Here is a 115,037-nt window from a genome sequence, read left to right as displayed (position 1 = left end):
CGCCTCCGCTATGATATCGAATAGATTGGCAGGCGAAACTTCTGCTATACTTTGTTACGTTTATTCACGCGAATGTGAGTCGCGAAATCTTTAATTGATTGCAAAACAGATCGTGCGGATAGAGAAACTGGATCGATTGCTTTTCGATGCCTTTGAGAAGACAACCTTCCTTTCCGGCAAGGTTCCCTCTCCTCTCCGGATTCTCCGCCTCCCGCGCTCTAACATTGAAAGGATCGGTACTATGGCGACGTCAGCCGCTTCCGACCAGCTGGTCGGGGTTCTCCGGGATACCATCGTGGCCCTCGTCCGCCGCGACGGGCCGGATCTTTCCGCCCGCCAGCTCGGCGTGTTCCTCACCTGCTACCTGACGGACAAGGCGCATACCGTGCGCGGCCTGGCAGCCGATCTCGATGTCTCGAAGCCCGCCATCACCCGCGCGCTCGATCGTCTGTCCGAGTTCGAACTGGTGCGCCGCAAGGTCGATCCGGCGGACCGCCGCAGCGTTCTCGTGCAGCGCACGCTGAAGGGTGCCGCCTTCCTGCGGGAACTCCGCTCGATCATGACGGAAGCCTCCGCCGGCAAGCTCTCGGTGGTCGCCGATGCCGCTCCGGCCTCCTCCGGCCGCCGCGCTGCGAGCTGACCGTACGACGGGCGTGCCGCGGGCCTGAGCGGCCCGTGTCTGCTGCCGGCCGACGATTGCCGGCGGCATGCTTGCCATCGCCTGCCACCGGGGCCTCAGCCCCGGTTCCCCGCCCTTTGCCTGCGCTGCCTGCCATACCTCCGGCCGCGATCTCCACGATCGTTGGGTTCGGCACGCGCAATGCCTAGAGACATGACCCCGAAGCATGCAGGCGTTTCGCCTGCGCGGAGGCTGCAGGGCAGACCTCCCGAGCCAGGGTGGAGCGCGGCGAGATTTTTCGCGACCGAGGGGTTCACAGACCGGTTCAGGACCGGTATACGCCCCTCCCACGGAGGGCGCATAGCTCAGTTGGTAGAGCAGCTGACTCTTAATCAGCGGGTCCAAGGTTCGAGTCCTTGTGCGCCCACCAGTCTTTTCAAAGACTTACAGGCCGTTCTGGCCTGCTCCTCCCTCCCTCACAAAAAACTGTGCCTCGCCGGTGCTTCACGGAAGGGCGGATAGGGTGATGCAGGGTGATGCGTTCCGATCCATCCGCGCGCTCGCAGATTGCCGGGAAGGTGAAAGGAAGGCCCTACCTAATAGTCAGATGGTTCGTGGTTTGTTCTTTATTGCCATTAGAGGGAATCTCCCCTTCTGCCGGCGGATGAGGCATGAGCGGATCAGCCCCGGCTTTTGCCGATCGGCACAGTGACACTGCGGACACTGCGGACAGTTATGGATGCGACGCGGAACGCTGGCCGAGGCATGTCATCGCCTTCCAAATGCTAACAATTGCTAACATCCCGCAGGGCGATTGAGGAACCGCCGTTATGGCGGGTGACAGCCCATGAGACTCCCAGCAAGCAGGGTCGGTTTTGCTGGCAAATGTCATGTTGCAGAGCAGTCTCGCGCGCGGGAGGCTCAGCGGTGCTACACGCGCGCGCCGGGTTCAGCGGGCAGCCGCCGGGCCTCCCTATTCGAAGAAATCTTCATCCAGCCGCTTGAGGTGCAGCGTCTCCTCGATCCGGCAGCCGACGCTATGGCGGATCATCAGCCGCGCCAGATTCTCCCCGTCGATCAGCACGATTCGCTTGCTCAGGTATTCCGCCGTCTCGCGTGCGCTGGCGGTGAAGGTGGAGGTGGTGACGAAGAGCCCCTTGGCCGCCTTGTGCCGGTCCAGACTGCCGAAGAAATCCCGGATGGCACCGGAGCCCACGGCATTGCCCGCCGCATAGCGCTTGGCCTGGATATAAACCCGATCGAGGCCCAGAGCGTCCTGGTCGATCACGCCATCCACCCCGTCATCTCCCGCGCGGCCCAGCGCCCGGCCGGCCTCGGCAGCGGAACCGCCATAGCCCATGGCGAGAAGAAGATTGACGATCAGCCGTTCAAAGAAGCTTGGCGGGGCGCTCCGCACCCGTTCCAGCAACTCCTCGGCCAGGCTCGCCTCGATCCGCCGATGCGCTGCCCGCATGATCTCATCCGGGGTTTGTTGCGCGGCCTCCGCTGCCGCCACGGCCTGCGGAGCGGTCGCCTCCTCTTCACGCGCCGCCGCATCGGCGCGATTCGTAAACTGGCGAAACTCCTCGAAGCGGGCGAGAAGCTGATTATCAATCCGCTCCGGGCGGCTCGCCAGCACCTCGGCCCCGCGTGGGGTAAGGCGGAAGAAGCCCCGCCGGGTGGCTTCCACCAGCCCTGCCTTGGCCAGATAGGTTTTCGCCCAATGCACCCGATTGGCCAGCACGGTCTGCCGGCCTGAAGGCAGCAGCACCGCCCGCGCGGCTTCGCTCAGGCTCAATTGATCCGCCAAAGCCTGCACCACGGCGCTGATGCGCTGCTCGCCCTCTTGGGCGAGGCTGAGAACAGGCAGCATCAGGCTTTGATAATCCGGGATGCTCTCCGCTTCCCCGGCCATCTCAGCCCGCCTCTTCCAAGATATCGAGCGGCGGCAGGGCGCGGACGATCTTCATGGTTTCGAGGCTCACGGTGATGACGCGCAAGAAGAGGTCCAGCGGGTAGCGCGGATTGCCCATCGTCTCCACCGCCCAATCATTGGCGTCATTGACGATACCGCTATCCTTATCGGTCTTGACGCATTGCCGCTCCACCACCCAATCCAGAGCCGGCTTGCCGTTGACCACATACTCATAGGCTTCCAGAGGGATTCCGGTGACGGTGATATGCTCATTATAGAGCAGCACCGAGCGGTCTTTCTCCCGCCCCTTGCCGCCATAGCGCATTTGCGTGACGCGATAGAGCGCCTTCTCCTCTAGTTTGGCGGCGATGGAGACCTTCACGCCGGCATAGAGCGGCGCTTCTTCGAAGCCGGTATGCAGATCGCCCAACGCCCGCCCGGCTGCCACGAAGGCGCGGAAATCCTCCGCCCGCTTCATGCGCGGGATGCGCGGCAACTCTTTCCGCAGCGTGTCCCCATAACGCTCCCGGTATTCCGGCGAATGCAGCAGGCCATAGATGTAATAGAAGATATCTTCCTTGCTGATCGCCTCGCCGGGATAAGCACTGCGGAAATGCGCCAGCGCCGCATCGGTGATGGCATCCCGCCGTTTGGGGGCTGCGGAGGATGCAGCGGCAGTCAGTAGATCACCCTGGGACGGCGCGTCTTCTGATGGATCATCATAGAGGAAAAGTGGGAAGCACTGGGTTCCGTCCATATCAGCCATATGGAGGCTGGGAATCGCATCCACCATGCAGGCTGTAAAGGCTGACCGACCGCCGGTTCCGGATGTCACGATCACTCGATTCTCGCCGCACCCGCCAGGGAACAGCCGGGGCATCTGATTAACATAGTTGTTTAGCTGTCGATCGAAATAAACATAACTAGGGGTGAAAGGTCGATAGACCGACCGCACTATCTTTGATGCAGAAAAGTTGATGGTCTTTCCCTTGGAAAGCTCCGTTCTCAGCGATCGAGACCAACTGATCCTTGTTGGATCGGCCGTCAGAACTGCGTCTAGCCTCTTGTCGAAATCTTGCGTGTTCAGATCGCCCTTACCCTCATGAAAATTTCTTAGATCCTCCATGTAGGTCTTGATGAGATTGCTGATGTTACATGCAAGTCTTTTGTTCGATGCGTTGAAACACCACGCATCTCTGGCGGTCTCTAGACCACGGGAATATTGCGCAAAAACTGCATCATTATTCCTTTTTGCGCCCATCGGCATGAACGCCGCGAAAGCATCATCGCGCTGGCGGAGCCAGTCCCCATGCTGATCAGGCGTGATGCGTTGCCAGGCATCGGCTTCGGCCATCCCGCTGATGCTGCCAAACTCCGTGATGCGTGCCAGCTTCTCCTCACGGGTGAGGTAATCCCCGATATCGTGGAAGAAAATCTGCCCGCGCTGGGCGGCTTCCGGGTTCTTCACCAGGATGGAGATGGCGACCGGCGCTCTGCTTCCCTGATCGAAAACATTATGCCCCTCGCGGCGGCGCGTTTCGCCAGCCGTTCGCGCGTTGCCTCTCAGGTGAAAGACATAGATGGAGGAAAATTCTTCGGCCAGACATTGGCGCAGGCCATCCGCCGTATTGGCATCCAGGTATCCGGCATTGGTGACAAAGCCGATGACGCCACGATCTCCCAGCCGCGTGCTGGCCCAGCGGATTGCCCGAATATAGCTATCGTAGAGCGCGCGCTTGTTGGTGGCAGCGGAACGCTTTGCATAGCTTTGCTCGATCAGCCGATCCAGCGCCGGATAGGCGATATTCTGGTTATTGTCATTCCCGCTTTCCTGGCCCACGGAATAGGGTGGATTGCCGATGATGACGCGGATATCGAGCTTCTGAAGTTTTTGCAGGCGGGCGTTGTTGGCCGCCAGCATCTGGCCCATCAGATCGTGATTTTCGGTGAGACGGAAGGTATCCGTCAGGCAAATGCCCTGGAAAGGCTCATAGGCACCGCCTGCCAGATCATGATAGGCGGCCTCGATATTCATCGCCGCGATGTAATAGGCGAGCAGCACAATTTCATTGGCATGGATCTCATGCCGGTATTTGCGCCCCAACTCCTCCGGCTTGATCAACCCGCTTTGCAGCAAGCGGGTAATGAAAGTGCCGGTGCCGGTGAACGGGTCCAGAATATGCACGCCGGGGCTGCCGAGCGTTTCCCCGAATTCCGCTTGTAGCGCATCATTCACGCTGCGGATGATGAAATCCACCACCTCCACCGGGGTATAGACAATGCCCAGCCGATCCCGCGTGCGGGGAAAGGCATTCTGGAAGAATTTCTCGTACAGCTCGACAATGATGCGTTGCCGCCCGGCCGCCGTTTCGATGCCCGAAGCGCGTTCCCGCACGCTGGCGTAAAAGGATTCCAGCCGATCGGCCTCCTTCTCCAGGTGATGCTCTTGCAGAAGGTCCAGCACCGATTGCATGGCGAGGGAAATCGGGTTTTGCGCGGCGAAGCTATAACCCGCGAAGAGCGAATCAAAGACCGGCTTGGTGATGAGATGCTGAGCCAGCATCTCCACCACGTCACCATCCGTCACGCTGTCATTCAGATCGGAGCGGAGTTCGGCCGCAAAGGCATCAAAGGATGCGCGTTCCGCCGTATTGGCGGGGTTTTCCAGGATGGCATTGATCCGGTCGATATGGGTTCTGGCGATCTTGCCGATATCCTCGGCCCATTCCTCCCAATGATGCCGATTGCCAACCTTCTTGACGATCTTGGCATAGAGCGCGCGCTCAATCTCCCCGATCTCGAATTCAAGCTGCGCCTGCTCCTCCGCCACCGCGGTCTGCTTGGGCATGGCAGCGCCAAGCTTGTATGCGCCCTTGGCCGCGCTACGGGCCAGCGGTTGCGCGCGACGCTGGATTTTATCGGTGATCGCCACAACCTCCAGCTTGGCAAGGTCCGGCCCCAATAAATCGATTCTGTTTATGCTCGCATCAAAGCGATCATCGTGAGAGCGAAGCGCCTGGAGCACCTGCCAGACGATGCGATAGGTCTGGTTATCGTCCAGCGCCTTTTCCGGCTCCACCCCGGCCGGGATGACCACCGGCAGGATGACATAGCCGCGCTGCTTGCCCGGTGCCTTGCGCATCACCCGGCCCACGGACTGCACCACGTCCACCTGCGAATTGCGCGGCGTGAGAAAGAGCACGGCATCCAGCGCCGGAACATCCACCCCTTCCGAGAGGCAGCGGACATTGGAGAGCACGCGGCAGGTATCGGGCGGGGTTTCAGCCTTCAGCCAGTTGAGCTTGCCTTCCTTCTCGGTGGCGCTCATCGCGCCATCAACATGCTCGGCCTCGCAGATCAGGCGGCTTGCCTTATCGACATTCTCGGCCTCCTGGTAGGCATCCACCACGGCTTTGAACATGTCCGCGATCTTGACGGAACTCACCTTGTGCTTCTTGCCGCGATATTCCGGCGCGATCACCTGGCAGAAGGCCACGGCGCGCTTCATCGGCTCCTGATCGCGCTCCCAATCCTCTTTCAGCCCCTGCTTCGCCAGGCCCTTCCAGCAGCCGACGATGCGGGCCGCATCGTCCACCTTCAGGCTGTTATCAGGATCAGCCAGAAGGGTTTGGAGGCGCCGGTTAATGGCCGCTTCCTCCACCGCCAGCACGATCACCTTGTAATCCACCAGCAGATTGCGCCGCACGGCTTCCGAGAAGGTGAGCAGGTAGAATACCGGGCCGTAGGTTGCCGGGTCGTTCATCGAAAAGGTCCGCACCTGTTCCTTTTCAGCCTGTGCCTTGGCGGCAGGGGCGTAGATGCGGGGTGTTGCCGTCATGTAAAGGCGGCGGGCGCCGTGCAGGTAATCCGCGTTATGGACACGAACAAAGGCGCTATCCGCCTCCTCCCCTTCCAGGCTGATGCCTGTCGTGCGATGCGCCTCATCGCAGATGACAAGATCGAAGGCAGGAAGGCCATGGGCCTTCTGGGCCTGACTGATCACCTCAATTGAATGGTAGGTGGAGAAAACCACCGTCATGTGCGCGGCATCATGTGTCTTGCCGATCTGGAAGGCGAGGCGCGCGGCGTCGGTCGTGGCGGGATAGCCGAGTTCATGCAGCTTGACGCGAATCTCGTCATCCTCATTGGCCCGCTTGCCTACATCACTATCCGAGCAGACGGCGAAGCTGTGCAGCGGGATGGCGCTTTCCTGCGTCCATTCTGTCAGGGTCTGAGAGAGCAGCGAAAGGCTTGGTACCAGGAAGAGCACCTGCTTGCCCGCGCCCGCCACCTGTTCCGCAATCTTGAGGCTGGTGAAGGTTTTGCCGGTGCCGCAAGCCATGATCATGCGGCCACGATCGGCCTCTTGGAAGCCGGCGGTGACTTCGCGGATGGCCATCTGCTGATGGTCGCGCGGCTGCTTTTTGGGGCGGAGAGCGGTGTCCTTCGCTTTGGGCTGATAGCGCGCCCAATCGACCACGCTGCTTTCAAGCTGCGGCAGATCGATCACCGTCACCGGCACATGCTGGCTTTCCAGCATCGCCATGGCGTTGTCATTCCAATGGGCGGTGCTCGCGATAATGATACGCTGGGTAAACCGCCTGTTGCCGGAGGCGGCCAGGAAGCTATCGATCCCACTTTTCGGGATGACATGATCCGCGCCATAGAGCTTGCATTGGATGGCGTGGAATTCGCCGGTGGCGCGCGTCCGCGCCACAAGATCAATGCCGGTATCCTTGCCGCTTAGCCCCTGCGTCTCGGCCCAGGCGCGATAGGGCAAAACCTCCTCGTAAAGGTCTCGATACTGCGGCTCGTTTAGCAGGTAGCAGACCGTCAACTCTTCGAAATAGGTGCCCTTCTCGCGTTCGGTGACGGCTGCGTTTCTAAAAGAATCAAGCAGTTGGGCGAGAGCAGACATGGGCACACTTGGCTGTTTGTTGGCGGCTGCCATCCTTGCCCGCCGTGCTGAGCATGGGCAAGGGCGCCCCGGCCGAAAAAGGCCCAGCGCCCCCGGTTTAGCCTCTCTCCTCCCCCGCCACGCGCCCCTGCGGCGCTGGTGCTCAGACCGGGCGGTTGTGAAGCCGCCGCGCGCGCGTCCAAACACTGCACCGACCGCTTGCGGGCATGCCGAGGGGGAAGCCGCGCTCAGAGGCGTCAATGACAAACAGTTTCGCGCGGCTCAACCGAACAGACGCGCGCGCGGCGATTGTGGATACTGTTCGCGCGCGCCGGGCCGGGCGCCTTGATGCCGAAAACCGGCGCCTCGCCTCAATGGCGAGAGGACTCCTTTCCTGCTGTCATGTCCGCACCTCCCGCACCGCATCGCCCGGCAGATGCAAAGGCGGATGGCAGGCCCAGCAGCGCCAGCCCTTTGGTGCGACGCGCTCCGTCCACCAGCGGCGATGATCTCCGCTCATGACGCAGTGCGCACCGGGTGTCGGCTCTATCGTCACCTCGGCCCAGGATGGCGGCAGGCGATGCGGAACCGCCGCGCGGGCGTCCAGGCCCTCGCCCTCGGCCATGAGCGCCGCGCGCTCGGTGGCGAGGAAGGCGGCTTCGATATCGCTTTCCGCAGGCGTGACACAGCGGACAGTTGCGACACTTGCCCCCTGCCCTGCGGCGGCCAGCCCCTTTGTGTCTGCTGTGTCAGCAGTGTCATCGGCTGGATATCGCGCCTTGTAGGTTTGGGACCACCTCACCCCGCCGCCCCCATGATCGCCGGATTGACCGGATAAGCGACTTTCCCCCGCCCTTGCTGGCTGCCAGGGGTAGGCGGGCGCAGCCAATCGGCTTCCACCAGCGCAGCGCAGGCGGCGCGGATATCCTCCGCCGTGCGCAAGCCGGGCAGCCGCACCTCCCTTTGAAGGTTGCGGATATGCACCTCCGCCGGCCGCTGCCGCATGATCCACCGGGCAAGGGTTGTGGCGTTGCGTTCACCCGGCGGCGTGGCGGCATCGCCATAGACGCGCATCGCCATGGGCATGAAGTAGTTCGCCACCAGATCGCAGGCATCGGCGAAGGCAGCCTCACTCACCACGCGCGGCGGAGCGGCCTGCCCGCTGGTGCCAGCCCAGCGCAGAAATTCCAGCACCAGGGCGAGCCGCGCGGCCAAGCCCCGCGCCTTGCCATAGGCCGAGCGGAGCAGGCCGCCGGCATTGGCTTGGATCTCCTGCATCTCCCGCCCGAAAATTTCCAGCATCGGCAGGGCCTCATCCGCGATCGGTACCAGCACCTGGGCGGCTGGCGCTTCACCCGTGGCGGGTGACAGGTCCAGCAGGCGGAGCCGGTCCAGCGCCTCCACCGCAAAGCCGGCATTCGGCGCGGTGCGGCCAAGGCGGAAGGGCTTTGGCTCCGGCCATGCCCAGAGGAAGCGCGCCAGCAACCCGTCATCGGCATCGGCGAACATCTCAGCCAGCTTGTCCGGCTGCGTTCCGCCCATGACGGAGACGGCCAGGCGCGGCACCTCGATCGGCAACGGGCTCTTCTGCCGCTCCACCCGATAGGGGCGGCCCCCATAGGCTTCCAGCCAGAAGGCGCGGCCCGCATCGTTGTAGTTCGTCATGCCAAGCAGCCAGCCGGCCAACTCATCCCGCACCACCAGCAAGCCCTTCGGCGCGGCGCTGGCGAGCAGGCTCGCCATCTTCTCGATCGTCACGTCACTCTGCCGAAGCCGGGGCTCCTGCGGCTCTATGGGTGCTTGTTCGCGTGGCGGCAGGGGCGGCGCGTTGCCTGCCTTGGCGGCGGCCCGCACGTCCTTTTCCCATTGCTCATGCTTCGCCTTGTACAGCTCGGCAGCGGCGCGCCATTCCGCCGCACGGTCGGGAAAGTCCGCGCGCATCGCCGCTTCAATGCGGGGCAGAACATCGCGCAGCAGGCAATCCGCGCCGGGGCTCTTGGAGGAACCGGAGTCACCGACTACGCCGCACCAGAGATGCGGCGGCTCCACCCAGCCAGGCGCGGCCCGAACCCAGCGCGCATTGCCGATGAGGGCCGAGGCGCTGGCGAGAAGCGGCAAGGCCACGTAATCCGGTGGCGCCGCTGCGGCTTCGGCGGCGGTAGTCACCCACTCCGCCCATTCGTCACCCAGCAGGTCCAGCGGGAAGGCCGGCGCCTCGCGGCGGCCATTGCGCAATAAGCTCATGTCCGGCTCGCCCCATGGATCCGGCTGGGATGCCGCCACGGCTTCCCGCACGAAGGCGGCGGGGTCGGTAATCATGGCGCCCATCAGGCAATGCCCTCCGGCAGCTTGGCAGTGGACGGATGCGCGATAGCCCAGGCGGCAACCTTCGCCCCCTCGCCCGGCAGCTTGCCCGCCTGCTGCAAAGCCGCGTCCATGACGGCGATTACATCCGCTGGTGCCAGAAGCCGGGCCTCCACCAGCCGAGCCAGTCCGCGCGCCCGGCTGCGGCAGGTGACATGCCGACTATCCACCGGGGCGGACGCCACAGCGGCGGCGGCATGACGGAGAGCAGCCAGTGCATAGCGTTCCGCGCGGCTATCCCCAGGCGCCGGCAGGGGCTTTGCTGGTGGCGCGGGTGGCGGAGACAGGGCTTCGGGCGGCGGCACCTCCACAAGCCCGCCAGGGCAGCTATGGAGACGCTGCGGGATCGGATCGGCAGCACCGGCGGAGAAGATCGGGGCGGCGGTATAGATCGGTTGCGCTGCCCCGAAGATGGAGGGATCAGCCGGGCAGCCAGCCAGCCAGCGCCGAAGCTCCGCCCCGCTGGTGGAGCGGGAAAGCCAATACCAGAGGCGCAGCCGGATGCCGGGCTTGATGCCGTGCCCGGCCGTTGCTTGGGCAATGAAGCCCGCGCCGTGGAAGGCTTCGGGCAAGGTGGCGATGGCGAGCGCGGCGCAACCCGGCAGATCGGCGGCGGGAAGATCGGCAGGCCGGGCGATGCCTTCCATGTCCAGCGCAAGCCAGCGGCGCGGCACGTCTCGCAGCGTGGCTACATCGCCAGTTGCGGGATCGTCATAGACCAGACGACGGATTGCCGTTGCCGTCTCACCAGCGGCGAGCGCACCCCGCACCACGCAGAAGCGCGGCGCGTTGATCAGATGGCCCAGCAGATCACGCAGATCGGCGAGACCGGACAGCTCCCGCGTGAAGCCATCGAACCGCTTTGCCTGATCATACGGCGTGATGGCTGCGTGTGTGATGCGCTTGGCGAGCACCAGGCTCCGGGCGCACTGGAGAAGCGTGATTGTTTCGTTCATGGAGTAGCCTCCGCAATGGCGACACGGAAGGCATCGGCGAAGGCTTTGAAGTCTGAGGCCATGGGTTCCCCTTTCGGGATGGCCGGGCGGAAGTCGCTTGACTGGAAACAGAAACTCTCTAAATCAGGCGTTGTGCAGCCGAGAGATTTCCGCCCCGTCCGCGTTGCCGCGCGGCGGGATTTTTCTTGCTCAGGCGGCAATCGCGGCGATGCTCGGAACCTTGATCCGCACGGCATGGCCGAGCTTCACGGATTCCAGGCGGCCAGCCTCGATCCAGCGGCAGCAGGTGGCGCGGGAGATGCGCAGCGTGGCGCATGTCTCAGCAATGGTTGCCAGGGCCGGGGGCTGGCTCAAGTCGATCGGTTTAACGGGGGCGGAGAGTTTGGGCATTGTTGGCGCATCCTTGTGCATGTGCCGCAGTGACGCGGCGGGATGCGCAGTGATTGGCCGATAACCTGCCCTACAGATAATGCAATTTATTGGCCTTTTGGGGGGCGTATTTTCTGCATAGTCTTTGCCGCTTCAACAGCGCGGGATATTGGGGAGCCAGTAAGTTCACAGGCACCAAAGATGTCAGTGACGAAATCGAGGAATGGACCATAGCGCTTCTCGGTCGTCGGATTCCAAGAAACCGTTGCTTTCCTGCCGGTGTAAAACTCATACACTTTCGCTAACTCGAGGGCGAAACGCGCATCACTCGGTACAGACTTCCTGCCTAATCCTGCATTCGGAGGAATGGGCTCGAGCTGATAGTTTTCAGCGTGCGCGATCAAACTTAACAAGTGTAAATGAATTCCTGAACTTTCTTGGAAAGCTCCACCTGCTCGAAAGCCGAGCGCAGCCCTAGCCGGGGCATGTAAGGCATGGAGAGCATCAGCGAGGTTCTGTGCAGCCTTCCTAACGGCTTCAATTTCCCGCCTGCTTGTTGCTTCCCCTACCATCTCTCGCGGTCTTTGTGCCCGTCGAACTAACTTCACGTCCCTTACCGGTAAGCTGGCAATTATATGCCTCGCCATAGTGTCTTCTTCATCTTTCAGGGACTCACGCTGAGCCAACCTATGGGCTTTCAATTTCTCAATTGCTTGGAGCAATTTCTCGCGAACACTGTAAAACTCCAAAGCGATCTTCTCGTCATTGATTATCGTAACCGTGACCCGCCCCCTAGCCTCGCTGTTGGTATCCTTGGTCGCTGCCGTATTATCTTCCGTCTTGATCCGGTTCATTGATGCCTCTGTGTCTCAGGATCACGCCGGGGCGGGCCTCCATCCCGCTCCCGCACCCCTTCACCGCATTCCGCGCGGCCCGGTCGGCCCTTCACCCCTTCTTTGTGTCCGCTCTGTCCACTGTGTCACGGTGTCGATATCGCTCATCGGCGGGCCTCAAGCGGCACCACTTCCGCCGCGCCGGCCTCGATCCCGTCCAGCGCATCGGCGAGGCGTTGCAGGGCGGCAGCCACCTGCGGGCGGTAGCGGCTGCGGTTGTAGGTCGCGGCCAGCCGGGAGCGGATGGCGACATGGTTCAAAGCCGCTTCCACGATATCGGGCAGTTCGCCCATTTCCCCCAGCATGGTCGCGCCCGTGCGGCGCAGGTCATGGCGCGTCCAGCCCTCGGTTCCACTCGCTGCCTGTAGAACGCGCGTTTCCTTATCGAAATTGCCTAAGCGTTCCCCCGTGCGGGTGGCGAACACCAGCGCCAGCGGGTCGGCTCCGTCCGGCTTGAGCGAGGCCAGCAGAGCGCGGGCCTGGCAGGAGAGCGGCACCGCATGGGGCTGGCCGTTTTTGGTCTCGGCAATCGTCCAGATGCCCGCCTCTAGGTCGATATCGCGCCAGCGGGCGCCGGCAGCTTCCTCCCGCCGGACCAGCGTCAGCAGGATGAGGCGCAGGCAGGCGGCGTAGGGCCGGGCCGAGGCTTTCAAGACAGGCAACAGGCGCGACAGTTCATCGCGGGATAGAATACGATCCCGCCGGCCCGGTGCGGCAGGAGGCCGCAGCCCGGTCATGGTAGCAGAGACGTAACCCCGCCCCGGCGCGCTCGCCCATTTCAGGATCGGGCCGAGGTATCGGCAGGCAGCCGAGGCCGAGCTAATGGCTGGCCAGCGATCGGCCACAAGCTGGAAATCCACCAGCGCCACGGTGGCGAGCGGCTTGCGGAGCAGCTTGCCGAACACGCTTTCAATACGGGCCTTCTGCTCAGGCCAGGACTTCTTGCGGCTGCCTTCCGCTGTCTCATAGACGGCGAGCAGATCGGCAAGGGTTGCGATACCCTCCACCCCTTCGCGGGCGGACTGGCGGCGGCGGCGGGCTTCCGCCACGGGATCAGCCCCGCCCTTGATCTCGCTCCGCACCACCGAGGCTCTGCCGCGTGCTTCGGCGATGCCCATGGCGGGATATTCCCCCACGGGAAACCGGCGCAGCCTGCCGAAGGTGTCACGCGTGGCCAGAACCCACGCTCGCCGGCCACGGGCGGAGCAGCGCAGCCGTAAGCCGGCGGTCGCGCTATCCACCAGTTCCACCAGCGCCCGGGTTTCCCGCGCCTTGCGGGTAGCGGCATCGATCGCGCTTGCGGTGAGATGAACGGTCACTGTGCCTCACTCCGTGCCTCGCCCGTGCTTCACCTCAACCCGGATAGGGTGACGTGGGGTGAAGCACGGTGATTTATCTTTAAGGCAGGAAGTGCAGTTTTTTCAACGCTTTTCTGGCATTTTGTGCTGCGTCTTGCGGCATCCAGATATCGGGTGAAACACGATAACACCCTTACTCTTAATCAGCGGGTCCAAGGTTCGAGTCCTTGTGCGCCCACCACCTCCTCCCCATCCACGCCGGTGCGGCAATTGTGGCCCAGCACGCTCGGATCATCGACGCGCCGAGCGTGAACGCTGGCCTGGGAGGCGTGCCACCCGCCCGGGCCACCGCTCACGCTCGCTGATCAGCACAAGACCGGCGCGGGGCCTTGCCGGAAACACCGGAAGCGCCAGGCCCCGCCCGAGCCCTGCCCGCTGGCTTACGGCATCAGCACCTTGTCGATCACCTGGATGACGCCGTTCGACTGAGCCACATCGGCGACCGTGATATCGGCGACATCGCCCTTCTCATCCGTCACCGTGATATTGCTCGAGCCGTTCATCTTGAAGGTCAGCATGCCGCCTTCGAGGGTCTTGAGCTGAGCCATGCCGCCACCGGCCAGGATCATCGCGCGCAGCTTGGTGGTGGTGTAGTCACCCGGCACGACGTGATAGGTGAGGATCTTCACCAGCGTCGGCTTGTTCTCTGGCTTGACCAGCGTACCGACGGTGCCGGCCGGCAGATCGGCAAAAGCCTCGTTGGTCGGCGCGAAGACCGTGAACGGGCCCGGCCCGCTGAGTGCACCGACGAGCCCGGCCGCCTTCACCGCCGCGACGAGCGTGGTGTGGTCCTGCGAATTGACCGCGTTCTGGACGATCGTTTTGGTGGGATACATCGGCGCGCCGCCAACCATCACCGTGCCCATGCCCATGTTCGCCGCCTGGGCGGGCAACAGGGCCATGCCCGAGGCGAGGGCGCCAGCCGCGACGAGTGCGGCGAGAAGGGTCTGCTTCATGTCTTGTTCCTCCGGGGTGAAGCGGCCCAGCGTGGCCGCACTCACAATCGCGTGGAAGCAGGGCGGCAGATGCGAAAGACGCCGCGAAAGCGCCGAATTGGCGCGGCGCGCGGCATCACTTTTATTTGTGCGTCAAAACAAACCGAAATACTGCGCCGCCTGCATCCGAGACACGGCGCGCGACGTTTTATTGCGTTACACGATCAGGGATTGCCGGAGGGCTGCGGCGCGCCGGGCGGCACTTTCGGCAGCTGATACTGTTGCAATTGCCGGTTGAGCTGGTCGAGCGTGTTGTTGATCTGCTGGTTCTGCTTGGTATCGGCAATCGGCGGCACGTCGCTCGCCGTCGGCTGATGGTCGAGCCCGTTCCACACATTGCCCTCGGCGCTCGGCACCTGGCCGTCGACCGTCGCGGCCGGGTTGGCGGCGGTGCCCTGTGCTAAGGCCGCCGCCGGGGCGAGGAGCAGGGCAGCGCCGAGCGCCAGCCACCCGAGAAACCAGGCCCGCGATGAGCCAGCGCGATGAGCAAGCATCCGTCCACCTTTCGCATCATGCAGCGGGGCATCCGCGCCCCGGCGAAACTTAGGCGGGGCGGCCGGGCTTGTCACTCGCTATGGCCAGCGCTTTCGCGGGCGAGGATATCGGCGAGCCCTTCCCGATAGGTCGGGAAGCGCCACGGCCGGCGGAGCGCCGCCTGGGTGCGGATGCTCGATACGCGCCGGCTTTCCGCCCAGAAGCTGCGGCCCATTTCCGACATGCCGGCCGCCGCCTCCTCGAAAGGCGTCAGCGGTGGCGGCGGCAGGCCGAGCATGCGGGCGGCCTCGGCCACCACCTCGGCCGGCTCGGTCGGCAGATCGTCGTTGAAATTGAGCACCCGTGCCTCCCCCGCCGGCCCCGGATGCAAAAGCGCGGCGAGCGTGCCTTCGGCGATATCGGTGCGGTGGATGCGGCCGAAGGCATGGCCCGGCTTGGCGATGCGCCGCGCGCGCCCGGCCCGCAGATCGTCGAAAGCCGAGCGGCCGGGGCCGTAGATGCCGGCGAGGCGAATGAGATCGAGCGGCAGGGCGCGCTCCGCCGCGAAGGCGGCCCAAGCCTCTTCCGCCGCCCGCCGCGCCCGGGCGCGCGCCGAGCTTGGCCGCGGCTCGGCCGCTTCGTCCACCCAGGCGCCGCCGCGATCGCCGTAAACCCCGGTCGAGGAGAGGAAGCCGATCCAGCGAAGGCCGGGCGCCGCCGCGAGCGCCTGGCGGTAGTGGGCGAGTGCGGGATCCCCCTCGGCACCTGGCGCGGCGGTCGCCACCAGATGCGTCGCGCTCGCGATCGCACCGCCTGCCTCGGCAAAGGGGATGAGCACCACCCCGCGCGGCGGCTGCAGCGCCGCCTGGCGGCTGGTGCCGCTCACCTGAAAGCCCGCATCCCGCGCGGCTTCGGCGATCGCCCGGCCGCAATAGCCGAGGCCGATGACGAGCAGATGCCCCGCCGTTGCCATCCCCGCCTCAGAAATCCAGATCGGCGTAATGCGCCGGCGGATTAACCCCGGCCATGCGATCCGCCAGGATGGGGCGGAAGCAGGGGCGGGATTTGATACGCGCATACCATTCCTTGGCCGGGGCGGAGACCGACCAATCGACCTCACCCGCGAAATCGAGCGCCGAGAGATGGGCGGCGGCTGCGAAATCGGCGAGCGAGAGATTGGCCCCCGCCAGCCATTTGCGGCTTTCCGCGAGATAGCCGAGATAGTCGAGATGGCCGCGCAGATTGGCATACCCCACGCGCAGCGCCCCGGTATCGGGCTGGCCGCGCCCGGCCACCCGCTTCATGATCTTCTCGCCGAGCAGGTGGCGCGTCACGTCATGGTTGAACCGCAGATCGAACCAGGCGACGAGGCGCCGCACCTCCGCCCGCTCCGCAAGCGTGCGGCCGATGAGCGGGATATCGGGATAGGCCTCGTCCAGATATTCGCAGATGGCCGAGGATTCGGGGATGATGAGGCCGTTCTCGTCCATCAGCACCGGCACCGTGCCGGCGGGGTTGAGGTCGAGGAAGTCGGGCCGTCGCTCCCAGGTCTTTTCCAGCCGCAGCTCGAAGGGCAGGCGCTTTTCAGCCAGCACGAGGCGGACTTTGCGGCAGAAGGGTGAGTGCGGGAGATGGTATAGAAGGCGCATGACAGCCGATTATCGCATTCCGTCCGCCCGAACCAGCGCCGAAAGCCCGCTTGCGCAGGAAATCATCCCAGCCGCGGCGCCGAGCCACCCGCTCTTCTGGAGCGCGGGCGCCTTCCGCGCGAAGGAGCGGCGGCTGGCCGAGGAAACCCCCGTCGCGCTGACCTATAACCGCGTGACGCATGCGGTGATGATGACGACGCCCGCCGATTTCGTGGATTTCGCGCGCGGCTTCACCCTCAATGAACGCATCGTCGAGCGGCCCGAGGAGATCGAGGAGATCGAGGTCGTGCCGGCGCCCCGCGGCGGGGTGGAGTTGAGGCTCTGGATCACCCCTGCGCGGATGGAAGCGCTCGACCATCGGCGGCGCAACCTCACCGGCGCCATGGGCTGCGGCCTCTGCGGGCTCGACAGTCTGGAGGAAGCCATGCGGCCGCTGCCCGCCGTGCCGCGCGGCCTCCGCCTCGCGCCGCAGAGCATTGCCGCCGCCATCGCCGCCCTCTGGCCTGCCCAGGCACTCGGCCGGGAGACCCGCGCGGTGCATGCCGCCGGGTTCTGGACGGCGGCAGGCGGGCTCCTCGCGCTGCGCGAGGATGTCGGACGCCATAACGCGCTCGACAAGCTTGCCGGCGCGCTGGCGGGCGCCGGGCAGCCGGCCTCGGCCGGCGTGGTGGTGATGACCAGCCGGGTTTCGATCGAACTCATCCAGAAGGCGGCGGTGATGGGGGTGCAGATCCTCGCCGCCGTCTCGGCGCCGAGCCTGCTCGCGCTACGCGAGGCGGAAGCCTGCGGCCTCACCCTCGTCGCCATCGCGCGGGAGGATGGGTTCGAGATCTTCACCCATGCGGAGCGCATTCTCGGCGCGGGCGAGATCGGCCGGGGTATTGACGTTGAAGAAGGGGTCGATCCCGCCGGCTGAAGGGATCTCGCATTCGGCATGGGGGTAGCGGCGGCAGAAGCGGCGGATCGAGAGATCCTCCGCCGCCACCACCACGGCCGCCAGATCATCGGCGAGCGCGGTATCCCAGAGCCCGACGGTCGGGTGCACGGCGCCGGCGGAGCGGGCGAGGAGGATGCGCGGACGGGCGCCGGGCGGATCAGTGGCTTCCGCCGCCTGGCGCAGCCGGAGCACGAGGTCGCGCGGCAGGAAAGGACAGTCGCAGGGCAGGCTGAGAAGGAAGGCTGACGGCGGGGAAAGGGCCGCCGCCCAGCGCAGCCCGGCGAGGATGCCGGCGAGCGGACCGCGCCGATCCGCATGCTCATCGGCCAGCAGCGGAAGCGCTGGGCCGGCATCGAGGCCGGCGGGCAGGGTCAGACCCGACACCGCGACCGGCCCGACCCCCTGCCCGCCGATCCGCCGCAGCACATGGGCGAGCAGCGGCTGGCCGGCGAGCAGGAGTGCCGCCTTATCCGCGCCCCCCATCCGCCGGCCAGCGCCGCCCGCGAGGATGACGGCCGGGATCACCGCCGGAATGACGGGGCAAGCAAGCTCCGGCACCGGCGCTCGCCCCTCAGAGCCGGGCCGCATGATCGCGCGCGAAGCGGGCGATGCCCGCGATATCGGTGAGCGCGAAATGCGGCCGGCCGCTCGCCGGGAAGGCCGTGTCGGTCGCGAGCGCCAGGATCGCCGGATCGTCCGGATGCAACGGCGGCTTCCCGGCGGCCGCGCGATAGACCTCGATCTTCGGGAAAGCCTCGCGCTTGAAACCCTCCACCAGCACCAGATCGGCGGGGCCGAGGCGGCCGAGCAAGGCCTCTAGATCGGGCTCCGGCGCGCCGCGCAGCTCGTGCATCAGGGCGAAGCGGCGGCCGGAGGCGATGAGCACCTCCGTCGCCCCGGCCTGCCGATGCTCCCAGGAATCCTTGCCCGGCTGGTCGATATCGAAATCATGATGCGCATGCTTGATGGTGGAGACGCGCAGCCCCTCGGCCACCAGATGCGCGATGACGGCGCGGATCAGCGTGGTCTTGCCCGCGCCGCTCCACCCCGCGAAACCAAAGACAGCGGCCAAGGCGATCCTCCCCTCATGCGAGAGGAGGATGATAGTGCCCGGCCGTGCCCTGCCTCAATGGCCGAGATACTGGCCGAAGAAGGCGGCGATCTCGGTGAATGCCTCGCGGGTTTCCGGCACGGTATCGTCGAACTGGTATTGCGCGTGGGATTCGCCTTCGAAGACCTCAAGCACCGCCGGCACGCCCGAGCGCAGCAGCTTGCGATGCACGCGCACCGTATTGCTGAGCAGCAGATCGCGCGTTCCCGTCGTCAGGATAGCGGGCGGAAAGCCGTGCATATCGCCATAGACGGGCGAGAGCAGCGGATCGCTGAGATCATGCCCATGCGCATAGATGACGGTGGCGGCTTGGCAAAAGCCATCGCGCGAGACGAGGACGTTATCAACCTTCTCGTTGGTGTAGAAACTGTCTCCGGTTTTGGTGACGTCCGACATCGGCGTGCCGGGCGCGATGGCACCCGGCATCGGCAGGCCATCCTGCCGCGCGCGCAGCACCATTTCGAGGGTGAGCGCGCCACCTGCGGAGGTGCCGAAGAAAGCGACATCCTTGGGCGGGGTGTTTTTCAGCACGGCCTTATAGACCGAGACGGCATCATCGAGTGCTGCCGGAAAATAGGCATCGGGCGGCATGCGATAATCGACCGAGATCACTTTGTAATGGCCGAACCCGGCCATCATGATCCCTTCCGTCGTGCCCGATTCGCCGGGGAACAGCACATAGCAGCCGCCATGCACATGGATCAGAACCTTGCCCTGATTCTCGGGCGGAATGTGATCCGGCGTCAGCACATAGACATGCACGCCGCCCATGGTCGTCGATTGCATCGAGACATGCAGCCGCGCCAGCATGGCGGGGATGCCAGGCACCACGCCCGCCGCCTGCTTGTTGGCATAGGCCCGCGCCTCGGCCGCCGTCTTCCACTGGTCGTTCCAATCGGGGTTGAGCGGGCGCGCGATAATCGCCTGCATCTGCGGGCTGATATCGGCATAAGGCACGGGCAGCATCTTTGCCGGCTCCTGCAAGGGCGGCAGCGGCGGATTGGGCGCGACGGCCCCTTGCGCGAGCGCCACGCAAGGGCTGAAGGCGAGAGCGGCGATGGCGAAGCCCAGAAGCCCAGCTGATTTCATGACGTTTCTCATTATTAATTGGTTTTGGTCGCCGGCCGACCACCGGAGCGACGCAAGAAGCATTACCATCCCGATCCAAGATAGCGCAACCATTTCCATGCGCGTTTTGGTGAAACCTCTCCTCATGGGACGGGAACTGCCGAATATCCTGGCCGCGGCTCACAGGATCTTGTTGCGCGGGCGTGTTGCGTTGGCGCGGCGGCGGCGCAGACATCGCGGCCCCATTTCAGACGTTTGGTATTGCCAGCGGCCGGCGGGACGCGAATTTCCGAACCAGCAGAAAGCCAGCATCTGCATTGTGCGCCTGATCGGTCGCACGAATGACGCTGTCATCACGGCTGTCGTGAAGCGCACCGGCCAGGGAGACGAGAACTATGTCACGACATTCCACCGCATGCGCCTCGAAGCGCTGCTCGCCTATCTCAAGCGCGACAAAGCGATCGGGGGCGATCCGGCGCAGCTGCTGGCATGGCTGAGGGAACGGACGCGGTGATGGGGCCTGCCGGAACCCCACAATGACCTCAAATGGGTCGCCCCATGGGTGCGGTGGCAGAATATCGCCGTCTCGCACCACGTCCTTAGCCTATATAGGCGGACTATGCGCGAACACGCCAGGAGAACCGCGTTGAATCCCATATGCCGGCCGACGGCGCCCACCGGCGGCCTGGGGCCCGCGGGGCTCTTGGTTCTGCTTTTCATCCCGGCTAGACTGGCCTGCTTCGTTTTCGCGGCCCGACGCGCGGACAGGCAAGGCTTCTCTTTCACCTTGAACCCTGAAGGCGAGTTCAGCCATGACATCCTGCCCCTGGCTTCGTGAGCGCGGGTTGACCGGCGATGCGCTGCGCCATTTCCTCGATGCCCATGGCGGCCCTGCCGCGGCCGATCTCGCCGAGGCGGTGCAGGCCGCCGCCGCCCGCGTGGTGGAGGAGACGCGCGCCCGCCCGCGCGAAAGCCTGCTGCTCGCCGCCGGGATCGGCTTCGTGCTCGGCATCGCGCTATCCAGCCGGCGTTCTTGAGACGCGCCGCCGATGCAGGCTGATCCGGCCGGGGAACCGGCTTCCCAGCAGGTGGAGGCGCTGCTTGCCACACCTTCCCTGGCCGAGGCCCTGAACAACGAGCATTTCCGCCGCTTCCTGGACCAGGTGCCGGTGGCACTCATCCTCGCCGCGATCCATAGCCCGGAGGAGGAGCGGATTATCTACGCCAATCCGGAATTCGCCCGGCTGACCGGGCAGCCGGCGGAAGCGATGGTCGAACGCTCCTGGTCGGTGCTGGCCGGGATCGGCCATGCCTTGCCGAAGGCGGAGACCGCTGCCGCGGGGCGCGAGGCCGAAACCACGGATGATGCCGAGGGCGCGTGCGAAACGCTCGACCGCGCGATCACCAGCGGCTGCGAAGCGCGCGGCACCTTCCGCATCACCCCGCCGGAGGCGGAGGCAACGACCGTCGATGTCTATGCCAATGTCATCGAGGATGAGGATGGCCGCCCGGCCTTCCGCCTCGCCGCGCTTGCCGATGTCACCGCGCATCACGCGCCTGCCGAGGATGATCTCGCCCAGGCGCTGAAGGAGAAGGACACGCTGCTGCGCGAGGTGCAGCACCGCGTCAAGAACAACCTCCAGATGATCACCGCCCTCATCCGCATCGAGGCGCGCAACGCCGCCCGCGCGCCGGAGCCCGAGGCTTTCGCGCGCCTCGCCGGGCGGATCGAGGCGATCCAGTTGCTGTACGAATTGCTGTCGGACCAGGAGGACGCGCAGGAGGTCGATCTCGGCATCTACCTCACCCGCGTCGCCTCGGCGGTGCTCAAATCCCAGGCCGCCGAGGGCATCCGGCTCGATTGCCGGGTGGATGTCTATCCGGTGCCGGTCAATATCGCGATGCCGACCGGCCTCGTCGTCAACGAACTCCTGACCAATGCGCTGAAACACGCCTTCGCCGGGCGGGAGATCGGCACCATCACGCTGCATAGCGTCACCGATGGCGAGGGCTGCCTCGTCCTCGTCGCCGATGATGGCAACGGCATGCCAGAGGGCACGCAATGGCCTCAGCGCGGCAAGCTCAGCCACGCCATCGTGCAATCCCTCAAGGAGAATGCGCGGGCAACGGTGGAGGTGGCGAGCAGCGCGGAGACCGGCACCCGCGTCTCCATCCGCTTCAGCCGGGAGGATGCCGCCGCCGCGGGCCGAGGATGAGGATACACCCGCCGCCGCGCCGCATGCTGTCCGGCCATGGCCTCACAGGCGTTGCGGGCCGGATCGCCCGCCCTGCGATCCGCTTCATCGCCACACGGCGCTAGGCGCCGTCGCGCAGCAGCGCCTCCGCCTCCGCCCGCTCATAGGCGAGCGCCCGGCGTGTCGTCTCAGCCGAGAAGCCGGCCCGCGCGAAGGCCATGAGGATGCGGCGCCGCGCCTCGGCCGCCGCTGCCTCCTCCCGATCATTGTCTTGGCTACCGCCCTCCGCCCCGGCCGCCGCGAAGGGGCCGGCGCGCCGGCGCCGCGCGAAGGCGAGAGCGGCTGCGAGTTCGGCGCGTGCATCCTCGGGCACCGCCGCCCCTGCCCGCTCACCCGCGATGCCGCGGGCTGCGAGATGGGCGAGCACGGCGCGGCGGGAGCGGCCCGAACGGCGGAGCCGCCGAGCGCGGGCCTCGGCGAAGGCCGCGTCATTCACCGCGCCGAGGCGGACGAGATCGGAGACCACCCGCGCTGCCGCCGCGCGCGCCTTCGCGGCGGCAGAAGCGATCTCCCCCGCGTCCCCGCCTTCGTCCATGCGCGCGCGTGACCATGCGTTGATCCGCCGCGCCAGCACGCGCGCGAGGGAGGCTTCCGTGCCGCCATAGCGCGCGACATAGGCAAGGGCTGCCTCCCGCAGGGCCGCTTCATCGAGACGTGCGGTTTTTGCCTGCGTCATCTGTGTGATGCTTTATCCTGATTGATTGACGGCCGATGCGCGCGCACTCATACATCACTGCTTTCCTTGACTGGAAGGCGAGTGATGATTTCCGCCCTGATGCCGAATTACAACCGTGCCGACCTCGCTTTCGAGCGGGGCGAAGGCGCTTGGCTGTATTCGACGGATGGCCGACGATTCCTCGATTTCGCGGGCGGCATCGCCACCTCCTCCCTGGGCCACGGGCATCCGCACCTGGTCTCGGCCATCGCCGAGCAGGCCGCCCGCGTCATGCACGTTTCCAACCTCTATCGCATTCCGCAGGCGGAGAAGCTCGCCGCGCGGCTGGTGGAGGCGAGCTTCGGCGACAGCGTTTTCTTCTGCAATTCCGGCGCGGAAGCGAATGAGGGCATGGTCAAGATGATCCGCAAATACCATGCGGAGCGCGGCCAGCCGGAACGCTGGCGGGTGGTCTGCTTCGAGGGCGCCTTCCACGGCCGCACCCTGGCGATGATCTCGGCCACCGGCAACCCCAACTACATCAAGGGCTTCGGCCCGGCCGTGGACGGGTTCGACCATGTGCCCTTCAACAACCTCAACGCGCTCCGCGCCGCCATCACGGCCGAGACGGCGGGCATCCTGGTCGAGCCCATCCAGGGCGAGGGCGGCATCCGGTCGGCCGCCCCCGGCTTCCTCGAAGGGCTGCGCGCGGCGGCGGACGAGTTCGGCCTGCTCCTCGGCGTCGATGAGATCCAAACCGGCATGGGCCGCACCGGCCGCCTTTTCGCGCATCAATGGGCCGGCATCCGGCCGGACGTGATGTCGCTCGCCAAGGGCCTCGGCGGCGGCTTTCCGATCGGCGCGGTGGTGGCGAGCGAGGCGGTCGCCGCCCCGATCCGCCCCGGCACCCACGGCACCACCTTCGGCGGCAACCCGCTTGCCTGTGCCGCCGGCAATGCCGTGCTCGATATCGTGCTCGCCCCCGGCTTCCTCGATCAGGTGCAGGCGCGCGCGGCCTATTTCCGCGCCGGCCTCGCCCGCCTCCGCGCCGAATTCCCGGCGATCGTGCAGGAGGTGCGCGGCCAGGGGCTGCTCATCGGCCTCAAGCTTGCCCTGCCCAATACCAGCCTGCAGGCGGCCTGCCTGCAGGAAGGGCTGATGACGGTCGCGGCCGGGGATAACGTGCTCCGCATGGCGCCGCCGCTCATCATCACCGAGGCGGATTGCGATGCCGCCCTCGATCTGCTCGGCCGCGCGCTCGCGCGGCTCGCCGAGACCGCGGTTCCGGCGGAGGCGGCACAGTGAGAGACATCGCCGACCCGATCACCGAGCAGGCGGGGCAAACCTCCCCCTCAGGCTCGGCGCCAAACGACGCTGCAGCCCCCGCCGCCCGGCCGCGCCACTTCCTCGATATCCGCGATTTCGACGGGCCGACGCTGCGCGCCATGCTCGACGCCGCGGCGCGCTTCAAGGCCGGCCGGCGGTCGGCCGCGGGCCAGGAGCGGCCGCTTGCCGGCCGCACCATCGCCCTCATCTTCAGCAAGCCGAGCACCCGCACGCGGGTGAGCTTCGAGGTCGCCATGCGCGAACTCGGCGGCGAGGTGGTGGTGCTGCTCGGCCAGGATATGCAGCTCGGCCGGGGCGAGACCATCGCCGATACCGCGCGCGTGCTCTCTCGCTATGTGGATGCCATCATGCTCCGCACCGACCGTTCGGCGAAGCTCAACGAGCTTGCCGCCTATGCCACGGTGCCGGTGATCAACGGCCTTACCGAAGCCTCCCACCCCTGCCAGATCATGGCCGATATCCTGACCTTCGAGGAGCATCGTGGGCCGATCGCGGGGCAGAGCATCGCCTGGGTGGGCGATGGCAACAACGTCGCCCGCAGCTGGATCGAGGCGGCGGCGCGGCTCGGCGCACGGCTTCGCCTCGCTTGCCCCGAGGGGCTGGAACCGCCGTCCGAGCTGCTCGCCTGGGCGCGGGCGGAGGGCGCGGATGTGGCGCTCTTCAGCGATCCGCGCGCGGCGGTGGCGGGTGCCCGCTGCGTCATCACCGATACCTGGGTCAGCATGTCCGACCCGGATGGCGAGAACCGGCACAACCTCCTCGCCCCCTATCAGGTGACGGAGCGGCTGATGGCCGAGGCGGCACCGGACGCGCTCTTCATGCATTGCCTGCCCGCCCATCGCGGCGAGGAGGTGGCGGCGGCGGTGATCGACGGGCCGCAATCGGTGGTCTTTGACGAGGCCGAGAACCGGCTGCACGCCCAGAAGGGCATCCTCGCCTGGATCTTCGGCGCGCTGGACGGGGCGTGAGATGAGCGCGCCCGCCCCGCATGCGGTGATCACCGGGGCGACCAACGGCCTCGGCCGCTTCATCGCCCGCGGGCTGGTGCTGGCGGGCTACGACCTCACCCTCATCGCGCGGGACGCGGCCAAGGCGGCGGCAACGCGGGATTGGCTGGCCGGCATCCGACCGGGCGTCACGGTCGAGATCCTGCGGGCCGATCTCTCCCTGCTCGCCGAGACCCGCGCGGCCGGTGAGGCGATCCGCGCCCGCCATCCGGCGATCGCCCTTCTCGTCAACAATGCCGGGCTTCTGGTGCCGCAGCGCCGGCAGACGGCGGAGGGCCATGAGGTGACGCTCGCCACCAATCTGCTGAGCCCGCTCGCGCTGACCGAGACTCTGCTGCCCGCCCTTGCCGCCGGCGCGCCGGCGCGGGTGGTGATGACGGGCTCATCGAGCGCCGATCTCGCCGGGATCGACCCGGACAATCTGGAACTCACCCAGGGCTGGGGCAAGCTGCGCGCCTATGCGCGCTCCAAGCTCGCGCTCCTCATCATGAGCCGGACCTGGGCGCCGCGCCTGATGGCGCAGGGCATAACCCTCAACCTCGTCCATCCCGGCCTCGTGCGCACCGATATCCTGCGCCATGGCGGGGTGGAGGGAATTGCCTGGAAGCTCATCGGGCTTTTCAGCCTGAGCCCGGAGGATGGGGCGAAGGCGCCGCTGCACGCCTGCCTCGCCCCCGAACTCGCCGGCCGCACCGGCCTCTATCTCAAGCCGGGGGGAGAGGCGAAGCCCAATCCCCGCGTCCAGGATGCCGCTCTCGTCGCGCGGGTGGAGGCAGCCGTGATGCGGCTGCTCGCCGCGAGCGATAGCGCCGCGCCAGGCTGAACCGCCGGGGGATCGGCCGAGCGCCGCCGCCGCCGGCAGCCATCAATCCCCCACCCCCGGCAGGCGGGTGAAGAGCCGGCGGAGCGCCATCTGCAAGCTCCACCGCCGCGCGTGGCGGCCGAAGGCGCCATAGGCGCCGGATGCCTCGCCGGAGGGCGCGAAGACCGTGGGCGCCGCCTCCGCGCCCGCCGCTGCCGCCGCGCCGCGGGCCCGCTGCGCCTCCACCCCGATGCGGCGGACGACCGCGCCGGTCCCGACCGGGGCGATGCGGCTGAGCAGCGCGAAGCAGGCGACGGTGCCGGTGATCGTCATTTCCGCGCGCCCGGTGCGGGCGGCAAGCAGGATGGCGCGCGCGATCACCTCAGGCTGATAGACCGGCGGCACCGGCCGCGCCGGCCAGCCCATATGGGTGATGGCATGGGCGAAGAAGGGCGTGTTGACGGCGGGGGGAAAGACCGTGCTGATCCGCACGCGGCTGCCTTCGAAGGCGAGTTCGATCCGCAGCGCCTGGCCGAAGGCGCGCACGGCGGCCTTGGCACCGGAATAGGAGGTCATCAGCGGCAGGCCGTGAAAGACCACGCCCGAGCAGACATTGACGATGGTGCCGCGGCCCCGCGCCCGCATGCGCGACAGCGCGACCCGCGTACCGTTGACGGTGCCGAGATAGGTGACCTCCGTCACCTGGCGGAACTCCTCTTCCGGCACATCCGTGAAGCGGCCATAGACGCCGTTGCCGGCGGCGTTGATCCAGACCTCGATCGGCCCGAGCGCCGCTTCGATCGCGGCAGCCGCCGCTTCCAGCGCCGCCGGCTCCGTCACATCCGCAATCGCGATCGCCGCTTCCCCGCCGCCGGCCGCCACTTCCGCGGCACTCGCCCGCAGCCCCGCTTCACCGCGCGCGATGAGGCCGACGCGCCAGCCCGCAGCCGCGAAAATGCCGGCGGTGCAGCGGCCGATGCCGGAGGAGCCGCCGGTGATGACGACGACACCCGGATGAGACCGGCTTCGCTCGCGCTTCAATGCCGCCTCACCCTCTCTTGCCGGCCGCGCCCCGCGCATGCGCCGATGCCCTGCCCCTCGCTCCAGGCTGGAGCGGCCCCTGGCCGCCAGGGCGCGCCAGAACCCGTTTCAACTTATCGTTCGTGCGAGCATCTCCACCGGGCCGGATCGTCTCGTCCGGCCAGGATCCGCTCCGGGCGCGATCCGGCGCCCGCTCTTTACCTCCCCCGCGGCTGTCCTCGCCCTCCTCGGGCTCAGCCCGGCCCGCCGCAGCGGACCAGGGGGCTCGGGAAGCCGGTGCAATCCGGGAAGCGGATCTCATTTGGCCCTGTCCGCACCACCCGCAAGACGTTGGGCTGCGGGCAGCCGAAGCCGAGATCTTCCGGCACCCCGCCGATCACCGCCGGCTTCTCGTTCGGCGGCGCGAGCAGGAAGATCGTCCCGTCCGGCGTGCCGCGCACGCTGACGATCAGGTTCTGGATCGGCGCCGGATGCATCAGCGTCGAATGCATCACGACATCCTGAGAGACGGCAAAGGTCGCATGCGCCGTGCATTCGGCGAGCGTCATATGGGCAGGCGCCGGCAGGATGCCGCCGGCCCAGGTGCCGAACAACCAGGCATGCGGCGGCGCACCCTGCGCCCGGCCCGGGATTGCCGGGAAGAGGGAGGCGAGAAGGCCGGCGGCGAGCAGGGCCGCCATCCGGGCACGCGGTTTCTTGCGGAGCATGTCTGTCTCTTGGCCTCGTCTGGTCTCTATCCTGGCGCCGTCCCCGCGCGCGAAGGCCCGCGGCAGCCGCTCCAGCTGGTTGGTTTTGCGATCACCCTGATCGCGCCCCGGGTGTTTCGCCCGGAGCGCGCATCCACTCTCGCCCAGCCGCTCCATTGAAGCGACGGCGGCGCCGTGGCAAGTCCCTCCGCGCAACAGGCAAGGAAATGCGCGCCGATGCTCAAGCGCCTCTATGATCGCGTGATCGCCCTGGCCGGGCATCGGCATGCCGGCTGGGCGCTGTTCGCGGTCGCCTTCGCCGAGGCGAGCGTCTTTCCCATCCCACCCGATGCGCTGCTCCTCGCCATGGGCATCGCCAGCCCGCGCCACGTCTGGCGCTATGCGCTGATCGCGACCTTGGGCAGCCTGCTCGGCGGCGCCTTCGGCTACTACATCGGCTACGCCATCTTCGATCAGCTGGCGCAGCCGATCATCCATTTCTACCACCTCGAACACGCCCTCAGGACCTTCCAGGAGAAGTTCGCGCGCTACGGCCTTTATGTTATCCTGATCAAGGGGTTGACGCCGATCCCCTACAAGATTGTGACGATCGCGGCCGGCGCCGCGCGGTTCGATTTCTGGCTCTTCATGGCGGCCAGCCTCGTCACCCGCGGAGGGCGGTTCCTGCTCGTCGCCACCCTCATCCGGCTGTTCGGCGAGGCCGCGCGGGACTTCGTCGAGCGGCGGCTGATGCTGGTCACGAGCCTCTTCGCGATCGGCATCATCGGCGGCTTCTTCTTCCTCCTCTATATCTAGAGAACCGGGATGCGACACCCGGCCTCGCTCCGCGCGGCGGCCCCGGCGCTCGGCGCCGCCCTGCTGTTCGGCGCCAGCACGCCGGGCGCCAAGCAGCTGCTCGGCGGCATCGGCCCGTGGATGCTGGCGGGGCTGCTCTATCTCGGCTCCGGTCTCGGCCTCGGGCTCATCACGCTCATCCGTGGCGTCAGCAGGCGGCCGGCGGGGGAAGCGCCGCTCCGCCGCGCCGATCTGCCCTGGCTTGCCGCCGTCGTGGTGATGGGCGGCGCGCTCGGCCCCGCCCTTCTCATGCAGGGCCTCGCCCGCGTGCCGGCAGCCTCGGCGGCGCTGCTGCTCAATGCCGAGGGGCTCGCCACCATGCTGATCGCCTGGTTCGTCTTTCACGAGAATGCGGACCGGCGGATCGTCACCGGGGCGCTCGCCATCCTCACCGGCGCCCTCATCCTCTCCTGGCATCCCGGCGCCGGATCGGGCGGCTTCGGCGGGCTCGGCGCGCTCCTCATCCTCGGCGCCTGCCTCGCCTGGGGGGTGGACAATACCCTCTCCCGCCGCCTCGCCGCGGTGGACCCGGTGCGGATCGCGATGATCAAGGGCCTCGTCGCCGGCGCGGCCAATCTCGCGCTGGCGCTGACGGCAGGCGAGCGGCTGCCGGGTGGGGGGCTCCTCGCCGGCGCCGGGCTCATCGGCTTCGCGGGCTACGGGGTGAGCCTTGTGCTCTTCATGCTGAGCCTGCGCGCCCTCGGCGCCGCGCGCACCGGCGCCTATTTCTCGCTCGCCCCCTTCATCGGCGCGCTGCTCGCCGTGCTGGTGCTGGGCGAACGGCCGACGGCGGCGCTGCTCGTCGCCGGGTTGCTGATGGCCATCGGCCTCTACCTGCACCTTGCCGAGCGCCATGCGCATGAACATGAGCACGGCGCGATGGAGCATGAGCACGCACATGTGCATGATGCGCATCACCAGCATGCGCATGGGCCGGAGGATCCGCCGGGGGAGCCGCATAGCCACCCGCACCGGCACGAGCCGATGACCCATAGCCACGCGCATTACCCCGATCTTCACCATCGCCATCGCCACCCGAAGCGGGAGCGGGCGTGACGCGGCAAGGCAGGGCGTGAGGCGGCGGGCGAGACGAAAGGACGGCAGGGCGTGATCTTCGGCTACTTCAAGACAAGGGCGCGCCGGCGGGCGCGCGCGGCGGAACTCAAGCTCGAACTCGTCTCCGCCCTCACCCCGGTGGTGGAGAGCCGGGCCGCGCTCATCCTCTTCGCCCATCCGACGGCCGACCGCTCCCGCGCCAATGCCGCCCTGCTCGCCGCCGCACGGGCCCGCCCGGATGTGACGGTGCAGGATCTCTACCGCGCCTATCCGGATTTCCTGATCGACGTGCAGGCCGAACAGGCGCGCCTGCTCGCCCATCCCCTCATCGTGCTGCAGTTTCCGGTGCAGTGGTATTCGACCCCGCCTCTGCTCAAGGAATGGATCGACACCGTTCTGCTGCACGGCTTCGCCTATGGCGACCAGGGCTCGCATCTGCGGGGCAAGGCGCTGATGCTGGCGATCACCGCCGGCAGCCCGGAGGAGGATTACGGCGCCGAGGGCCCGCATCGCTATACGCTGCCCGATTTCCTCCGCCCGCTGGAGGCGACCGCGCAGCTCTGCGGCATGCGCTGGCTGCCGCCCTTCATCCTCTATGGCGCGAGCGCCCTCGATGCGGAGGCGCGCGCCCGCGCAGCCGAAGCGTACGCCGCCCGGCTCGCCGAAACCATCACGGAGCTTGCGCCATGAAAACCGATACGGTGCTGTTCCAGGCGCTCGTCTATCTGGCGGCGAGCGTGATCGCCGTGCCCATCGCCAAGCGCGCCGGCCTCGGCTCGGTGCTCGGCTATCTCATCGCCGGCGCGGTCATCGGACCCTATGCGCTGCATCTGGTGGGGGACCAGAAGGATGTGATGGGCTTCGCCGAATTCGGCGTCGTCATCCTCCTCTTCCTCATCGGCCTCGAAGTGCGGCCGGCCCTGCTCTGGACGATGCGGGCGGCGATCTTCGGCCTCGGCCTCGCGCAGGTGGTGGGCCTCGGCGCGGTGCTCGGCCTTGCTGCCCTGCTGCTCGGCCTGCCTTGGCCGCAGGCGCTGGCGGCGGGGCTCATCCTCGCCATGTCCTCCACCGCGATCGTGCTGCAAACCCTCGACGAGAAGGGCATGCGGCGCGGGCCGGTGGGCACCGCCGCCTTCGGCGTGCTGCTGTTTCAGGATCTCTCCGTCATTCCCCTTCTGGTGCTGCTGCCGCTGCTCGCCATGGGCCGCGCGCCGCATCCGGGCGAGGCAGGGGGTGGTGCTGCGGGGCTGCATGGCGCGCTGCATGCGCTCGCCGTGCTCGCCGCCATCGCCCTCATCATCGCCTTCGGCCGCTATCTCACCGGCCCGATCTTCCGCTTCATCGCAGCGACCCGGCTGCGCGAGATCTTCACCGCGACGGCGCTGCTGCTGGTTTTCGCCGTCACCGCGCTGATGCAGGTGGTCGGCCTCTCCCCGGCCCTCGGCGCCTTCCTGGCGGGCGTGATGCTCGCCGAAAGCGAGTTCCGCCGCGAATTGGAAGCCGATATCGAGCCCTTCCGCGGCCTGCTGCTCGGCCTCTTCTTCATCACCGTCGGCGCGAGCCTGGATTTCGCCCTCGTCGCCCGCCACCCCGCGCTCATCCTCGGCCTCACCCTCGGGCTGATGGCGCTGAAGGCCGAGGGGATGACGCGGCTCGCCCGCCTCTTCCACCTCACCGCCGGAGACGCGCGAATGACCGGCATCGCGCTCTGCCAGGGCGGCGAATTCGCCTTCGTTCTCACGGGCTTCGTGGTGGCGGCGCATGTGCTGCCACTGGCCATCGCCGGGATGCTCAATGCCATCGTCGCGCTCTCGATGGTGCTGACGCCGCTCGCCTTCCTCGGCCAGGAACGGCTCATGACCCGGCCGGCAGCGCCCGAGGCACCGCGCCCGGAAAACCCGGGCTTCGATGCCGAGCCGGATGTCATCGTCGCCGGATTCGGGCGCTTCGGGCAGATCGCCGCCCGATTGCTGCGCGCCAATGGCTACAAGACCTCGGTGCTCGACATCAGCACGAGCCAGATCGAACTGCTGCGCCGCTTCGGCCAGCGGGTGCAGTATGGCGATGCCTCCCGCCTCGAACTGCTGGAAGCGGCGGGGGCGGCGCGCGCCAAGCTCCTCATCGTCGCGATCGACGACCGCGACAAGGCGGTGGAGATCGTCGAAGCCGCGCGCCACGCCTTTCCTGATCTGATCATCCTCGCCCGCGCCTGGGACCGGCGGGCCGCCTACGATCTGCTGGACCACGGCGCGCATGTGGTGGAGCGGGAGAATTTCGAAGGCGCGCTGGCGCTCGGCCGGGTGGCCCTGGAAAAGCTCGGCCAGCATCCGCACCAGGCGCATCGCGCCGCCGCCCTCTTCCGCCGGCATGACCGCAAGCTCTTCCACAAGCTGCGGCCGCTCTGGGGTGATGAGGAAGGCTTCATCCTCGCCTCCCGCCAATCGACCCGGGCCTTCGAGGCGGTGATGATGGCAGAGCGGGACGGGCGGGAGAACGCGGGCGACGCGCCAGGTTGGCGCCTCTCATCCGAGGAGGCGGCAGATGCCGAGGATGAGGCGAACCGCCGGCTGAGCGCCTGAGCGAAAGGACCGAAACGGACCTTTTTGGCGTGGGCGCGGCGGATCGTTTCAGAGCGCATGAGCGTTATGCGGCGATTTAGGTCAGCATCACTGATCATTCGCTGAAATTTCTCTTCGCAGCGGCCGCGTTTCGCGTTAGAGCACAGAGACCGCGCGGCGCCGCATCTTTGGCGCGCCCGCGCCCTGCCGCCGAGGAGACGATGCGATGGCCGAGCGCATGCTGAAATTCGTGCACACCCCGCAGAAGATCCCGCAGAAGCGGGCCGCCCAGCTGCGCGTGCAGGATTTCGACGAGATCTATGCCCGCTTCGACCCTGCCCGCGCCGGCGAGCAGGCGAGCCGCTGCAGCCAGTGCGGCGTGCCCTTCTGCTCGATCCACTGCCCGCTCGGCAATCATATCCCGGACTGGCTGCGGCTGACCGCCGAGGGCCGGCTGCAGGAAGCCTACGAGGTTTCCACCGCGACCAATACCTTCCCCGAGATCTGCGGCCGCATCTGCCCGCAGGACCGGCTGTGCGAGGGTAATTGCGTCATCGAGAAAGGCTTCGAGAGCGTCACCATCGGCGCGGTCGAACGCTATATCACCGATACCGCCTTCGAGCGCGGCTGGGTCACGCCCGTCAAGCCGGCGCAGGAGCGGGCAGAATCGATCGGCATCATCGGCGCCGGCCCGGGTGGCCTGGCGGCGGCCGAGAAACTCCGCCGCCTCGGCTACCAGGTGCATGTCTATGACCGGTACGACCGGCCGGGCGGCCTGCTCATCTACGGCATCCCGGGCTTCAAGCTGGAAAAGGAGGTCGTGCTCCGCCGCTGGAAATACCTCGAGGAGTGCGGCGTGCAGTTCCATCTAAACTGCGCGATCGGCGATGGTGCGGGCGATACCCTCTCCTTCGCCGATCTCCGCGCCCGCCATGCGGCCGTGCTGATCGCGACCGGCGTCTATAAGGCGCGGGATATCGGCGGCCCCGGCGCGGGGTTGCCCGGCATCGTCGCGGCGCTCGACTATCTCACCGCCTCCAACCGCCAAGGGCTCGGCGAGCAGGTGGCCGATTTCGAGAGCGGCCTGCTCAATGCGGAGGGCAAGCGCGTCGTCGTCATCGGCGGCGGGGATACGGCGATGGATTGCGTGCGCACCGCCGTGCGCCAGGGCGCCGCCTCCGTGCAATGCCTCTACCGGCGCGACCGCGCCAATATGCCGGGCTCGATGCGCGAGGTGAAGAATGCCGAGGAAGAGGGCGTCGAATTCGTCTGGCTCTCGGCGCCCGAAGCCTTCCTCGGCGAAGGCCGCGTCTCGGGCGTGCGCGCGGTGCGCATGCATCTCGGCCTGCCGGATGCCTCGGGCCGCCAGTCGGTCGAGCCCTTGCCCGGCAGCCACTTCAATCTGGAGGCCGATCTCGTCATCAAGGCGCTCGGCTTCGACCCCGAGGACATGCCGGGAATGTTCGGCGAGCCGGGGCTTGAGGTCAGCCGCTGGGGCACGCTTCGCGTCAACCATCGCAGCTTCATGACGGCGATTCCCGGCGTCTTCGCGGCCGGGGACATCGTGCGCGGCGCGAGCCTCGTCGTCTGGGCGATCAAGGACGGGCAGGATGCGGCGGCGCAGATCCACGCCTATGTGCAGCAGCCGGCCAGCGTCGCGGTCGCCGCGGAATGATGCGCCGTCTCTCTTTGACGACGGCGGCGGCGGCGCTCGGCGCGCTCCTTCTCTCCCCGCTGGCCCGCGCGCAAGATGCGAGCAGCGGCCAGGCAGCGCTTTCGACCGAGCAGGTGCAGCTCGGCACAGAGGTCGCGCAGGCGATCGGCATCCAGACGGTCGCCGATGCCGCCGTCAAGGCGCTCCGCGTCGTGCTGGTGGAAAGCATCGCGGCGGATAACAAGCTGCCGGCCGAGAAAGTGGCGCCGATCGTGGACCAGATCCTGGTGCCCGATCTGCAAGCGCGGGAGCCGGAATTCGTCGGCGCCGTCGGCGCGCTCTACGCCCGCGCCTTCACGGTGGCCGAGATGCAGCAGATCCTCGCCTTCTACCAGACGCCGGTGGGGCAGAAGCTCGAAGGGCTGCAGCCGGAGCTTTCGCACGAAATGGTCGCCGCCGGCCATGCCTGGATCGGCCGCGCGGGCGAGGCGGTGCTGAAGGCGGATGCCGGGCGCCTCGCGGCGCAGGGCCTCAAGATCGATTGAGTTCATTGGGCGGCCCGCGCGCGGGCCGTATCGCGGCAGCCGCAGGGCGCCGCCGGGTGAGGAGAAAGCCATGACGGAAGAGACGGCGATGGGCGGGCATCTCGGCGAGGTTCTGGAAACCGGCGCGGCATTCCTCGACGCCTGGGACCGCAACGCCGCGGCGCTCGCCGGTTCCTACGATGCCTCCCAGGAGCATGATGCCTGCGGCGTCGGCATGATCGCGGCCCTCGACGGCAAGCGCCGGCGCGATGTGGTGCAGGCGGGGATCGACGCGCTGAAGGCCGTCTGGCATCGCGGCGCGGTCGATGCCGATGGCAAGACCGGAGACGGCGCCGGCATCCATATCGAGATTCCGCAGGATTTCTTCGCCGACGCGGTCAAGCGCATGGGCGCGCAGCTGCGCCCCGGCCCCATCGCGGTCGGCCAGGTCTTCATGCCGAAGACCGATCTCGGCGCGCAGGAGCGCTGCCGCCAGATCGTCGAGACCGAGATCCTCGCCCTCGGCTACCAGATCTATGGCTGGCGCCAGGTGCCGATCAATGTCGAGTGCATCGGCGAGAAGGCGAATGCGACGCGCCCCGAGATCGAGCAGATCATGCTGTGGAACGCGCGCGGCGTCTCCGAGGTCGAGTTCGAGCGCGATCTCTACGTCATCCGCCGGCGGATCGAGAAGAATACCATCGCCGCCCAGATCCCCGATCTCTACTTCTGCTCCCTCTCCTGCCGCTCGATCGTCTATAAGGGCATGTTCCTCGCCGAGAGCCTGACGGAGTTCTATCCCGACCTGCTCGATGCGCGCTTCGTCTCGCGCTTCGCGATCTATCACCAGCGCTATTCGACGAACACCTTCCCCACCTGGAAGCTCGCCCAGCCCTTCCGCGCCATCGCCCATAACGGCGAGATCAACACGATCAACGGCAACGTCAACTGGATGAAGAGCCACGAGACGCGGCTTTCCTCCGATCTGCTCGATGCCTTCATGGACGACATCAAGCCCGTGGTGCAGGCGGGCGGCTCTGACACCGCCTCGATGGACAATGTCTTCGAGCTGCTGATCCGCTCGGGGCGCGACGCGCCGATGGTCAAGGCGATGATGATCCCGCCCTCCACGGGTGGCACCTCCTTCATGCCGCAGGATCATTGCAACATGATCGCCTATTGCAACGCGGTGATGGAGCCGTGGGACGGGCCTGCGGCGGTGACCGCGACCGATGGCCGCTGGGTCGTCGCCGGGCTCGACCGCAACGGCCTCCGCCCGCTGCGCTACACCGTGACGAGCCATGACATGCTCGTCGTCGGCTCCGAGACCGGCATGGTGAAGTTCGAGGAAGGCATGATCGTCGAGAAGGGGCGCGTCGGCCCCGGCCAGATGATCGCGGTCGATCTCGAAGAGCCGCGTTTCTATGACAACACGTCGATCATGGATCTGCTCGCCGCCCGCCACCCCTATGGCGAATGGGCCAAGCGCATCGTCAAGATCGACGACGTGATCAAGACCGATGCGGTCGAGCCCGTCATCTTCCAGACCGAGGAGCTGCGCCGCCGGCAATTGGCGACCGGCATGACGCTGGAAGAGATGGAGACGATCCTTCAGCCGATGGCCGAGGATGCCAATGAGGCGACCGGCAGCATGGGCGACGATACGCCGATCGCCGTGCTCTCCGATCGCTATCGCGGCCTGCACCACTATTTCCGGCAGAATTTCAGCCAGGTGACGAACCCGCCGATCGACAGCCTGCGCGAAACCCGCGTCATGTCCATCACCACGCGGCTCGGCAATCTCGGCAATGTTCTGGAGGAGGGCGAGCACCAGTTCGATATTCTGCAGCTGTCGAGCCCCATTCTCTCGACCGGCGAATTCATGGTGATGCGCGAGCAGATGGGCCGCGCCGTCGTCGCGATCGACGCGACCTTCCCGGTGGAGGAAGGCGAGGCCGGGCTCCGCCCCGCGCTCGACCGGATCCGCCAGGAGGCGGAGGAGGCGGTGCGCGCGGGGGCGGCACATCTCATTCTGAGCGATGAGGCGATGGGCCCGGCGCGCGTGCCGATCCCGATGATCCTGGCGACGGGGGCGGTGCATACCCATCTCGTCCACACCAGCTTGCGCACGTTCACGAGCGTCAATGTCCGCTCCGCCGAATGCCTCGACGTGCATTACTGCGCCGTGCTGCTCGGCGTCGGCGCGACGACGATCAACCCCTACCTCGCGCAGGAGACGATCATCGATCGCCACCGGCGGGGGCTTTTCGGGGATACGCCGGTCAAGGTCGCGGTCGGGCGCTACAAGAAGGCGCTGGACAAGGGCCTGCTCAAGACCATGGCGAAGATGGGCATCGGCGTCCTGTCCTCCTATCGCGGCGGCTACAATTTCGAGGCGATCGGGCTTTCCCGCGCGCTCGTCGGTGAGTTTTTCCCCGGCATGCAGTCCCGCATCTCGGGCATCGGCCTCGCGGGCATCGCGCGCAAGGTGCTGGAACTGCACAAGGCGGCCTGGGCGGAGGGCGTGCAGCCCCTGCCCGTCGGCGGGCTTTACAAGCTCCGCCGCGGCGGCGAGGTGCATGCTTTCGATGGCAGCCTCATCCATGTGCTGCAAACCGCCGTCGCGACCGACAGCTACCAGACCTATCGCAAGTATTCCGAAGCCTGCCGGCGGCTGCCGCCCGTCGCCTTGCGCGATCTCCTCGATTTCCGCAGCGAGGGCCGGGTGCCGGTGCCGCTCGAAGATGTCGAAAGCGTCACGGAGATCCGCAAGCGGCTGATCGCGCCGGGCATCTCGCTCGGCGCCCTCTCGCCGGAAGCGCATGAGACGCTCTCGATCGCCATGAACCGCATCGGCGCGCGCTCCGATAGCGGCGAAGGCGGCGAAGATCCGGGCCGCGCCACCCCGCGCGCCAATGGCGACAACGCATCCTCGGCCATCAAGCAGATCGCCTCGGGGCGCTTCGGCGTCACCGCCGACTATCTGAACAACTGCCGCGAGATCGAGATCAAGGTGGCGCAGGGCGCCAAGCCCGGCGAGGGCGGGCAGCTTCCCGGCTTCAAGGTGACGGAACTGATCGCCAAGCTCAGGCATTCGACGCCGGGGGTAACGCTGATCAGCCCGCCGCCGCACCACGATATCTATTCGATCGAGGATCTGGCGCAGCTCATCTACGATCTCAAGCAGATCAACCCGGAGGCGACGGTCTGCGTCAAGCTCGTCTCGCGCTCAGGGATCGGCACCATCGCCGCCGGCGTTGCCAAGGCAAAGGCGGATGCGATCCTGATTTCCGGCCATTCGGGCGGCACCGGCGCCTCGCCGCTGACCTCGATCAAATATGCCGGGCTGCCGTGGGAGATGGGGCTTTCGGAAGCGCATCAGGTGCTGATGCTCAACCGGCTCCGGCATCGGGTGAAGCTGCGCACCGATGGCGGCATCAAGACAGGCCGCGATGTGGTGATCGCCGCCATGCTCGGCGCCGAGGAATTCGGCATCGGCACGGCGAGCCTCGTCGCCATGGGCTGCATCATGGTCCGCCAATGCCACAGCAATACCTGCCCGGTCGGCGTCTGCGTGCAGGATGAGAGCTTGCGCGCCAAGTTCGAAGGCACGCCGGAGAAGGTCATCAACCTCTTCTCCTTCATTGCCGAGGAGGTGCGTGAGATCATCGCCTCTCTGGGCTTCCGCAGCCTCAGCGAGGTCATCGGGCGGACCGACCTGCTGCACCAGATCAGCCGCGGCAGCACGCTGCTCGACGATCTCGATCTCAACCCGATCCTGGCCCAGGCCGATCCGGGGCCGTATGCGCGCTACTGCACGCTGGAAGGGCGCAACGAAGTGCCCGAGACGCTGGATGCGCAGATGATTGCGGATGCCGCGCCCTTCTTCGAGCGGCGGGAGAAGATGCAGCTGCAATACAATGTGCGGAACACTCATCGCGCCATCGGCACCAAGTTCTCGGGCGCCATCGTCCGCACCTTCCGGGGCGAGAGCCTGCCGGCGGGCCATGTGACGGTGCGGCTGCGGGGCTCGGCCGGCCAGTCGCTCGGCGCCTTCGCGGTGCCGGGGCTCAAGCTCGAAGTCATCGGCGACGCGAATGATTACGTCGGCAAGGGCCTCTCGGGCGGCACCATCGTGGTGCGCACCGCCCCCTCCTCCAAGATGCAGAGCCAGGCGAATACCATCATCGGCAATACCTGCCTCTATGGCGCGACGGCGGGGGCGCTCTTCGCCGCGGGCCAGGCCGGCGAGCGCTTCGCCGTGCGCAATTCCGGCGCGGTCGCGGTGGTCGAGGGCTGCGGCTCCAACGCCTGCGAATACATGACGGGCGGCACCGTCGTCATCCTCGGCGGTTTCGGAGATAATTTCGGCGCCGGCTTCACCGGCGGCGTGGCTTTCCTCTACGATCCGGAGGGGGAATTCGAGAGCCGCATCAACCCCGATACGCTCACCTGGCAGCGCGTCGGCTCAGCCTATTGGGAAAGCCGGCTGCGCGGCCTCGTCGAGCGGCACGTGCAGGAGACGAACAGCCGCTACGCCGCCATGTTGCTGCATGATTGGGAGCAGACGGTCTCCCACATCTGGCAGGTGGTGCCGAAGGATTATGTGAAGTATCTGCCGCATGCCCTGAGCGACGGGCAGGCCCAGGCATCCGCCTGAGCTTGCCGCCGCACTGGACCAGGGCGGGGCGAGAGGGGCGGTGATGGGCTTTTTCAACTGGCGTGGCGGCCGCAGGCAGGCGGCCGCCACGCAATCTTCCACCGCCGTTCTGGCCGGGGTGGAGACGACCGGGCCGCATCCGCCGCGGCCGGACCCGACGCGGCTGATGATGCTGCTCTTCCTCATCGGCGGGCTGATGCTGGCCTCGCTCTGGGTCATGCGGCCCTTCCTGCCGGCGAGCATCTGGGCCACCACCATCGTCGTCGCCATCTGGCCGCTGCTGCTGAAGCTGCAGCGCCTGCTCTGGGGCAGCCGCGGGGTCGCCGTTTCGGTGATGACGCTCGTCGTCGTGGTGCTCTTCGTGGTGCCCTTCTGGCTGGCCGTCGTCACCATCCTCAATCATGTGGACAGCCTCATCGGCCTCGCCCACGCGGCGATCACCTTCCGCCTGCCAAGCCCGCCCGACTGGCTCGGCGGCGTGCCGCTGGTGGGCGACAAGCTCACCGAGCTTTGGGCGAAATTCGAGGGCCAGGGCCTCTCCAAGGTGCTGCCCTCCGTCACCCCCTATGTCGGCTCCGCGGCGCAATGGTTCCTCGGCACCATCGGCAGCTTCGGCCGCCTGCTCGTGCAGTTCATCCTGACGACGATCATCGTCGCCATCATGAGCACGCATGGTGAAACGGGCGCGGCCCTCGCCATCGGCTTTGGCCATCGGGTCGGGGGTGAGCGGGGCGAGCAGATGGTGGTGCTCGCCGGCCGCTCGATCCGCGCCGTCGCCTTGGGCGTGATGGTGACCTCGCTGGTCGATGCCATCGTCGGCGGCGTCGGCATGATGATCACCGGCGTGCCGCTCGCTTCGGTACTGACCGCGGTGATGTTCATCTTCTGCGTGGCGCAGGTCGGGCCCGGCATCGTGCTGATACCGGCCGATATCTGGATGTTCGTCGCCGGCCGCTACTGGATGGCGAGCCTGCTGCTGGTCTTCACCATCGTTGCCATCGTCATCGACAATCTCCTGCGCCCGATCCTCATCCGCAAGGAGGCGAACCTGCCGATCCTGCTCGTGCTGGTGGGCGTGCTCGGCGGGCTCAGCGCCTTCGGGCTCATCGGGCTGTTCATCGGCCCGGCCGTGCTCGCCGTCAGCTACACCCTCTTCCGCGCCTGGATCGCGGAGGGCTGAGGGATCGGCCACCCCCGGAGAGATGCCCCGGGGGTTAAGGCCACCAGATCAGCGCGCGAGCGCAGCCTCGATGAGAGCAACTGTCTCGGCCACGCCATAGAGTGCGACGAACCCGCCGAAGCGCGGGCCTTCGCTCTGGCCGAGCAGCACCTGGTAGAGGCAGGCGAACCACTCCTTCAGCGCCGCGAAGGGATGCCGCTTGCCGACCTCGTAAACCAGCGTCTGGATCTCCTCGGCCGGCGTGCCGGGCGGGATGGCGCGGAGGCTCTCGGCGAGATCGGCGAGTGCCGCGCGCTCCACCTCGCTCGCCTGCCGGAAGGCTTTCTTCGGCCGCACGAAATCCTGGTAGTAAGCGACGGCATAGCCCACGAGTTGGGCGAGGAAGGGCGAGGTCTCGGGCGTCAGATCCGGCGAATAGCGGCGGATGAAGCCCCAGAGAATCTCCGGGTTCTCGGCATTGGCGACCGAGGCGAGGTTCAAGAGCATGCCGAAGCCAATCGGGCTGCCCGCATCCTCTGGCACCGGCCCGCCATGGATGAACCAGGCGGGGTTGCTTTCATCCACCGGCATGCCGGCCTTGGCCTCTGCTTGCGCCTTGGCGACATGGGCGAGGTAGTCATCCACCGCGCGGGGGATGACGTCGAAGAACAGCCGCTTGGCGCGCTGCGGCTGGTTGAACATGAAGAGGCTGAGGCTCTCCTGCGGCGCGTATTTCAGCCATTCCTCGATCGCCAGCCCATTGCCCTTGGACTTGGAGATCTTCTGCCCGCGGTCGTCGAGGAAGAGTTCGTAGTTGAAGCCGGCCGGGGGTTCGGCGCCGAGGATGCGGCAGATCTCGCCCGAGAGCTTGATGCCCTCGATGTGATCCTTGCCGGCCATCTCGTAATCGACGCCGAGCGCCGCCCAGCGCATCGCCCAATCGGCCTTCCACTGCATCTTGGCGCCGCCGCCCGTCACCGGCGTCTCGTAGAAGGTGCCGTCCTCCGGATCGCGCCAGGCGACCGTGCCGGCATCGGGATCGACCTTCTCGATCAGCACCTGCATGACGACGCCGGTCCTGGGATGGACCGGCAGGATGGGCGAATAGGTCGCCTGCCGCTCCGCCCCCAGCGTCGGCAGCACGACGGCGACGATCTCGTCATGCCGGCGGAGCGCTTCGCGGAGTGCCGCGTCGAAAGCGCCGGAGCGGTAGCTCTCGGTCGCCGAGATGAATTCGTAGTCGAAGCCGAAACTGTCGAGGAAGGCGCGGAAGCGCGCATTGTTGTGGTGGCCGAAGCTCTCATGCGTGCCGAAGGGATCGGGCACATCGGTCAACGGGCGGCCGATATAGCCGCGCAGCATGTCGCGGTTGGGCACATTCTCCGGCACCTTGCGCATGCCGTCCATATCGTCCGAGAAGGCGATGAGGCGGGAAGGCAGGCCGGTGAGCGCGGTAAACGCCTGGCGGACCCAGCTGGTGCGGGCAACCTCGCCGAAGGTGCCGATATGCGGCAGGCCGGAGGGGCCGTAGCCGGTTTCGAACAGCGCCGCGCCTTTGCCCGTCTTTTCCATGCGGGCGACGAGTTTCTGGGCTTCCTCGAAAGGCCAGGTCTTGGGCGCGGGCGTGGTGCGTGCGATTGTGTTCATGATGAGCGTCAATAGAAACTGCCTGGGCTGCCGGTCAATGAAGGTTGCGGCATGAGTGGATCGCGGCCCGGCGACGGGCAGGCCATGCCGGGCGCCCCTCAGCCGGGCGCCCCTCAGCCGGGTGGCCTCGCTCTCGCGGCCGGCGCCGGCCGCGCCGCCCTGCTGACCGAGGATGGCGAGGTGCTGACGCTGCAGGGCGCCGCCCTCGGCCGCCATCTCCCGCCCGATGCGATGCCGCTGCTCATCCACGGGCCCGCCACCTGGCGCCGCATCGGCCTCCAGCCCCGCCCGGCCTACGATCTTCTGGAACTCCACGCCTTCGTGCGGCCGGCCGAACCCCTGGTGCCGACGGCGCGCGGCTTCGCCGATGCCCTCGGCCTGCCGCCGCCTGGGCCCGGGCTGGAGGCGGCCGCCGCCTTCTTGCCGCGCATCGCGGCCGCGCTCCTCGACGAGATCGCCCGCCATGCCGGCACGCCCGCCTATCGCGAGGCGCCGGCGCTCGCCGAGCGGATGGGCCGCGCCGGCTGGGCCTGGGGCCGCTCGGTCGTCCAAGCCCTGGCGGCCGGCGGCGCGACGCCGCCCCCCGCGCGGGACAATACCGCCTTCCGTGTCTGGCGCCGCCTGCCGGAATGGGAGGAGAGCGCGCCGCCGCCCGCGCCATCCTCCCTCCCCGTCTCGCCGGCCGAGGCGCGCAGCCGCCTCGCCCGTATCCTCGGCGCCGGGGCGGAAAGCCGGCAGGGCCAGGCGGATTACGCCTCGGCCGCGGCGGCCGCCTTCCAGCCGCGCCTCACCCAAGGGGCGCCGCATCTGGTGCTGGCCGAGGCCGGCACGGGGACCGGCAAGACGCTCGGCTATGTCGCTCCGGCCAGCCTCTGGGCCGAGCGCAACCATGCGCCGGTGTGGATTTCCACCTTCACCCGCCACCTGCAACGCCAGGTGGAGGGTGAACTCGCCCGCCTCTTCCCTGATCCGGCGGAGCGGCAGCGCCGCGTCGTGCTGCGCAAGGGGCGGGAGAATTACCTCTGCCTGCTCAACCTCGAAGATGCCGTCACCGCCGCCCTCTCGGGCGCCAGCCCCGCGCTCACCATCCCGCTCGGCCTCATCGCCCGCTGGGCCGCCAAGACAGCGGATGGCGACATCATGGGCGGCGATCTGCCCGGCTGGTTCATGGAGCTTTTCGGCGCCCCGCTGCTCGGCTCCCTCGCCGACCGGCGGGGCGAATGCCTCTACGCCGCCTGCCCGCATTGGAAGCGCTGCTTCGTGGAACACGGCATCCGCCGCGCGCGGGAGGCCGATCTCGTCGTCGCCAACCACGCGCTGGTGCTGACCCAGGCCGCCTGGGGCGGGCTCGACGATGCGTACGTTCCGACGCGCTACGTCTTCGACGAGGGGCATCATCTGTTCGACGCCGCCGACGCCGCCTTCTCGGCCGAGCTTTCCGGGCGGGAGACCGCCGAACTCCGCCGCTGGCTGCTGGGCGCCGAGGGGATCCGGAGCCGCGGCAAGGGGCTCACCGCCCGGCTCGGCGATCTCGTGGCCGCCAGCCCAGACCTCTCGGCGCAGCTCGATGCCGCACTCGCCGCCGCCCGCGCGCTCCCCGCCCCCGGCTGGGGCATGCGCATCGGCGAGGAGGGCACCCCGGCCGAGACGGGGCCCGAACCCCTCGCCGCCAATCCGGCAGAAGCCTTCCTGGCGGCGCTGCGCAGCCAGATCCTCGCCCGTATCGAAGGCCGCGCCGCGGCGGCGGACGAGGCGCGCGCCGGCTTCTCGGCCGAATGCGATCTGCACCCGGTCTCGCCCGCCGTGCTGACGACCGGCGCCACGCTCGCCCGCGCGCTCGCCCGCATCGCCGAGCCGCTCGGCACGCTCCGCCTGCGCCTGCTCGCCCGGCTGGAGACGGAAGCGGAGGAGCTGGACGCCGCCACCCGCGCGCGCATCGAAGGCATGGGCCGCACCCTCTCCCGCCGCGCGCTGGAGCCGCTCGCCGCCTGGGCCGCGATGCTGGCCGATCTCGCCGCGGCTCCGGGGGCGGAGCCGCAGCCGGCCGCCATCGCGCGGCACGTGCAGTTCCTCCGGCTCGATCGCGGCGAGGCCGGACAGGTCCGCGATGTCGCGCTGCTGCGCCACTGGATCGACCCGACGCTGCCTTTCTCCACCGTCGTCGCCGCCCCCGCCCATGGCCTCGTCATCACCTCCGCGACCCTCCGCGACGGGGGCGAGGCGGATGCCGAACAGGCCTGGGCGCAGGCGGAGGCGCGGGTCGGCGCGCATCACCTGCCGCTGCCCGCCATCCGCGCCAGCCTGCCGAGCCCCTTCGACTATGCCGAGCGCACCCGCGCGATCGTGGTGACGGATGTGGATAGCGCCGATCCGGCCGCGCTCGCCGCTGCCTATCGCACCCTCTTCCTCGCCGCGGGCGGCGGCGCGCTCGGGCTTTTCACCGCGATCGGCCGGCTCCGCTCCGTCCATCGCCGCATCGCCCCCGCGCTCGAAGAAGCCGGGCTGCCGCTCTATGCCCAGCATATCGACGCGATGAACAACGCGACCCTCGTGGATATCTTCCGCTCGGAGGAAAACTCCTGCCTGCTCGGCACGGACGCGATGCGCGACGGCGTGGATGTGCCGGGCCGCGCCCTCCGGCTCGTGGTTTTCGAGCGCGTGCCCTGGCCGCGCCCCGATATCCTGCATCGGGAGCGGCGCATCCATCTCTCCGGCGGCGCGCCCAAGGCCTATGACGATCACGTCGCGCGGCTGCGGCTGCGCCAGGCCTTCGGCCGCCTCATCCGCCGTGGCGACGATCGGGGCGTCTTCGTGCTGCTTGACCGGCGGACGCCGACGCGGCTTCTCTCCGCCTTTCCCGATGGCGTGGAGGTGACGCGGCTCGGCCTCGCCGAGGCTGCCGCCCGCACCCGCCAGTTCCTGACACCCGCCGAGAGAGACGATGCCGATGCGCACCGAGCCGCGTTACCCCCACCCGCGTGATCTGACGCGCCGGGCGATCCATGCCAGCCGCTGGATGCTGGCGCCGATCTATCTCGGCCTCATCCTCAGCTTCGCCCTGCTGCTCATCCGCTTCTTTGCCAAGCTCGGCCTGCTCTTCTGGAACGCGCCGACGGAGACGACGAACCAGGTGATCGTCGGCATCCTCTCGCTCGTCGAACTGTCGCTGATGGCGAGCCTCGTCATGATGGTGGTGTTCTCGGGCTATCAGAACTACATCGCGCGCCTCTTCACCGAGGACGACCCGAACCAGCCGGACTGGATGAACCACATCGATTTCAGCGATATCAAGCTCAAGCTGATGGGCTCGATCGTCGCCATCACCGCCATCCAGCTGCTCGAAATCTTCCTCGAAATCCGCAAGGAAACGCCGACCGATATCGCCTGGGCGGTGGGCATCCACCTCACCTTCGTCGTCTCCTGCGTCATGCTGGCGGTGATGGACCGGCTGACGCTGCGCAAGACCCTGCTCTCGCGGGGGGAGTGAGCCTTGGCCACCACCCTCGCCGATGCCGCGCGCGCGGGCCGCGCGCCCCATGCCCGGCTCATCCTCGTCACCATGCTCATCTCGACCTTCATGGCGGCGGTGGAGGTGACGGTGATCTCGACCGCGATGCCGACGATCGTCGCCAAGCTCGGCGGATTTCACCTCTTCTCCTGGGTCTTCGGCGTCTATCTGCTGACGCAAGCGGTGATGACACCGCTCTATGGCCGGCTGGCCGATAGCTTCGGCCGGAAATCCGTCTATCTCGCCGGCACCGCGCTCTTCCTCGCCGGCTCGCTGCTCTGCGGCCTCGCCCAGAGCATGGTGGCGCTCATCCTCTTCCGCGCGATCCAGGGGATCGGCGGCGGCAGCCTCGCCCCGCTCGCCAGCACCATCCTGGGCGATATCACCGCGCCCGAGCACCGGCCGCGCGTCTTCGGCTATGTCTCCGGCGTCTGGGGCATCGCCGCGATCATCGGGCCGCTGCTCGGCGCCTTCTTCGTTCATACGATCGGCTGGCAATTCTGTTTCTGGATCAACCTGCCGGTCGGCTGCATCACCATGCCGCTGGTCTGGCGCTTCCTGCGCGAGCCGGCGGGGCTGCGCCTGCGCACGCCGATCGACCTGCCGAGCGCGGGGCTGCTCGTCGCCGGGCTCGGCCTGCTGATGGCGGCCCTCGTCGAATGCGACCGGCTCGGCACGGCGGCCCTCGCCGGCTGGCTGCTCGGCGCCTTTCTCCTGCTCGGCCTCTTCGTGATGCGGGAGCGGGCGATGCCGCACCCCCTGCTGCCGGTGGATCTCGTGCTGCGGCGGGTGCTCCTCACCGCCAATGCCTCGGCCCTGCTCTCGGGCGCGCTGCTCATCGCGACGACCGCCTTCCTGCCGCCGCTGGTGCAAGGGGTGATCGGCGGCTCGGCGCTCGATGCCGGGATCGTCGTCGGCACGCTGACCCTGTCCTGGACGGCGGCGAGCATGACGCTCGGCCGCGCCATCGGGCATGTCGGCAACCGCGTGCTGGCGGTGGGCGCGGCGGTGGTGCTGCTCCTCGGCATGGTGGCGCTGGTGCCAATCGCCGATGGGCGGAGCCTCGCCTGGCTCGCCGCGATCGGCCTGCCGATCGGCGCCGGCATGGGGCTCACCAGCATCGTCTTCGCGATCGTCGTGCAATCGGGCGTGCAGGGCGCGGAGCGCGGGCGGGCGACGGCCCTCTTCTTCTTCAGCCGGCTGATGGGCCAGGCGATCGGCGCGGCGGCCTTCGGCGGCGTGCTCAATGCGGGCCTGGCTGACCGGCATGGCGCGGATTTGATGCGCCAGCTGATGGACCCTCACCTGCGCCTCGGCATGGGCGGCCCCGGCCTCGCCGCCGCGGCTGGCCGCCTCGCCAGCGCGCTGCACGGCGTCTTTACCCTCGCCGCCGTCATCGCCCTCGGCGTCCTCGCGGTCGCCTTCTTCGCGCCCGAGCGCCCGCGCCGGGTGGGGTGAAATGGTAGCGTAACCAAGACCCCCTGTCCCTCCCGCGCCAGCCGGTCTAGGCTCGCCCGGTCACAGACCGCTCTGCGAGGATAACCCGATGACCTATGTTGCCGATCTCACCCGCTATGACGACGCCATCCCCTACCGCCGCTGCGGCCGCTCGGGCATCAAGCTGCCGGCGATCTCGCTCGGCCTCTGGCACCATTTCGGCGGCACCGACCGGCTGGAGAACGGCCGCGCCATCCTCCGCCGCGCCTTCGATCGCGGCGTCACGCATTTCGATCTCGCCAACAACTACGGCCCTCCGTACGGCTCGGCCGAAGAGAATTTCGGCACCATCCTCAAGAAGGATTTCCTGCCCTATCGCGATGAGCTGATCATCTCCTCCAAGGCCGGCTGGGATATGTGGCCCGGCCCCTACGGCATGGGCGGCAGCCGCAAATACCTCATCGCGAGCTGCGACCAGAGCCTCAAGCGCATGGGGCTCGACTACGTGGACATCTTCTATTCCCACCGCCCGGATTTCGAGACGCCGCTGGAAGAGACGATGGATGCACTGGCGCAGATCGTGCGGCAAGGCAAGGCGCTCTACGTCGGCATCTCCTCCTATGGCCCGGAACTCACCCGCAAGGCGCATGCCCTGCTGCGCGAGCGCGGCGTGCCGCTCTTCATCCACCAGCCTTCCTATTCCATGCTCAACCGCTGGGTGGAGGAAGGCCTGCTCGATACGCTGAGCGAGATCGGCACCGGCTGCATCGCCTTCTCGCCGCTGGCGCAGGGCCTGCTGACCGACAAGTATCTCGGCGGCATCAAGGAAGGGACGCGCGCGGCGGAGAAGCAATCCTTCGATCAGGGGCTGATCACGGAGGAAAACCTCGCCCGCGTGCGCGCCTTGCACGAGATCGCCGAGAAGCGCGGCCAGTCCCTCGCGCAGATGGCGATCGCCTGGGTGTTGCGCAACCCGGCGGTGACGAGCGCGCTCATCGGCGCGCGCAACGTCGCCCAGCTCGATAACGCTCTGGACGCGACGCAGAACCTCGCCTTCACTGCGGAAGAGCTGGCGGCGATCGAGCCGCATGCCCAGGAAGGCGGGATCGACCTTTGGCGGAAGGTCGCCTCCTTCACGGGTTGAGAAGCCGGCCGAGACGACAGAGGGGGCGGATGGCCCGCCGCCTCTGCGCCGGCGAGCGAGAGGGACGCGCAGATGAGCGGGCAGCAAGATGCGAGCGAGCCACCCTATGCCGTAGGCGCGGCGCTTTCCTTGCAGGAGCGGCAGTTCCGCACCCTGAAGAACGCCGACATGTTCGGCGTCTTCGACCTCTCGGGCAATATCGCGCCCTATGAGGGCGGCACCGAGGGGCTCTACAACCGCGATACGCGCCATCTCTCGCGCTTCACCCTCGCCATCGGCGGGGGCAGCCCGGTGCTGCTGAGCTCCACCATCCGGGACGACAATACCGCGCTGATCTGCGACCTCACCAACCCCGATCTGCTGCGGGATGGCAGCGTCGTCGTCGATCACGGCCTCATCCATATCCGCCGCATGCGCTTCATGCAGCATGGCTGCTGCTATGAGCGGCTGCAGGTGCGCAGCTTCGCCCATGTGGCGCAGACCGTGCGCCTCAGCCTGTCCTATGATTGCGACTTCGCCGATCTCTTCGAGGTGCGCGGCACCAAGCGCCTCCGCCATGGCAGGCGGGCGGAGCCTGTGGTCGGCGAGGATCGCGTGACGCTCGGCTATACCGGGCTTGACGAGCGGCGGCGGGAAACGCGGCTCCGCTTCAGCCCGGCGCCGACGCGCATCGGCCCCGAGGAGGCGATCTTCGACCTCACCCTGCCGCCGGCCGGCCGCGCCGTGCTCTATCTCGAAATCGCCTGCACCGATCCGGATGCGGGCGATGTGCCGCCGATCCCCACCGCCCCGGTGCGCGAGAGCTTTCTGCGCAGCTATGTCGAGGCGCGGCGCTGGATGCGCAGCCGCTCGGCGCGCGCGGCGGCGATGGAAAGCTCCAACGAATTGTTCAACGAGGCGATCCGCCGCGCCATCGCCGATCTCTACATGCTCATCACCGAGAAGCCGAGCGGCCTCTACCCCTATGCCGGCATTCCCTGGTTCACCACCGCCTTCGGCCGCGATGCGCTGATCACCGCCTATGAGGCGCTGTGGATCGACCCTTCGATCGCCCGCGGCGTGCTGCGCTTCCTGGCCGAGGTGCAGGCGACCGAGGTTGACGCCGCATCCGATGCCGAGCCCGGCAAGATCCTGCACGAGATGCGCAACGGCGAGATGGCCCTCCTCGGCGAAGTGCCGTTCCGCCGCTACTATGGCTCGATCGACAGCACGCCGCTCTTCCTCATGCTCGCCGGCGCCTATATCGAGCGGACGGGGGATGACGAGACGGCCCGGCAGCTCTGGCCGCATTTCGAGGCCGCGCTCGGCTGGATCGACCGCTATGGCGATCGGGACGGAGACGGGTTCGTGGAATATTTCCGCGCGACCGAGAGCGGCCTGCAGAACCAGGGCTGGAAGGATAGTTACGACAGCGTCTTCCACGCCGATGGCTCGCTCGCCGAGGGTCCGATCGCGCTTTGCGAAGTGCAGGGCTATGTCTTTGCCGCGCGGCGGGCGATGGCGCTGATGGGCGAGCGGTTGGGGCATCACGCGATCGCGGCCGAGCAGGCGGCCAAGGCGGAGGCGCTGCGCGCAGCCTTCGAGGCGGCCTTCTGGTGCGAGGAGATCGGCACCTATGCCCTCGCCCTCGATGGCGCCAAGAAGCCCTGCCGGGTGCGGAGTTCCAACCCCGGCCATCTCCTCGTCACCGGGATCGTCGCGCCAGAGCGCGCGGCGCGGATGACGGAAGGCTTCATGAGCCAGGATTTCTTCTGCGGCTGGGGCATCCGCACGGTGGCCACCACCGAGGCGCGCTACAACCCGATGTCCTATCACAACGGCTCGGTCTGGCCGCACGACAATGCGCTGATCGCCATGGGCCTCGCCCGCTATGGCCAGACCGAAGCGGTGACGCGGATTTTCGAGGGGCTGTTCTCCGCCGCGCTCTATATCGACATGCGGCGCCTGCCCGAACTCTTCTGCGGCTTTCCGCGCCAGCGCGGCCAGGGGCCGACCTTCTATCCGGTTGCCTGCTCACCCCAGGCCTGGGCGGCGGCGGCACTGCCGGCGCTGCTGCAAGCCTCCCTCGGCCTCTCGATCAACCCGGAGAACCGATCCGTCATCTTCCGCAATCCGAAGCTGCCGCCGGTGCTGGAGCGGATGGTGCTGCACAACATCGCCATCGGCTCGGCGCGCATCACCGTTCATATCCGCCGCACGGGCGAGGAAGTGGCGCTCAACGTGATGGAGCGGCACGGCGATATCCATATCCTGGTGCAGAGCTGAGGCCGGGCGGATCGCGCGCCTCGAACGGGCAGAGAGCGTATGAGCGTGGCCGTGGCTGACGGCGTGGTGCGGCCGGCGCAGGGCCTCGCCCGCCGCCTGTTGCTGCCGATCTACGGCGCCGATCAGGCGATCACCGTCACCATCCTCGGCGCGGCGCTGCTGCTCGGTCTGTACTGGAGCGGCTGGGGCGCGGCGCGTGCCATCCCCGCCCTGCTCGGCGCCTATGCGGGTGTTATCCTCGTCATGTGGCGGGCTGCCCCCTGCCGGCTCTGGCTGCCGCCGGAACGGGAGGCGGCGATCACCGCCATACTTGACGGAGCCCGCCTTCTCCGCCGCGCCGGAGAGACGACGGAGTGGCGGCCGGCGCGGAGCCGCCTGCGGCGATGGGACAGCGATACGATACGGCTGCAGCGGCAGCCAGCCGGGCTCCTCATCACCGGCCGACGGCATGATCTGACCCTCATTGCGGCTTATCACGGCAGGTGAGGCGGGAGCGGCGGTCTGGCAGGCCCGCGGCATCCCCCCGTTCAGGCCGATGAACCCACCACGAAACTGGCCGGTGCCTTCATCGAAGGTGATGACCGCCCCGATCCTGTTCCATATCATCGTATCTATGGCTTCAACTTGAGGCTTCTTTGGTCTGCGGCGGATGGCTATTTCCGACCCATGACGGCAGAAGGCGCAAAACCAGAATGACCTCTGAAGCGGTCATTTCCCCAGGCGAGGCCAAAGCAACTTTTCTCCAACGCAGTAGGGCTACTCCTCGGCAATGACTGCCCCATCTGGCACCCATCCCCGCTCGCCACCGGCCGCCTCACAAAACAGAAAGCCGCTCTCACCGTGAAGAAGACGTAACCGGTCCCCCGCTTTTACCGTGAGTTCAAGCGCTGAGAAGTCCCGAAGCGCCTGCCATCCTTCCGCAGCTTGCGCAAACCACTGATAGGGAACCCACCCGACACGTCCATCTGGCGCTCGGCACCAGACCCAGCCCAGGACGTCGGTTCTCATCGCACTATCCGTAACAGGATGAACGATATCACCCCGTTTGACCGCGAGAGGGTCGTCATACGGTCGATCATAGTCGAGTACGACGATCCCGAAGGTATCAGGAGGAAAGACGAAGAGCATCGTAGGTCTCGCATAGCATGAACATCGGGTGCCGACCCACCCAGGACGACCATGCCTCAAGTCCGTCAATCCTGAAGCAGACGTTCGCCACCATGTAGATATGGTTATGGAGCTACGTTGACGTTTCGGCGGGCGGCTGCAACTATCTACCGGTAAGACGCTGCGGGCGTCATTTCGGGACCTGCATTATGACAACTCTACGAGTTCGACAGATCAAGGCGCGATTGCGCGAGAGATTCGAAGGCTTTCTGTCTCTAGATGATCTGAGCCCGGATGATCAGGAACGCGACCAAAAGGTTCTGACTCGCTGTCTGGCTGCTTTGGCAATCGCGCTCGAAGCAGGCTGCAGCGATAAAGATGCCGCAGAAGCCGTGTGGGACGGACAAGACGACAACGGCCTTGATGCGGTATATCACGATATCAATGGCTCTCAAGTTGTTATAGCTCAAGCCAAATGGTTCAACGACGGAAGTGGTGAGCCCGCAGCTAGAGAGCTTTCTTCCTTCGCTGACGGGGTGCGCGATTTAGTAGAAGATGAAGCGGACAACTTCGCAAAGCGCCTGCGAAGCAAACTGCAAGTCATAGGCCGCGCAATCAATACACCTGGCATCACGCTGCGTCTAGTTATAGTAACAACTGGAAATAGTAACCTTTCGCAGCACGGTGCCGCCGTAATCGCCAGGATTTTAAATGAACTGAATGGATCCGACGCTGAGCCCCTTGCAAGCGAGCGACTACTTGGCCTCGCAGAGATCTATCCACCGCTTGCTGCAAACCAATTGGCCGGTCGGATAGACTTGGAACCGACTATTCTCGATTGGTCGCCGGTTAATGAGCCTTATCGTGCATACTTTGGCGTCATCGACGGCTCGCAGCTAAAGACGTGGTGGGTGAAACATGGTCGGCGATTAGTCGCGGAAAATCTTCGATACAGCCTTGGCCCAACGGACGTAAATGAGCAGCTTAAGCGGACTGCTGTAACCTATCCTGAGCACTTTTGGTATTTCAATAACGGCATCACACTCATTGCTGATGAAGTTTTACGCGCGCCCGGCGCAACCGCTTCACGATCGGCTGGCGTCTTCTCATTGAAGGGTGCTTCAATAGTAAATGGCGCGCAAACGGTCAGTTCTCTAGGTCGTGTTAAGGACGAAGACGACGAACGGTTGGCTCGTGTTCGCGTTCCCATACGAGTTATTCTTTTGCGTGCAACTCCAGAAGGTTTTGGCGGGCAGGTAACACGCACCAACAATCTGCAGAACAGGGTAGAGCTTCGAGACTTTGTTGCACAAGATCCAGAGCAGACGCGCCTGCGCCTGGAGATGGCGATGGAAGGAGTAGAATATCAGTTTGTGCGGAGCGATGATTATATTCCGTCAGCCAAAGCATGTGAACTGATCGAGGTTACAACAGCACTGGCTTGTGCATCCGGCGATCCAAACCATGCAACAATCGTAAAGACTGGTATCGGCCGCATTTTCATCGATCTTAGCAGGGCTCCTTATCGAGCCTTATTCAATCCGAGTCTGAGTGGTGTTCGCGCTTATAATGCCACCGTGCTTCTTCGCCGAATAGATAATTGGATCGAAAACAAAAAGAATCTCATTCTGAGGCGCAGTGGCTACCAATGGGGCACTTTGATCCACGGCAACAGGATACTCGCTGCAGCCGTGATACGGACTTCGGAGACATCAATTCTATCGTCGACCATTGCGGATTTTGAAGCAAGTCTGGCCAGACTGCCCCTAGAGAGTCACTGTGAAGAGGTCTATGCTGCAATGGTCAAAGTCCTCGAGCGTGACTTCGCAAGTCGGTTCCTGGCAGTCCTGTTCAAGAGCCCGGTCGACAGTCGGGCAGTCTATGAGGGGACGATCAGAATGATAACGGTCTAAAATTCATATTAAGGTGCAACGAGCCGCTCGAAGCAGAAGTAACGGCGGAGATCTGCCTACGATCTTTACTGACCGCTTTAACGATCATTTTTTCAGTTGCCAACATTCCGCCCCCCCCCCCCCCAAAGCGGCCATCTGGCCCTCTCATATACCGGAAGTTCTTTGGTTCTTTGCGCCCGACGAGGCCTTTCAAGAAAGAACCGGCTTGCTTCTGCTTGTGGCAGGCGGTGGATGCCCGGGTCGAGCCCGCGCATGACAAGGAAGCCGGCCGCGCCTCGCCGGCCGCGCCCCGCCGGCCGCGCCTCGCCGGGCATGACGAGGAAGCGAGCCGTGCCTAGCCGGCCGCGCCACTCCGCCTTTGCAGCAGGAATTCGCGCCCGAGCTTGACGCGCGGCTCACCGTCATAGGCGATGATATCGGCCGTGGCGTATGTTTCATGCCAATGGTCGGGGATGAAGCTGCCGGTGCCCACCACGTCGATCGGCGCATGGGCATCGGCCATCACGCGGCACTTATCCACCCCGAAACCCGAGGAGGCGACGATGCGCACCGACGCGAAGCCCGCCTCGTCCAGCGCTTCGCGCATACGCCAGATGGCAGCCGCCGAAACCCCGGTGCCGACGAGGTGGCGCAGCTCGGCATCCGACCGGTAGCGGCGGATGGCGCCGGGGCTGCGGCGTTCGAGCACGGCATAGCTCGCCGCCGGGTCGAGGCTTTCGAGGAAGCGGCCGCCATGGGTATCGAGACGGACGGAGACACGCCCGGCCGCCACCAGATCGGGGAAGCGGCGGCAGACGGCGAGCGCATCGGTGATCTCGCGCCCGAAGTAATCGACGAGCACGGTCAGCGGATCGTCCGGGAAGGTCTCGTGATACATCTCGGCCGCCCGCACGGTGGAGCCGGCATAGCCGATGAGGGCGTGCGGCATGGTGCCCAAGCCCCGCGGCGCGCCGAAGAAATGCGCCGTCGCGTCATTCGCATTGCCGATGAAGCCGCGTGCCCCCTCGCGCTGCGCCGCGCGGCTGCCGACCGAGGCGCCATAGGCCATCATCGCCTGCATCTCGGTGCCCGCGCAGTGCCGCGCCTCCATGGCGAGGAAGGTGACGCCGGGCAGCGCGATGCACATCTGATAGGCATGATGCGCGGCGACGCAGACGGCGCCGAGCTTCTGCAGGAAGAGCGTCTCGAGATCGGTGAGGTGGACATAGCTGCCGGTGATGGTGAGCAGCGGCTCGCCCGCGCCGACCCAGCTGCCTTCCTCCTGCAAAACCTCGATCTCGAAGCGGGTGCCGCGCGCGGCGGCAACCGCGCCGATCCAATCCAGCATCAGCTTGGGCGCCGAGATCACCGGGCGGCGGAGAAAGACCGCGTAAGTCACGGTCTTGTCCCCGAAGCGGCTGACGATCGCCTTGGTCTTGTTGAAATAGGTATCGGTATAGGCGGCGATCTTCTCCGCCTCCACCAGATCCCCTGCCGAGAGCGTATCCATCGCCGCGCGCCTTTCCGCTTGCCGCCCGGGGGCTTATTCGGCCGCCACGGCGGCGGCCGTCGGCACCCGGCGGGCCTTCAGCTCTTCCGCCACCAGGAAGGCGAGTTCGAGGGACTGCTCGGCATTGAGCCGCGGATCGCAGAAGGATTCGTAGCGCCGGCCGAGATCGGCCTCGGTCAGCCGATGCGCGCCGCCGACGCATTCCGTCACGTCCTGCCCGGTCATCTCGACATGGATGCCGCCCGGCCAGCTGCCTTCCGCGGCATGCGCCTCGAAGAAGGCGCGCACCTCGCCGAGGATGGAATCGAAGCGGCGGGTCTTGCGGCCATGGCTGGTCGAGATCGTGTTGCCATGCATGGGATCGCAGAGCCAGACGACTGAGGCGCCGGCCTGGCGCACGGCGCGCAGCAGGCGCGGCAGCTTGCTCTCGACCTTCTCGATCCCCATGCGGCTGATGAGGGTGAGGCGCCCGGGCTCGTTCGTGGGGTTGAGGGTGTCGATCAGCCGCAGCAGATCCTCAGGCTCGGTCGATGGGCCGACCTTGAGGCCGATCGGGTTGCGGATGCCGCGCATGAATTCGACATGCGCGCCGTCTGCCTGGCGCGTGCGGTCCCCGATCCAGAGGAAATGGGCCGAGCAGGCATAGGCCTCGCCGGTGGTCGAATCGACGCGGGCGAGCGCTTCCTCATAGGGCAGCAGCAGCGCCTCGTGGCTGGTGTAGAACTCGGTCTCGCGGATCTGCGGCGCGGTCTCCGCCGTCATGCCGCAGGCGCGCATGAAGTTCAGCGTCTCGTCGATCCGGGCGGCGAGATCCTGATAGCGCTCGCCCAAGGGGCTGCGCTCGACGAAGCCGAGATTCCAGCGATGGACCGAATGCAGATCGGCATAGCCGCCGGTCGCGAAGGCACGCAGCAGGTTGAGCGTGCCGGCGGACTGGAAATAGCCGGTCTCCATCCGCGCCGGATCCGGCACCCGGGCTTCCGGCGTGAAGGCCGGGCCGTTGATGATATCGCCGCGATAGCTCGGCAGCGTCTCATCCCCCACCGTCTCGGTATCGGCGCTGCGCGGCTTGGCATATTGCCCGGCCATGCGGCCCATCTTCACCACCGGCACGCTGGAGCCGAAGGTAAGCACCACCGCCATCTGCAAGAGCACGCGGAAGGTATCGCGGATGATATTGGCGGTGAAATCCTCGAAGCTTTCCGCGCAATCCCCGCCTTGGAGCACGAAGGCGCGGCCGGCCGCGACCTCGGCGAGCGAGGCTTTGAGGCGGCGCGCTTCGCCGGCGAAGACCAGCGGCGGATAGCGGCGGAGCCGCGCTTCGACGGCCGCAACCCGTTCCGGATCCGGATAAGCGGGGATCTGCTTCACCGGCTTGTCGCGCCAGCTCGCCGGGCTCCACCCCTCGGCGGCCCGGATCTCGGGGGAACGGCTGTTTCCCGTCTGGCTCATGCGTCTCTTCCTCGTCTGCGGCGGCGCCGCCTTGCGTGCCGGGCGCCGCCCCGGCCCTGCACGGGCTCGGTCGGGGGGTCTCTTCAGGGTCTTGGCCGCGCCACCAAAGCAGGGCGCGGCCGGGTGTTATCGGCCGAAACGCACGGAAATGCTACTCGGCCGCTTCTGCGGCGCCCGCAACGCGGCTGCGCGTGCGCATCGTCACGAACTCCTCCGCCGCCGTCGGATGGATGCCGATCGTGCGGTCGAAATCCTGCTTGGTGGCGCCCATCCGCACCGCGATGCCGAGGCCCTGCATGATCTCGGGCGCATCGTCGCCCAGCATATGGGCGCCGAGCACGCGCTGGCTCGCCTGGTCCACCACCAGCTTCATCAGCGCGCGCCGCCCGGCGCGGCCGGTGAGCGTATGGCGCATTGGCGTGAAGCGGCTGAGATAGATATCGGCCGGCCCGCGCTTGGCCGCCTCCTCCTCGGTCAGCCCGACGCTCGCGATCGGCGGCGAGGAGAACACCGCCGTCGGCACGTTCTCATGGCTCGCCTCGCGCGAATTGCCCCCGAACAGCGTATCGGCCAGCGCATGCCCCTCGGCGATCGCGACCGGGGTGAGGTTGAGCCGGTCCGTCACGTCACCGATGGCGTAGATCTGCGGCGCCGTCGTGCGGCTGCCGGCATCGACCGCGACCGCCCCCGCCGCATCGAGGGCGACGCCCGCGCGATCGAGCCCGAGGCCGGCGACATGCGGCACCCGCCCCGTCGTCATCACCACGAAATCGACGCCGATCTCGCTCGTGTCGGAGAGATGGACCGAGCGTTGCAGCGCGGCCGACCCCGCTTCGGTGATGCGCAGCGGCACCACCCCGGAATGGAGGTGGATGCCCTGCTCGGCCATGCTCTCGGCCAGCGCCGCGCGCAGATCCGCATCGAAGCCGCGCAGCGGCAGCGGCTGGCGGTAGATGAGATGCACCTCCGAGCCGAGGCCGGCGAAGACGCAGGCGAATTCCACGGCGCTATAGCCGCCGCCGATGATGGCGAGCCGCTCCGGCCGGTGCGGCAGATAGAAGAGATCGTCGGTGATGCCGGCAAGCGCGGCGCCCGGGATATCGGCCTTCTGCGGCGTGCTGCCGGTGGCGATGACGATATGCTCGGCGGTGACGCGCCTGCCGCCGACATCGAGCGTATGCGCGTCGAGAAAGACCGCCCGCGCGTCGAAGATCTGCGCGCCCGCGCGGCCGAGCAGGGCGCGATAGGTGCCCTGCAGGCGGTCGATCTCGCGATCCTTGGCGGCGATGAAGGCGGCCCAATCATGCTGGCCGCGCGCCCCCTGCCAGCCGAAGCCGCGGGAATCCTCGGCCCAGATGCCATATTCGGCCGCCTGCACCATCAGCTTCTTCGGCACGCAGCCGACATTGACGCAGGTGCCGCCCCAGAAACGCTCCTCGGCGATGCCGACGCGGGCACCGTAGCCCGCCGCGATCCGTGCGCAGCGCGTGCCGCCCGATCCGCCACCGATGACGAAAAGATCGAAGTCATAGGGCATGAGCGCGGCTCCTCGGAGAGACTGGCGAGTGCGGGCTGCAATAGGGGGAAGTGCGCGGCCTGGCAATCACGCCCCGCCGCCCCGCGAGGCTGCCCGGTTTGACGGGAATGTGAGCACGATCATACCATCTTGCGATGCATCATCAGGTCTTGCAGGCATGAGCGGCGCGAGCGGGTGGGGGGAGCGGCGGCTTCGCCCGGCCGCGCGCCATGCGCTCGGCGGCCTCTCCATGCTGGTGGCGCTCATCGGCTGGCAGGCGGTCGGCAGCCTCCACCTCATCCCCGGCGGGCTGCTCGCCTCCCCGGCCCAGGTGCTCGCCGATCTCTCGGATATCCTGCGCCACGGCTATCGCGGCACCAGCCTGGGGGAGGATATCGCCGCGACCCTCGCCCGCGCCCTCGGCGGCTTCGCTCTCGGCGCGCTGCTCGGCGTGCCGCTCGGCCTCTGGATGGGAACGAGCCGGCTGGCGGCGGCCGCGCTCGATTGGATCGTGCAATTCCTCCGCCCGCTGCCGCCGCTCTCCTTCCTGGTGCTGCTCATGCTCTGGCTCGGCACCGGCGATGCGGCGAAGATCGCGCTGCTCGCGCTCACCGCCTTCCCGATCATCACGAGTGCCACCTATGCCGCCGTCGCTGCCGTGCCGCGGCAAAAGATCCAGGCGGCGCAATCTTTAGGCGCAGGTCGCGGGCAGATCTTCCGCCATGTGCTGCTGCCGGCGGCCCTGCCGACCATCTCGACCGGCCTGCGCATCGCGCTTGCCGCCGCATTCTCGACTGTCGTCGCCGCCGAACTCATGGCCGGCTCCGACGGGCTCGGCTGGATGATCTTCTCGGCGAGCCAGTTCCTGCGCAACGGCGTCATCCTGCTCGGCATCATCCTGCTCGGCCTGCTCGGCATGACGCTGAACGGGGTGCTGCTGCGGGCGGACCGCGCGCTCATCCACTGGCGGGGGCGGGAGTGAGGGGCTGGCTCAGCCGCCACCCTTCGGCCGTCACCCTCGCCAGCATCGCCCTCGTGCTCGGCGCCTGGGCGGGGGCGACCTATGGCGGCCTCGTCTCGGACCTGCTGCTGCCGACGCCGGACGAACTCTGGAGCGGTGCGGCCGATCTCGTGCTCAATGGCTACAAGGGCTACAGCCTCGGCGCCCATATCGGCCTCAGCCTGCTGCGGGTGGCGGTGGGCTTCGGCCTCGGCACCCTCATCGGCACGCTGCTCGGCCTCGCCATGGGCATGTCCGAGGTGGTGGACGCGCTGGCCGCCCCCTTCATCGAATTCCTCCGCCCGCTGCCGCAGCTCGCCTATCTCGTGCTGCTCATCATCTGGTTCGGCATCGGCGAGACGCCGAAGATCGTGCTGCTGTTCCTCGCCGCCCTGCCCGTCTCGGCGATCGCGGCGCGGGATGGCGTGCGCGGGGTCTCGGCCGAGCGGGTGCGGGCGGCGCAATCCTTGGGCGCCGGGCGCGGCCAGATCTTCCTGCATGTCGTGCTGCCCTCGGCGCTCGGCGAGATCTTCATCGGCGCCCGGCTCTCGATTGGCATCGTTTATGCAACGCTGATCGCCGCCGAGATGATCGCGGGCGCCAATGGCATCGGCTGGCTCATCCTCGATGCCGGGCGCTTTCTGCGCAGCGATTACGTGCTGGCCGGCATCCTGATGATCGCTGCCATGGGCATCGCGCTCGATCGCGGCCTCGCGTTCATGCAGCGGCGCATCGTGCATTGGGCCGGCCGGTAAGCCGGCACTTGGCTTCACCCTTCAAGGATCAGGAGTAAGGCATGGCTGAGACATCTCCCCTTTCCCGCCGCCGGCTGCTGGCAGGGGCTGCCGGGCTTGCAGCCGCGGCAGGCCTGCCGGCGGGCGCGCGGGCAGGCGCCACCCCCACCATCACCATCGGCTATTTCGTGGAAACCAAGCCGACGATGATCGCCAAGGCGCAAGGCTGGTTCGAGGAGGCGACGGCGGCAAAGATCAACTGGGTGGAGATGGGCAGCGGCGCGCAGATCAATGCCGGCATGGTCGGCGGCAGCCTCGATATCGGCATCGGCATCGGCTCCTCGCCCGCCGCCGCCGGCATCAGCCAGGGCATCCCCTATAAGGTGATCGCCATGCTCGACAATATTGGCCCGGCCGAGGAGATGACCGTCCGCGCTTCCGAGAACATCAGGACGCCGGCCGATTTCAAGGGCAAGAAGATCGCGACGCCCTTCGGCTCCACCTCGCATTTCCGCCTCATGGGCTTCCTCAAGACGAATGGGCTGACGCTTTCGCAAGTCACCGTGCTCGATCTGCCGCCGGAACAGATCGTCGCTGCCTGGAAGCGCGGCGATATCGACGCTGCCTATGTCTGGAGCCCGGCCAAGGCGGAACTCCTCGCCGATGGCGGCGCGGTCTTCGAGACCTATAAGGAGCTCGACGCCAAGGGCTATGTCATCGCCGATCTCTTCGTGGCGCGGAACGCCTTCGCCAAGGCGCATCCTTCGGCCGTCACCGGCATCCTCAAGGCCTATGGCCGCGCGCTCGATCTCTATCGCAGCCAGCCGGCCGAGGCTGCCGCGATCGTCGGCAAGGCGGCGGGGGTTTCGGCCGATGTCGCGGCCGCCAACCTCGCGCAATATGATTTCGTGCCGCTCAAGACGCAGCTTTCCGCGCAATGGCTCGGCAGCCCTGGCCATCCCGGCGCCTTCGCGGCCGAATTGCAGCATACGGCGCAATTCCTCGTCGGCCAGAAGAGCATTCGCCGGGCGCTCGCCCTGCCCGCCTATCAGAAGGGGATCGACACGACCTATCTGGAAGCGGCCCTTGCCTGAGCCGGCCGCGCCTGAGCCGGGGGCACCCGAGCCGGTAGCAGAGGCCGGCCCGCCCTTCCTCGCCTTCGAGCAGGTCTCCGTCACCTATGGCGCCGGCACGGCGCAGCCGACCCTCGCCTTGCAGCCGACCGACCTCGCCTTCGCGCGCGGCGATTTCATCTGCATCGTCGGGCCCTCGGGTTGCGGCAAGACGACGCTGATGCAGACGCTGGCGGGCTTCCTCGCCCCCACCGGCGGGGTGGTGCAGGTGGCGGGCCGGCCGGTCACCGGGCCGGGGCCCGATCGCGGCGTCGTCTTTCAGCACGCCGCCCTCTTTCCCTGGAAGACGGTCGCCGCCAATGCCGGCTTCGGCCCCCTCATGCGCGGCCTGCCCCGCTCGGAACGCGCGGCGCGGGTGGAATACTGGCTGCGCTCCGTCGGGCTTTGGGAGTTCCGCGGCCGCTACCCCTACCAGCTCTCGGGCGGCATGCAGCAGCGGCTCGCCATCGCCCGCGCGCTCGCCAACGAGCCCGAGATCCTGCTGATGGACGAGCCTTTCGGCGCGCTCGACGCGCTGACCCGCGAGCAGATGCAGGAGGAGTTGCACGCCGTCTGGAAGCGGCGGGGGATGACGGTGCTCTTCATCACCCATAGCGTGGACGAGGCTGTCTATCTCGGCACGGAGATCGTCGTCATGTCCCGCCGGCCGGGGCGGGTTCTGGAACGCATCCCCGCGCCCTTCGCGCGTGCGGCGGGGGAGCGGGATATCCGCCGCATCAAGGCCGGCGCCGATTTCGTCGCGCTCAGGGAGCGGGTGCTCGGCCTCATCTGGGGCGAGGGGGAATAGCCGCGGTCGGCGCGCGCCGGCTGGCTTTTTTCTTCGCTGGCATCAAACAAGCGAGGGGCTATAGTCCGAGGCTTGATCCGCCGATGAGGTCTCAAGCCATGGATACCGCCGCCGCGCTTTTCAACGAACCGCTCGACCATCACTGGATGCCCTTCACGCCGAACCGGCAGTTCAAGGAGCAGCCGCGCATCATCGTGCGGGCCGAGGGCATCCATTACTGGAACCCGCAGGGCGAGCGGCTGATGGACGGGATCTCCGGCCTCTATACCACGCCCGCGGGCCATGGCCGGCGCGAGATCCGGGACGCGGTGACGAAGCAGATGGCGGAGCTCGACTATGCCCCCGCCTTCCAGTTCGGCACCCCGGGCTCCTTCCGCCTCGCGACGGAGATTGCCGGCCTCACCCCGGGCGATCTCAACCGCGTCTTCTTCACCGGCGGCGGCTCCGAATCGGTCGAAACCGCGCTCAAGATCGCCATCAACTACCATCGGGCGCGGGGCGAAGGGCAGCGGCTGCGCATGATCGGCCGCGCCAAGGGGTATCATGGCGTCAATTTCGGCGGCTGGTCGGTAGGCGGCATGGTCAAGAACCGCCAGATGTTCGGCCTCGGCCTGCCCGGCGTCAGCCATATCCGCCATACCCAGATCCCCGAGAACCGCTTCGCCATGGGCCAGGGCGCGCATGGCGGGGAGGATCTCGCCAATGATCTGCTGCGGCAGATCGAGATCTATGGCGCGGATACCATCGCCGCCTGCATCGTGGAGCCGATCGCAGGCTCGGTCGGCATCCTCGTGCCGCCGAAGGGCTATCTCGAACGTCTGCGCCAGATCTGCGACCAGCACGGCATCCTGCTCATCTTCGATGAGGTGATCTGCGGTTTCGGCCGCACCGGCGCCGCCTTCGGGGCGCAGGCCTTCGGCGTGACGCCGGATATCATGACGATGGCCAAGGCGATCAACAATGGCAGCATCCCGATGGGCGCCGTAGCGGTGCGGGAGGGGATCTGCCAGGCGATCCTCGATGTCGCGCCCGAAGAGACGATCGAATTCTTCCACGGCTATACCTATTCCGCCCATCCGGTCGCCTGCGCGGCGGCGCTGGCCGCCCTGGCGCTCTATCGCGATGAGGATCTCTTCGCCCGAGCGCGCGCGCTTTCGCCCTATTTCCTTGATCTTATCGCTGGAATGCGGGATCTGCCGATCGTGACCGATACGCGCGGCTACGGCCTGCTCGGCGCCTTCGACCTCGCGGCCGATGGCGCGCCGGGCAAGCGCGGCTTCGCGGTGATGAAGGCCTGCTTCGCGGCCGGGCTCGTCATCCGCGTGGCGGGAGACACGATCATCCTCGCACCCCCCTTCATCGCCGAAGCTGCCGAGCTGGACGCGATGTTCGCGATCCTGCGCGAGGTCCTCGTCCGGGCGTGAGCGACCGGGGCTGCCAGCTTGGCGCCCCTGGAATGACTTTTTCGGCACACCGGCCAGCTTTCTCTGGCCGGAAAGCCGTTTCATCCAAAATCTTGTTGACGCTCATTGGACAATCGGGAAGAAGCGTCAAAGGTGCCCTGGGCGGCTGCGACTCGCAGCATCGTTGATGAACCCCCAGGGGTCGTGACATGTTCTGCATTATTGCGAGGTTTTGATGTCGAAAGCGTTTCTCGCCCAGGTCATCCAGGAATCGGCTGACACCACCGGTGTCGCCGCCAACCGCGCGGCGACCGATGTGATGGAGGCGATCGTGCGCGAGTTGAAGAGGAACGGCCGCTTCACGCTGCCGAGCTTCGGGACCTTCATCGTCCGCAAGACCAAGGCGCGCAAGGGCCTCAACCCGCGCACCGGCGAGGCGATCAAGGTCAAGGCCGGCAAGACCGTCCGCTTCAAGGCCTCGCCCTCGCTCAAGAAGGTCGTCTGAGGGCGCCTATCCCGGCGAAGCAGCGTCAGGCGGGGCTTTCGCAGTTGCGAAAGCCCCGTTTTTCCTGGGTCGCCGGCAGCCGCGCCCCGGCCTCCGCCATCGCGCAGGAAATGCCTGCCCCATCAAGGATTTAGCGCCCTCTCTCGCGCCCGCCGCGCGCTTTGCCGCGCATCGCATCCTGCCTGGCCCGGAGGCGTCTGCGCGCGCGCCCTCGTGAAATCGCCCGGAAGCTGTTTCCGCCTGCTGGATGTTCCGCTAGGCTATGGATTAGAAAGGTCGTTCATCCTCGATCGCGTGGGAGCCGCTGGAACACGGGCATGGGTACAGAACATAAGATCGCCTGGATCGGAACCGCCCGCGCGATCGTGCAGCCCGAGCAGGGCAGCCAGCCGGTGCTTGATCTCATCAACGGCGCGCAAGCCTCCATCCGCCTCAAGATGTTCACCTTCACGGCCGATGATCTCGCGGAAGCGCTGATCGCGGCGCAGGCGCGCGGCGTCGCCGTGCGGGTCATGCTCAACCCTGCCCGCTCCTCCGGCAGCCGCGCGAATGACGACATGAAGGCGCGGCTCCAGGCGGGCGGCGTCTCCGTCATCTGGAGCAGCCCGGCCTTCGCCGTGACGCACGAGAAATCCATGGTGGTGGACGATTCGCGGGCGATGATCGCGACCTTCAACTTCGGCGTGAAATACTTCACGGCGACCCGCGATTACGGCGTGCTGACCACCGACCCGGCGGTCATCGCCGAAATGATCGATTGTTTCGAGGCGGACTGGGCACGCAAGAATTTCACCCAGCGGGAAGAGAGCGCGCTGCTCTGGAGCAACCGCGGCTCGCGCGCGCTGATGTGCGAATTCATCGACATGGCGCAGCATACGCTCGAAATCCAGCATCCGAAGTTCGTTGATGCCGTGGTGCTGGAGCGCATCATCCAAGCGCGGGAGCGCGGGGTGCGGGTGCGCATCCTCTGCGGCGGTAAGCACGGCATCAGCCCGTGGGACGTGCTCGATACCTTCGCCTCGCTGCGGCTGATGAAGATGCAGGGCATCAAGATCCGCAAGCAGAAGGGGCTGCGGCTGCACGCCAAGCTGCTCATCGCGGACGATCAGCAGGCGCTCGTTGGCTCGATGAACATCGACCGTAGCGCCTTCGATCTGCGGCGCGAACTTGGATGCTTTGTCAACGATCCAGAAGCGGTCGGCGTTTTCTGCGAAAGCTTCGCGGATGATTGGCACGAGGCGAAGCCCTATGACCCGCCTGACCCGCTGACGGTGCATCTGGTCGATGAGAACGACCTGCCGCACGATGCCGAACTCGTCCACGAATAAGCCGGCGGCGGCCGATCTCGCCACGATTGGCGACGGCGCGCCGGGCGTAGCCGCGCCCGGCGTCTCCGCTTGGGAAATCGCCGTCACCTTCAACGAAATCGCCCTGTCGAGCTTCGGCGGCGGGCTATCCGCCTGGTCGCGCGAAATGGTCGTCGCGCGCAAGAAATGGATGGACGACGCCGAATTCCTCAGCGCGATGACGATCTGTCGCATCCTGCCGGGGGCCAACCAGGTCAACCTCGCCGTCTTCGTGGGCACCAAGCTCAATGGCATGCGGGGGGCGATCGCCGCGCTGGCCGGGCTCATCGCCATGCCGACGCTGCTGCTCGTCGGCATCGCCGCCCTCTACGCCGCTTTCCAGCATTCGAAAATCCTCGAACATGTGCTGGATGGCTTCGCCGCCGCCGCCATCGCCATGACCTTCCAGATGGTCTGGAAGACCGGGCGCAGCACGCTGACCTCGCTGGCTCCCATCCTGCTCTTCGCCATCACTTTCTTCGTCAACGGCATCCTGCGCTGGCCGCTGTGGTGGACGCTGGCGCTCGCCGCCCCGCTCGGCATCGCCTGGGCCTGGCGGCGCGCGCATCATCGCCACGCCACTCCGCCGCCCGCCGCCGGGGGCGCCAAGCCCGATGGGGTGAAGCCATGACGCTTGTGCTTGCGCTGCAACTCATCATGGTCTTCGGCGTCACCTCGCTGCTCGCCTTCGGCGGCGGCAACGCCGTCATTCCGCAATTCGAAGAGCAATGCGTGCAGGTCTATCATTGGCTGACCCCGCAGCAATTCACCGATTCCTTCGCGATTGCCCAGGCGGCGCCGGGCCCGTCCACGCTCATTGTCAGCCTGCTCGGCTTTCGTGCCGGCGGCGTCTGGGGCGCGCTCATCGCCACGGCAGCCATGGTTATCCCGACAGGGCTGATCGTCTATGGCCTCGCCCGCGTATGGGATAAGGGGCATGGCGACAAGCCGGTGCGCCACGCCTTCCAGGATGGCCTCGCCCCCATCACCGTCGGCCTCATCCTGGCCGGCGGCGTCGTCGTCGCGCGGCACGCGGAATCGAACTGGGTGCAGGTGGCGATGACGGTGGTGGCGACATTTGTGCTCATCACCACCAAACTCAACCCACTTATCGTCGCCATCACTTGCGGCGTCATGGGCTATGTCCTCGGCGCCTGAAGGCCCGATCGTTTCGGCTCATTCATAAGGGTTTAAGGAGGACTATCGTAGGTTCATATCGAATCTGTCATGGTTGGAGCTTTCATGTCGATGATCCCCCGCCTCTTCGGCACCTCCCGCCTCCATCGCGCCGCGCTTGACTTCTTGCAGAGAAACGTCATGCTCGCCGATGAGAACCTAACCATCACCTTCATGAACCGCTCCCTGCTGCGCTTTCTCCGCGCGGCAGAGCCGGATTTGCAGAAGGAGATGCCGCACTTCCATGTCGATCGGCTGGTCGGCAGCAATATCGATATCTTCCACAAGAACCCCGCCCATCAACGGGATCTGCTCGCGAAGCTCACGGCGCCGCATTCAGCGATGATCACCGTCGGCACCGCCGCATTCGATCTCTACGTCACGCCGATCATCCGCGGCGGCAAGCGGCTCGGCTTCGCGGTCGAATGGTCGGACGCGTCGGAGCGGATCCGGAATGTTGAGCTGACCGAGATGATGAACGCGATCAACCGCTCCCGCGCCATGATCGAATTCAATTCCGACGGCACGATCCTCAATGCGAACGAGAATTTCCTGAAGGAAATGGGCTATCGCCTGGAGGAGATCAAAGGGCAGCACCATCGCATCTTCATGGACCCGGCGGAGGCTGCCTCGGCCGAGTACCAGGCGTTCTGGAAGAAGCTGCACAGCGGCGAACCGATCGTCGGAGACTTCAGGCGCCGCCGCAAGGACGGGCGGACGATCTGGCTGCAAGGCATCTACAACCCGATCTTCGACCGGGCAGGCAAGATCCAGAAATACGTCAAATTCGCCACCGACATCACGCCCCGGATGGAGGCGATGCGCCGCTTCGGCGCGACGTTGACGGCGCTCGCCTCCGGCTCGCTGCTCGGCATGGGGGACGAGCCGCTGACACCGGAGCTCGATCCGCTGCGCATCGATCTCAACCGGGCGATCGTCGCGCTGCGCGACACGATGGAAAGCGTCAAGCTCAGCGCCAGCACCGTGCAGGCGGCGTCTTCCGAAATCCGCACTTCCTCGGACGATCTCTCCCAGCGCACCGAGCGCCAGGCAGCGTCGCTCGAAGAGACCGCCGCCGCGCTCGACGAGATCACCGCCACCGTACGCAAGACCTCGGAAAGCGCGGGCCATGCGCGTGATGTGGTGAGCGGCACCAAGGTCGATGCCGCGAAATCGGGCGATGTGGTGCGCGAGGCGGTGCGCTCGATGGATGCGATCGAAGGCTCGTCGAAGAAGATCGCCCAGATCATTACGGTGATCGACGAGATCGCCTTCCAGACCAATCTGCTCGCCCTCAATGCCGGGGTGGAGGCGGCGCGGGCCGGCGATGCCGGACGTGGCTTCGCCGTGGTCGCCCAGGAAGTGCGCGCCCTCGCCCAACGCTCGGCCGATGCTGCCAAGGAGATCAAGGGGCTGATCGCCGATTCCACCCAGCAGGTGGCTTCCGGCGTCAATCTGGTGCGGGAGACGGGGCGCACGCTCGAACGCATCATCAGCCAGGTGGGCGAGATCGATAGCGTCGTCACCGATATCTCGGCGAGCGCGCATGAACAGTCCTCCGCGCTTGGCGAGGTCAATTCGGCGATCAACCAGATGGATCGGGCGACGCAGGAAAACGCCGCCATGGTGGAACAGGCAACCGCCGCCGCGCATAGCCTCGCCCAGGAGGCGATGGAGTTGATCCGCCGGATGGAGGCTTTCGATACCGGCAGCCATGCCCGCGCCCGGCCCGGCCAGCCGGCGGAGGGAACCGCCGCCACCGGCCGCGGCCACGGCCGGGAGCGCAGCCGGGCGATGGCGCGGGAGGCAGCGGAACTCGTCTGACGCGCGCCCATCGCGGACACTCGGCCGGGGGCGCCGAGCCGGGGATGCCCAGCCGGGGGCACGCGGTCCCCGGACGCGCCGGCAGGGCACCCCCGCCCTGCCGCTTCCGCCTTTGACGGAGCAGGCCGGCATGGGGCATGGGGTGACCCCATGAACACAGCAGACCGCACAGCAGACCGCAGAGCAGAAAAGATGGCGAACCGCCCGGCGGAGAGCGGCAGCGCAGGCCGCCCGCGCCTCCGCTTCGCGCCGAGCCCCACCGGTTATCTGCATGTCGGCAATCTACGCACCGCCGTCGCCAACTACCTCTTCGCCGAGCGGCATGGCGGCAGCCTGCTGCTGCGCATGGACGATACCGATACCGCCCGCTCCCGCCCGGAATACGAGGCGGCGATCCAGGAGGATCTGCGCTGGCTCGGCATCGGCTGGGAGGGCTTCGCGCGCCAGAGCGAGCGGCTGGGCGTGTACGAGGCGGCGGCGGAGCGGCTGAAGGCGGCGGGCCTCCTCTACCCGTGTTTCGAAAGCGAGGAGGAACTCGCCGCCAAGCGGGCGATGCAGCTCAAGCGGCGGCTACCCCCGGTCTATGATCGCGCCATGCTCGCCCTCACGCCCGAGCAGCGCGCCAAGGCGGAGGCCAATGGCAAGCGCCCCTATTGGCGCTTCAAGCTCTCGGATGGGGAGATCGCCTGGCCGGACATGGTTTTCGGCGAGCGGCGGGTGAAGCTCGCCAGCCTGTCGGACCCGGTGCTGATCCGCGCCGACGGCACCTTTCTCTACACCTTCACCTCGGTCGTCGATGATCTCGACCTCGGCATCACCCATATCATCCGGGGGGAGGATCACGTCACCAATACCGGCGTGCAGATCGACCTCATGAGCGCCCTCGGCGGCCGGCCGGAGCGCATCCGCTTCGCCCATCTGCCGCTGCTCACCGATGCCGAGGGCGGCAAGCTCTCCAAGCGGTTCGACAGCCTCTCCGTGCGCAGCCTGCGGAAAGACGGGCTGGAGCCGGATGCCATCATCGGCTATCTCGCCCGCCTCGGCTCGGCGGACGACATGGCACCGCTGACCCGCGCCGAGGCGGTGGCGAGCTTCGATCTCGGCCGCATGTCCCATTCGGCGGCGATCTTCGATCCGCGCCAGCTGCTCGCCCTCAACCGCCATCTGCTGCAACGCCTCGGCTTCGCCGAGGTCGCCGAAAGGCTGCCCGCCGGCGCCACGGAAGCCTTCTGGCAGGCGGTGCGCGGCAATCTCGATCTGCTGCGCGAGGCACGGCTCTGGTGGGAGATCCTGAGCGGCGAGATCACCCCGCCGGTACTGGCGGAGGATGCCGCGTTTCTGCAGGCCGCGGCCGCGCTTCTCCCGCCCGAGCCGTGGGATCAGACAACCGCCGGCGGCTGGACGCGCGCCCTCGGCGCGGAGACCGGCCGCAAGGGCAAGTCACTCTACCACCCGCTCCGCCTCGCGCTGACGGGGGAGGAGAGCGGGCCGGATCTGAAGGATCTCCTGCCGCTCATCGGCCGGCCGAAGGCAGCCCGCCGGCTTCTCGCCGCCGCCGGCTGAAGCCTGCCTCCGCGCCGAGGCGCCCGCGCCCGACCGTCCGGGCTCAGCGACGCCGGGCGCCGCGCCGGGCGCCCAGGACCAGGATGCCGGCCAGGCCGGCGAAGAGCAGAAGGCCGACGACCGCGCCGGGCAGGCCGAGCCGCGGCAGAATTCCCGCCGCCAGCACGATCCAGAGGATGACCGCGCCGGCGAAAAGCCCGTCATCCACGAAAAGGCCCCAGGCCTCATCCCGCATCAGCCGCAGCACGGCAGCCGCCCGGCCGCTCCCGCCGCTCATAGCGTGACACTCCGCGGACCAGGCCCCACCAGCCGGACGGCAGCGAGCGCGGCCAGCAGAAAGCCCAGGATGAGCCAGAGCAGGGAGAGATCCGCTCCCGGCCAGGCGATACCCGCCCCCTCCCCCACCCAGAAGGTGCCGAAGGCGCAGAGCAGCACGCCGACCGCGAATTTCAGGATATTCTCGGGGATCATGGCGACCGGCCGGCGCAGCGCGATGCCGGCGAGGACGACGAGCACCAGCGCCGCCGCCGCGCCGAGCGCTGCCGGCCAGAGCAGCCCCCGTCCGGCCGCGCCCACGGCGACGACGATAAAGACGACCTCGATCCCCTCGATCATGGTGATCTTGAACGCCGCCGCGAAGCCGGCCGGATCGATCGCCCCGAGCGTCCGCCCGCCGCCCGCCGCCAGCGCCGCCCGGCTGCTGGCATAGGCGGCCTCCTCGTCATGCAGCGGAATGATGCCGGCCGCCCGCAGCGCCGCCTTCTTCAGCCAGCGCATGCCGAAGAGCAGCAGCAGCGTGCCGAGGGCGAGTTGCACGGCGCCGAGCGGAATGGCGGTCAGCAGCGGCCCAAGGATGAGCACGAGCAGGGCGAGCAGCAGGGCGGCCGCGCCGCTGCCCCAAAGGGCCGCTGGCCAGCCGCGCGTCGCCCCCACCGCCAGCACCACGGTCAGCGCCTCGATGAACTCCACCGCCGAGGCGAGGAAGGCCGCGAGCAGCGTCGGGCCCGCATGTAGCAGATTGATCGGCATCAAAGGCTCCTCTCATCACGGGTAGCGTCACTATCCCAAGCCCAACCGTTCCGGAATGGCGGCGGGCGCGGTTTCACGCATTGGTGCGGCCATGCTGGGAGGTAGCGAGGCAGGGCGCACGGTCGCCCTCGCGCCGGCTCAGGCCGGAAACAGCCGCCCCTCCGCCTCGCGTTCGGCACGGATCATCGCCGCCGTCACCCAGGTGAAGGTGAGGCTCGCGGTCGTCGCGATGAGGGTATTGTCGGTCGCCGAATGCAGCGCGAAGGCCAGCAGCACCAGCCAGAGGAAGCGCGCCTCGGCACGCGGCATGCGGTGGAGGCCCCGCCGCCACCAGAGGATGAAGAGCAGAATGAGGAGGCCGAGGCCGAGGCCGCCGCCCTCCACCGCGATGCGCAGATATTCGTCATGCGCCGCATTGGTGCCGAGCAGCTGGAAGAGCAGCGTGCCGAGCGGCACCACCACCTTGCCCGAACCCGTGCCCCAGCCGATCCAGGGGGAGAGGGCGAAGGCATGTTCGTAGATCGGCCAGATCAGCATGCGGTTGCTGAGGCTCGTCACATCCCCCTGCTCGGCGAGGGTGAGCAGCCGCACGAAGCCGAGCAGCGGGGCGGCGATGATGGCGAGCGCCGGGGCGAGGAAGCCGCCCAGCAGCAGCGGCACGCGCAGCCGCCAGGGCCAGGCGGGGCTTCTGATGCAGGCGGCGGAGAGCAGCACCACCAGCGCAGCGAGGGCGAGCGGCCCGCGCGCGCCGGTGGCGAGGAGGATCAGCCCGTCGGCCACCAGCAGCGCCAGATGCCACGGCTTCGCCCCACGCAACTGCTCCAGCACCAAGGCGTAGATGCTGGTGAGGCAGAAACCGGCCAGCACCGCCGGCAGGCTGGAGGCGCCGAAGCGGAGCGCGCCATCCTGCATTTCATAGAGCGGCCGCAGCCCGGCGAGGCTCAGCACCCCGCCGAACAGCACCACGGCGAAAGGCGCCGCGATGCTGGCGCCGATCACCGCCCGGCACCAGGAGAGCGGCAGGCGGACGAAGCCGAAGGCGAAGGGCGCCATGGAACCGATGACGCTGCGGAGCGCGGCCTCCAGCGTCAGCCCCGGCCAGAAGCCGTGGAGGAGCCCGCCGAGGCCCATCACCGGATAGGCGAGCGCCGGGTTCACCGGATCGGCGCGGGCGCCGAAACGCAGCAGGCAGAGCAGCGCGAGCACGAGGCCGGCCCCCTTTTCCAGGCCGAGAATGCCTTCCGGATTGGCGATATGGAGCAGATCGGCGAGCCACATCTCGGGCCCCGTGGCGGTGACGATGAGCCAGAGGGCGGTCGCCGCCCCGGGGAATCGCAGGGCGAGCGCAAGGCCGAGGCCGAGCGGGATGAGGCCGAGCGCCGGCCAGAAGGCCAAGGGCGCGCCGAGCGCCAGCGCGAGCCCGCCGAGCAGGAGCAACCCGCCGAGCGCCGGGCCGGAGAGGAGGAGGCCGCCATTCATTGCGGAAGGGTATCATACGACCGCCCCGCCGAGCCAGGGGATGGGCGGGATAGACCCGCACCCCGAGCGTCGCGCGGCGGGGCGCGGGGCGACCGAGGAGAGGCTGCACAAGGCGGGGATGGCCGCGGCGGACGACGCCGCGCCTCAGGCCGCCATCCCCCTGCGCGTCACGGGGATCGGGCCTCGCAGGATGGCTGCTTGCAGGATCGCCGCGGCCGGACCCGGCCGATTCGCAGCCGGGAGGCGGCCCCCGATCAGCGGCGGCGCGCCTTGCGGGCGGCGTAGCGCGCGTCGCGGGCTGCTTTCTGCTTGGCCTTGAGTTCGAGTTCGGCCTCGCGCGCGGCTTCGGCGGCGAGGAGTTCGGCCTCGATCCGCGCCTCCTCCTCGATCCTGCGGCGCTCGGCTTCCTCAGCCTGGCGGATCTTGTCCGCGGCGCGGCGCTGCTCGCGCTCGGCATCGCGGATGGCGCGCTGCTCGGCGATCCGCTTGCGTTCCTCGGCGATCGCGACGAGGCGGGGATGATCCCCCTGCGGCCGGGACTTGAACTTTTCGAGAAGGGCTTGTTTCGCCTTGAGAGCCGCGTCGCGGCGGTCGATGAAGTTATTTGCCTTAAAGCCAGCCATACTCTCTTTCTCTCTGCCGCCGGCCATGGCACCGCGCCCGGGGCGCCGGAGCCATGCCGCCGTTTGTTGTCGCGATCGGGGCTTAATACACCGGAAAAGGCCGGGCGGAAGCGCCCTTTCTGGTGGGGGAGGTGCGCGTTTGCCGTCTCCCTCCTCTCAACAATAATTGAGGAGGGGGTAGCGCGGGGCCGTTTGCATGGCTATTCCTGACATTCTTCAACGCGGAGCGCGACGGATTATGGCGACTGGGACCGTTAAGTGGTTCAACATGGACAAGGGGTACGGCTTCATTACGCCCCAGGACGGCGGCAAGGATGTGTTCCTGCACATCACCGCGGTCCAGGCGGCTGGGCTCAAGACCCTGAACGAGGGAGATCGGGTGAGCTTCGACATCGCGACGGAGCGCGGTAAGCAAGCTGCCGCGAATCTGAAAAAGCTCTGAGACGCGACACCGCCCTTCGGCTTCGTGCCGGAGGGCGGTTTCTTCGTTTCTTGACCGTGAGCCCTGGCCGGGCGGTGTAGGCTCCGCCCTTCTTCATCGGAGAGACGGAATGAAACCCGCTTTGACTGCCAGCGCCGCGGCGCTGATGCTTTGCCTGACGGCAGGGGCTGCCCTCGCCGCGCCGAGCCTGCCTGCCTGCGACAGCCCAGAGGCGCGCAGCGGCATCGCCTTCGCCCTCAAGAAATCCAACGCCCCCTTCACGGTGACGGATCTTGCCGGCATCACGACCGACAAGCAGAACGATACCGAGGTCGCCTGCCTCGCCATCGCCACCCTCTCCAACGGCACCCACCGGCCGATCGGCTATAAATTCCGTATCTACAACGGCAAGGTGCAGAGCTGGGTGGGCCTCTTCGTCATGAAGGGCAAGTAGCCGAAGCTTGACCGCGCGCGGCCCTGGAGCCGCGCGCCCTTCCTGGCAGAAGCGTGGAATAGCCCCGCCGCTGCGGCCAAGCCGCGGCCTTGCTGCCTGGCGCTCCGCCCAGCGCCCCGCCTGATCTCCCCCTTTTCCTTGCGGCGTGCGGCAGAAGCCGCTTCGCGGACGCGCGCAGCTGCGCCATCGCGCACCCATCGCCTGCGGGCGCCCCCGCTGCGCCCCTTCCGCCCGCCGCGATCGGCCTCGCGAAGCTCTCCAGGCGGGCTGACGCGATGGGCAGCCGCCACCCGCCCAGAAAGTGTACACAGTTTGCCGATTTGGAGGCAGATCGGAGCGCCACCGCCCCGGGGCCACGGCGCCCGCGCCTGCCCGCAGGCTTGGCACGGCATTTGCGTGAAGAGCGGGGCGAGGGTCGGGGGTGGCATCCCTCGGGGCGATGCCCCGGGGCCGCTCCCTCCGGGCCGCGCCTGCCATTCATCTTCCGCGAGGCATGCCATCGTGAGTGCGCTACCCGATGTTGAGCTGATCGCTGTCACCAAGCGCTACGGCGGCACCGTCGCGGTCGAGAATATCTCGCTCCGCATCCCCAAGGGCACCTATTGCTGCCTGCTCGGCCCCTCCGGCTGCGGCAAAACCTCGACACTGCGCATGATCGCGGGGCACGAGGATATTTCGGAAGGCGATATCATCATCGCCGGGCAGAATGTGAGCGGGCTGCCGCCCGTGCGCCGCGGCACGGCGATGATGTTCCAGAGCTACGCCCTCTTCCCGCATCTCAACTGCGTGGACAATGTCGCCTTTGGGCTCAAGATGCGGGGTGTGGATAAGGCAACCCGCCGGGCGGAGGCGCGCAAGCTGCTCGATATGGTGCAGATGGGCCCCTATGCCGCGCGGCTGCCCGCCCAGCTTTCCGGCGGCCAGCAGCAGCGGGTGGCACTCGCCCGCGCGCTCATCACCCGGCCGAAGGTGCTGCTGCTGGACGAGCCGCTTTCCGCCCTCGATCCCTTCCTGCGCGGCGCGATGCGCGAAGAACTGAGGCGCCTGCAGCAGGAGCTTGGCATCAGCTTCATTCACGTCACCCACAGCCAGGAGGAGGCGCTGGCGCTTTCCGATCTCGTGGTCGTCATGGATCATGGGGTGATCGTGCAATCCGGCGCGCCGCGGGCGGTATTCAACGCGCCTGCCACCGCCTTCATCGCCCGCTTCATGGGCGGCCACAATGTCATCCGCGCGCCGGAAGGGGCGATCGCCGTCCGCGCCGATCGTTGCCGCATCATCGCCAACCCCAATGCCCCGGCCGGCGCCACGCCCGGCATCGCCGGCCCCGTCACCTCGATCGAATATCTCGGCGCGCAGGTGAAGGTCGGCGTGCGCGCCGAGGGCGAAGCGGGCGAGATGATCGCCCTTCTGCCGGACGACCAGTATTTCGCGGCCCCGCTGCAGACCGGCGCCGAAGTGCGCCTTGTCTGGGCGGCCGAGGATGCCCAGCCGCTTTCCGCCTGACATTTCGATCTCTTGGAGGATTTCAAAGACATGACGAAGAAGACGATCAATCGCCGCGGTCTGCTCAAGGGTGCGGCCGGTCTCGCCGGCACCGCCGTCGGTTCCGGCGCCATCACCGGCTTCCCGACGATCTGGGCGCAGAACATCAAGAACATCACGCTGCGCCAGTTCGGCACCGGGGTTTCCAACCTTAATGCCATCGCCGACCAGTGCAAGAAGGATACCGGCATCACCCTCTCGATGACGGCGATGGATACCGATGCCGCGGCCACCCGCGCCATCACCCAGCCCGACAGCTACGATATCGCCGATATCGAATACTTCATCGTCAAGAAGGTCTTCCCGACCGGCCGGCTGCAGCCGCTCGATGTCAAGAAGCTCACCTATTACAACGAGATCGTGCCGCTGTTCAAAACCGGCAAGCTCACGCCGACCTCGGTCGTCGGCCAGGGCACCGCGCCCTGCAAGGTGAGCTATGTGGAAGGCGCGGAATCGAAGAAATTCGCCCCCGCTCCCACCGAATGGATGACGCTGATCCCGACGATCTACAACGCCGATACGCTCGGCATCCGCCCCGATCTCGTCGGCAAGCCGATCACCCATTGGAAGGAACTGGTGGACCCCGCCTTCAAGGGCCGTGCCGCCATCATCAACATCCCCTCGATCGGCATCATGGATGCGGCGATGACGATCGAGAGCCTCGGCCTCTGGAAATACGGCGACAAGGGCAACATGACGAAGCAGGAGATCGACAAGACGATCGCCTTCCTCATCGAGCAGAAGAAGGCCGGCCAGTTCCGCGCCTTCTGGAAGAGCTTCGAGGAAAGCGTCGATCTGATGTCCTCGGGCGAGGTCGTCATCCAGTCCATGTGGTCCCCGGCCGTCACCGCGGTGCGCGCCAAGGGCATTCCCTGCGTCTTCCAGCCGCTCGCGGAAGGCTATCGCGGCTGGGGCGGCGGGCTCGGCATGGCCAAGCATCTCACCGGCCTCAAGCGCGATGCGGCCTATGAATACATGAACTGGTATCTCTCCGGCTGGACCGGCGCCTATCTCAACCGCCAGGGCTATTACTCGGCGGTGCTGACCACGGCGCAGAAATACATGACGGCCAATGAGTGGGGCTACTGGATGGAGGGCAAGCCCGCCACCGCGCCGATCATGAGCCCGCAGGGCCAGCAGATCGCCAAGGTGGGGGACAAGCGCGACGGCGGCTCCTTCTACGATCGCATGGGCCATGTCGCCTGCTGGAATTCGGTCATGGATCACGACCGCTACCTGATCCAGAAGTGGAACGAGTTCGCCGCGGCGTGAGCACGAGCGTGGAGAGAGCCGCGCCGCGCACCCTGGCAGGGGCGCGGCTGAGGCGCTTGGGCGGCATCGGCGGATCCTCCGCCGGTGCGCTGCTGCTCGCCGCACCGCTCGCCGTCATCCTCGGCGTCTTTCTCGTCGTGCCGATCCTCATGCTGATCGTGGTGAGCTTCCTCGACTACGATTCGGTGCAGATCATCTGGCGTTTCGTGATCAGCAACTACGTCCAGGCGCTCTCCTCGGCGGTGACCTGGCGCACCTTCGCGATCACGCTCCGCTACGCCGCCTTCACCTGGGCGATCACCCTCTTCCTCGGCTTCTGGATCGCCTATTTCCTCGCCTTCGAGGTGCGCAGCGTCACCTGGCAGATGGCGCTCTTCCTCGTCTGCTCGGTGCCCTTCCTCACCTCCAACATCATCCGCACCATCTCCTGGATTCCGGCGCTCGGGCGGAACGGCATCGTCAACTCCCTGCTGCTCGACCTGCACATCATCCACCATCCGCTGACCTTCCTGCTCTACAGCCCGTTTGCCATCATCCTCGCCTTCATCCACCTCAACACGCTCTTCATGGTGACGCCGATCTTCAACTCGATGATGCGGATCGACCGCTCGCTCCTCGAAGCCGCACGGGATAACGGCGCCGGCTTCTGGCAGACGATCTGGAACGTCATCCTGCCGCTCTCCAAAAGCGGCATCGGCATCGGCACCATCTTCGTGCTCACCCTCGTCATGGGCGATTTCGTGACGGTCAGCATCATGGGCGGCGGGCAGAGCGCCTCGGTCGGCACCATGATGCAGAACGAAATTTCGCTTCTGCAATATCCGGCGGCGGCGGCCAATGCCGTGATCCTGCTCGCCCTCGTGCTGGTGATGGTCTTCCTCATCCTGCGCGTGATCGACATTCGCAAGGAGCTTTGAGCGATGCGGCGGGATAAGCGCGGCCCCTCCTTCTATATCCTGGCCGCCCTCTTCGCGGCCTTCGTGCTCTTTCTCTATGGGCCGATCGCCACCATCATCATCCTCTCCTTCCAGGGGCCGGGCGGCGGCCTCACCTTTCCCATGCGCGGCTTTTCGTTGCACTGGTTCCACGCGCTCTTCCAGCAGCAGATGGTGGGGGATTTCGGCGGCTCGATCCTCCGCTCGCTGACGCTGGCCTTCATGGTGATGGTCGCCAACGTCGTCGTCTCGGTCGCCGGCGGCATGGCCTTCCGCCGCCGCTTCCCGGGCGCCACGCTGCTCTTCTACCTCGTGGTGGCGAGCCTCATCGTGCCCTCGATCCTGGTCAGCCTCGGCATCGGGCTGCTGTTCAGCCAGCTCGGGCTCGATCCTGCCTGGTACAGCTCGGCTTTCGGCGCGCAGCTGACATGGACCATCCCCTTCGGCCTGCTCATCATGTTCGCCGTCTTCAACCGCTTCAACAAATCCTGGGAGGAAGCGGCGCGGGATCTCGGCGCCGGGCCTTGGGCGAGCTTCAGCAACGTGGTGCTACCGATCATCCTGCCCGGCGTCATTGGCATCGCGCTTTTCGGCTTCTCGCTCTCCTACGACGAGTTTCCCCGCACGATGATGACGGCGGGAGACGCCAATACCCTGCCGCTCGAAATCTTCGCGATGACGGCGAATGTGACGACCCCGGTGATCTATGCGCTCGGCACGCTCACCACCGCCTTCTCGGCCCTCGTCATCATCATCGCGATGACCACCATGGCCATCATCCGCCGCCGGCGCGCGGCCAAACTCGGCTGAGCGCATGCAGCTTCTGGTTGTAAATCCGAACACCACCGCCTCGATGACGGAGAAGATCGGCGCCGCCGCACGCTCCGTCGCAGCCCCCGGCAGCGTGATCGAGGCGGTCAACCCGGCGATGGGGCCGGTCAGCATCGAAGGCTTCTACGACGAGGCCTTCTGCCTGCCCGGCCTGCTCGGCGAGGTGATGGCCGGGGCGGCGCGCGGAGCGGAGGCCGCGATCGTCGCCTGTTTCGACGATCCCGGCATCGATGCCTGCCGCGCTGCGGTGGCCATTCCCGTCATCGGCATCTGCGAGGCGGCGATGCGGCTCGCGGCTTTCCTCGGCCATCGCTTCACGATCGTGACGACGCAGGCCGTCTCGCTCCCCGCCATGGAGGGGTTGATCCGCCGCTACGGCATGGAGGGGCGCGGGCGCGCGCGGGCGGCGGGCGTGCCGGTGCTCGCCCTCGAAGATCCGGCGAGCGGCGCCGTCGGCCGCGTGCGGGCCGAGATCCGCCGCGCGATTGAGGAGGATGGGGCGGAGTGCATCCTGCTCGGCTGCGCCGGCATGGCCGATCTCGCGCGCGATCTGACGGCGGAGATGGGCCTGCCGGTGATCGATGGCGTGGCGGCGGCGGTGAAGCTGGCAGAAGCCCTGGTGGGCCTCGGCCTCACCACCTCCAAGGTCGCGGGCTATGCGCGGCCGGCCGCCAAAGCCTATCGCGGCCTGCTGGAGGGCTTCGCCCCGGCATAACGCGGCGGGCGCGCGGCCCCCGCTCAGGTCAGCAGGGGCAGCCGCTGCGCAGCACCTTCCACCTCCCGATCGCGCCCGAAATCCCGCATCATCCTGCCAAGCTGCGGCTTACGCTCAAGCTGCAAGCGATAGAGGCCGAAGGCCGCCTCGACGAGGCTGCCGTCGCGCCCGAGCAGCGCATCGCCCATCTCGATCATCAGGAGGTTGGGCCAGGCCTTGTCGCGCATGCCATAGAGGGTGGCGAGGATCTCGGCGGCCGGCACCTCGGGCATCGCCTGCGCCAGGATCAGCGCCATCGAGGCGGTGGAGCGGGAGACGCCGGCATGGCAATGCACGAGCAGGGTTGCCGGCGGATGCGGCTCCTGCGCGAGGCTCCGCCCGAAGGCGAGGATGCGGTGGATATCCTCCCGGCGCGGCGCGATCATCTCCGGCACCGGCTCGATGATGTCATGGAAGCGGCATTCGAGCCGGGCATGCTCGCCATATTGGCCGAAAGCCTCGGGCACCGGATAATCGGGGTCGAGGATCGAGAGGACGTGGGTGGCGCCGAGGGCGGCATGGCCGCCGAGCTCGTCGATGCCGCAGACGGTCATGCCGAAGGGCGGTACTGCCATGGCGCGCTTCTCTCCTCCGATGGAACGGCGGCAGAATGCGGCGGAAGGGCGCATCCGCGCCAGTGCGCAGGCGGCGGGGCGGATGCGCGGGCGACGGATGTGGCTTGGCTGAACGGCCCTTCTGAGGCTACTCAGCCCACGGAGTGTGGCGAAGGCGCTGGCCGCTCCGTCACCGGGGAGCATGACCGAACCATGGCATCCATCGTCAACCCACCGCAGCTCATCGAGTTGATCAAGACCGTGGACCAGGCCTTTCGCCGGGCAGGCTGGCGGACGGAGCGCAGAGACGGCAACCACGATCTATCCGTCCGGATCGAGGGGATGGAGATCCTCGTCAAGTGCCTCGACGAGACGCGCGCGATCTATGAGAATCCCGCCCGCATCATCAACGCGATCGAAGAATCGAACAGGGAAGTCCGGCAATGGAATATTCCCTTCCTGGTGGTGCTCGAGAATAATTTCATGGCGGCCGATCTCGAGAGTTTGATGGCGCGCGATCTTCTCGTGATTACCCTGGAGACGCTGCCGCTGATCACCAGCCTCAGCGCCTATGAGGGCAAGGTGCCCGGCCCGCTCGATCCCCTGCAGGATTTTACCCTCCGGCGCTCAATGGAATTCTGTCTCGCGGTCTCGACCCGTCTTCGCGATGCGGGCGACAGGGCCGGAGCGATCGCCTGGGCCAGGGATGCGATAAGCCATTCCCAAGGGCTGTGTAACGGTCATTACCATCTTTTTTGGCTCTATCTGCACTACGAGGACTACGATCGGGCGGCCGAGATCGGCGAGGAGATGCGCTCCTACCGCGGGGGCGATCCGACCGTGCTGCGCATGCTGATCGATCTCGAAACGCGCCGGGGCAATGAGGCCGAGGCTGCCAAGCTGCGGCACCAGCTGGAAAACCGCACGACCCGATCCTTCAGCCTGGAAGACATGCTCGCCAAGCAGCAGGCCGAGCGGGAGAAGGCCGGCCTCCCCTCGCAGAGACCGCCCGCGCCGCCGGCGGATACGGCCAAGCGCTCTGGCGGCCTGTGGCAGGCGATCAGCCGGCGCCTCGGCGGCGAGCGGCGATGAGCCGCTTGGCCGCGCCGCTCCGGGCAAGGCTTGGTGCCCTTTTGCTCGCGGCCCTCGCTATCCCCTTCTGGGCCTGTGCCGGCCATGCCTCCTCCCCTACCGGCCCCGCCTCCGGCCTCTTGGCGGAGCCGAGGCTCGGACCCAGCTTGAGCCCCGTCACCGGCGATGCCCTGGCCCTGGCGCCCTGGCGGTCCCTCGGCCGGGTGCAGAGCGATTTCGGCACCCGCTGCACTGGCTTCCTGCTGAGGCCCGATCTGGTGCTGACGGCGGCGCATTGCCTCTACCGGCCCGAGACCGGGCGCTACCTGCCGCCGGGCGCTGTGCATTTCCTCTGGCGCTACGATCGCGGCGCCTATGCGGGTGCCGCCCAAGCCATTCGCTTCGTGATCTCGCCGGCCTTCGATCCCCGGCACGAACAGCGGACGCTCGGCCTCGACCGCGCCTTCCTCATCCTCGACCACCCGCTCGGCGCGGCCCATGCGGAACTCCCCTTCGCGGCCGCCCTGCCACCGCCCGGCAGCCGCGTCTTCATTGCCGGCTACGAGCGGGGGCATGATGAAATCCTGCAAGCGGCGCGCTGCCGCCTGCTCAAAACCGGCCTCGATGGCGGCGGCCACCGCCTGCTGCTCGATGATTGCCCCGCCCTGCCGGGGGCGAGCGGCGGGCCCGTTCTGGTCGAGAGTGCTGCGGGGCAATGGGGGGTGATCGGCCTCACCGTCGCCGCGAGCGGGCAGGCGCCCGGCCTAACCCTGGCCGAGCCGCTGACACGATGAGCGGCCGCCCCACCCCAGCGATCCCCGAGCTTCTCACCGAGCGGCTCCTGCTGCGCGGCTGGCGGGAGGGCGACCGCACGCCGTTTGCCGCCCAGAACGCCGACCCTGAAACCATGCGTCTGGTCGGCGGACCGAAGAGCGCAGCGGAGACGGATGCCTATATCGAGCATACGCTCAAGGACTGGGCCGAGCACGGCTGCGGCAAATGGGTGCTGGAAGAGCGCGCGACCGGCGCCTTCGTCGGCGCCCTCGGGCTGCAGCGCATCCGCTTCGAAGCCGATTTCACGCCTGCGATCGAAGTCGCCTGGCGGCTGACCCGCGCCTTCTGGGGCCGCGGCTATGCCACCGAAGCGGCGCGCGCCGCCATCGCCTGGGGCTTCGAAACGCTCAATCTCTCCGAAATCCTCGCGCTGACTGTGCCCGAGAACCGGCCATCCTGGCGCGTCATGGAGCGGCTCGGCATGGACTATGTCGGCTCCTTCGACCACCCGGCGCTCGCCGAGGACGACCCGCTGCGGCCTCACATCCTCTATCGCCTCAGGCGCTGAACCCGTCCGCCATCGGGGCGCATCCGGCGCCGTCGTCTCCGTTCAAATCGCGGGGCACCTGCGTTCTGGCCTTGGCGATGGGCGCGGCGCACCAATTCACGCCATTGCAATACGAACCGATCGGTCCCATGCAACGCTTCTCAGGCCTCTCCCTCTTCCGTCATGCGCTGGCCGGCCATCAGGGGTGGAAGCCCTTCTGGCGCGAGCCGGAGCCGAAGGCGGAATACGACGCGATCATCGTCGGCGGCGGCGGCCATGGCATGGGGGCGGCCTATTATCTCGCCAAAGAGCATGGGCTGCGCAACATCGCCGTGCTCGACAAGGGGTGGCTCGGCGGCGGCAATACCGGGCGGAACACCACCATCATCCGCTCCAACTACCTCTTCGCCGAGAGCGCGGCCCTTTATGATCACGCCCTGAAACTCTGGGAAAACCTGACGCAGGAGCTGAACTACAACACCATGTATTCGGCGCGCGGCGTGCTCATGCTGGCGCATACCGTGCATGACGTGCAGGTCTTCAAGCGGCACGTCTATGCCAATCAGGCGGCGGGTGTCGATAACGAGTGGCTGACGGCGGAAGAGTGCAAGGCCTTCTGCCCGCCGCTCAATATCTCCCGCAACATCCGCTACCCGGTGCTGGGCGGCGCCTTGCAGCGGCGCGGCGGCACGGCGCGGCATGATGCGGTGGTCTGGGGCTATGCTCGGGCTGCGGATGCGATGGGTGTCGATATCATCCAGAACTGCGCCGTCACCGGCATCCGACGCGACAGCGCGGGCGCAGTCGAGGGGGTGGAGACCGAGCGCGGCTTCATCCGCGCGAAAAAGGTCGGCGTCTCGGCGGCGGGCAATACTAGCGTGGTGATGGCGATGGCTGGCTTACGCATGCCGCTCGAAAGCTTCCCGCTGCAGGCGCTGGTCTCGGAGCCGGTGAAGCCGGATTTCCCCTGCGTCGTCATGTCCAACACCATCCACGCCTATATCAGCCAGTCCGACAAGGGCGAGATGGTGATCGGCGCCGGAACGGACGCCTATACGAGCTACACCCAGCGCGGCGGCCTGCATATCGCGAGCCATACGCTCGATGCGATCTGCGAGCTGGTGCCGATGTATCGGCGCCTGCGGATGCTGCGCAACTGGGGCGGCATCGTCGATACGACGCCGGATCGCTCGCCGATCATCTCCAAGACCCCGGTGCCGGGCCTCTACGTCAATTGCGGCTGGGGCACCGGCGGCTTCAAGGCGACCCCGGGTTCGGCGCATCTCTTCGCCCATACCATCGCGCGCGACGAGCCGCATCCGATCAACGCGCCCTTCAGCCTCGAGCGCTTCACGACCGGCCATTTCATCGACGAAGCCGCCGCCGCGGCCGTCGCGCATTAAGGCGCATCGCCATGCTGCTCATCCCCTGCCCGCATTGCGGCCCGCGGCCGGAACTCGAATTCCGCTATGGCGGCCAGGCGCATATCGCCCGCCCGGTCGATCCCTCCCCTCTCTCGGATGCGGAATGGGCTTCCTTCCTCTACCTGCGCGATAACGAGCGCGGCATCCATGCCGAGCGCTGGCGCCATATCCATGGCTGCGCGCGCTTCTTCAACCTCCTGCGCAATACCGGGACCGACGAAATCCTGGCGAGCTACAAGACGGGCGAACCCCAGCCCGAGATCCTCAAGAGCGGTGGCCTCTGATGCCCGATATCCTGCCCCCCGCCCTCAGCACCGAAACCGAGCCCTGCCGCACCCCCGCCGGCGGGCGGATCGACCGGGCGAAGCCGCTCTCCTTCACCTTCGACGGCCGCCGCTATACCGGCCGCGCCGGCGATACCCTCGCCTCCGCCCTGCTCGCCAACGGCCAGCATCTGATGGGTCGCTCCTTCAAATACCACCGCCCGCGCGGGGTGATGACGGCGGGATCGGATGAGCCGAACGCGCTCGTCGGCATCAGCCGCGGCCCAGGGCAGGAGGCCCCCAATCTGCGGGCGACGCAGGTAGAACTCTATGCCGGCCTCACCGCGATCAGCCAGAACCGCAGCCCGAGCCTCGCCTTCGATATCGGCGCCATCAACGATCGCTTCGCCGGCCTGTTCCCGGCCGGCTTCTACTACAAGACCTTCATGTGGCCGAAGAGCTTCTGGAAACGGGTCTATGAGCCGGTCATCCGCTCCGCCGCCGGCCTCGGCCGCGTGCCGACCGCGCCCGACCCCGACCGCTATCTGCAGCGCCACGCCCATTGCGAGGTGCTGGTGGTGGGCGCGGGCCCGGCCGGCCTCGCCGCCGCGCTTGCCGCCTCCGAAGCCGGCCTGCGCGTCATCCTCTGCGACGAGCAGGCCGAGATGGGCGGCGCGCTCCTCGCCGATCTCACCTCCGAAATCGCCGGCAAACCGGCCCAGGCCTGGCTTGCCGAGACGCTCGCCGAACTCGCCGCCCGCCCGAACGTGACCCTGCTGCCGCGCACGACCGCCTTCGGCTATTACCCGCACAACCATGTCGGTCTCGTCGAACGGGTGACGGATCATCTGGCCGAGCCCGACCGCCGATCCCCGCGCGAGCGGATGTGGCAGGTGCGGGCCGGCGAAGTGGTGATCGCGACCGGCGCTTTCGAACGGCCGCTGACCTTCCCGGAGAACGACCGCCCGGGTATCCTGCTCGCGGATGCCGCCGCCACCTACGTCAACCGCTACGGGGTGAAGCCCGGCCGACGCGCCGTCATCGCCGCCGCGAATGATAGCGGCTATCGCGCGGCGCTCGCGCTGGCGCAGGCCGGGGTCGAGGTCGCGCTCATCGCCGATCTGCGCCAGGCCCCGGCGGGCGAGAGCTTCGAGGAGGCGCGCCGGCTCGGCCTGCCGATCGAGACCGGCCGCACGCTCTGCGGCACCGCCGGCCGGCTGCGCATCGAGGGCATCTCGGTCGCCCGCGTCGATGAGGCCGGGCGCGCCTGGCAGACGCGGGATATCGCCTGCGATCTGCTGCTGATGGCCGGCGGCTGGACGCCGACGCTGCACCTCTATTCGCAGTCCCTATCCAAGCTCGCCTGGGATGCGGAGCGCGAAGCCTATCTGCCGGGCCCCGTCGCCCCCGGCCAGCGCCTGCGCGCGGCGGGCGCGGCCGCCGGTTTCTACGGCCTCGGCGAAGCGCTGAGCGGCGGCTTTCGCGCCGGCGCGGAAGCGGCGCAGGCGGCGGGCTCGGATGCGGTGCCGGCGCAGCATTTCGTGACAGTCGGCGGCGCGGGCGATCTCTCGACCCGCCTCGGCACCCTGCCGCATAACCGCGATGCCGCCCGGGTGCGCGCCTTCGTCGATTTCCAGAACGACAGCACGGCGAAAGACCTCAAGCTCGCGGTGCGGGAGGGCTTCCGCTCAGTCGAGCATGCCAAGCGCTATACGACGACGGGCATGGCGACCGACCAGGGCAAGATCAGCAACATGCCGATGCTCGGCATCATGGCCGAAGCGCGCGGCGTGACGGTGCCCGATATCGGCTTCACCACCTTCCGCCCGCCCTTCACCCCCACGACCTTCGGCAATTTCGCCGGCGCCAATCGGGGCGATCTCTTCGATCCCGTCCGCCGCACCGCGATCCATCCTTGGGCCGAGGCGGCGGGCGCGGTTTTCGAGGATGTCGGCCTCTGGAAGCGCGCCCGCTACTTCCCCCGCGCGGGTGAGGATATGCATGCGGCCGTGGCCCGCGAATGCAAGGCGGTGCGAAGCGGGGTCGGCCTGTTCGATGCCTCCACCCTCGGCAAGATCGAGGTGGTGGGGCCGGATGCGGCCGAATTCATGAACCGCATGTACATCAACCCCTGGACCAAGCTCGGCCTCGGCCGCTGCCGCTACGGCGTGATGCTGCGGGAAGATGGCTTCGTGCTGGATGATGGCGTGGTCGGCCGCATGGCGGAAGACCGCTTCCATGTGACGACGACGACCGGCGGCGCGGCTTCCGTACTCAACATGATGGAGGATTACCTCCAGACGGAGTGGAGCGATCTGCGCGTCTGGCTCACCTCGATTACCGAGGAATGGTCCGTCATCGCGGTGCAGGGGCCGAAAGCGCGCGCCGTCATCGCCCCCTTCGTCGAAGGGATCGATCTCGCGCCGGCCGCCTTCCCGCATATGGCCGTCGCCGAGGGGCGGATTTGCGGCGTGCCGACGCGCCTCTTCCGCGTCAGCTTCACCGGCGAACTCGGTTTCGAGGTCAACGTTCCCGCCGCCCACGGCCGCATGGTCTGGGAAGCGCTCTGGGCCGAGGGGCAGAAGCACGGCATGGCGGCCTATGGCACCGAGACGATGCATGTGCTGCGTGCCGAGAAGGGCTTCATCATCGTCGGCCAGGAGACGGACGGCACCGCGACACCGGATGACGTCGGCCTCACCTGGGCGATCGGCAAGGCCAAGCGCGATTTCGTCGGCAAGCGTTCGCTGGCCCGCCCGTCGATGACGGATGCGAGGCGCAAACAGCTCGTCGGCCTGCTCTCCGCTGATGGCCGCACGGTGCTGGAGGAAGGCGCGCAGATTGTGGCTGATCAGAAGCAGGCCAAGCCGATGACCGTGCTCGGCCATGTCACCTCGTCCTATATGAGCGCGGTGCTCGGCCATCCGATCGCGCTCGCCATGGTGGAAGCCGGGCGCAGCCGGATGGGGGAGACGCTGCATGTACCCCTGCCCGGCGGCGCGGGGATCGCGGTCAAGATCGTCTCGCCCGTGTTCTACGATGCTGAGGGAGCGCGCCTCGATGTTCTCTGATATCACCGATACCGGCGTGATCGAGGCGGAGGGCCTGCGCCTGGAAAGCCTGGGCGCCTTCACGCGATTCAATTTCCGCGGCGATCGGGCGGCGGCGGAAGCGATGGGCCGGGCCTTCGGCCTCGCCTTGCCGATGCAAGCCTGCCGCGCGGCGCTCGGCAGCGATCGCGCGGCCCTCTGGCTCGGCCCCGATGAGTGGCTGCTCCTCGCGCTGCCCGATGAGGGCGGGCGGCTCGCCGCCGAAGCCGCCGCGGCGCTCGCCGGGCTCGCGCATAGCCTGGTCGAGATCAGCAATCGCCAGGTCGCGCTCGGCCTTTCCGGCCGCCACGCGACGACCGTGCTCGCCGGCGGCAATCCGCTCGATCTCGATCTCCGCGCCTTTCCCGTCGGCATGTGCACGCGCACGATCCTGGCCAAGGCGGAAATCGTGCTCTGGCGGACCGAGCCTGAGCGTTTCCACATCGAGGTCTGGCGCAGCTTCGCGCCCTATCTGCGCGGCTTCCTCGCCGAGCATATGCGCGAATTCGGCGCCTGATCCGATGCCCCCCCGGTTCCTCCACCTTCAGCCGGGAACAGCCGGATGATCAGCGTTTTCGATCTCTTCAAGGTCGGCATCGGCCCCTCATCCTCGCATACGGTGGGGCCGATGAAGGCGGCCGCCGCCTTCGTCGCGGCGCTCGGCGCGGAGCCGGCGCGGATCGAGGTGCGGCTGCTCGGCTCCCTCGCCTGGACCGGGCGCGGCCATGCGACGGATACCGCCGTCATCCTCGGCCTCGCCGGGGAACGCCCGGACGCGGTGACGGCGGAAGCGGCGCGGCGCATCATCGGTGATACGCGCGGCGCACACCGCCTGCCGCTCGGCCGTGGCTGGATCGCCTTCGATCCGGCGCGCGACATTCTCTTCGATACAGAGGCGCCGACCCCGGTGCATGCCAATACCATGGTGCTCACCGCCTTTGCCGCCGATGGCGGCGTGCTGCTGAGCGAACGCTGGTGCTCGGTCGGCGGCGGCTTCATCGCGCGTGAGGATGAGGTGGGCGCGCCGCTGGCCGGCGCCGCGGATGCCGCCCTGCCCTACCCCTTCACCACCGGCGCCGAGATGCTGCGCATGGGCGAGGCCTCGGGCCTCTCGGTCGCCCAGATGATGTGGGCGAACGAGCGCGCCGCCCTGCCGCAGGCGGAAATCGAGCGGCGGCTCGACGCGATCATCGCCGTGATGATGGAGTGCATCGACCGTGGCATGGCGGAAGAGGGCGAGCTTCCCGGCGGCCTTCGCGTCCGCCGCCGGGCGCGCGCGCTCTCGGCCCGGATCGAGCAGGCGAAGGGCAGCAACGCGCCGCTGCCGCATGGGTTGATGGATCAGGTCAGCCTCTATGCCATCGCCGTCAATGAGGAGAATGCCGCCGGCGGCCGGGTGGTGACGGCGCCGACCAATGGCGCCGCGGGCGTGGTGCCGGCCGTGCTGCGGCATTATCGCGACCATTGCCCGGGCGCGACCCTCGAAGGCATGCGCGATTTCATGCTGACGGCGGCGGCCATCGGCGCGCTGTTCAAGATCAATGCCTCGATCTCGGGCGCGGAGATGGGCTGCCAGGGGGAAGTGGGCGTCGCCTGCTCGATGGCCGCGGCCGGGCTCACGGCGGCCCTCGGCGGCAGCATCCTGCAGGTCGAGAACGCGGCCGAGATCGGCATGGAGCATCACCTCGGCATGACCTGCGATCCGGTGGCGGGGCTGGTGCAGATCCCGTGCATCGAGCGCAACGCCTTCGGCGCCATCAAGGCGATCAACGCCGCCTCGCTCTCGCTCCATGGCGACGGGCTGCATCGCATCTCGCTCGATCAGGTGATCGAGACGATGCGGCAGACCGGGATCGACATGCAGTCCAAATACAAGGAAACCTCGCTCGGCGGTCTCGCGGTCAATTTCACCGAGTGCTAGCGCGCCGCGCGCCGCGGCATGCTTTCACCGGAATGAAACAGCCCTGGGCGGGGTGAACACGGATAAGTAATAAGCCGGATGATAGGGGGTGGGCGGTGCCACGGCGCGGCCGAGGCCCACGCGCGCCATATCGCTCGTCCGGAGTTTACATGCAAAAGCTGAAGCGGCTCTCGATCACCCATCAATTCACGCTGCTCGGCATCATCGGCGTGCTGATCACGGTGATCGCCGCGGGCATTGGCCTCAGGACGACCTATGAGGCGGCGCTCACTCAGAAGAAAATGCAGGTCAAGAACCTGGTGGAAGCCGCCGTCACCCTCACCAATGGCTTCGTCTATGCAGCCCAAACGGGGGTGATGACGAAGGCCGAGGCGCAATCACTCGCGCGGGCCTCCCTCGTCAACATGCGCTTCGGCCATGACAACTACTTCTTTGTTTATGATGGCAGCGGCGTCACCATCGCCATGCCCAATCCGGCATTGATCGGCACCAACCGCCTCAATGTCCGCGATGCCTACGGCAAGATCATCATCGCCCCGCTGATCGACGCGGCGCGCGCCGGGCATCCCATCTACCGGTCCTATTACTTCCCGCATGCCGGCGGCACGGTGCCGGCCCCCAAGATCAGCTATATGATGGCAGTGCCCGCCTGGGGCTGGTATATCGGCAGTGGGCTTTACGTGGATGATCTGCGCGCGCAGGTCATCGGCAGTCTCGAAGGCATGCTCTCGATCATCCTGCCGCTCGTACTGCTTTTCGCGCTCATCATCTACCTCATGCGGCGGAACGTCGCGCGGGTGCTCGGCGGCCTCACCCGGGCGATGGAACGCCTGGCGCATGGGGATTTCGATACCGCAATTTCTGGCGCAGACCGGCGGGACGAACTGGGCCGAATGGCGAAGACCCTTGGCGTCTTCCGCGATGCGGCCCTGGAGAAGGAGCGGCTGGAGCAGGAAGCGAGACACACGCGCGACCTCACCGCGCGGGAGCGCGCCGAGGCCGAGGCCGAGCGGGCGGAGCGTGCGCGGGAGCAAGGGCGCGTCGTCTCCTCCGTCGCCGAAGGGCTGTCGAAGCTCTCCTCGGGCGATCTGCTGTTCCGCCTCGCCACGCCCTTCTCGGCCGATTACGAGAAGCTGCGCGAGGATTTCAATACCGCGATGGAGAAGCTGCAGGAGGCGATGCAGGCGATCACCGGCACCGGCGAGGGCGTGCGCTCCGGCGCCAGCGAAATCGCGCAGGCGGCGAACGATCTGTCCCGCCGCACCGAACAGCAGGCGGCCGGGCTGGAAGAGACCGCCGCCGCGCTGGACGGCATTACCATGGCGGTGCGCAAAACTGCCGAGGGCGCGCAGGAAGCCCATAGCCTCGTGACCCGCACCAAGGCGGATGCCGAGGAGTCCGGCAAGGTGGTGCATGATGCGATCACCGCCATGGGCGGGATCGAGCAATCCTCCCGCCAGATCGGCACCATCGTCGGCCTGATCGACGAGATCGCCTTCCAGACCAATCTGCTCGCGCTGAATGCCGGCGTCGAGGCGGCGCGGGCGGGCGAGGCCGGGCGCGGCTTCGCCGTGGTCGCGACCGAGGTGCGGGCGCTTGCCCAGCGCTCGGCCGATGCCGCGCGCGAGATCAAGACCCTCATTTCGGCGGCGGACCAGCAGGTGCGCACCGGGGTCAAGCTCGTCGATGAAACCGGCACCGCGCTCACCCGCATCGTCGATCATGTTAGCCAGCTCAACCAGCTGCTCTCCGATATCGCCGCTTCGGCGCGCGAGCAGGCGACCGGCCTTTCGGAAGTCAATACTGCCGTCACCCAGATGGATCAGGTGACGCAGCAAAACGCCGCTATGGTTGAAGAGGCAACGGCAGCAAGCCATGGCATGATGGAAGAGGCCGAGACGCTGACCACGCTGATCGGCCAGTTCCAGATCCGCGGGGCCGAAGCCCCGCCGCCGCGCCGCGCCCTCGCCTATGGCTGACCCGCTGGCCTGAAGTGGAGGGCAACCACTACGCCCTCCCCGTCATCCGAATGTCGCGGTCTATACCCCCTTCGTCATGCCGGCTTGTGGTCCGTGCGTGGCCCCGGTGGAGCGGCAGCCTTTCCCCGGCCATGCGCGGTAGGCGCGAGGAGCAAGTCAGCCGATGACGCGGCGCCCAGCCCGGCCGGCGGCGGGGGACGATGATGCAGCCGGCGGGCGGGCCTAGGCGCCGGAGAGGCTGCGCGTCACCATCGCGGCCGCCGCCGCGCGGTTTTCCACGCCGAGCTTGGCATAGATCTGTTCCAGATGCTTCTGCACGGTGCGCGGGCTCATGCCGAGGATCTCGGCGATATCCCGCGTCGCCTTGCCCCGCCCGATCCAGAGCAGCACCTCCGCCTCCCGCGCCGTCACCGCGAAGCGCTCGCGCAAGCGTGCCTCCTCGCTCGAACTCGTCATCTCCCGGATGCGGAACAGCACCTCATCGGCCGCCATCCGCCCGACATAGACGAATTGCAGCAGCCGCCCCTCGCCCAAGCTCATCGCCACCTGGCCGGGCACCTGCTCGGCCGCATCCGCCAGCCAGTCGGCCACCCAGGGGCAGGCGGGCGCGAGCCCTTCGGCCACCGCCGGCGGCGTGATCTCGGCGAGGAGTGCCGCGGCCTGCGGCGTCGCCCATTGCAGCTCGCCCTCGGGATCGGTTGCGAGCAGGTAGCGCCCGGCAGTATCGAGTGCCGCCTGCGCGCTCTGCGTCCGCCGCGCGCCGGCGAGATGGACGCGAATGCGGGCCAGCACCTCGGGCAGTTGCAGCGGCTTCGTCACGTAATCCACGCCGCCCGCCTCCAGGCCGCGCACCACATCCTCGGTCTCGGTCAGCCCGGTCATGAAGATGATGGGAACCGAGGCGAGGCCCGGGTTGCGCTTCATCCGCCGGCAGGCCTCGAAACCATCCATCCCCGGCATCACCGCGTCGATCAGGATGGCATCCGGCAGCACCCGCTCCAGCACCGTCAGCGCAGCCTGCGCCGATTGCGCCATCAGCACGGTATAGCCCGCCTCTTCCAGCACCTCGTCGAGCACGCCGAGCGTGCTCGGCGTATCGTCCACCACCAGCACCACATCCCGCCGCTTCATGCCGCCTGCTCCGGCCGGTCGAGCCGGTCGAGCGCGGCGACGAAAGCGTCGAGCCGGTATTCGGCGATGAGGCCGCTCAAGGGCGCGAGATCCTCGGCCAGGGCCGGCTGCGCCGCGGCCAGCGCCTCCAGCCGCTGGCGGATGCCGCGCACATAGCCGATGGCGGCAAGCTCGCGCAGCTCCGCGATCTCGCGCCGCGCGAGCGCGCGGGCTGGCACCTCGGCCCCGGGCGCGAGGCCCTCCACCTCCGCCACCACCGCGGCGGCGGCGGCCGGCCGCGTCCATTCGAGGCCGAGCAGCCGGCCGATCGCCTCCAGCAGCAGATCGAGCCGAACGGGCTTGGCCATCACATCGTCATGGAACTGCCCCTCGCGCGGGGCGGCCTGCAACTCCCGCGCATTGGCCGAGACGATCACGATCGGCGCCTCCGCCCCCGCTTCCTCGCGCAGCGCCTGCGCCAGATCCCAGCCCGTCATATCCGGCATCGAGAGGTCGAGCAGAAAGAGATCCGGCCGCCACTGCTCGGCCATGGCGAGGCATTCCGCGCCGCCCGCCGCCCCCACCACGGTAAAGCCGAGCGGCGTGAGCAGATCGAGCATCAGCGAGCGCTGGCTCGGATCGTCATCGGCGACGAGCACGGTCAGCCGCCGGCCGCGATAGCCGGCGATCTCCAGCGTCGGCGGGCTCGGCTTGAGGTTCTCCGGCGCTTCCGAAAGCATCAGCCGCAGGCGGAAGCGGCTGCCCTCGCCAAGCCGGCTCGCGGCCGTCACCTCGCCGCCCATCACCTCGGTCAGCAGCCGCACGATGGTGAGGCCAAGCCCGGTGCCCGGGACGGATTGATCCCCCGCCCGCTGGAAGGGTTCGAAGATCCGCGCGAGATCGGCTTCCGCAATGCCGCGCCCGGTATCGGCAATCTCGAATTCCGCCACCTGGCTGCGGTAGCGCACGGCAAAGGTGACGCTCCCTTGCGTCGTGAACTTGATGGCGTTGGAGAGCAGGTTGATCAGCACCTGGCGCAGCCGGTGCTCATCCGCATAGACCAGGCGCGGCAGCGGATCGGCGCGGAAATGCAGCGCGATGTCTTTGGTTTCGGCCTGCAGGCGCATCATCTGCACCAGATGGTCGAGAAATTCGGGCAGGCGGATCTCGTCCCGGTAGAGCTCGATATGCCCGGCCTCGATCTTCGAGATATCGAGCAAGCCGCCGATCAGCGCCGTCAGATGCTCGCCCGAGCGGCGGATGATGCGCAGGCCCTCGCGCTTGCGCGGCGGGATATCGGCGTCCTTCTCCAGCAGCTGGGCATAGCCGAGGATGGCGTTGAGCGGGCTGCGCAGCTCGTGGCTGATGCCGACAACGTAGCGGCTCTTGGCGCGAGAGGCCGCTTCCGCCGTCTCCTTGGCGCGCTGCAAAGCGGCGTCTGTCTGGCGATGGGCGCTGATCTCGTCGAGCAGCAGGGCGGTCTGCCGCCGCGTCTCCTCCTCCGCCGCGCGCCGGCTCTCCTGCGCCAGCACCGCGAGCCAGGAGACGACGCCGCCGATCACCAGCATGACAAGGAAGGTCTTCCAGAAGGCCGCCGTCGCCTGCGCCTGGCTGATCGGGCCGCTGCTCACCGTCTGCGCGTCGATCGCGATGAGCAGGAGGCCGGTGCCGGCGGCGAAGAGGAAGAGCACGCCGGTAAACCGCGCCAGCCGCACGCGGGTCAGCGCGATGACGGGCGCGGGCAGCACGCGGCGGAAGCTTTTGGCGATCTGCTCGCCCAAGCGCCCATGCGGCTTGCAGGCATCGTGGCAGCGCGCGTCGAGCGAGCAGCAGAGCGAGCAGATCGGCCCCGAATAGACCGGGCAAAAGGCCATGTCCTCCGGTTCGAAGGGATGTTCGCAGATGCTGCAGCTGATGGTGCCGCGATGCGCCCAGGCGGCGCGGCCGCGCCGGGCGAGGTAGGTGCGCCCGCCCGTGGCCCAGGCGATCGCGGGGGCAACCAGGAAGGCGGTGCCGAAGGCGATGAAGGTCGAGAGCGGGGCGAGCCGCGGGCCGAAGGCGCCGGCATAGGCGCCGAGCGAGGCCGCGACCGCGAGCAGCATGGCGCCGACGCCCACGGGGTTGATGTCGAAGAGATGCGCACGCTTGAACTCGATCCCGCGCGGGCTCCAGCCGCAGCGCTTGTTGACGATGAGATCGGCGACCAGCGCCCCCATCCAGCCGGCCGCGACATCGGCATAGACGACGAGCGTGTGCTGGATCGTTTTCGTCACCCCCGTCTCCATCAGCAGGAGCGCGATGACGATGTTGAAGACGAGCCAGACGACGCGGCCGGGATGGCTATGCGTCAGCCGCGAGAAGAAGTTCGACCAGGCGAGCGAGCCGGCATAGGCGTTCGTCACGTTGATCTTGATCTGGCTGACGATGACGAGCGCGGCGGTGAGCCAGATGGCGCCGGCCGGCGAGGCGATGGTGGCGAAGGCGATGCGATACATCACCGCCGGCTGCACCGCATCCGCGCCCGCCACACCCGCGCCGAGGGCGACGCTCGCCAGCAGCGAGCCCGCCAGCAGCTTGACGATGTCGATCGCGATCCAGCCGGGCCCGCCGAGGATCAGCGCCGTCCACCAGCGCCTGGCGCCGATCGCAGCCTCCGGCGGCAGGAAGCGGATGAAATCCACCTGCTCGGCGGTTTGCGTGATCATGGCGAACAGGATCGAGGCGGCGGCGCCGAAGCCCGCAAGGTCGAAGCCCGCGCGATGGCCGGGGGCGACGAAGCGCGTCCAGGCCGGCAGCCATTCGGGGTGGGTGATGAGGATGGCGGCGATCGGGATGAGGTTGAGCAGGAACCAGATCGGCTGCGTCCAGAGCTGGAAGCGGCTGATCGCGGTGATCCCATGCGTCACCAGCGGCACCACCACGACGGCGCAGAGCAGATAGCCGAGCCATTCCGGCACGCCGAAGAAGCCGTGCAGCATGGCGGCGAGGATCACCGCCTCGATCCCGAAGAAGATGAAGGTGAAGGAGGCGTAGATCAGCGAAGTGATGGTGGAGCCGATATAGCCGAAGCCGGCGCCGCGCGTCAGCAGGTCGATATCCACCCCCGCCCGCGCCGCATGGGCGCAGACCGGAATGCTGATGAGGAAGATCATCACGCTCACGAAGCCGATGGCGAGCGCCGCGTTCTCGAAGCCGTAGGCGAGGGTGATGGTGCCGCCGATCGCTTCGAGGGCAAGGAAGGAGACGGCGCCGAGCGCGGTATTGGCAACCCGCAGGGGGGACCAGCGCCGCGCGCTCTTGGCGGTGAAGCGGAGCGCGTAATCCTCCAGCGTCTGGTTCGCCACCCAGCGATTGTAATCCCGCCGCTGACGGGTGATGCGCTGCCGCGCCAGCCGCGCCGAGCTTGAGGGCACCCCTATCCGCATTCGCTCAATCGCCCGCTGCGCATCCCGGTTCCGCCCCTGGCCTTTCATCAGAACACATCGCGCTCGGCGCGTCATACGCGGTTTGGCGTATGGGCGCGAGCCGCCCTTGCCCGCCACTCTGCTCTCAGACGCGTGATTTGTCTGAAGCAAATGCGAGGAACCGAGACATGACGGACGATAGCAAGACGGCGCCGACCCGGGCGGAGACCGCAGCCGGCACTACCCCGGCGGTGGAAATGGGCCGCCGCTCGCTCGGCGGGCTCTCGATCGCGGCGGCCGCGGCGGCCACCCTCGGCGGCGCCGCGATCGGCACGGTCGCCGCCCCGCGCGTCGCCCGCGCCCAGGCGGCCGGCAGCATCAAGGTCGGCGTGCTGCACTCCCTCTCCGGCACCATGGCGATCAGCGAGACCCCGCTCAAGGAGGTCATGCTCATGCTCATCGCCCAGCAGAACGCCAATGGCGGGCTGCTCGGCCAGAAGATCGAGCCCGTGGTGGTCGATCCCGCCTCCAACTGGCCGCTTTTCGCGGAGAAGGCGAAGCAGCTGCTCTCGGTCGATAAATGCGCGGCGGTCTTCGGCTGCTGGACCTCGGTTTCCCGCAAATCGGTGCTGCCGGTGTTCGAGCAGCTCAACGGCATCCTCTTCTACCCGGTGCAGTATGAAGGGCAGGAGTGCAGCCGCAACATCTTCTACACCGGCGCCGCCCCCAACCAGCAGGCGATCCCGGCGGTGGACTATCTGATGAACACGATGCACGTGAAGCGCTGGGTGCTGGCCGGCACGGATTACGTCTATCCCCGCACCACCAACAAGATTCTCGAAGCCTATTTGAAGTCGAAGGGCGTCGCCTCTTCCGATATCATGATCAACTACACGCCCTTCGGCTATTCCGACTGGCAGGGCATCGTCTCGCAGATCAAGACCTTCGGCTCCGCCGGCGCCAAGACGGCGGTTGTCTCCACCATCAACGGCGATGCCAACGTCCCCTTCTACAAGGAACTCGGCAACCAGGGCATCAAGGCGACGGATATTCCGGTCGTCGCCTTCTCGGTGGGCGAGCAGGAACTCGCCGGCATCGACACCAAGCCGCTCATCGGCCATCTCGCCGCCTGGAATTATTTCGAGAGCGTCGATACCCCGGCCAATGCGCAGTTCATCGCCGATTTCAAGAAGTTCACCGGCAATCCGAAGCGGGTGACGAACGATCCGATGGAAGCCGCCTATATCGGCTTCAACATGTGGGTCAAGGCGGTGGAGAAGGCGAACACTACCGATACCGATGCGGTGATCGCGGCGCTGCCCGGCATCGCCGTGCCCAATCTCAGCGGCGATTATGCCGCGATGATGCCCAATCACCATATCACCAAGCCCGTGCTGATCGGCGAGATCCAGGGCAACGGCCAGTTCAACGTCGTCTATGAAACGCCAGGCACCGTCGTCGCCCAGCCCTGGTCGCCCTATCTGCCGGAATCGAAGGATCTCATCGGCGATTGGCTGCCGCCGATGAATTGCGGCAACTACGACGTGGTCAAGGGCAAGTGCCTCGGCTCCAAGGCCGCGTGATGCGGGGCTGACGATCTCCGGATCGTGCCCGGGGGGCGGGGTTGCCATCGGCCGCTCCCCCCGCGGCTCGCTCCGGAGCGGAGGCGGCTGCAGGCCGCGCAGGATGCCTATGCAGGAGCGCCGTTTTTGGCACAGCAACTCGGAATAATTTGTCGCGCCCTCGTTCTTCTGCTCGGCCTCGGCCTGGCCGGGGCTCTCTGCCCGCAGGATGCCATGGCAGAGAGCGCGCCGCCGGCCGCCGCCCCTGCCGCGGCCGATCCCTATCTCGGCCTGACCAGCCTCTCCTCGGACGCCATCGTCTCGGCCGTGCAGGCGATCGCGATTTCCGGCAGCCCGCGCGCGCGCATCGTGCTCGATGCCCTCAACAACAACGAACTCTATACCTGGCGCTATCCGCGGCCCGACCATGGGCTTTTCATCCATGACATGAATACCGGCGCCTGGACGGATGCGCGGAGCGGCGCCACGATCGCAGCGCCCCCCTTCATGCAGATCCGCCGCGTCATCGCCAATGACATGGTGGCCGGAGCGGTGGCGACCGCGATCGGCGTGCTCGATCTCGCCTCCCCCGATGCCGCAATCCGCCGGCGCGCGGCCGAGGCGATTTTCGCCGCACCCTCCCCCGCGACGCTGCCGATCGTCGAGCAGGCGCTCGCGCGGGAGCGTAGTCCGGCGGTGCGCGCGGCACTGGCCCAGGCGCGCGCGGCCGATCAGCTCAGCATTCCAGGCACGCCGGACGCCACCAAGATCGCCGCGATCGGCGTCATCGCCGGGCGGGACGATATGGCCGCGCGCAACGCCCTCTCCTCCCTTGCCGGCGCTTCTCCCGCCGTGATGCAGGCGGCCCATGCCGCCATCGGTCATATCGATTTCACGCTCAAGCTCTGGAGCATTCTGGAGACGGTCTATTACGGTCTCAGCCTCGGCTCGGTCCTGCTGCTCGCCGCCGCCGGCCTCGCCATCACCTTCGGCGTCATGGGCGTCATCAACATGGCGCATGGCGAGATGGTGATGATTGGCGCCTATACCACCTTCTGCGTGCAGCAGGCGTTTCGCGCCTATGCGCCCGGTCTCTTCGGCACCAGCGTAATCGTCGCCATTCCCGTCGCCTTTCTGGTTGCGGGGGCGATCGGCATCCTGATCGAGCGCTGCCTCATCCGCTTCCTCTACGGCCGCCCGCTCGAAACCCTGCTCGCCACCTGGGGGCTCAGCCTCATGCTGCAACAGGCGGTGCGTTCGATCTTCGGGGCGGAAAACCAGAACGTCGCGAGCCCGGATTGGATGAGCGGCTTCTTCATGGCCGGTGGCCTCACCATCACCGTCAATCGGCTTTGCATCATCATCTTCGCCTTCGTCGTGGTCGCAGCCCTCATGGCGGTGCTGCGCTACACGCCGCTCGGCTTACGCATGCGGGCGGTGACGCAGAACCGGCGCATGGCGGCGAGCATGGGGATCCGCACCCCCTGGATCGACGCAATGACCTTCGGCCTAGGCTCCGGCCTCGCCGGCGTCGCCGGTGTCGCCCTCAGCCAGATCGACAATGTCTCCCCCAATCTCGGCCAGAACTACATCATCGACAGTTTCATGGTGGTGGTCTTCGGCGGTGTCGGCAATCTCTGGGGCACGGTGCTGGCCGCCCTCACCCTCGGCGTCGTCAACAAGGGGCTGGAGCCGGTGGCGGGCGCGGTGATGGGCAAGATCGTCGTGCTCGTCCTCATCATCCTCTTCATCCAGCGGCGCCCGCGCGGCCTCTTCCCCGTGCGCGGCCGGGCGGTGGAAGCATGAGGCGGCTGTCTTTCGCGCTGACGCCCGTCCTCGTCATCGGCGTCGCCCTGCTCCTCGCCGTCCTCAATCTGGCGACCCCGCCGGGCAGCGCGCTGCATGTCTCGGATTTCGTCGTCGGCCTCGCCGGAAAATATCTCTGCTATGCGCTTCTCGCCCTCGCGGTCGATCTGGTCTGGGGCTTCGCCGGCATCCTCACCCTCGGCCATGCCGCCTTCTTCGCGCTCGGCGGCTATTGCATGGGCATGTATCTCACCCGCGAGATCGGCGCCCGTGGCGTCTATGCCAATGCCCATCTGCCGGACTTCATGATCTTCATCGGCTGGAAGCAGCTGCCCTGGTATTGGCACGGCTTCGAATGGCTTCCCTTCGCCCTTCTCATGGCGCTCCTGGTACCCGCCGTGCTCGCCGCCATCTTCGGCTTCTTCGCCTTCCGCAGCCGCGTCTCGGGTGTCTATCTCTCGATCATCACCCAGGCGCTGACCTATGCCCTGCTGCTCGCCTTCTTCCGCAACGAGATGGGCTTCGGCGGCAATAACGGCATGACGGATTTCAAGGATATCGCGGGCTTCTCGCTGGGCAGCCGCGGCACGATGACGGCGCTCATGCTGCTCTCGGCGCTGGCCGTGGCGGCGGCCTATCTCTTCGCGCGCTTCCTCGTCTCCTCCCGCTACGGGCAGGTGCTGGTGGCGGTTCGGGATGCCGAAAGCCGCACCCGCTTCCTCGGCTACCGGCCGGAATACTACAAGCTCGTCGTCTGGGTGGTTTCGGCCGTCATCGCCGGCATCGGCGGCGCGCTCTACGTGCCGCAGGTCGGCATCATTAACCCGAGCGAATTCGCGCCTGCCAATTCGATCGAGGCCGTCATCTGGGTCGCGGTCGGCGGGCGCGGCACGCTCGGCGGCGCCGTGCTCGGCGCAATCCTCGTCAATTTCGGCAAGACGGTGCTGACCGGGGCGCTTCCCGGCGCCTGGCTCTACGTGCTCGGCGGGCTCTTCATCCTTGTCACCCTCTTCCTGCCGCGCGGCATCATCGGCACGCTGCGCCGCCGCACCGCATCCGCGGCGCCCGCACCCCTGCCGACGGGCGCGGAGCCGCAGGGCCTCGCCGCCCTCGATCCGGCGGCGGCGGATCTGCGCGAAGCCGGCGCCGATCTCGGCGACAAGCAGGAGACGACGGCATGATCCCGCAACCGATCGGCGCCGTCAGCGGCGACCTGCTCTATCTCAACGGCGTCAGCAAGAGTTTCGACGGCTTCCGCGCGATCAACAACCTCTCGCTCACCCTCGCGCGGGGCGAGATGCGGGCGGTGATCGGCCCCAATGGCGCGGGCAAGAGCACGATGATGGATATCATCACCGGCAAGACCAAGCCCGATACCGGGGAGGTCGTCTTCGGCGCCGCGACCGATCTCACGCGGCTCGATGAGCCGGCCATCGCCAAGCTTGGCATCGGGCGGAAGTTCCAGAAGCCCACCACCTTCGAAAGCCATACCGTCTATACCAATCTCCTGCTTGCCCTCGCCGGGGACCGCTCGCCCTGGTTCTCGCTCCGCGCCCGCAAGACCCGCGCCGAGGAGGAGAAGATCGCGGCGCTCCTGGAGACGATCCGCCTCACCGCGCATCGCGACCGGCTGGCCGCCAATCTTTCGCACGGGCAGAAGCAATGGCTCGAAATCGGCATGCTGCTGGCGCAGGACCCGGAATTGTTACTGGTGGACGAGCCGGTCGCCGGCATGACGGATGCCGAGACGGAGCAGACGGCACACCTGCTGCGCGAGATCAACCGCACGCGCTCGGTCGTCGTCGTCGAGCATGACATGGCCTTCGTCCGCGCGCTCGGCGTGCGGGTGACCGTGCTGCATGAGGGCTCTGTTCTGTCGGAGGGTTCGCTCGATCATGTCAGCAGCGATCCTCGGGTCATCGAAGTCTATCTCGGCCGCTAGAAAGAAGGGCAGAGCGCGCGCATATGCTCGAAGTTGACAACATCAACCTGCACTACGGCGCGGCGATCGCGCTGCGCGGCGTCTCGATCCGCGCCGGGCTCGGCACCGTCACCTCGATCCTCGGGCGCAACGGCGTCGGCAAGACGAGCCTGCTCCGCGCGATCACCGGAGCGCATCCGATCTCGGGCGGCGATATCCGCTTCGATGGGCAGAGCATCGCGCGCCTGCCGGCCTATGAGCGGGCGCGGCTGGGCATTGCCTGGGTACCGCAAGGGCGGGATATCTTCCCGCTGCTGACGGTTCGGGAGAATCTCGAAACGGGCTTTGCCGTTCTCCCCCGGCGGGAGCGCCAGATACCGGACGAGATCTTCGAGCTTTTCCCCATCCTGAAGACAATGCTCGGCAGGCGGGGTGGCGATCTTTCAGGCGGGCAACAGCAACAGCTCGCCATCGGCCGCGCACTCGTCATGCGGCCGAAGCTGCTTGTACTTGATGAACCAACCGAGGGTATTCAGCCTTCCATCATTAAAGACATCGGCCGGGTGATCGATCTTCTGCGGACGCGTGGCACCATGGCGATCCTGCTCGTCGAGCAGTACTACGATTTCGCCCACGAACTGGCGCAGACGCTGGCGGTGATGGATCGCGGCGCCATTGTCCTCGCAGGCGCCCGGGATAGGCTCGATGAGGCGGAGGTTCGCCGGCATTTATCCGTCTAGGGCGGCGGAGGATCAGGCTTGAACCAGCCTCAGCGCTGCCGCGGCGGCGCGGCGATAGAGCCTTCCGCCAGGCCACCGCGCGCGGCGATCCGGCTCATCGCGCCCTGGCTCCAACGCAGGCAGATAACCCGCAGCAGAGAGGCGAAGTTTTTTACTTCGCCCTGCTCCTCCATGATCTCATCATGCAGAACAGATACAAAGCGATTAACCGTCATTCCTTCATGTTCTGAAATTTCTTCGAGCATCTGCCAGAAGGCGGCCTCGAGACGGATCGATGTTGCATAACCGCCCAGGCGTACCGCCCGCGTCTCCGCTGCATAGGCGGCAGGCCCGGTGCTGCGAAAAATCTTGCACATCATGCATCTCCGAAGAATGAACGGGCTCTCTGCCTGCCTCTGCGCCTCGCCCTCGCTGAGGCCAGGCATTCAGCCACGGTCTGAGCCGGAGGGAGCGTCGCGGATGGTTGCGTCTCGCATAGCCTCCGGTTCCGCGCGTCATTAGGTCACCGTCCAGAGCGCGATACAGATGAGCCGGAAACAGTAGCCTGCCCCGCTGCAGGGCGCCATGCCACAGCCAGCCCGCTTTGCTGTAGTAGCCAGATACTACCTATGGATTTGCGGCTTGTGTAGTAGGATAGTGCTCGATCGGCTCTGTCGAACAGAACACCACCAATGGTGCAACGCAGCAGCCCGCCTGGTTTGGGAGGACATTTGTCGTGGTCGATATCATTTCCAGACGCTCCGGACCGCGAAAAGAAGATGTGCAGATCAAGCAGATTCTGGCGGAAAATCGCGCGACGATCACGCGCTTGGCGGATCATCTCAGCGGCGGCGGCTATTCTGCCAGCAAGCAACCGAAATCAAAGCCGCAACCGCAAAATCTGGTGATCGTCCACGCCCGGGCTTCGGCGGCCGAGGCGCGGGCGCTCCCGCATATCCGCATCAGCCCAAACGGGCGGGTTATCATGATGGATCAGAATTCAGGGAAACAGCTCCATCACCTTGGCGATCTCCGCCGCAGCGAAAGCGTCACGCGTTTCCATCTCGCCTCCGCGGCCAATGGCTATATCGCGCCACTCGATGCGGAACTGGCCCGGTCTCTCAGCGCGCTCGACAAGCGGGCGCTGAACGCCGCCTTCTCGGAAGCGGATCTCGCAGCCGCGATCGGGGCAGCCCTTGGCCTCGCTTAAGGCCGCGGGCCCTGAACGGGCGGGAAGCGCCTGCCCCGCGGCGCCCTCGCCAAGCGGCCTGCCGGTCTCTCTCGGCGATTATGATGAAAGCCGGGTCATGCGCGCCTGGGAGCATTTTCTCTCCGGCACAGCCGATCCCGCCCGGGCCCGCTTTCCCGTGCGCAGCGTCATCCAGGATTCCTGGGGCCGCTGCACCTCCTTCGGCGTTGATTTCCGTCAATCCGAAGCCCCCATGGATAATGACCGGGCGACGGTTCAGCGGCTGCACGAGTTGAATGACGAACTTCTCCTCGCGGCACGATACTCCTTCATCACGATCGGGCATCTGCTCGAAGATGCCGGGGCGATGCTGGTTCTGGCTGATCGTGATGGGGTCTTGCTGGATGTGATCGGCGACCGGCGGACAATCCATGACGGGATGGATATTCACCTCGGCATCGGCGGCCGCTGGACGGAAGATGTCGCTGGCACCAACGGTATCGGAACGGCGCTCTGGTCAAACCGTCCGGTGCTCGTCCACGCGGCGGAGCATTTCTGCGCCGGCATCAAATCCTGGACCTGCGCGGCAGCGCCGGTCCACGATCCATTCGACGGCAAGGTCCTCGGTGTCATCGATCTCTCCGGGCATCCGGATATCTTCCGGCCAAGCCATATCGCGCTCGTCGCCAGCGCGGCAGAGGAGATATCGCGGCGGATTGCCGAACATCAGAACATGGAGCGCATCCGCCTGCTCGAGGCCTTCATCGGCAGCGGGCCGAGCTATCGGCACTGGGATGGCGTGATGATCATCGATCGGCACGGCCGCCCGGTCTATATGAACAATGTGTCGCCGGAACTGCTCGGCGCTGCCTTGCCGCTGGATGGCGGGCCCACCTCGGGCACGCGCATGCGGCGGCGGCCGGAGCTCGATCTGCTCGCCGATATCGAGGCCAACCTCTCCCCCCATATCGCCAAATGCGATCTCAATCCGCTCAGGCTCGGCGGCAACCTCCAGGGCGTGGCCTTGATCTTCCCGGCAAGCCGCGTGGCCCCTCCAGCCTTGGCGCAGCGCCGCGGGAAGCAAGGCGCGGCCGCCGCGGCGCCCGAGATCATCGGCCAGAGCCCCGCCATCCGGGAGGCAATCGAGCTTGCCCAGCTCGCTGCCGAATCGCCCAATGTCTCCTCACTCCTGATCGAGGGCGAGACTGGAACCGGCAAGGAGTTGGTTGTCCGGCTCATTCATGAGCATGGCCGAACAAGCGCCGAAGCCCCCTTCGTCGCGCTGAATTGCGGTGCCATCACGCGAGATCTCTTCGGCAGCGAGCTGTTCGGCCATGTCGGCGGCGCCTTCACCGGTGCCGCCCGAGAAGGCAAGGCCGGCGTGCTGGAGCGCGCTGATGGCGGGCTCCTCAGCCTCGACGAGATCGGCGAAATGCCGCTCGATATCCAGCCCTTCCTGCTCCGGGCGCTTGAGGAACGAAGCATCCGCCGGATCGGCGACAGCCGAGAGCGTTCAGTCAATGTCCGCGTCGTCGCCTCGACCAACCGTGATCTGCGGCACGAGGCCTCGGAGGGCCGCTTCCGCTGGGATCTCTATTATCGCATCAGCTCCATCCTGATCCGGATTCCGCCGCTGCGGGATCGCGGGGAAGACGTGCTCCTGCTGGCGGATTTCTTTGCTCACCGGCTGGCCCGGCAGATCGGAGCGGCGCCACTCCATTTTACCGCCGAGTCCCGCCAGGCGTTACTCGCCTATCCCTGGCCGGGAAATGTGCGCGAATTGCGCAACCTGGTCGAGCGGCTCAACCTCATCTGCCGCGATCGCACGGTCAGCATGCGGGAATTGCCCTGCGATCTGCAGCCCCCGCCGGATGCTCAAGCCGGCGCTTCTGTCCTCCTCGAAAATTCCGCCGAGAGTTCCGAGCGACAATCCCTGCGCGCGGCCTTGGAAGCTTCGCGGGGCAATCTCAGCCAGGCCGCCCATATGCTCGGCATCTCGCGGCCCACGCTCTACCGCCGGCTTGATCAACACGGCATCCGGCGCAGTTTCGTTCAGCAGTGACAGAAGCCCCCGGCCGATGCGCGGCCGGGGGTAGTCTTCTCAGGGAACAATCACACCGCGGCCGGTGAATCGGCGGGCTTTGAAATCAGCGATCGCCGTGTTGATGTTCTCCAGGTTATATTTCGAGTAATGCATGCGCACGCGGCCATCGGCATTGAGTTCCATCAATTCCACAAGTTCCGTGAAATTGCCGACAAGGCTGCCCCCGATATTGATCTCTTCCGTCACGAAGTGCAGCGTCGGGATGTGGATCGTGCCGCCGTATCCAACGACGAAAAGCTGGCCGCCCTTGCGCACCATCTGCCAGCACAGATTCTCGATCCCGAGTTCGCCGACGAAATCGATCACCACATGCGCGCCGCCCCCCGTCGCATCCCGCACCTCCTTGACCACATCGCCACCGCCTTCGATCGTGATGTCGGCGCCAAGCTCGCGGGCAAGGCGCAACGCCGAGGCTTCGCGATCAACCGCCACGATACGGCAGCCCGAAAGCGCGCGGAGCGACTGCAGCGCGATATGGCCAAGCCCGCCGATACCAAGCAGAACGCAATAGCTTCCCGGACGGAGCAGCCTGGCCGCCCGCTTGGCCGCCCGATAGGCGGTAATGCCGGCATCCGCAAGCGGCGCCACGTCAATCGGCATGACGTTGGATTTTAGCTTGATGACGGAACGTTCGCTGGTCACCATATATTGCGCGAACCCCCCGTTGAGGCCGAGCCCCGGAAACAGCCCGTTGTCGCAATACATATCCTCGCCGTGCCGGCAGTTGAGGCAGATCCCGCAGGAGCGGAACGGATGACAGATCACCGCATCCCCGCGCTTGACGGTGGTGACGGAACTGCCCACCTCCTCGATCCAGCCGGCATTCTCATGTCCCATGATATAGGGCAGCAGCCGGCCTTCCGGGTCCATCGCCGATTTCCAGACGCCCTCGATGATATGCAGGTCCGTCCGGCACAGCCCCGCAGCACCCACACGCACAATCACCTCATCGGGCCGCGTGATCTTGGGCTCGGGAACCTCCTCGATCCGGAGTTGAACATTCACCTCTGGATCATATTCGTAGAGTCTTGCCGCCTTCATGGCGTTCCTCCCGTGATTCTGTGCGCCGGGGCGAGGATGATCGCCCCAGGGAAAGTTCAGATCTTGTTACGCGCGGCCAAGGCGCTCTGCTCCGCCGCCACGCGCTGCCTCCGCCGTCGGGTCTTCATCTTCCACCGTATCGGCGACGAGCGTTTCGGTCGAAAGGATCAGCTTGGCGACTGACGCCGCGTTCAAGAGCGCGGTGCAGGTCACCCGCACCGGATCAACCACACCGGCCTCGAACATATCGCGGAAGGTGCCAGTCGCGGCGTCAAACCCCTGCCCCGCTCTCGCGCGCGATACTTCCGCCACCACCATCTCGGCATCGCCACCCGCATTGGTGACAATCCGCCACAGCGGGCGCGTCAGAACCGAGCGCAGCAGCCGGACACCGGTTGCGACATCGCCCTGGGCTTGATCGAGCAGTGCGGAGAGTGATGGCATGATCTGCACCAGCGCGGTGCCGCCGCCGGCAACAATCCCCTCTTCGGCGGCCGCCCGCACGGCATGCAGAGAGTCCTCGATCAACTGCGCGGTCCGACGCTGCTCGACAGGGGTCGCACCGCCCGCATAGATGACAGCAGAGCCGCCGGAGAGCTTCGCCAACCGCTCGCGCAGCTTGTCCTGCTCGATATTCGGCGGAGCCCCTTCATACTGCCGCTGCACCTGGGCGCGGCGCGCGGCAATGCCGGCTGGCGCCCCGCCGCCACCGATGATCGCGGTATGCGCCGCCGAACTCCTTACCCTGTCAGCCGATCCGAGCTCTTCACGGACAATGGCTTCAAGCGCGCCACCCAGATCGCGCGCAATCACCCGCCCGCCGGTCATGATTGCCAGATCCTCCATCATCGCCTTGCGCCAGTGGCCATATTCCGGCGGATGCACCACGAGATAGCGCCCGGGCCCATCCTTGCCCAACAATGCAACCACCACCTCTGGGGCGATCTCCTCGGCGATGATGAGCAAGGGGCGGCGCGCCTCCCCCGCGATCCGCCGTGCTGCGTCGAGTTGATCAGCCGTGCGGATCTTGAGATCGGTCATCAGGATCAGCGGCTGCTCCAGCACCGCTTCCATTTTCTCCTGGTCCGTCACCATATGGTGCGAAAGATAGCCGCGATCGAACGACATGCCCTCCGCCACGTCTAGCATCGTCTCTGTCGTGACGCTGAATTCGGTCGAGATCACCCCCTGCTCGCCCACGCGCCGATAAGCTTCCGCCACCAGCGCTCCGAGATGCGGCTCTGTCGCGGCGATCCTCGCGACCGCGGCAAGCCCGTCATTTTCCGTCGCGGGCCGCGCCTCCTGGCGCAGCAGGCCGACGACGCGCTCGACCGCAAGATCAATGCCCCTGCAAAGATCGACGACCCGTGCGCCCTCTTCGATCGCCGCCACCCCGCTTTGGATCAGGGCATTGGCCAGCACGATCGCGGTCGTCGTGCCGTCCCCGGCGATTGCGTTGGTCTGCATCGAGACCTCCCGCACGACCTGCGCCCCCATATTCTCGAAGCGGTCCCGCAACTCGATCTCGGTCGCGATACTCACCCCGTCGCGGGTGATGATCGGCGTGCCGATCGGCCGGTCGATCATCGCATTCATGCCCTTGGGCCCGAGTGTCGGCTCAACCGCCGCTGCAAGCTTCTGCACCCCACGCGCCAGCAACCGCCTGGCTTCCTTGTTGTGAACGAGCATCTTAGGCATGGCGCCGATCCCCCGAACCTGCCGCCCTGGCGCTTCTCGGCGCCTCCGGCCTGGTCTTCACTGTTTCTGTTCGCTTCTTGCTGCAATCCTGGCCGCGCCGCCGATCATGAAATCGGCGAGGCTCGGCCCTTCCTCCATTCGCCCGATCCCCTGATAGCGGCTTTGCTTCAGCCCACGGCACAATGCGCCATTGAACTCCATATTGATCCGCACCGACCGCAACTCGCCCATATAGCGCGGCAGATCCTCCCGCCTTATGGCCGCGCCTTCCCAGGTTAGGAAAGCGGGATCATCGGCCGCGCTCAGCGGAAAGCGTTCGGCGAAAGCGCTGGCGTAGCGGCGGATAAGCGGAGCGACCGCCCAATGCCCCTCATCAAGCCGCGCGAGCGCAGAAAGACCCATGCTCAGGATCGCATCATCGTCCCAACCTCGCTCGCGCAGGGCCAAAACAACCGCCTCCTGGCGCCGCTTGAACGCTTTCATGGCGAAGATAGCGCGCAATTCGCGGATATTTGCATCCGGCGCAAGCTGGCCGACGATCTCCTCGAAACTCCGGCCCGCGGCGAGGGCCGCGTTGATCTCCTCGCCCATCAGGTGATCGAGCAACGCAATCGTATAGCGCGGCTTCCAGGAAAGACCGCTCAAGGCCGTGCGAAGGTCATCGAGCATCAGGAAGGCGAAGTTTGGCGAGCACCAATAGGTCGGCAGGCGAAAGGCGACGTGAACCGCACCATCCGCGTCGATCTCCGCTGCTTCCACGAAACCCATCGAGACCACGGAGTCATCCAACTCCGGATCATTGACCTCCCCAAGGCGCCGCCAGAGTTCCCCCTGGCGGCCCTCCATCTCATGAGCGTCCGACACGCCCCTACTCCGCAGCAATGCTGAGGGGAGACCGGGAGAGGCTCGCCCGCTTGGCGGCGATATCAATCTCATAGAGCCGCGCCGCGTTCAGCCCGAGAATCTTCTCCTTGATCTCCGGCGTCAACTGCACGCCACGCTCCTTGGCGATATCCTCGGGGAGTTCGAACGACCAGAACCGCTCCACGAGCCAGCGTGGCGTCCAGATCGCGTAGTCGGAGCCGAAGAGGATGCGATCCGGCCCAAGCCAGAAGAGCAGTTCCGCCATCACTTCGGCAAAATACCGCGGCCGGGAGTGGATGAAGGGCAGCACGACGGCAAGCCCGCCATACACATTGCTCTCCTGCACTGCGATCCAGCAGAAATCGTCAAGCCTCGGCAGGCCGCAATGTTCGATGATCCAGTTGAGCCCCTGGAAGTCCGTCGCCGCATCATCGACATCGCCGACGTCAAATGCATCCTTGGTGAGCGGCGTGATGGTCGGGCCTTTATGGACATGGATGTTGCGAATGCCGAGCTTCTCGCAGAGTTCGAAACACTTGTAGGCTGCGGGGTCCGTCAACTTCCAGCCGCGCGATGCACCGTTCCATTCGGCGGTGTACATCTTCACGCCCTTGATATCGTAGGTTTCCTTCATGAAGTGGATGTATTCCAGCGCCTTGTCACCGTCGCGCGGATCAAACGCGCCATTGACGATGAAGCGCTCCGGATAGCGCTTCGCGACCTCGGCATTGCGCTCGATCGTGTTGAACCCGTCCTTGTAGAAATCCTTGAGATAGGTCGACTGCACGATGGCCACATCGTCCGGCCCGTCGATGAAGAGATCGCGATAGAGATCATCCGCGCTATATTTTTCGAATTTGTCCTTGGCCCAGAGCTGCTCCTTCGGGCTCAACGCAGTATGATAGCCATAGAAGCACTCGATGAATTGCTTGCCGTGAATATTCCGCTGGTTCTCCGGGCTGCCATCCCAGAAATGTGTATGCCCATCCACCACGAAGATCTCTCTGCCGTCCGGCGTCTTGAACATGATTTTCCTCTTTGCGTTTTTGGGAGGCGGCCATACCAAGCCGCCTCAGGAGAAAGCCCGGCGTCAGATATATTCCATCACCTCGTCCATATCGCCGAACAGGATCACGGTATTGTCGTCCACCCGCACCATTCTCCCGTAATGCGTTGACGTGTTCACCTCGAATATCTCAGCCGTCATCTCCCGGCCGAGAAACTCGCTGATCTCATCCATCTTGAAGATGAGCTTCCCTTCGCCGTCGATGCGGATCAGCGCAGGCTGGTAGGTCACAACAACGCCATCCTTCTGCGACATGAACTCGGCGATCGCGCGCGCCTCGACGGAGTCATTCATCGTCACGCCGCATTGATGGGAGATCGTCTGCTCGAAGGTGATATCGCTCATCGCCTTGAAGATATTCGAGGCAGAAGTCCCCCGCTCGGTGACTGACATGCGTCTCACTCCCCTTAATGGTCCAGGCCCAGCTCGCCGAGGATCTTGGCGAGCCGTTCCTGAGACTTCTCATGGTTTTCCTTGAAGGATACGGGCTTGGAATGCGGCATCGACCAGATGGGCTGCAGCCCCTGGGCGGCCTTTTCGGCAAGGGCCACGTGCTTGGCGAGCCAGGCATGGAAAAGCCCGCGGTTGTGGTCCGCGAACCGTTCATCATGCGCGAGCAGATAGATCAGATCGACCGTGTTGGCGAGGTTGCGCTCATAATCCGCCTCCGCCGCCGAGATCACCGCCGGTGTGATGTAGTCATTATTTGCCGCGGCAACCTGCATCAGAAAGCCGGAGCGGAAGAGTTCGCCCACCAGTGGCTCGAAGACGATGTTGATGGCGAAATACTGCTCCAGATAGTCCGGCGAACCCATGATGGTTTCCACAGCCTCGCGCGTGCCCTGCCAGATCGGATCTTCAAGCCAGGTCTTCTTGCCCAGTTCGTCGTCCCAGCCCGGGATATCCATGCCGATCTCGGCGAGGTAGAGGGTGATATCCTGGGACAGCCGAAGCTTGTAGGATGAGTTCGTGAGCGTCGCATTGTTGATCATCTGGGTGTAGCCATAACGCTGCGCCTGCATGAGCGAGGTGCCCAGACCGAACTCCGCATGCTTCCACGCGCCAAGATGCGCCTGCAGGATCTTCTGCCACACCCGGTCGAGCGTCTGCGGGGCGGCGGATTTGCGCCCATTGGCAATCACGCTCTGCACCATCGTCTCGATCTTGGACTGGCGCTGGTAGTGTGTCCGCTCCCATTCCTGGTCAGGCGCGCGGAAGGCATGCCAGTTGGAGCTGCGCGCCGCCGTCGCGTCCTTGCCGTAGGCGCCGCGTCCATCGGCAAAGGATATGATCCAGTCCTGGATGAGGTAGCGCTCGGGATCCGGCTGAACATCGACGGTCACATCCTCGTAATGCGTGGCCCTCTGCCCCCGCGGCTCAAAGTAGCGGTATTTTCGGCTATTTGAGTCGACAAAGACAGCGGCCCCGGCGGCACCCGATCCCACCGAGCTTGATGTTGCAGTCATGTTTCACTCCTTTGAGTTTTTTATGTTCTGTAGCGCTCAATGCCCCGGCGTCTGAGACGCCGTTGTGAACCGATCGAAAAAGACGTTCTCCGGCTCGAAGCCGTTCATGAAAAGAACCGGCTGCAAAGCGTCAATCATCGGTGGCGGGCCACACGCATAGGCATCGCCATCCCCGTTGATATGAAACTCCCGAAGCAAGGCATTCACCCGGTCGTGCACGAAGCCACGCTCCCCGGCCCAATTTCCGTCATCAGCGACATGGGACAGCACCGGGATGAAGCGAAGCTCCGGATGCTCCGCCGTCAGTGCCGCGATCCGCTCGAGATAAAACAGATCGCCCTCGGTCCGCGCGCCGTAGAAGAAGTAAACCGCCCTCTTCTCACCGCTCTTCAAATGATCGTTCAGGATCGACCAGATCGGAGACATGCCAGAACCGGCAGCCACTAGCACAAGGGGTCCGTCTCGTCCTTCTCTTCGGAAACAGGATCCGTAGGGGCCGGTGAGTTGCACCGCGGCTCCGATCTCGATTCCTCCGTCATCGAGCTGGCTGGAGAGTTTTCCGCCTGGGTGTTTCTTGATGATGAAGCTGAGTGTTTTGCCTTCGTCCGGCGTATTTGCCATGGAAAACGAGCGCGTAATCGTCTCCCCTTCTTTCGTGGTGACCGTAATGTCGGCATATTGCCCAGCCCAGAACCGGAGCGGTGATCCGAGTTCTATCTGCAGCCCTCGAATGTCATGGGTCAGCCGCTCAACCGCGGTGATCTTTCCCGTATAGGTCTTGACGGGAATGGACTTTGCCAGAACCTCATCGTCATAGTTGAGGAGCTCCACCTCAATGTCGGAAAAGGCCAGCGTGCGACACAACAGGATGTGCCCGCTGTCTTTCTCGAAATCATTGAGCGCAAAGGTCGAGTATTTCAGCATCTCGGTCTCTCCGCTCAGGAGCACGCATTTGCAAGCTGAGCACTGTCCCTCCTTGCAGCCGTGCGGCAACGAGATCCCCTGTCGGAAAGCTGCGTTCAACACGCTCTCCCCGGCCTGCACCTCAAACTCGATCCCCACCGGTTCGAGCCGAACGGTATAGGCTTCTCCTTGCATCGCGGTCTCCGCGCCCTGCTTGGTCATCGTCGCTGGTGGCACAGTCGCCTCCTTTGCCGTGGTTGCGGGGGCGTAAAGCCGCCCCCGCAGTCCCGCGCGCGTTAGTGGCAGGGGTTGATGCTGAAGCCTGCGCGATACTCGGCGATGTGCTTTTCGCGGTCGGCCGGGCTCATCTCGCGAAGAACCACGAGCGGAGACCGAACGGTGTGTCCGCGCAGGTCATCCAGTGTCCACATCTCCGAATTGTCGAAACGCAGATGCGGTTGCGGAATCAGCGTCTTGCCGTCAGAACGGACGAAATTGAGATCCTTGATGATATCGGCGAGATCCCACCCGTCATAAAGCGTCTCCCACTGCCGCTTGCCGCTGAAGCGGCCCATGGCCGGCGTCGGACGGCCCTGGTACTCCTCGGCAAAGGCTTCGATCGCGGTCCAGCGATCCAGTTCATGGGCGAAGGTGTAGATCTCGCCGTCGATCTCGTCCGTCACCATGTCTTCGCGGATCAGGCAGGGAACCAGGCAGCTCCAGCAGCGATGCGGATAGACATAGCCGACGTCGGAGTTGAACAGCAGCACCGTCTCGCCCCGATGGCTGAGCTTGTTGTACCACTTCCAGTAGTCACCGAACTCCGCATACCAGCCGGGATACTTGCTCTCGAACCACTCGAAGTCCTTCTCGGTCTGCGCCTCGATGCGCCAGAAATTGACAGGCCATCCCACCGAGAAGAACTGCGCGACCTTATGAACGTAATTCTTCTTGGTGATCCGATTCCAGGCCTCGTGCACGTCATCATGGTGGACCTTGATGCCGTATTTCTCGAGCGGCAGCATATAGGTCCGGTAGTAATCTTCGAAAATCCAGCGGTGCCACATCTCCGCATAGGACTCCTTGTTCTTGTTGCGGTCGGTCGTGCCGTATTCGATGAAGGTGCCGATCGCGGCGTCCACAATCGCATGGTTCTGCCAGAAGGCGTAGCGTAGGTCGCGCTCCAGCAGAAGGTGATTGTCGGGCTCCTTCAACGCCGCCATCAGCATCGAGTGGCCGTTGCCGATATGCCGGCTTTCGTCAGACTGCACGGAGAGGAACACCGTCGGCAGTGCATAGTCGCCATTGCGGGCAGCTTCCGAAGGCATGGCAACGAAGAGGGTGTTGGTGAAGGCTGTCTCGGCCACGACAGTGAGGTACATGCATGCAGCGGTCATCGTGTCGCCGGTGATGAATCCCTCACCGAACTGGCGGCCGATCGTCGTCGCGTAGCACTTGCCGAAGGCTTCCTCGGTGATGTCGAATCCCGCCGGGTCGATGTAATTCTCCATATACCACTTCTTGAGATTCATCTGGATGGTTGAGTGCCGAAACTCATCCACCATCTGCATGGTAAAGCCGGTGCGCAGGTCTTCTCCTGGCGCAAGGCGAGCCACCATCGCCATGGAACGGGCAGCCGAGATCTCGGGAAATGGGATGATCGCCAGGAAAAGCTTCATCCACTCCACCCAGCGCGGCTCGACATTGCGGAACATGTCTCCGCGCAAGGCAGCGTCGAGCGCACCATAAACCCGGTTATCCTTCTCCTCCTGCATCGGGAAGTAAGACCGCAGCACCTGCTTCATCGGATCGCGCGGCGCCTTGGAGATCTTGTAGTCCGTCGGGAATGTCATCGCTTCCTGCACGTAGCTGGGATTCCAGCCGAGATCTGCGATTTTCCTGGCTGCCTCGCCGACAGGAATTCCCCTCTGCGCGGTGATCTTATTGAGCGTTAGCGACATAAGACAAGTCCTCCACTCTTTTTTGTGCGACGGGCCATGCCCGGTGATAGGCAGCGTTCTGCCGCCTCGGTTGAGGTTTCAAGGCCAGTTCGCGCGGCGCTCTGCGCCGCACTGTCTGGCTACTCGCATGCCGGCAAAGGTGGCGTGAGGCTCGGCCGGGCTCCGCTTGCGTGAAGTCGGGCACGATCCTCTTCCGCTCCTTCGTTCTTTTGTCACCGCAATACGGGGCGATGTCTTTTTATGACGGCACTATCGTAGCAAGCTGCGTGCCAACCCGGCCCGCTCAGGCGCTTCCACGCTTTTCGAATGTCGGCGGCGTCATATCGTCGCCCTACGCCATTACAAGCGTAAACTCCTGTTACAGTTGTAATGGACGAATGTAAGAAACTGGTGCGTTGCAGCATTCACGCTATGATTTCCAACCACACTATTGGGTTGCAATGCGCTTCGTCCCGTCTATTCTCTTCTTGCGTAGTCGAGAGAAACCCCATGGCGGCCGATAAGCCCGAAGATTCTCCGCCTTCGGGGAATCAGGCGACGGAGGTGGCGAATGATCTTGTCGGGCTCATGCCACGCGACATGGTTTTCGTGCCGCGCTTTCTCGGCGAAAGTCACGAGCGTCTCCGACGGTATTTTCGGGAGTTCGCGATGGCCGAGTTGGCCAGGGCCGGGATCACGATGGAACAGCATTCCATGCTCTCCGTGTTTCTCGATCGGCATGCGGCATTGCTGTGCGAGTTCGTATTCATGGGCGTCTCGCTGTCACATCAACTCCGGATGGCAGAAGTCGAGAGACTGCAGAATGATCAAGCGGGACTTCTGCGCATGGATCTCTGGGACCAGTTGAAGTTTCATATCGCCGCAGGGGAAGAGCGGTTTCGCAAAGAAATGCCGGCTTTGGCCGATAGCCTTGCCCGGTTGGAGCCATCGCCCGGGCTGGCAAAGAAGGAATCTGGAGAATGAGTAGCCAAGCGACATCGCCCAGTCAGGGCCTGTTCGATGCCCTCGCCCGCAGTTGGTGCCTGCCGGCAGCGGCCAGATCCTTCGCATGTGCAGCCGATGACACGATCGTCGCGATTGCCTGCGCCGATGGCGCTCTCTCGCTTGCTCCCCTGGCCGATCCCGAACCACCCGATGCGCGTATCCGCATCAGCGCTGATACCGGGCGGGCCACCATCCAGCCCCGCCGCGCCTCACCGCCTCCTCTTATTACCACCGGGCCTCTCTCGCACTCCGCCCTAAGTTTGATCGCGCATCCGGATGGCGGCTTCGTCGTCGGCACCGATAGCGGCGCCCTGTTTCGTATCGCCAGCGATGGCACCCAGCACCCTTTTAGCGAAATACTCGACGCACCGGTCATCGCCCTCGCCGCGCTTCCCGCGCAGGCTCTGATTGCTGTTGCCTGCGCACATGCGGTCTTTCTTCTCTCGCTCGAGGGTGCGCTGCGCGAACGGATCGACGGTCTACCCGAAGCGATCACCTGCCTCGCGGCGGCGCCCGATGGCGGGCACCTCGCCATTGCCGCGGGAAGCCATGTCCTTGCGCTGACACCCGGCGCGGCCCAGCCGCGTATGATTTTGCCCGGTGGCCCGGTGCACAGCATGCGGTGGCGCGCGGATGGCGCCTATCTTGCCTGCGCACTTGGCGCGGATGGCCTGGCGTTGATCAATCTGGCCCGCGGAGATGCATCGCGTTTCGCTGCCTTTCCTACCCCTGTCAGCGATGTTGATTGGAGTTCGCCCGCGAAAGCCGTTCTTGCCTCAGGGGCATTTCGGATCGCCGGCTGGGGTTGGGCGGGCCAGGAAACGCCTTTTCGCGATAGCCGCACGGCTGCGCTACAGACCGGCCAGATCAGCCTGGTCCCGATCGACCGTGTCGCCGCGCACCCCACCAAGCCTCTCGCCGCCGCGGGCCTTGTCAATGGTCAGGTGGTCATCGCACCAATCGGCGTGGCGGAGGAACTTGCCGTCAAACCCATTGGCGGGTCGCTGTCCCTCCTTGGCTGGTCTCCCGCGGGGCAACTGATCCTTGCCGACGTCGACCGCAGTTTCACGATCATCCGCTTTCCTCAGAGGTTGTTCAAGTAACTCTGCCCCGGCCATGAAGGAGGACACAGCCATGAGCAAAATGGTCCACTCAATGATCCGCGTGCTGGAAGAGGCGCGGTCGGTCGCCTTCTATGAACAGGCTTTCGGCTTCACCATCGCTGAACGCCTTCGCTTCGAAAGCTTCACTCTTATCTATATGCGCGGTGACGCGGCGCCGTTCGAGTTGGAGCTGACTGTTAATCACGGGCGCACCGAGCCCTATGCGCTGGGCGATGGATACGGTCACCTCGCGCTCGTCGTGGATGATCTCCAAGCGGCCCATGCAAAGATCAAGGCGATCGGTGCGCTCTGCACAGATCCGCGCGAGCTCGCTCTGGGCGACAAGACCTTGGCCCGC

Annotated in this window: 99 protein-coding genes, 1 tRNA gene and 2 pseudogenes (1 of these 102 cut by a window edge); 62 read left to right on the top strand and 40 right to left on the bottom strand. The window is 66.6% G+C overall.

What is annotated here, in order from left to right; all coding sequences use genetic code 11:
- The 3 genes from ACYQ7X_RS01285 to ACYQ7X_RS01275 form a co-directional block, all read left to right on the top strand.
- On the top strand, positions 1-24 hold the 3' portion of the coding sequence (locus ACYQ7X_RS01285) for a leucyl aminopeptidase family protein (RefSeq protein WP_459695006.1). The gene continues 1,386 nt to the left of window position 1, outside the view; only the last 24 of its 1,410 coding nucleotides appear in the window; the start codon falls outside the window, past its left edge; its stop codon occupies positions 22-24.
- A gap of 217 nt (positions 25-241) precedes the next feature.
- Positions 242-640 (top strand): MarR family transcriptional regulator, encoded by a 399-nt coding sequence (locus tag ACYQ7X_RS01280; RefSeq protein WP_459695005.1) that lies wholly within the window; start codon positions 242-244, stop codon positions 638-640.
- Between the two features lie 333 nt (positions 641-973).
- Positions 974-1,049, top strand: a tRNA-Lys gene (locus ACYQ7X_RS01275).
- Between the two features lie 543 nt (positions 1,050-1,592).
- Here ACYQ7X_RS01275 and ACYQ7X_RS01270 read toward each other — a convergent pair.
- The 12 genes from ACYQ7X_RS01270 to fzlA form a co-directional block, all read right to left on the bottom strand.
- Positions 1,593-2,534 carry a restriction endonuclease gene (locus ACYQ7X_RS01270; RefSeq protein WP_459695004.1) on the bottom strand — a complete coding sequence of 314 codons (942 nt, stop codon included), beginning with the start codon at positions 2,532-2,534 and terminating at the stop codon, positions 1,593-1,595.
- A gap of 1 nt (position 2,535) precedes the next feature.
- The gene (locus tag ACYQ7X_RS01265; protein WP_459695003.1) at positions 2,536-7,485 is read right to left on the bottom strand and encodes a DEAD/DEAH box helicase; all 4,950 of its coding nucleotides are present in this window, start codon (positions 7,483-7,485) and stop codon (positions 2,536-2,538) included.
- Between the two features lie 346 nt (positions 7,486-7,831).
- Entirely contained in the window at positions 7,832-8,233 is a 402-nt protein-coding gene (locus tag ACYQ7X_RS01260; protein WP_459695002.1) for a hypothetical protein, read from the bottom strand.
- Positions 8,230-9,759 carry a DUF3987 domain-containing protein gene (locus ACYQ7X_RS01255; protein WP_459695001.1) on the bottom strand — a complete coding sequence of 510 codons (1,530 nt, stop codon included), beginning with the start codon at positions 9,757-9,759 and terminating at the stop codon, positions 8,230-8,232. Before ACYQ7X_RS01255 ends, ACYQ7X_RS01260 begins: the two co-directional genes overlap by 4 nt.
- Complete coding sequence (locus ACYQ7X_RS01250; protein ID WP_459695000.1) at positions 9,759-10,751, bottom strand: hypothetical protein; 993 nt, start codon at positions 10,749-10,751, stop codon at positions 9,759-9,761. Before ACYQ7X_RS01250 ends, ACYQ7X_RS01255 begins: the two co-directional genes overlap by 1 nt.
- 189 nt (positions 10,752-10,940) lie before the next feature.
- Positions 10,941-11,141, bottom strand: a complete 201-nt coding sequence (locus tag ACYQ7X_RS01245; RefSeq protein ID WP_459694999.1) for a helix-turn-helix domain-containing protein — start codon at positions 11,139-11,141, stop codon at positions 10,941-10,943.
- A gap of 86 nt (positions 11,142-11,227) precedes the next feature.
- A complete protein-coding gene (locus ACYQ7X_RS01240; RefSeq protein ID WP_459694998.1) occupies positions 11,228-11,974 on the bottom strand; it encodes a hypothetical protein in 747 nt (248 codons plus the stop codon).
- 143 nt (positions 11,975-12,117) lie between these two features.
- Positions 12,118-13,332 (bottom strand): tyrosine-type recombinase/integrase, encoded by a 1,215-nt coding sequence (locus ACYQ7X_RS01235; protein ID WP_459694997.1) that lies wholly within the window; start codon positions 13,330-13,332, stop codon positions 12,118-12,120.
- 419 nt (positions 13,333-13,751) lie between these two features.
- A complete protein-coding gene (locus ACYQ7X_RS01230) occupies positions 13,752-14,327 on the bottom strand; it encodes a fasciclin domain-containing protein (protein WP_459694996.1) in 576 nt (191 codons plus the stop codon).
- Positions 14,328-14,530: 203 nt separating this feature from the next.
- On the bottom strand, positions 14,531-14,860 hold the full coding sequence (locus ACYQ7X_RS01225; RefSeq protein WP_459694995.1) for a hypothetical protein: 330 nt from the start codon (positions 14,858-14,860) through the stop codon (positions 14,531-14,533).
- 71 nt (positions 14,861-14,931) lie between these two features.
- Positions 14,932-15,813, bottom strand: coding sequence for an NAD-dependent epimerase/dehydratase family protein (locus ACYQ7X_RS01220; RefSeq protein WP_459694994.1), 882 nt, complete (start codon positions 15,811-15,813; stop codon positions 14,932-14,934).
- Between the two features lie 7 nt (positions 15,814-15,820).
- Entirely contained in the window at positions 15,821-16,489 is a 669-nt protein-coding gene (gene fzlA, locus ACYQ7X_RS01215; protein WP_459694993.1) for an FtsZ-binding protein FzlA, read from the bottom strand.
- Here fzlA and fdhD point away from each other — a divergent pair.
- Positions 16,488-17,405 (top strand): formate dehydrogenase accessory sulfurtransferase FdhD, encoded by a 918-nt coding sequence (fdhD, locus tag ACYQ7X_RS01210; protein WP_459694992.1) that lies wholly within the window; start codon positions 16,488-16,490, stop codon positions 17,403-17,405. The two genes, fzlA and fdhD, sit on opposite strands and share 2 nt — an antisense overlap.
- 6 nt (positions 17,406-17,411) lie before the next feature.
- On the opposite strand, the pseudogene ACYQ7X_RS01205 reads toward fdhD, so the two are convergent.
- The 3 genes and pseudogenes from ACYQ7X_RS01205 to ACYQ7X_RS01195 form a co-directional block, all read right to left on the bottom strand.
- Positions 17,412-18,014 (bottom strand): annotated as a pseudogene (locus ACYQ7X_RS01205) (NTP transferase domain-containing protein); the annotation flags it as partial.
- Positions 17,998-18,498: a molybdopterin-guanine dinucleotide biosynthesis protein B gene (gene mobB, locus ACYQ7X_RS01200; RefSeq protein WP_459694991.1), complete on the bottom strand. Its 501-nt coding sequence runs from the start codon at positions 18,496-18,498 to the stop codon at positions 17,998-18,000. The pseudogene ACYQ7X_RS01205 and the gene mobB, both read right to left, overlap by 17 nt.
- A gap of 54 nt (positions 18,499-18,552) precedes the next feature.
- The gene (locus ACYQ7X_RS01195; RefSeq protein ID WP_459694990.1) at positions 18,553-19,626 is read right to left on the bottom strand and encodes an alpha/beta hydrolase fold domain-containing protein; all 1,074 of its coding nucleotides are present in this window, start codon (positions 19,624-19,626) and stop codon (positions 18,553-18,555) included.
- On the opposite strand from ACYQ7X_RS01195, the gene ACYQ7X_RS01190 reads away from it, so the two are divergent.
- The 3 genes from ACYQ7X_RS01190 (at position 19,625) to ACYQ7X_RS01180 (ending at position 21,821) form a co-directional block, all read left to right on the top strand.
- Positions 19,625-20,119: a hypothetical protein gene (locus ACYQ7X_RS01190; RefSeq protein ID WP_459694989.1), complete on the top strand. Its 495-nt coding sequence runs from the start codon at positions 19,625-19,627 to the stop codon at positions 20,117-20,119. The genes ACYQ7X_RS01195 and ACYQ7X_RS01190 overlap by 2 nt on opposite strands.
- A gap of 298 nt (positions 20,120-20,417) precedes the next feature.
- Positions 20,418-20,642, top strand: coding sequence for a hypothetical protein (locus tag ACYQ7X_RS01185; RefSeq protein ID WP_459694988.1), 225 nt, complete (start codon positions 20,418-20,420; stop codon positions 20,640-20,642).
- A 12-nt stretch (positions 20,643-20,654) separates the two neighbouring features.
- Positions 20,655-21,821 carry a sensor histidine kinase gene (locus ACYQ7X_RS01180; protein WP_459694987.1) on the top strand — a complete coding sequence of 389 codons (1,167 nt, stop codon included), beginning with the start codon at positions 20,655-20,657 and terminating at the stop codon, positions 21,819-21,821.
- A 100-nt stretch (positions 21,822-21,921) separates the two neighbouring features.
- On the opposite strand, the gene ACYQ7X_RS01175 is transcribed toward ACYQ7X_RS01180, so the two are convergent.
- A complete protein-coding gene (locus ACYQ7X_RS01175) occupies positions 21,922-22,536 on the bottom strand; it encodes a RecX family transcriptional regulator (RefSeq protein WP_459694986.1) in 615 nt (204 codons plus the stop codon).
- Between the two features lie 84 nt (positions 22,537-22,620).
- On the opposite strand from ACYQ7X_RS01175, the gene ACYQ7X_RS01170 reads away from it, so the two are divergent.
- From ACYQ7X_RS01170 to ACYQ7X_RS01160, 3 genes are read left to right on the top strand one after another with little or no spacing between them, the layout of a single operon-like run.
- Positions 22,621-23,820, top strand: a complete 1,200-nt coding sequence (locus ACYQ7X_RS01170) for an acetylornithine transaminase (protein ID WP_459695203.1) — start codon at positions 22,621-22,623, stop codon at positions 23,818-23,820.
- 17 nt (positions 23,821-23,837) lie between these two features.
- The gene (gene argF / locus ACYQ7X_RS01165; protein WP_459695202.1) at positions 23,838-24,830 is read left to right on the top strand and encodes an ornithine carbamoyltransferase; all 993 of its coding nucleotides are present in this window, start codon (positions 23,838-23,840) and stop codon (positions 24,828-24,830) included.
- A 1-nt stretch (position 24,831) separates the two neighbouring features.
- Positions 24,832-25,692 carry an SDR family NAD(P)-dependent oxidoreductase gene (locus ACYQ7X_RS01160; RefSeq protein ID WP_459694985.1) on the top strand — a complete coding sequence of 287 codons (861 nt, stop codon included), beginning with the start codon at positions 24,832-24,834 and terminating at the stop codon, positions 25,690-25,692.
- Between the two features lie 42 nt (positions 25,693-25,734).
- On the opposite strand, the gene ACYQ7X_RS01155 is transcribed toward ACYQ7X_RS01160, so the two are convergent.
- On the bottom strand, positions 25,735-26,712 hold the full coding sequence (locus ACYQ7X_RS01155) for an SDR family oxidoreductase (protein WP_459694984.1): 978 nt from the start codon (positions 26,710-26,712) through the stop codon (positions 25,735-25,737).
- 233 nt (positions 26,713-26,945) lie between these two features.
- Positions 26,946-27,419, bottom strand: a complete 474-nt coding sequence (locus tag ACYQ7X_RS01150; RefSeq protein WP_459694983.1) for a hypothetical protein — start codon at positions 27,417-27,419, stop codon at positions 26,946-26,948.
- Positions 27,420-27,635: 216 nt separating this feature from the next.
- Between ACYQ7X_RS01150 and ACYQ7X_RS01145 the strand changes: the two genes are divergently transcribed.
- The 8 genes from ACYQ7X_RS01145 (at position 27,636) to ydiK (ending at position 39,885) form a co-directional block, all read left to right on the top strand.
- Positions 27,636-28,214: a YqaA family protein gene (locus tag ACYQ7X_RS01145; RefSeq protein ID WP_459694982.1), complete on the top strand. Its 579-nt coding sequence runs from the start codon at positions 27,636-27,638 to the stop codon at positions 28,212-28,214.
- Positions 28,215-28,223: 9 nt separating this feature from the next.
- Positions 28,224-29,309, top strand: coding sequence for a DMT family transporter (locus ACYQ7X_RS01140; protein ID WP_459694981.1), 1,086 nt, complete (start codon positions 28,224-28,226; stop codon positions 29,307-29,309).
- Positions 29,310-29,360: 51 nt separating this feature from the next.
- The gene (gene kefF / locus ACYQ7X_RS01135; protein WP_459694980.1) at positions 29,361-29,999 is read left to right on the top strand and encodes a glutathione-regulated potassium-efflux system oxidoreductase KefF; all 639 of its coding nucleotides are present in this window, start codon (positions 29,361-29,363) and stop codon (positions 29,997-29,999) included.
- Positions 29,996-31,888 carry a monovalent cation:proton antiporter-2 (CPA2) family protein gene (locus tag ACYQ7X_RS01130; RefSeq protein ID WP_459694979.1) on the top strand — a complete coding sequence of 631 codons (1,893 nt, stop codon included), beginning with the start codon at positions 29,996-29,998 and terminating at the stop codon, positions 31,886-31,888. Before kefF ends, ACYQ7X_RS01130 begins: the two co-directional genes overlap by 4 nt.
- 205 nt (positions 31,889-32,093) lie before the next feature.
- A complete protein-coding gene (locus tag ACYQ7X_RS01125; RefSeq protein ID WP_459694978.1) occupies positions 32,094-33,542 on the top strand; it encodes an NAD(P)-dependent oxidoreductase in 1,449 nt (482 codons plus the stop codon).
- Positions 33,539-34,066: a DUF2059 domain-containing protein gene (locus ACYQ7X_RS01120; RefSeq protein ID WP_459694977.1), complete on the top strand. Its 528-nt coding sequence runs from the start codon at positions 33,539-33,541 to the stop codon at positions 34,064-34,066. Before ACYQ7X_RS01125 ends, ACYQ7X_RS01120 begins: the two co-directional genes overlap by 4 nt.
- Before the next feature lie 70 nt (positions 34,067-34,136).
- Positions 34,137-38,705 (top strand): glutamate synthase large subunit, encoded by a 4,569-nt coding sequence (gltB, locus tag ACYQ7X_RS01115; protein WP_459694976.1) that lies wholly within the window; start codon positions 34,137-34,139, stop codon positions 38,703-38,705.
- A 43-nt stretch (positions 38,706-38,748) separates the two neighbouring features.
- Complete coding sequence (gene ydiK, locus ACYQ7X_RS01110) at positions 38,749-39,885, top strand: AI-2E family transporter YdiK (RefSeq protein WP_459694975.1); 1,137 nt, start codon at positions 38,749-38,751, stop codon at positions 39,883-39,885.
- A 48-nt stretch (positions 39,886-39,933) separates the two neighbouring features.
- Here ydiK and ACYQ7X_RS01105 read toward each other — a convergent pair whose 3' ends face one another.
- Positions 39,934-41,511: a lysine--tRNA ligase gene (locus ACYQ7X_RS01105; protein ID WP_459694974.1), complete on the bottom strand. Its 1,578-nt coding sequence runs from the start codon at positions 41,509-41,511 to the stop codon at positions 39,934-39,936.
- Positions 41,512-41,595: 84 nt separating this feature from the next.
- Between ACYQ7X_RS01105 and ACYQ7X_RS01100 the strand changes: the two genes are divergently transcribed.
- The 6 genes from ACYQ7X_RS01100 (at position 41,596) to ACYQ7X_RS01075 (ending at position 50,351) form a co-directional block, all read left to right on the top strand.
- The gene (locus ACYQ7X_RS01100) at positions 41,596-44,493 is read left to right on the top strand and encodes an ATP-dependent DNA helicase (RefSeq protein WP_459695201.1); all 2,898 of its coding nucleotides are present in this window, start codon (positions 41,596-41,598) and stop codon (positions 44,491-44,493) included.
- The gene (locus tag ACYQ7X_RS01095) at positions 44,459-44,998 is read left to right on the top strand and encodes a TIGR00645 family protein (protein ID WP_459694973.1); all 540 of its coding nucleotides are present in this window, start codon (positions 44,459-44,461) and stop codon (positions 44,996-44,998) included. Before ACYQ7X_RS01100 ends, ACYQ7X_RS01095 begins: the two co-directional genes overlap by 35 nt.
- Before the next feature lie 3 nt (positions 44,999-45,001).
- Complete coding sequence (locus ACYQ7X_RS01090; protein WP_459694972.1) at positions 45,002-46,477, top strand: MFS transporter; 1,476 nt, start codon at positions 45,002-45,004, stop codon at positions 46,475-46,477.
- An 88-nt stretch (positions 46,478-46,565) separates the two neighbouring features.
- A complete protein-coding gene (gene mgrA, locus ACYQ7X_RS01085) occupies positions 46,566-47,600 on the top strand; it encodes an L-glyceraldehyde 3-phosphate reductase (RefSeq protein WP_459694971.1) in 1,035 nt (344 codons plus the stop codon).
- A gap of 72 nt (positions 47,601-47,672) precedes the next feature.
- A complete protein-coding gene (locus ACYQ7X_RS01080; RefSeq protein WP_459694969.1) occupies positions 47,673-49,865 on the top strand; it encodes an amylo-alpha-1,6-glucosidase in 2,193 nt (730 codons plus the stop codon).
- A 45-nt stretch (positions 49,866-49,910) separates the two neighbouring features.
- Positions 49,911-50,351 (top strand): hypothetical protein, encoded by a 441-nt coding sequence (locus tag ACYQ7X_RS01075; protein ID WP_459694968.1) that lies wholly within the window; start codon positions 49,911-49,913, stop codon positions 50,349-50,351.
- A gap of 270 nt (positions 50,352-50,621) precedes the next feature.
- On the opposite strand, the gene ACYQ7X_RS01070 is transcribed toward ACYQ7X_RS01075, so the two are convergent.
- Positions 50,622-50,993 (bottom strand): SH3 domain-containing protein, encoded by a 372-nt coding sequence (locus ACYQ7X_RS01070; RefSeq protein ID WP_459694967.1) that lies wholly within the window; start codon positions 50,991-50,993, stop codon positions 50,622-50,624.
- Between the two features lie 224 nt (positions 50,994-51,217).
- On the opposite strand from ACYQ7X_RS01070, the gene ACYQ7X_RS01065 reads away from it, so the two are divergent.
- Complete coding sequence (locus ACYQ7X_RS01065; protein WP_459694966.1) at positions 51,218-52,885, top strand: AIPR family protein; 1,668 nt, start codon at positions 51,218-51,220, stop codon at positions 52,883-52,885.
- Positions 52,886-53,219: 334 nt separating this feature from the next.
- Here ACYQ7X_RS01065 and ACYQ7X_RS01060 read toward each other — a convergent pair whose 3' ends face one another.
- The 3 genes from ACYQ7X_RS01060 to gorA form a co-directional block, all read right to left on the bottom strand.
- Positions 53,220-54,374 carry a nicotinate phosphoribosyltransferase gene (locus tag ACYQ7X_RS01060; protein ID WP_459694965.1) on the bottom strand — a complete coding sequence of 385 codons (1,155 nt, stop codon included), beginning with the start codon at positions 54,372-54,374 and terminating at the stop codon, positions 53,220-53,222.
- Between the two features lie 33 nt (positions 54,375-54,407).
- Positions 54,408-55,826: a class II 3-deoxy-7-phosphoheptulonate synthase gene (locus tag ACYQ7X_RS01055; protein WP_459694964.1), complete on the bottom strand. Its 1,419-nt coding sequence runs from the start codon at positions 55,824-55,826 to the stop codon at positions 54,408-54,410.
- 151 nt (positions 55,827-55,977) lie between these two features.
- The gene (gene gorA, locus ACYQ7X_RS01050; RefSeq protein WP_459694963.1) at positions 55,978-57,363 is read right to left on the bottom strand and encodes a glutathione-disulfide reductase; all 1,386 of its coding nucleotides are present in this window, start codon (positions 57,361-57,363) and stop codon (positions 55,978-55,980) included.
- 157 nt (positions 57,364-57,520) lie between these two features.
- On the opposite strand from gorA, the gene ACYQ7X_RS01045 reads away from it, so the two are divergent.
- From ACYQ7X_RS01045 to gltX, 11 genes are all read left to right on the top strand, one after another.
- A complete protein-coding gene (locus tag ACYQ7X_RS01045; protein ID WP_459694962.1) occupies positions 57,521-58,324 on the top strand; it encodes an ABC transporter permease in 804 nt (267 codons plus the stop codon).
- Complete coding sequence (locus tag ACYQ7X_RS01040) at positions 58,321-59,097, top strand: ABC transporter permease (protein WP_459694961.1); 777 nt, start codon at positions 58,321-58,323, stop codon at positions 59,095-59,097. The genes ACYQ7X_RS01045 and ACYQ7X_RS01040 overlap by 4 nt, the downstream gene beginning before the upstream one ends.
- A gap of 41 nt (positions 59,098-59,138) precedes the next feature.
- Positions 59,139-60,170: a taurine ABC transporter substrate-binding protein gene (locus tag ACYQ7X_RS01035; protein WP_459694960.1), complete on the top strand. Its 1,032-nt coding sequence runs from the start codon at positions 59,139-59,141 to the stop codon at positions 60,168-60,170.
- Positions 60,163-60,996: an ABC transporter ATP-binding protein gene (locus ACYQ7X_RS01030; RefSeq protein WP_459694959.1), complete on the top strand. Its 834-nt coding sequence runs from the start codon at positions 60,163-60,165 to the stop codon at positions 60,994-60,996. Before ACYQ7X_RS01035 ends, ACYQ7X_RS01030 begins: the two co-directional genes overlap by 8 nt.
- A 98-nt stretch (positions 60,997-61,094) precedes the next feature.
- On the top strand, positions 61,095-62,420 hold the full coding sequence (aptA, locus tag ACYQ7X_RS01025) for an omega-aminotransferase AptA (protein WP_459694958.1): 1,326 nt from the start codon (positions 61,095-61,097) through the stop codon (positions 62,418-62,420).
- 214 nt (positions 62,421-62,634) lie between these two features.
- On the top strand, positions 62,635-62,904 hold the full coding sequence (locus tag ACYQ7X_RS01020) for an HU family DNA-binding protein (RefSeq protein ID WP_459694956.1): 270 nt from the start codon (positions 62,635-62,637) through the stop codon (positions 62,902-62,904).
- 317 nt (positions 62,905-63,221) lie between these two features.
- Positions 63,222-64,232: a phospholipase D-like domain-containing protein gene (locus ACYQ7X_RS01015; RefSeq protein ID WP_459694955.1), complete on the top strand. Its 1,011-nt coding sequence runs from the start codon at positions 63,222-63,224 to the stop codon at positions 64,230-64,232.
- The gene (locus ACYQ7X_RS01010) at positions 64,210-64,881 is read left to right on the top strand and encodes a chromate transporter (RefSeq protein ID WP_459694954.1); all 672 of its coding nucleotides are present in this window, start codon (positions 64,210-64,212) and stop codon (positions 64,879-64,881) included. Before ACYQ7X_RS01015 ends, ACYQ7X_RS01010 begins: the two co-directional genes overlap by 23 nt.
- Positions 64,878-65,408 (top strand): chromate transporter, encoded by a 531-nt coding sequence (locus ACYQ7X_RS01005; protein WP_459694953.1) that lies wholly within the window; start codon positions 64,878-64,880, stop codon positions 65,406-65,408. Before ACYQ7X_RS01010 ends, ACYQ7X_RS01005 begins: the two co-directional genes overlap by 4 nt.
- A gap of 84 nt (positions 65,409-65,492) precedes the next feature.
- A complete protein-coding gene (locus ACYQ7X_RS01000) occupies positions 65,493-67,250 on the top strand; it encodes a methyl-accepting chemotaxis protein (protein ID WP_459694952.1) in 1,758 nt (585 codons plus the stop codon).
- A gap of 192 nt (positions 67,251-67,442) precedes the next feature.
- The gene (gltX, locus tag ACYQ7X_RS00995; RefSeq protein WP_459694951.1) at positions 67,443-68,813 is read left to right on the top strand and encodes a glutamate--tRNA ligase; all 1,371 of its coding nucleotides are present in this window, start codon (positions 67,443-67,445) and stop codon (positions 68,811-68,813) included.
- A 43-nt stretch (positions 68,814-68,856) separates the two neighbouring features.
- Here the strand turns inward: gltX and ACYQ7X_RS00990 are convergent, their stop codons facing one another.
- The 4 genes from ACYQ7X_RS00990 to ACYQ7X_RS00975 form a co-directional block, all read right to left on the bottom strand.
- Entirely contained in the window at positions 68,857-69,090 is a 234-nt protein-coding gene (locus ACYQ7X_RS00990; RefSeq protein WP_459694950.1) for a hypothetical protein, read from the bottom strand.
- On the bottom strand, positions 69,087-69,842 hold the full coding sequence (locus tag ACYQ7X_RS00985) for a hypothetical protein (protein ID WP_459694949.1): 756 nt from the start codon (positions 69,840-69,842) through the stop codon (positions 69,087-69,089). Before ACYQ7X_RS00985 ends, ACYQ7X_RS00990 begins: the two co-directional genes overlap by 4 nt.
- A gap of 138 nt (positions 69,843-69,980) precedes the next feature.
- Positions 69,981-71,321 carry an O-antigen ligase family protein gene (locus ACYQ7X_RS00980; RefSeq protein WP_459694948.1) on the bottom strand — a complete coding sequence of 447 codons (1,341 nt, stop codon included), beginning with the start codon at positions 71,319-71,321 and terminating at the stop codon, positions 69,981-69,983.
- A gap of 254 nt (positions 71,322-71,575) precedes the next feature.
- Positions 71,576-71,944 (bottom strand): DUF6481 family protein, encoded by a 369-nt coding sequence (locus tag ACYQ7X_RS00975; RefSeq protein ID WP_459694947.1) that lies wholly within the window; start codon positions 71,942-71,944, stop codon positions 71,576-71,578.
- 238 nt (positions 71,945-72,182) lie between these two features.
- Here ACYQ7X_RS00975 and ACYQ7X_RS00970 point away from each other — a divergent pair, with 238 nt between their 5' ends.
- The 7 genes from ACYQ7X_RS00970 to ACYQ7X_RS00940 all read left to right on the top strand — a co-directional run bounded on the left by ACYQ7X_RS00970 (position 72,183) and on the right by ACYQ7X_RS00940 (position 78,117).
- Positions 72,183-72,386, top strand: a complete 204-nt coding sequence (locus ACYQ7X_RS00970; RefSeq protein ID WP_459694946.1) for a cold-shock protein — start codon at positions 72,183-72,185, stop codon at positions 72,384-72,386.
- A 109-nt stretch (positions 72,387-72,495) separates the two neighbouring features.
- A complete protein-coding gene (locus ACYQ7X_RS00965) occupies positions 72,496-72,819 on the top strand; it encodes a hypothetical protein (RefSeq protein WP_459694945.1) in 324 nt (107 codons plus the stop codon).
- 501 nt (positions 72,820-73,320) lie between these two features.
- Positions 73,321-74,325, top strand: coding sequence for an ABC transporter ATP-binding protein (locus ACYQ7X_RS00960; RefSeq protein WP_459694944.1), 1,005 nt, complete (start codon positions 73,321-73,323; stop codon positions 74,323-74,325).
- Between the two features lie 30 nt (positions 74,326-74,355).
- A complete protein-coding gene (locus ACYQ7X_RS00955; protein ID WP_459694943.1) occupies positions 74,356-75,636 on the top strand; it encodes an ABC transporter substrate-binding protein in 1,281 nt (426 codons plus the stop codon).
- The gene (locus ACYQ7X_RS00950) at positions 75,633-76,553 is read left to right on the top strand and encodes an ABC transporter permease (RefSeq protein WP_459694942.1); all 921 of its coding nucleotides are present in this window, start codon (positions 75,633-75,635) and stop codon (positions 76,551-76,553) included. Before ACYQ7X_RS00955 ends, ACYQ7X_RS00950 begins: the two co-directional genes overlap by 4 nt.
- Before the next feature lie 3 nt (positions 76,554-76,556).
- Positions 76,557-77,381, top strand: coding sequence for an ABC transporter permease (locus ACYQ7X_RS00945; RefSeq protein WP_459694941.1), 825 nt, complete (start codon positions 76,557-76,559; stop codon positions 77,379-77,381).
- 4 nt (positions 77,382-77,385) lie between these two features.
- Positions 77,386-78,117 (top strand): aspartate/glutamate racemase family protein, encoded by a 732-nt coding sequence (locus ACYQ7X_RS00940; protein WP_459694940.1) that lies wholly within the window; start codon positions 77,386-77,388, stop codon positions 78,115-78,117.
- Positions 78,118-78,140: 23 nt separating this feature from the next.
- Here the strand turns inward: ACYQ7X_RS00940 and ACYQ7X_RS00935 are convergent, their stop codons facing one another.
- On the bottom strand, positions 78,141-78,731 hold the full coding sequence (locus tag ACYQ7X_RS00935) for a tyrosine phosphatase family protein (RefSeq protein ID WP_459694939.1): 591 nt from the start codon (positions 78,729-78,731) through the stop codon (positions 78,141-78,143).
- A gap of 192 nt (positions 78,732-78,923) precedes the next feature.
- On the opposite strand from ACYQ7X_RS00935, the gene ACYQ7X_RS00930 reads away from it, so the two are divergent.
- The 9 genes from ACYQ7X_RS00930 (at position 78,924) to ACYQ7X_RS00890 (ending at position 89,778) form a co-directional block, all read left to right on the top strand.
- Positions 78,924-79,802, top strand: coding sequence for a tetratricopeptide repeat protein (locus ACYQ7X_RS00930; protein ID WP_459694938.1), 879 nt, complete (start codon positions 78,924-78,926; stop codon positions 79,800-79,802).
- Positions 79,803-79,948: 146 nt separating this feature from the next.
- Positions 79,949-80,575: a trypsin-like serine peptidase gene (locus ACYQ7X_RS00925; RefSeq protein WP_459694937.1), complete on the top strand. Its 627-nt coding sequence runs from the start codon at positions 79,949-79,951 to the stop codon at positions 80,573-80,575.
- A complete protein-coding gene (locus ACYQ7X_RS00920; protein WP_459694936.1) occupies positions 80,572-81,123 on the top strand; it encodes a GNAT family N-acetyltransferase in 552 nt (183 codons plus the stop codon). The genes ACYQ7X_RS00925 and ACYQ7X_RS00920 overlap by 4 nt, the downstream gene beginning before the upstream one ends.
- Positions 81,124-81,251: 128 nt before the next feature.
- A complete protein-coding gene (locus ACYQ7X_RS00915) occupies positions 81,252-82,505 on the top strand; it encodes a sarcosine oxidase subunit beta family protein (RefSeq protein WP_459694935.1) in 1,254 nt (417 codons plus the stop codon).
- Between the two features lie 11 nt (positions 82,506-82,516).
- Positions 82,517-82,810, top strand: a complete 294-nt coding sequence (locus ACYQ7X_RS00910) for a sarcosine oxidase subunit delta (RefSeq protein WP_459694934.1) — start codon at positions 82,517-82,519, stop codon at positions 82,808-82,810.
- Positions 82,810-85,860 carry a sarcosine oxidase subunit alpha family protein gene (locus tag ACYQ7X_RS00905; RefSeq protein WP_459694933.1) on the top strand — a complete coding sequence of 1,017 codons (3,051 nt, stop codon included), beginning with the start codon at positions 82,810-82,812 and terminating at the stop codon, positions 85,858-85,860. Before ACYQ7X_RS00910 ends, ACYQ7X_RS00905 begins: the two co-directional genes overlap by 1 nt.
- On the top strand, positions 85,850-86,395 hold the full coding sequence (locus tag ACYQ7X_RS00900; RefSeq protein WP_459694932.1) for a sarcosine oxidase subunit gamma: 546 nt from the start codon (positions 85,850-85,852) through the stop codon (positions 86,393-86,395). Before ACYQ7X_RS00905 ends, ACYQ7X_RS00900 begins: the two co-directional genes overlap by 11 nt.
- A 45-nt stretch (positions 86,396-86,440) precedes the next feature.
- Positions 86,441-87,799 carry an L-serine ammonia-lyase gene (locus ACYQ7X_RS00895; RefSeq protein ID WP_459694931.1) on the top strand — a complete coding sequence of 453 codons (1,359 nt, stop codon included), beginning with the start codon at positions 86,441-86,443 and terminating at the stop codon, positions 87,797-87,799.
- A 149-nt stretch (positions 87,800-87,948) separates the two neighbouring features.
- Positions 87,949-89,778 carry a methyl-accepting chemotaxis protein gene (locus tag ACYQ7X_RS00890; RefSeq protein WP_459694930.1) on the top strand — a complete coding sequence of 610 codons (1,830 nt, stop codon included), beginning with the start codon at positions 87,949-87,951 and terminating at the stop codon, positions 89,776-89,778.
- 222 nt (positions 89,779-90,000) lie between these two features.
- On the opposite strand, the gene ACYQ7X_RS00885 is transcribed toward ACYQ7X_RS00890, so the two are convergent.
- A complete protein-coding gene (locus ACYQ7X_RS00885) occupies positions 90,001-90,909 on the bottom strand; it encodes a response regulator (protein ID WP_459694929.1) in 909 nt (302 codons plus the stop codon).
- Positions 90,906-94,301 carry a hybrid sensor histidine kinase/response regulator gene (locus ACYQ7X_RS00880; RefSeq protein ID WP_459694928.1) on the bottom strand — a complete coding sequence of 1,132 codons (3,396 nt, stop codon included), beginning with the start codon at positions 94,299-94,301 and terminating at the stop codon, positions 90,906-90,908. Before ACYQ7X_RS00880 ends, ACYQ7X_RS00885 begins: the two co-directional genes overlap by 4 nt.
- A gap of 248 nt (positions 94,302-94,549) precedes the next feature.
- Here ACYQ7X_RS00880 and urtA point away from each other — a divergent pair, with 248 nt between their 5' ends.
- The 5 genes from urtA to urtE all read left to right on the top strand — a co-directional run bounded on the left by urtA (position 94,550) and on the right by urtE (position 100,321).
- On the top strand, positions 94,550-95,875 hold the full coding sequence (gene urtA / locus ACYQ7X_RS00875) for an urea ABC transporter substrate-binding protein (protein WP_459695200.1): 1,326 nt from the start codon (positions 94,550-94,552) through the stop codon (positions 95,873-95,875).
- 126 nt (positions 95,876-96,001) lie between these two features.
- Entirely contained in the window at positions 96,002-97,660 is a 1,659-nt protein-coding gene (gene urtB / locus ACYQ7X_RS00870; RefSeq protein ID WP_459694927.1) for an urea ABC transporter permease subunit UrtB, read from the top strand.
- Positions 97,657-98,841: an urea ABC transporter permease subunit UrtC gene (urtC, locus tag ACYQ7X_RS00865; protein ID WP_459694926.1), complete on the top strand. Its 1,185-nt coding sequence runs from the start codon at positions 97,657-97,659 to the stop codon at positions 98,839-98,841. The genes urtB and urtC overlap by 4 nt, the downstream gene beginning before the upstream one ends.
- Positions 98,838-99,602 (top strand): urea ABC transporter ATP-binding protein UrtD, encoded by a 765-nt coding sequence (gene urtD, locus ACYQ7X_RS00860; RefSeq protein WP_459694925.1) that lies wholly within the window; start codon positions 98,838-98,840, stop codon positions 99,600-99,602. Before urtC ends, urtD begins: the two co-directional genes overlap by 4 nt.
- A 23-nt stretch (positions 99,603-99,625) precedes the next feature.
- On the top strand, positions 99,626-100,321 hold the full coding sequence (urtE, locus tag ACYQ7X_RS00855) for an urea ABC transporter ATP-binding subunit UrtE (protein ID WP_459694924.1): 696 nt from the start codon (positions 99,626-99,628) through the stop codon (positions 100,319-100,321).
- A gap of 29 nt (positions 100,322-100,350) precedes the next feature.
- Here the strand turns inward: urtE and ACYQ7X_RS00850 are convergent, their stop codons facing one another.
- Positions 100,351-100,680: a ribbon-helix-helix domain-containing protein gene (locus tag ACYQ7X_RS00850; RefSeq protein WP_459694923.1), complete on the bottom strand. Its 330-nt coding sequence runs from the start codon at positions 100,678-100,680 to the stop codon at positions 100,351-100,353.
- A gap of 401 nt (positions 100,681-101,081) precedes the next feature.
- On the opposite strand from ACYQ7X_RS00850, the gene ACYQ7X_RS00845 reads away from it, so the two are divergent.
- Complete coding sequence (locus ACYQ7X_RS00845) at positions 101,082-101,510, top strand: hypothetical protein (RefSeq protein WP_459694922.1); 429 nt, start codon at positions 101,082-101,084, stop codon at positions 101,508-101,510.
- A gap of 97 nt (positions 101,511-101,607) precedes the next feature.
- The gene (locus ACYQ7X_RS00840; RefSeq protein WP_459694921.1) at positions 101,608-103,551 is read left to right on the top strand and encodes a sigma-54-dependent Fis family transcriptional regulator; all 1,944 of its coding nucleotides are present in this window, start codon (positions 101,608-101,610) and stop codon (positions 103,549-103,551) included.
- A 39-nt stretch (positions 103,552-103,590) separates the two neighbouring features.
- On the opposite strand, the gene ACYQ7X_RS00835 is transcribed toward ACYQ7X_RS00840, so the two are convergent.
- From ACYQ7X_RS00835 to ACYQ7X_RS00795, 9 genes and pseudogenes are all read right to left on the bottom strand, one after another.
- Positions 103,591-104,634, bottom strand: coding sequence for an NAD(P)-dependent alcohol dehydrogenase (locus ACYQ7X_RS00835; protein WP_459694920.1), 1,044 nt, complete (start codon positions 104,632-104,634; stop codon positions 103,591-103,593).
- Between the two features lie 66 nt (positions 104,635-104,700).
- The gene (gene groEL, locus ACYQ7X_RS00830; RefSeq protein WP_459694919.1) at positions 104,701-106,332 is read right to left on the bottom strand and encodes a chaperonin GroEL; all 1,632 of its coding nucleotides are present in this window, start codon (positions 106,330-106,332) and stop codon (positions 104,701-104,703) included.
- Positions 106,333-106,389: 57 nt separating this feature from the next.
- Positions 106,390-106,923, bottom strand: coding sequence for a hypothetical protein (locus tag ACYQ7X_RS00825; protein WP_459695211.1), 534 nt, complete (start codon positions 106,921-106,923; stop codon positions 106,390-106,392).
- Positions 106,924-106,974: 51 nt separating this feature from the next.
- Positions 106,975-107,178, bottom strand: a pseudogene (locus tag ACYQ7X_RS00820) (iron-sulfur cluster assembly protein); the annotation flags it as partial.
- 22 nt (positions 107,179-107,200) lie between these two features.
- Positions 107,201-108,223, bottom strand: a complete 1,023-nt coding sequence (locus ACYQ7X_RS00815; protein ID WP_459694918.1) for an amidohydrolase family protein — start codon at positions 108,221-108,223, stop codon at positions 107,201-107,203.
- Between the two features lie 63 nt (positions 108,224-108,286).
- Positions 108,287-108,655: an MmoB/DmpM family protein gene (locus ACYQ7X_RS00810; RefSeq protein ID WP_459694917.1), complete on the bottom strand. Its 369-nt coding sequence runs from the start codon at positions 108,653-108,655 to the stop codon at positions 108,287-108,289.
- A gap of 14 nt (positions 108,656-108,669) precedes the next feature.
- Positions 108,670-109,605, bottom strand: coding sequence for an aromatic/alkene monooxygenase hydroxylase subunit beta (locus tag ACYQ7X_RS00805; protein ID WP_459694916.1), 936 nt, complete (start codon positions 109,603-109,605; stop codon positions 108,670-108,672).
- A gap of 159 nt (positions 109,606-109,764) precedes the next feature.
- Positions 109,765-110,868 carry a 2Fe-2S iron-sulfur cluster-binding protein gene (locus ACYQ7X_RS00800; RefSeq protein WP_459694915.1) on the bottom strand — a complete coding sequence of 368 codons (1,104 nt, stop codon included), beginning with the start codon at positions 110,866-110,868 and terminating at the stop codon, positions 109,765-109,767.
- Positions 110,869-110,927: 59 nt separating this feature from the next.
- Positions 110,928-112,592 carry an aromatic/alkene/methane monooxygenase hydroxylase/oxygenase subunit alpha gene (locus ACYQ7X_RS00795; protein ID WP_459694914.1) on the bottom strand — a complete coding sequence of 555 codons (1,665 nt, stop codon included), beginning with the start codon at positions 112,590-112,592 and terminating at the stop codon, positions 110,928-110,930.
- A gap of 489 nt (positions 112,593-113,081) precedes the next feature.
- On the opposite strand from ACYQ7X_RS00795, the gene ACYQ7X_RS00790 reads away from it, so the two are divergent.
- From ACYQ7X_RS00790 to ACYQ7X_RS00780, 3 genes are all read left to right on the top strand, one after another.
- Complete coding sequence (locus tag ACYQ7X_RS00790) at positions 113,082-113,555, top strand: hypothetical protein (protein ID WP_459694913.1); 474 nt, start codon at positions 113,082-113,084, stop codon at positions 113,553-113,555.
- Positions 113,552-114,679, top strand: coding sequence for a WD40 repeat domain-containing protein (locus ACYQ7X_RS00785; RefSeq protein ID WP_459694912.1), 1,128 nt, complete (start codon positions 113,552-113,554; stop codon positions 114,677-114,679). The genes ACYQ7X_RS00790 and ACYQ7X_RS00785 overlap by 4 nt, the downstream gene beginning before the upstream one ends.
- Before the next feature lie 31 nt (positions 114,680-114,710).
- Positions 114,711-115,037 (top strand): VOC family protein (locus ACYQ7X_RS00780; protein WP_459694911.1); only part of this gene is annotated, 327 nt, incomplete at its 3' end.

This window comes from Acidisoma sp. C75 (genome assembly GCF_054665095.1).
Note: the sequence above shows the minus strand (reverse complement) of the source record. Positions and strands in the feature narration are given on the sequence as shown.

Coding starts and splice junctions, on each gene's coding strand:
- ACYQ7X_RS01280 (WP_459695005.1), top strand. CDS start 242: ATGGCGACGTCAGCCGCTTCCGACCAGCTGGTCGGGGTTCTCCGGGAT.
- ACYQ7X_RS01270 (WP_459695004.1), bottom strand. CDS start 2,534: ATGGCCGGGGAAGCGGAGAGCATCCCGGATTATCAAAGCCTGATGCTG.
- ACYQ7X_RS01265 (WP_459695003.1), bottom strand. CDS start 7,485: ATGGCAGCCGCCAACAAACAGCCAAGTGTGCCCATGTCTGCTCTCGCC.
- ACYQ7X_RS01255 (WP_459695001.1), bottom strand. CDS start 9,759: ATGGGCGCCATGATTACCGACCCCGCCGCCTTCGTGCGGGAAGCCGTG.
- ACYQ7X_RS01250 (WP_459695000.1), bottom strand. CDS start 10,751: ATGAACGAAACAATCACGCTTCTCCAGTGCGCCCGGAGCCTGGTGCTC.
- ACYQ7X_RS01245 (WP_459694999.1), bottom strand. CDS start 11,141: ATGCCCAAACTCTCCGCCCCCGTTAAACCGATCGACTTGAGCCAGCCC.
- ACYQ7X_RS01240 (WP_459694998.1), bottom strand. CDS start 11,974: ATGAACCGGATCAAGACGGAAGATAATACGGCAGCGACCAAGGATACC.
- ACYQ7X_RS01230 (WP_459694996.1), bottom strand. CDS start 14,327: ATGAAGCAGACCCTTCTCGCCGCACTCGTCGCGGCTGGCGCCCTCGCC.
- ACYQ7X_RS01225 (WP_459694995.1), bottom strand. CDS start 14,860: ATGCTTGCTCATCGCGCTGGCTCATCGCGGGCCTGGTTTCTCGGGTGG.
- ACYQ7X_RS01220 (WP_459694994.1), bottom strand. CDS start 15,813: ATGGCAACGGCGGGGCATCTGCTCGTCATCGGCCTCGGCTATTGCGGC.
- fdhD (WP_459694992.1), top strand. CDS start 16,488: ATGACAGCCGATTATCGCATTCCGTCCGCCCGAACCAGCGCCGAAAGC.
- fzlA (WP_459694993.1), bottom strand. CDS start 16,489: ATGCGCCTTCTATACCATCTCCCGCACTCACCCTTCTGCCGCAAAGTC.
- ACYQ7X_RS01190 (WP_459694989.1), top strand. CDS start 19,625: ATGACGTTTCTCATTATTAATTGGTTTTGGTCGCCGGCCGACCACCGG.
- ACYQ7X_RS01195 (WP_459694990.1), bottom strand. CDS start 19,626: ATGAAATCAGCTGGGCTTCTGGGCTTCGCCATCGCCGCTCTCGCCTTC.
- ACYQ7X_RS01185 (WP_459694988.1), top strand. CDS start 20,418: ATGACATCCTGCCCCTGGCTTCGTGAGCGCGGGTTGACCGGCGATGCG.
- ACYQ7X_RS01180 (WP_459694987.1), top strand. CDS start 20,655: ATGCAGGCTGATCCGGCCGGGGAACCGGCTTCCCAGCAGGTGGAGGCG.
- ACYQ7X_RS01175 (WP_459694986.1), bottom strand. CDS start 22,536: ATGACGCAGGCAAAAACCGCACGTCTCGATGAAGCGGCCCTGCGGGAG.
- ACYQ7X_RS01170 (WP_459695203.1), top strand. CDS start 22,621: ATGATTTCCGCCCTGATGCCGAATTACAACCGTGCCGACCTCGCTTTC.
- ACYQ7X_RS01160 (WP_459694985.1), top strand. CDS start 24,832: ATGAGCGCGCCCGCCCCGCATGCGGTGATCACCGGGGCGACCAACGGC.
- ACYQ7X_RS01150 (WP_459694983.1), bottom strand. CDS start 27,419: ATGCTCCGCAAGAAACCGCGTGCCCGGATGGCGGCCCTGCTCGCCGCC.
- ACYQ7X_RS01145 (WP_459694982.1), top strand. CDS start 27,636: ATGCTCAAGCGCCTCTATGATCGCGTGATCGCCCTGGCCGGGCATCGG.
- ACYQ7X_RS01140 (WP_459694981.1), top strand. CDS start 28,224: ATGCGACACCCGGCCTCGCTCCGCGCGGCGGCCCCGGCGCTCGGCGCC.
- ACYQ7X_RS01130 (WP_459694979.1), top strand. CDS start 29,996: ATGAAAACCGATACGGTGCTGTTCCAGGCGCTCGTCTATCTGGCGGCG.
- ACYQ7X_RS01125 (WP_459694978.1), top strand. CDS start 32,094: ATGGCCGAGCGCATGCTGAAATTCGTGCACACCCCGCAGAAGATCCCG.
- ACYQ7X_RS01120 (WP_459694977.1), top strand. CDS start 33,539: ATGATGCGCCGTCTCTCTTTGACGACGGCGGCGGCGGCGCTCGGCGCG.
- gltB (WP_459694976.1), top strand. CDS start 34,137: ATGACGGAAGAGACGGCGATGGGCGGGCATCTCGGCGAGGTTCTGGAA.
- ydiK (WP_459694975.1), top strand. CDS start 38,749: ATGGGCTTTTTCAACTGGCGTGGCGGCCGCAGGCAGGCGGCCGCCACG.
- ACYQ7X_RS01105 (WP_459694974.1), bottom strand. CDS start 41,511: ATGAACACAATCGCACGCACCACGCCCGCGCCCAAGACCTGGCCTTTC.
- ACYQ7X_RS01100 (WP_459695201.1), top strand. CDS start 41,596: ATGCCGGGCGCCCCTCAGCCGGGCGCCCCTCAGCCGGGTGGCCTCGCT.
- ACYQ7X_RS01095 (WP_459694973.1), top strand. CDS start 44,459: ATGCGCACCGAGCCGCGTTACCCCCACCCGCGTGATCTGACGCGCCGG.
- mgrA (WP_459694971.1), top strand. CDS start 46,566: ATGACCTATGTTGCCGATCTCACCCGCTATGACGACGCCATCCCCTAC.
- ACYQ7X_RS01080 (WP_459694969.1), top strand. CDS start 47,673: ATGAGCGGGCAGCAAGATGCGAGCGAGCCACCCTATGCCGTAGGCGCG.
- ACYQ7X_RS01070 (WP_459694967.1), bottom strand. CDS start 50,993: ATGCTCTTCGTCTTTCCTCCTGATACCTTCGGGATCGTCGTACTCGAC.
- ACYQ7X_RS01060 (WP_459694965.1), bottom strand. CDS start 54,374: ATGGATACGCTCTCGGCAGGGGATCTGGTGGAGGCGGAGAAGATCGCC.
- ACYQ7X_RS01055 (WP_459694964.1), bottom strand. CDS start 55,826: ATGAGCCAGACGGGAAACAGCCGTTCCCCCGAGATCCGGGCCGCCGAG.
- gorA (WP_459694963.1), bottom strand. CDS start 57,363: ATGCCCTATGACTTCGATCTTTTCGTCATCGGTGGCGGATCGGGCGGC.
- ACYQ7X_RS01045 (WP_459694962.1), top strand. CDS start 57,521: ATGAGCGGCGCGAGCGGGTGGGGGGAGCGGCGGCTTCGCCCGGCCGCG.
- ACYQ7X_RS01035 (WP_459694960.1), top strand. CDS start 59,139: ATGGCTGAGACATCTCCCCTTTCCCGCCGCCGGCTGCTGGCAGGGGCT.
- aptA (WP_459694958.1), top strand. CDS start 61,095: ATGGATACCGCCGCCGCGCTTTTCAACGAACCGCTCGACCATCACTGG.
- ACYQ7X_RS01020 (WP_459694956.1), top strand. CDS start 62,635: ATGTCGAAAGCGTTTCTCGCCCAGGTCATCCAGGAATCGGCTGACACC.
- ACYQ7X_RS01015 (WP_459694955.1), top strand. CDS start 63,222: ATGGGTACAGAACATAAGATCGCCTGGATCGGAACCGCCCGCGCGATC.
- ACYQ7X_RS01010 (WP_459694954.1), top strand. CDS start 64,210: ATGCCGAACTCGTCCACGAATAAGCCGGCGGCGGCCGATCTCGCCACG.
- ACYQ7X_RS01005 (WP_459694953.1), top strand. CDS start 64,878: ATGACGCTTGTGCTTGCGCTGCAACTCATCATGGTCTTCGGCGTCACC.
- ACYQ7X_RS01000 (WP_459694952.1), top strand. CDS start 65,493: ATGTCGATGATCCCCCGCCTCTTCGGCACCTCCCGCCTCCATCGCGCC.
- gltX (WP_459694951.1), top strand. CDS start 67,443: ATGGCGAACCGCCCGGCGGAGAGCGGCAGCGCAGGCCGCCCGCGCCTC.
- ACYQ7X_RS00990 (WP_459694950.1), bottom strand. CDS start 69,090: ATGAGCGGCGGGAGCGGCCGGGCGGCTGCCGTGCTGCGGCTGATGCGG.
- ACYQ7X_RS00985 (WP_459694949.1), bottom strand. CDS start 69,842: ATGCCGATCAATCTGCTACATGCGGGCCCGACGCTGCTCGCGGCCTTC.
- ACYQ7X_RS00980 (WP_459694948.1), bottom strand. CDS start 71,321: ATGAATGGCGGCCTCCTCCTCTCCGGCCCGGCGCTCGGCGGGTTGCTC.
- ACYQ7X_RS00975 (WP_459694947.1), bottom strand. CDS start 71,944: ATGGCTGGCTTTAAGGCAAATAACTTCATCGACCGCCGCGACGCGGCT.
- ACYQ7X_RS00970 (WP_459694946.1), top strand. CDS start 72,183: ATGGCGACTGGGACCGTTAAGTGGTTCAACATGGACAAGGGGTACGGC.
- ACYQ7X_RS00965 (WP_459694945.1), top strand. CDS start 72,496: ATGAAACCCGCTTTGACTGCCAGCGCCGCGGCGCTGATGCTTTGCCTG.
- ACYQ7X_RS00955 (WP_459694943.1), top strand. CDS start 74,356: ATGACGAAGAAGACGATCAATCGCCGCGGTCTGCTCAAGGGTGCGGCC.
- ACYQ7X_RS00945 (WP_459694941.1), top strand. CDS start 76,557: ATGCGGCGGGATAAGCGCGGCCCCTCCTTCTATATCCTGGCCGCCCTC.
- ACYQ7X_RS00940 (WP_459694940.1), top strand. CDS start 77,386: ATGCAGCTTCTGGTTGTAAATCCGAACACCACCGCCTCGATGACGGAG.
- ACYQ7X_RS00935 (WP_459694939.1), bottom strand. CDS start 78,731: ATGGCAGTACCGCCCTTCGGCATGACCGTCTGCGGCATCGACGAGCTC.
- ACYQ7X_RS00930 (WP_459694938.1), top strand. CDS start 78,924: ATGGCATCCATCGTCAACCCACCGCAGCTCATCGAGTTGATCAAGACC.
- ACYQ7X_RS00920 (WP_459694936.1), top strand. CDS start 80,572: ATGAGCGGCCGCCCCACCCCAGCGATCCCCGAGCTTCTCACCGAGCGG.
- ACYQ7X_RS00915 (WP_459694935.1), top strand. CDS start 81,252: ATGCAACGCTTCTCAGGCCTCTCCCTCTTCCGTCATGCGCTGGCCGGC.
- ACYQ7X_RS00910 (WP_459694934.1), top strand. CDS start 82,517: ATGCTGCTCATCCCCTGCCCGCATTGCGGCCCGCGGCCGGAACTCGAA.
- ACYQ7X_RS00905 (WP_459694933.1), top strand. CDS start 82,810: ATGCCCGATATCCTGCCCCCCGCCCTCAGCACCGAAACCGAGCCCTGC.
- ACYQ7X_RS00900 (WP_459694932.1), top strand. CDS start 85,850: ATGTTCTCTGATATCACCGATACCGGCGTGATCGAGGCGGAGGGCCTG.
- ACYQ7X_RS00895 (WP_459694931.1), top strand. CDS start 86,441: ATGATCAGCGTTTTCGATCTCTTCAAGGTCGGCATCGGCCCCTCATCC.
- ACYQ7X_RS00890 (WP_459694930.1), top strand. CDS start 87,949: ATGCAAAAGCTGAAGCGGCTCTCGATCACCCATCAATTCACGCTGCTC.
- ACYQ7X_RS00885 (WP_459694929.1), bottom strand. CDS start 90,909: ATGAAGCGGCGGGATGTGGTGCTGGTGGTGGACGATACGCCGAGCACG.
- urtA (WP_459695200.1), top strand. CDS start 94,550: ATGGGCCGCCGCTCGCTCGGCGGGCTCTCGATCGCGGCGGCCGCGGCG.
- urtC (WP_459694926.1), top strand. CDS start 97,657: ATGAGGCGGCTGTCTTTCGCGCTGACGCCCGTCCTCGTCATCGGCGTC.
- urtD (WP_459694925.1), top strand. CDS start 98,838: ATGATCCCGCAACCGATCGGCGCCGTCAGCGGCGACCTGCTCTATCTC.
- urtE (WP_459694924.1), top strand. CDS start 99,626: ATGCTCGAAGTTGACAACATCAACCTGCACTACGGCGCGGCGATCGCG.
- ACYQ7X_RS00850 (WP_459694923.1), bottom strand. CDS start 100,680: ATGATGTGCAAGATTTTTCGCAGCACCGGGCCTGCCGCCTATGCAGCG.
- ACYQ7X_RS00840 (WP_459694921.1), top strand. CDS start 101,608: ATGCGCGCCTGGGAGCATTTTCTCTCCGGCACAGCCGATCCCGCCCGG.
- ACYQ7X_RS00835 (WP_459694920.1), bottom strand. CDS start 104,634: ATGAAGGCGGCAAGACTCTACGAATATGATCCAGAGGTGAATGTTCAA.
- groEL (WP_459694919.1), bottom strand. CDS start 106,332: ATGCCTAAGATGCTCGTTCACAACAAGGAAGCCAGGCGGTTGCTGGCG.
- ACYQ7X_RS00825 (WP_459695211.1), bottom strand. CDS start 106,923: ATGGGCGAGGAGATCAACGCGGCCCTCGCCGCGGGCCGGAGTTTCGAG.
- ACYQ7X_RS00815 (WP_459694918.1), bottom strand. CDS start 108,223: ATGTTCAAGACGCCGGACGGCAGAGAGATCTTCGTGGTGGATGGGCAT.
- ACYQ7X_RS00810 (WP_459694917.1), bottom strand. CDS start 108,655: ATGTCAGTCACCGAGCGGGGGACTTCTGCCTCGAATATCTTCAAGGCG.
- ACYQ7X_RS00795 (WP_459694914.1), bottom strand. CDS start 112,592: ATGTCGCTAACGCTCAATAAGATCACCGCGCAGAGGGGAATTCCTGTC.
- ACYQ7X_RS00790 (WP_459694913.1), top strand. CDS start 113,082: ATGGCGGCCGATAAGCCCGAAGATTCTCCGCCTTCGGGGAATCAGGCG.
- ACYQ7X_RS00785 (WP_459694912.1), top strand. CDS start 113,552: ATGAGTAGCCAAGCGACATCGCCCAGTCAGGGCCTGTTCGATGCCCTC.